This is a genomic window from Moritella sp. F3, from assembly GCF_015082335.1.
GTDB lineage: Bacteria > Pseudomonadota > Gammaproteobacteria > Enterobacterales > Moritellaceae > Moritella.
Genome location: NZ_BLRL01000014.1, coordinates 1 through 115,343 on the forward strand (window position 1 = coordinate 1; position 115,343 = coordinate 115,343).

Below are 115,343 nucleotides of genomic sequence, written 5' to 3' on the forward strand. Positions count from 1 at the left end.
ATGTTAATAGAGATTTTATTGATTATTTAAACAAATCTTTAATGCGCCTTGCCGATAAACTAACCACTAATCATAAAACCTTACAAAACTTATGTTTTTTATAAAATAAAACGTATTTATATATTGTTTGTAAACAATATATAAATATACTGATTCGACAATAATCTGCTTTATTTTAAAGTTTATTGAATAACTATTGTTGTTTTTATTATGCTTTATTGATTTAGACAAAAAATACAACCACCTGTCATTTTGGTTTTATTGTTGATATTTGTGTGATAATTTAATCACTTATATATATTGCTAAGGGAGTTAGTTATGAATAGGGCTGTCAAGTCAAAGAAAACGGGGGCTGTATTATTAGCATTTTTCTTTGGGGTTCTAGGCGCACACAAGTTTTATCTAGGGTATAACAAACAAGGTATTTGCATGTTAGTGCTGTTTATCTTTGGTTATGTTTTTTTAGGTTTACCGTCGATGGTGATTGCCATGATTGCATTGGTTGAATTTGTCATCTACTTACTTAAACCTGCAACTGAATTTGAGCGAGATTACGTACTAGAAAGCCGTCCTTGGTTTTAATTACTTTAGTTTTATTGTAAGTTAATTAGGCATGACTGTTAAAACATGCATTTTTAGAGAGCAACTCTCTCAATCGTGTGACCAGACAGTGTGCCCAACAGGGTATTTTTACGCTTATCAGAGCGTTGTTGACGCACTTGAGACGCGATAAATGCCATCACTTCACTTGCCGCTAACGCCTCCTTTTGCACTATGATGATTGGTAATGGTGCTGTCACTGTTTTTAATCCTATCACTCTTACTATGTTCGCTGCTGGTTGCACCTTTACAGGTCTGCGAATGCGTAAATCCTGCTCTGGTGTTGACGTTACTTTTTGTTGTAACTGGTCTAAAGCAAGCTGATTATCTGGCATTGCTCTTTCTTTTTCTGCGTTAATTTCCCCTAACAACTTCAGCTTGTCAGGCTGGTGTAATGAATCTTTACGCTGCCAACTAAAGCGGACTGATTTCACACTCTCGTTTTCTAAACAATGGATCTTACGATATAAATGCACGGTCATTACACCAGGGCAATTATCGTGGATCGCACTGAATCTAGCCTGACGTGATACATTCTCGCTGACAACCGCATGTTCAATTTCAGCTTTAATCGTATTTATCGCTTTAATCAATAGCACTATTTTCGCCGTATTTTGATGTTCAGGATGTAGGTGGATAACCCCAACATAACGTCGAGCAGACTTTTGCGAAAAGGGATGCTTAATGTGGATGTCTTGGAATGCTTCTGAAGCCAGTTTCATCGCGAGCATATCCGTGCTTAACTCGGGCGTGATTTGGTTTATGGCTGCTTGCTCTTGCCCTTTAATCACACAAGGGATCCTGCTGACCAATGCCTGTACAGCTTTCGTTGTAGAAAATAGCTTTTCTAGTTGCTGTAAGTTTGCCGTGAGTTGATCAAATAAACTTTTAATATCAGTCATGTCTCATCCTATTACTCGTATAATTACTATTGATAACTAGCATAGTAACGAGTAGACCATCATGCAATAGGTTAGTTCATAAGGTGATCGCTATATGATCAAGGTGATCGTTCATTGATCGAAATTTTTCGTTTAACTTACTTAACCAGATATAAATAGGCTAAAGTGGTCGGTTGTTACTTTATCCTTGAGTCCGTATATAATGATTAGATGTCTTAATGGTGATGGGGATTAATAACTGCGTGTACTCATTACCAAGGTCAAGCAATATTTACTAAGGTCAAACAATATTTTGGGTAAATAGCCGAGGATATTTGCATTTAGAAATCACTGGAATACGGGAATTTTTTTAATGAAAAAGTCGATTTATACCGAAAAACGTTATAGACAATCGGGACTTGACGATGCGGAAAAGGCCAGTGACAAAGTCAAATCAAGGTTCACAAAATGGCTTGTTAGCCAGCGATATTTAGTCCATCAAAAAGATGTCGACCATTTATTAAGTCGAGAATCAGATTTTTGTGATTCCGTCATCTTGCATGAAAGTGAGCGCGTTGCAGAACAACAAAGGATCCTGCTGGAATGCGAGCAAGAACGTGTTAAAGAGAAAAGACTTGATGCTGAGACTCGACAGGAACGTTATAAAGTAGTGTCAGAAGTGGTGATAGAGGCTGCTGAAGCAGTGTTATCTAAAAAATTAAATGATGCAGATCCGAGTAAGCTTATTATCGGTACGCCGTATTTTGAAGAGTTTGCTTCTTTTGCGTATGGTGCGAGTCTTGATTTCACTAAACTTGGCAGCTTGTGTACGTTAAGCAACGCGTTATCTAACAGCATTTTAGATTTGGTTAATAACGATAAGTTTTGTGAGAAAAAAGGCCAAAAAGCTAAAAATATTCGAGATCCTAAAACTGCGATTGGCTTCATTGGTATTGAAAGTTGCCGAATGATTTTTCCTGTGATGATGTCAAAACAATTATTAAAATGGTCAGATAAAAATACCAAAATCATGGTGCCTAAAGTATGGCAATGCGCAGTCAGTACTGCCAACGTGACGAGAATGAGACTGGCTGATGTTGATTATAAAGAACCTGACATTGGTATTTTACTCGGCATGATGCGCTCGATAGGCCTGTTCATAATTGCCAACAACTTTACATCAAGTTTTGACGAGGCTTTATCGCTTGTCATGATGGATTATAAAGAGAAAAAGATGAGAGATGAGTATTTCTCTTGTGCAGATGTGACTCCTAAACTTGAGTACCTGCCGGCAATCATTGAGAAGTTTGAAGGTCTCGTCACCAAAAAAATAATAGAAACATTTAATTGGGATATGAATACCGTCCATATTAAAAATGCACTTATTGAAGATATTGATAACGTGGCTATTTTAGACCGCAGTATCTTAGGCGCGGCACTTGCGCAGGGTAAGGCGTTTACCGTGTTTGATATGATGGATAAATCGCATGTATTCGACAGACAGCACTTACCTTATTGGTTAGCACATCATCAAATCGAGATGGGTACTTTTAAAAATTTACGCAGTCGAAATCCCGGTCAATTGGAATTTTAACGAAGAAAGCTCTTTCTGCTCATCAATAACGGTGCTCACAAATATCATAAATAACAGTGTTTTCAGGTGCGATTCTTGACAGCAATAGGGTAAAACATGATGCAGCTATCATTTAATTAAAATACAAAGAGTAGGGTGGAGATAGTCTAACTTCTTGCTTTGTTTGGAGAAGTTATTTAATGACTATTCCACTCAGATTAGAGAGATATTATGAAGCAAGTAAATGTTTTCCACCCATTTTTGTTTTCAACTTTCAAACGCGATCTTAGCTTGATGCTAAGTGATTTAAAATGGAAAGCGTTTGAATCTCATGACTTTTTGGGCGATGGTGAAGATTGGGCATTGTTGATAGAAAATATGCTTTCAGAAAAGAACCCAAGCTTATTAGAAAAACTGACTTTTGGTGATGAAACACTGATGTTCACTATTCATAGTGAAGACAGAGATGCATTGCATACGATTGCTGAAATGGTCGGTGAATTTTATGATGATGATACTTTGTTAGATGCTTGTATCACCCGTTATGCCCAATACGAGTTTGAACCTGAATTAACTGTAAACCCTGTTGATAGCTAAGACGCACCCCGTTTAAGTGTTAATTTCAATTTCCCCTGTTTTCTATCATGCGAGTCTTCTCTCTTGAAGCATAGACACTAAGCCATCATGCTCTGCATTGGCTTAGTGTCGTACTTAGTACTGTCGTAGAACCCCTGATCTTATAACTTGTTCGGCACATTTTGAAGAAAATCAATGAAGCAATCTGCCATTGAATGGTGGCTAACGACCCCATCACCTTCCATCATAGTGAGTGCCTCATAACCTTCCTTACCTTTCATGGTATAAGCCGAAGAGCTGCCGTAATAAGGCCTCTCATCGTCAATATAGACCCAGCCATCTTCTGTTGTTTTAATCATTAGTCCAGCAATACGTTGACCAAGAGGGCGTTCAGCATGATAGTTAAAGTCCAGATTGTATGTATAAGGGTAGCTGCCTGAACCTGTGCCAATCACGCCATTATTGGTTGCGTTGTTGATCGCCCCTTCGAGTGCCTGCGCTATATATTTGCCTTTGATGTGATAAACACCGATAGGAACGGCAAACGGCAGTAGCTTACCTGCGATATCACAAATTGAAATATTACCTTGAAATAGCGACGTCCTTACACCGCCAGCATTATGAATAGCAAAGTCTATTTGATGACCGTCTTTATTCATCATATGCGCAAACGATTCAGCCACTAACGGGACTATCTCACTGCCACCTTGCTGATCGGGAATGCGGATGTGACGCATATCTTTTGTTAAGTTAGCGATCACTGTGCTTTGCAGCTTACGCACTTGCGGGATGTACTTATCCTGTAGCAAACTTTGTAGTTGCGGATCTTTTTTACATATCACCACGTTTTTATGTTGCGTGAGGTAGAGGCTTGCCTTTGCATGGATAGCATCGTCATTGGCTGTTAACAAGCTTGCATCCGTACAGAGTCTGCGACCAATCAATAGTTCATTCTTGCCCTTGAAAGCACTAACTGAACCATCGGCGGCAAAATCAATCTCGCAGTGACCAAGTGCCTGTGAATGGAATCCTGCTTGCACGATATAAGTATCATTAACTTGATGGCCGTATTCAGCTTCTTTTTTTAGTCCTAAGTCGCTGAAATCTCCGAGCAGGTTGTGACTATGACCACCGACAATCAAGCTGATGCCATCCACTTTCTCGGCAAGCTCACAATCACCAGTAAAACCAAGGTGGCTCAATAATATGATCTTATTAATCCCTGACTCTCGAATAGCGCGAACGGTATTTTTGGCCGTTTGAATGGCATTAACAAATGGCGTGTCTGGATCGACATTGGCTATATCGGCCATCTTATCCAGTGACACCCCGAATATAGCCACGGACTCGCCATCGACAACGCGCGTCATCCAGCGTGCCGTCTGCTGCTCTGGCTGATAAGAGAGTAAGTTAGGGCGACCCTTTAAATAATGCGACTTGGTTGTTAATTCATTAGTCAGATCCCAGTTGCCAGCGAGTAGTGGAAACTTAATACGATCTAAAAATTCAGCTACTGGCTCATTGCCCATATCGAGTTCATGGTTACCAATGGTCATCACATCAATACCTAATGCGTTGAGCATATCGGAGTTGGCTTTACCTTTAAACAGCGAGAAATAAAGTGTGCCTTGGAAGCAATCGCCAGCATGGACAAATATAAAGTCACGATTATGCTGTAGCGCGGTCGCTTTAAGCTGTTTAGCGCGCGTGGCGATACGAGAAAAGCCGCCATTGCTGACATAAGGCGATATTGTTTTGCCGTCAATATTTAGCTGCAATTGCAGTGACTGAGGTTCAAAGTAAGAGTGCGTATCATTTATATGCGCCAGTGTTATTTTAACTGGCTTATTCTTTTTCATCATAATGTTTCAGTTTTTATCTATGCCTGAATGGATAGTAACGCATTAATGATGACATTATCATGAATATTTCAGCTTAAGTAGCTCTACTAATTACAGGTAATGTACTGTAATGTTGACTACCCATTTGGGAGTGTTTGTTATTACCTGCAGGAGCAGTACCAATGGTGAGTGTTGAAGAGCATTATGAAAGCTTATTATCTGATGTGTATACATGGTTAATGGGGGGATTTGATGAAGCAAAAAGCAGTAATTTAACCTTCTTTCAAAATAGACACATTACACCCTCATCGTCGGGTATTGCGCTGGATTTAGGTGCGGGTTCAGGCTTTCAATCAATCCCTTTGGCAGAGCTCGGCTTTAATGTCACTGCGATAGATCTTAGTCAAAAACTGTTAGATGAATTAAGGTCTAATGCGACAGGGCAATCTCTTGTGACTATGCCATCTATTGCAACAAATAAGTCTATTACGACCATCAATGATGACATTTTAAATTTCAAGGATCATCTCAGTAGTCCGTGTGAGTTGATTGTCTGTATGACAGATACAATCACGCATCTAAAATCGAAGCAGGATGCTTTGACTATATTCCAGGATTCGTTCAGTTCACTTGAAGCGGGTGGCAAGTTAGTTCTTACTTTTCGTGACTTATCTGCAGAACTTAAAGATACAGCTCGGTTTATTCCGGTGAGAAGTGATGAGAACATCATCTTTACCTGTTTCTTAGAATATGAACCTGAAACCGTTAAGATACATGACATTGTTTACATCAAGAAAGGTGATTCATGGGTACTTAATAAAAGTTGTTATCGTAAGATCAGACTTTCAGCCGAGTGGGTAGAGGAGCAACTTGCAGTGATTGGTTTTAGCATTGAAGAATCAAGTAATAGTGGCGGCTTTCAAACCATCGTAGCGGTGAAGTAACACTGTTGTCTTCTTAAAATAGGTAAAGTAAATTATGAACCTCATACAACTAAATAAGATTCAGCTTGAAATGCTAATTCAGTCTGATGATAGACCTAAAGATCTTACATTCATTGAGCATTCTATTCCGCCGATACATGTTTTGGTTCGAGCAATGAATCTGCATTATAATTTAGTTGACGTAATTTGGGCGTTCCCTTACTTCATTCAAAAAAAGACTCAAATTATTGGTGCCTGTGGTTTTAAAGAAGCCCCAAAAAATAGGCGTATTGAAATTGGCTATAATGTAGCGCCTGATGCCCGAGGTTTGGGAGTAGCAACCGCTGCGATTAAACAACTCAGCCAAATTGCATTTGATTCTACTTTAGTTAATACAGTTTTTGCTCTTATTGCTTCAGATAACAAAGCTTCACTAAATGTCGTTCAAAAAAATGGATTTTCATACAAAGAATTAGTCGTTGACTCAGATGGTGAACAATTGGAATGCTGGGAGTTACATAAAGGTTTCAGTTAATTGAGCTCATCCAATTTAGGCTTAGCACAATAACACTAAGTCAAACTTATCCAAATAGAGTTGCTGGTGGCGTAAGTTGGGCCTGTCACCGCGTGAGTAATAATGTAACGACCCGATACTTAATCCTGTTTTAAATACTAATCCACCCCTTGAACAACCTAAAGTTCATAAAATAAACGCATTAATTCAAAACTCATCATTTATTGATTATTTCAAGATATATTGATTCACTAGCCATAAAGAGGTGTTTATGGCGGAATCAATTACAAATATCGATAAAACATGCTGATTCAGAGGTCGAAAAAAACATTCTTCACTTTCGTAAGTTTTTGTTTTTAAAAGGTGATCGAAACACGCTTTATTAAAAAAAATAGAACGTATTATCCACTCATATTCTTTATATATCCTTTAAACAAAAATCAATTAGCAGAGTGTAATCATGACAGTATTAACAACCGATCTTACCTTGGAAACACATCTAGAAACTCGCCTAGAAACTGATTTACTCGGGGTAAAACAAATTCCTGCACAGGCTTACTACGGTATTCACACATTACGCGCAATGGAAAACTTTAAAATCAGCAAGGAGAAGATTGGCGATTGTCCTGAGTTTGTACGCGGCATGGTAAAAACTAAAAAAGCAGCTGCATTAGCCAACGGCATTCTGGGTACTATTCCAGAAGAAATCAGTGACGCGATTGTTAACGCGTGTAATACATTGCTAGCAAGCGACGAATTTTATAATCAATTTCCCGTTGATGCATTCCAAGGTGGCGCAGGTACATCGGTAAATATGAATACCAATGAAGTTATTGCCAACATCGCGTTAGAGCAGATGGGGCATGCCAAAGGTGCTTATAACCACATCAACCCAAATGACCACGTGAATAAAAGTCAAAGTACCAATGATGCTTATCCTACTGGCTTCCGTGTTGCCTTGTTTGAACGCAGTACTGCGGTATTAGTGGCGCTAACATCATTAAGCGAAACCTTTTTAGATAAAGCCGAAGAGTTTAACGACGTATTGAAAATGGGACGAACGCAGTTACAAGACGCTGTACCAATGACATTGGGTCAAGAATTCCACGCTTTTGGTATTACGCTAAAAGAAGAAATCAGAAGTATTAACCGTTGCCAAGAATTACTGCTTGAAATCAATCTTGGCGCGACAGCAATCGGTACTGGCTTAAACTCGCCAATCGGTTATTCAGCACTGGCGATTGAAAAGTTAGCTGAAATTACCGGACATGCATTTGTACCTGCAGAAGACTTAGTCGAAGCAACGTCTGACTGTGGCGCATATGTCATGTTGTCGAGCGGTTTAAAGCGTTTAGCGGTGAAACTATCTAAAATCTGTAACGACTTACGCCTGCTTTCTTCAGGCCCGCGTACTGGTTTAAACGAAATTAACCTACCTGAAATGCAGGCCGGTTCATCAATTATGCCAGCAAAAGTAAACCCTGTTATTCCTGAGGTGGTTAACCAGGTTGCATTTAAAGTGTGTGGTAACGACATCACCATCACCATGGCGGCTGAAGCTGGTCAATTACAATTAAACGTAATGGAACCTGTGATTGGTCAATGCTTGTTTGAATCATTATCGTTATTAGAAAATGCATGTTTCACACTACAAGACAAATGCGTTAAAGGTATTACAGCTAATCGCAAGGTATGCGAAGACTTCGTGTTAAATTCAATTGGTATTATCACGTATCTAAATCCGTTTATTGGTCATCATGAAGGTGATGTGATTGGTAAAATCTGTGCTCAAACAGGCAAAAATGTACGTGAAGTTGTATTAGAACGTGGATTACTGTCTGAAACTGAATTAGATGAAATCTTCTCTATCGAAAACCTAATGAAGCCTAAATACACAGGACAGCGTTACACGAAAGCTATTTAATAAGCGTTGGACTGGATCAAGTTGAAATATATTGATCGTGAGCAATGTTAACCCTGTTAGGAGTACCGTTCAATCAGAGGCTTGTGATATAAACGAGCGCAAATGCGCAAGCGATTGAACGGGAAACCTTACGTGTCAAAACACGGAGGGAACGGTTAATAGAGCTGGGATCTGTTTTCGAAAAATACAGATTTACCTATCGCATATTTTTTAATTTTAATCGGAGTTTTCTATGATTGTTGTACAACTTTTTGTCGTACTGCTGTTCATCTACTTAGGTGCACGTATTGGTGGTATTGGTATCGGGTTTGCTGGTGGTGCGGGCGTACTTGTCTTAACCATGATCTTAGGTCTCGATGCGGGATCTATCCCTATCGATGTTATTTTAATCATCATGTCAGTGATCACGGCGATTGCAGCAATGCAAGTGGCTGGTGGTATGGATTGGCTGGTTGATTTAGCTGAAAAGTTTCTACGTAAAAATCCAAAACGCATTACTTTCTACGCACCAATCGTGACTTATTTCATGACTGTGCTAGCGGGTACGGGTCACACGGCGTTCTCGACACTGCCTGTGATTGCTGAAGTAGCAAAAGAACAAGGTATTCGTCCATCGCGTCCATTGTCTATTGCTGTTGTGGCGTCTCAAATTGCGATTACTGCGTCGCCAATATCAGCGGCAGTGGTATTCTTCTCAGGCATTCTTGAGCCACTTGGTGTTGATTACTTAACGCTATTAGCGGTTTGTATACCGTCAACATTCTTAGCGTGTATGGTGGGTGCATTTGTTGCAAACTACTTAGGCTGTGAACTAAAAGATGATCCTGTATATCAAGACCGCCTCGCAAAGGGGTTGATTAAAATGAACGGTGAGGGTAAACGTGACATTTTACCGACAGCTAAAACATCTGTTTATATCTTCTGCGCCGCGATTGTCGCTGTTGTCGCTTATGCAACAATGATCAGTGGTAGCGTGGGTCTTATTGAAAATCCAACCATTGGACGCAACGAAGCTATTATGGCGTTAATGCTGACTGCTGCAGCGTGTATTGTTACTTTCACTAAGATTGATGCGTCGCAAATTGCTAATGCAGCGACATTCAAATCAGGCATGAGTGCTTGTGTGTGTGTACTGGGTGTTGCTTGGTTGGGTGATACGTTTGTATCGGCTCATATTGGTGATATCAAGGAGTTTTCAGCAAGTATCCTTGAACAATATCCTTGGATGTTAGCTGTGGTGTTATTCTTTGCTTCAATGCTGCTTTACTCTCAGGGCGCAACCACCACCGCATTGATGCCTGCAGCACTTGCGATTGGTGTTGCACCGATTACGGCTGTTGCTTCTTTTGCTGCAGTAAGTGCGCTGTTTGTATTACCAACTTACCCGACACTGCTTGCCGCAGTAGAGATGGATGATACAGGTTCAACACGTATTGGTAACTTAGTTTTCAATCATCCATTCTTCATCCCTGGTGTCGCGACTATTTCAACGTCTGTTGCACTTGGTTTTGTGTTTGGCGGGCTTCTTCTTTAATTGGAACTAGCTAAAAGAAAGTTAAGCGAAAGCTAAACAAAAATTAGAGTAAACGAAAAAAGACGTCATTTAATGTAAATGGCGTCTTTTTCGTTTTTGGTAAACTGAAGTAATAAAAACCACCACCCGCATGTGTACTCAATCAAATATCATTATACAACAACAAAATAGCAGCGTTTTAAGTCGAAACATGTACAGGCACTTGGATAAACGCAGGTGAAATTTAAAGAATTTTATTGAAAATAAAGTGAATTTTAAAAATACACCAGTGTCAGTAAGTGTCAGTTAATGTCAGCTAGTGTAAGGGCCTTAACTAATGTCAGTTAAATCGTTATGTAGTAAGCGGTTTAGATATTTTAAATACATTTAGTTATTAGCAATGAATGACTGAGTGCCACTTTTTATGCTGAGTGTGAGTAATGATAAAGAATAATATAATAAAAAAAATGAATAGAATGACTGTTCAATTATTGATGATTATGGGTACTTTAATTTTAACTGTAAACCAAGTGAGAGCTGCTGGTGAAGTGTCTGGGATCACGCAGATTAGTGGCGATACGGTTGAATTTCATCTTGATAGTAATGACTGGGCTGATGTCCACTATAAGGTTAACGGTGGAAATCAAAGAAATATCCGTATGACGTTATCTGCGAATGGCAACAGGTTCCAGCTAAATAATTTATCTAGCGGAGATTCAATTAGCTATCGATTTACTTATTGGGGAAGTGAAAGGTTTGCGGTAGGTACTTCCATTCAAAATTATACACTCCAATCTGAACAAGCTAAAGATACGGACAATGATGGTGTCGTTGATAGCATTGATCAATGCCCTGCAACTCGTCAAGGAGCCACTGTTAATGACGTTGGTTGTGAACTTGATAGTGACAACGATGGTGTGGTTGATAGTTTAGACCTGTGTCCAAATACTCAAAGTGGTCAGGCTGTTGATACAAATGGTTGTGAATTGGCAGCTGAAATGACAGGGATCGAACAGGTTGGCTCAGATTCTGTTAATTTTTATGTGGATAACAATGCTTGGGCTGACGTTCATTTTAAGATCAATGGAGGAGGGCAGCGAAACATTCGCATGCTTGAATCTGGAAGTGGTAATCACTTTCAGTTAAATAACCTGTCTATTGGTGATTCGATTGTTTATAGCTTTACCTACTGGACTGGGAAGTCTGCAACTGACACTGAAAATAAGACTTATACGCTTCAATCTAGTTCTGTAAATGATGCTGACGGCGATGGGGTAATTGATAGTATTGATTTGTGCCCTAATACTCGACCAGATGTCATTGTTAATGAGGTTGGCTGTGAAGTCGAGCCTGAGATTGACTCTGATAGTGATGGCATTAGCGATGCAATAGATCAGTGTGCAAATACACCCGTGGGAACGACAGTAAATGAGTTCGGTTGTCCTATCAATGGTGCTGATATCACGCCTTTATTTAATGCTGACACCGTATTGGAACCAAGTGTTATTTCAGAGACTAATAATGCTGTGATAACCCGTTTTGCTGATCGAGGTCGTGATCGTCACGCAAAAGAAGATCATTTCCAAGCATACGATCATTACCTTTCACATTATTGGACGCATAGAACGGCTCGTTTTAAATTTGTTGATACTGTGGCTAAAGGCGGCAGTGATATTGAAATCACTTTTGTTACAGAGTGGAAACTTGGCGTTAAAGAGTTTAGGGCTTGGTATAGAGGAATTGGTACTGTAGCCGAATATCATGGTAATTATGAAAATCATGTTCAAGAAATTGCTAATGGTACTTTCGATGATAATTTGGAGTTGGTAGGTAATGATGGCAACCAATATAAATATCGACTGACTATAGATCAATTCATCGATCTTGATGGTACTAGAAGTGAGTTAGCGTTAGGTCAGTATATGGAGATTGAGGTTAGTCAATTTCTTGATAACGCCCCTGAAGGACGTGATAACTATTACGGCACAACTTACCTTTATCAAGTTGGTGTTGGCGGCATGGTGCCTTGGAAAACAGTGGGCGACTTTGCTGACCAGTCTTCTGAGCGTGAAAACTCTTATCCTATCGACGAATCTGCTTGGCTAGGCGGAAAAACAACACTGCCTTACCAATATACAGCGGAGCCTGATAATCATTTTATGCAGATGGCGACAAATCTATCTAGCGTTAATGGCCAAGCTTTTGTTTTAGGCCGTCGTGTTCACCACACTAATATGGGCAGTGGAGAACATGATGAATCAGTAAAAAATGGCGTTTTTGAGGAGCTTAAAAACTCCATTGGCACGCATTACGTTAATAACTCATGTTCTTCTTGCCATGCCAGAAATGGTCGTGCCCCTGTTGCTGAAGTTGGTGAGACATTAGATAAGTGGGTGTTTAAGGTTGCTGATAGTGAGGGTAATGCAGATCCACTTATTGGTTCTGTACTGCAACCAAATAATGTTGGAATAGCAGAGCAAGATAGTGAAGGTGATGTTGTGCTTACATCTTGGAGTGAATCTAATGGTTTACGCTCACCAAATTATGCGTTTTCTAAAAATAGACCCGCCAAATTTTCTGCACGACTAGCCCCTCAACTTGTAGGCTTAGGCTTACTTGAAGCGGTTAGTGAGGATGTCATTTTAAAACGTGAAGATCCTCAAGACACAAATCAAGATGGTATTTCAGGTCGAGCTCAAAAGGTAACTGATCCCGTTTCTGGCGAAACTCGTCTAGGCCGGTTTGGTTATAAAGCTGGAGCATCTAGTTTGAAGCATCAAATTGCGGGTGCTTTAAATACTGATATGGGGGTGATGACGAGTGTGCTACCGAGACCTGATTGTGGCTCAGAACAGACAAGTTGTAATAATCAAGGCGCTGAGCTCTCTGATGAGCATCTTGACAATTTAGTTAAGTATATTGCTTTATTAGGTGTTAGACCTCAGCGTGATATTGAGCAGCAACAGGTCATCGTTGGTAAGCAGAAATTCAATGCTATTGGCTGTGAAAGTTGTCATCGAGATACGATGAAAACAAGTTCATATGCACCATTTGCAGAACTTAGAGACCAAACTATTCATCCTTATACGGATCTATTACTGCATGATATGGGGGCTGGCTTGGCTGATAACTTAGGTGAAGGTCAAGCGACTGGATCAGAATGGCGGACTGCGCCACTTTGGGGTTTAGGTCTTTCAGTTTGTGTTACAGGCGGCGTGATTGATGTAGACCGCAATAAGCAGGGGGATGAAATCTGTTCTCCAGATGAAAGTTATCTACATGATGGTCGAGCAAGAACCATTGAAGAAGCGATTCTTTGGCATGGGGGGGAGGGGCAACTATCTAATGACAATTATCAAAATCTATCAGCGGCAAATAAAGAAGCTCTGATTGCCTTCTTACGCTCTCTATAGTTAGCGTTAAATAACGGTTAAAAGCCACCTAATAATGTTAGGTGGCTTTTATATTGCTTATAGAGATTTAATTCGTATAGAGTAGTTCTAAATATTGTTTAGTGCTTTCTTGCCAGCTAAAGCGTGCTGACTTTGCGTTGTCTGCGATCTTAGCCCATGTCTTCGGCTTACTTGCGTGTAGTTTGATTGCATCATTAAAGGCTGCGATTAAGTTATCACTTTGTTCTTGCAGTGATGAACCGTTAAAGCTAAAGCCATTTTCTAAATGCTGAACCGTGTCTTTCAAACCACCAACCGCGTGCACAAGGCAAGGTTGACCGTCACGCATCGCTAACATCTGGCTAATACCACAGGGTTCAAAAGAGCTTGGCATCAAGAACAGGTCGCCATGTTGATACATTTGATCTGACAGTGCTTGGCCATAACCATTCAAGAATAAGAAGTTGTCATGGCTTGCCATTAGCTGCATGAATTCAAATTCAATTTGTGTATCACCCGAACCCAGAATAATTAGTCGACCATTGACGCGAGCAAGATCATCAAGCAATACCGACAATACGGTTTTACCTTGATAAGGTTGACGTAACAACAGTGCTTTTTGATCGGTTAAACGACCAATGCTTGTTACCAAGAAGTCAGTAAACGGTGCTTGGCTATTCCAGTTATTAATTTGTTCGTTGGCAAGGTAATGAACCGTCTTAAGCTGTGCAGATTGTGCTAACCAACGCTTAACTTGCTGCTGTGCTGGTGCGATAAAAGTACTTAACGCGGGCTTTTTAGCGCGTTTTTTACTTACCGTGTCCGTGTACTCACAACCATTTAAAATGCCGACTAAGCGACCTTGCTGTTTGGCTGCTGCTAAATCTTGCTCTAGACCTTCACCGCCAAAGAAACCATTCGCAGCATCGCTAGCGTGTAATACTTCTTCAGCGTAAGTAGGCGATACAACATGGACTTTATTCGACAGATTGATACCAGCGCGCATCGGGTTATAACAATGGGTATAACGCGGATCGCAAATAAGGTTTTGATCAAAATTAAGTGTCGGGAACCAATGGCGTAAACTTGATTCATCGTCTGCAAATGGGCGTATGCCTTGCAAAGCAATGTTATGTACAGTGTAAACAGTATGAATGTTTGCAAGCTGTTTATACTGTGGTGCATATTGGTTTAATACTGCTACCGTTGCGCTGTGCCAGTCGTGTAAATGTAATACATCAGGTCGCGTTAATTTCGACTCGATAAGCAGTTGGCATATCGCAAGGTTAAATAGCGCATATTTAGTTGCATCAGTCGCAAAAGGGCGATTGCCTTCATCATGGCTGTAAACGTTACCGCCTTGACCAAATAGCGGATGTTGAACAACAAACTGACGCACTTTGTTCTGTGTTTCAGGGAAGAATAGCTCGAACAAAGTAACCGTTTCTATTTGGCCTGCAAATTCTACATCGACACTTGCAAGTTGGCGAGATTCAAACTTGGTTGCGTAATGGCCATAATCAGGGATCACAACATCAACACTTACATCATGGGCAGGTAAGGCTTGTGGTAAATCGCGAACGACGTCAGCAACGCCACCAACTTTAGCACCTGGTATCGCATCATTTTCGGCTGCTATCATTAAAACGTGCATGAATAAATTGTCCTTAAAGCAGAATAGTGAAGTTGTGTTATTAGACGAACTTGTAAAATTAGACGTACTTGTAAAGCTAAAGTTATAAAACAAAAATAGCAATAAGTCACTTAGTTAAGTGACTTATTGCTTATTAAGTACTGTTTATAAAGTACTGGACATCGTGATTGTTTAAACCAGTGCAGCGTCTTGTTTTTTAGCTTGCTCTGCGGCTTGTTCTAATGCGGCCTTGGCTTGTTTTGCAGCCATGTATTTCAGCATGTCTGAAGTCACAAGCGTGATGCCTTTTGGTGAAACTCGGAAGCCATTGGCAATATCTTGCTCTTTATCATGACCAACGATTAAACCTGCAGGTAATATACATTTACTATCAACGATAGTACGGCGTAATTGACAGCTTTCGCCAATGTCAGCACCCGGTAAAATAACCGACTCTTCAATCGTTGAATATGAATGTACATGCACGTTAGAAAACAGCAGTGACTTACGGATTGTAGAGCCTGAGATGATACAACCACCAGATACTGTTGAATCAACTGCCATGCCGCGACGTTCATCATCATCAAACACGAATTTTGCTGGTGGTAGTTGCTCTTGGTAAGTCCAAATCGGCCAGCTTGAATCATAAAGGTCAAGCTGTGGTTCTGGTGTAACCAGTTCCATGTTCGCTTCCCAGAATGAATCCAGTGTACCTACATCGCGCCAGTACGGTTGTTTGTCGCTATCAGGGTCGCTGAATGGGAATGCAAATACGTCACTACCTTCAATGATTGATGGAATGATGTCATTACCAAAATCACGGTCTGATGTTTCGCGTGTCGCATCTTTTTCTAGCTGTTCGAATAGGAACTCAGTATTAAATACATAGTTGCCCATTGACGCTAAACATTGACCTGGTTTACCTGGGATCTCGTTTGGTTGTGCTGGTTTTTCATTAAATGCTTTAACACGATTTTCACCATCAACCGTCATTACACCAAATTGACCCGCGGCTTCTTCCGTTGGTACTTCGATGCAGCACACTGTCATATCAGCGCCGTTTTCTACGTGCTTAGCAATCAGATCACCGTAATCCATACGGTAAACATGGTCACCTGATAAAATCATCACGTATTTTGGCATTTCTGCGCGGATAATATCCATGTTTTGGAATACAGCATCTGCCGTACCTGAATACCAGTCGTTACCGTAACGCTGTGATGCTGGTAAAATCTCTACGGATTCAGACAGTTCTTTCTTGAAATGTCCCCAACCACGGTTTACGTGACGGATTAATGAATGTGATTTGTACTGTGTTGCAATACCAACACGGCGGATCCCAGAGTTAATGCAATTAGATAATGGGAAATCGATGATACGGAATTTACCACCGAAAAATACCGCTGGTTTTGCGCGCCAATCAGTCAATTCATGTAAACGACTGCCTCGGCCACCTGCAAGGATAAGGGCGTAAGTATCTTTAGTTAAGTTACTAATATAACGATGTGCACCTTGTGACATATTACTTCTCCATAAGCTTTTTGTCGGAATTCGGTTTATATAAAGTGGCTAAATCATCAATGACATAAACCACTTAATAAATTTTGTTCAGGGCGTTACACACTCAGTGGTGTGAGGGCCCAGATGTCGTTGTTGTATTCATTAATGGTTCGGTCACTTGAGAACGAACCACTTGCTGCAGTATTTAAAATACTTAATCGTGTCCAAGCTTCTTTGTCTTGATAAACAAGTGCAGCAGCCTGTTGTGCTTTACAGTAATCAGCGAAATCGTGCGCCACTAACCATTGATCATGTTCATTTAAAATTGAGTCTATTAATGGTTGGAATAAACCATTTTCAAACAAGTTGAAGTGACCGCTATTGAGTAATGCCATGACGTTATTCAAGTTATTATCGTTGGCAATAATCTGTGTTGGGTTGTAGTGCTCGCGGATAGCGGCAACTTGCTCGCTGCGCGCACCAAACAAGAAGAAATTATCTGCACCAACGGCATCACGAATTTCAATGTTGGCACCATCTAACGTACCGATAGTGGCCGCGCCGTTCATCATGAATTTCATGTTGCCGGTACCAGATGCTTCTTTACCAGCAGTCGAGATCTGTTCTGACAAGTCTGTTGCCGCGCAAATCGTTTCCATTGCCGTTACGTTGTAGTTCGGTAAGAAAGCAACACGTAACCAGGACTGTGCTAGCGGATCGGCGTTGATGGTTGCTGCGACATTGTTGATTAACTTGATTGTTAACTTAGCAATGAAGTAACCCGGCGCGGCTTTACCACCAATTAATACACAGCGTGGCGTCATGCCTTCAGTATCACCACGACGAATGCGGTCATAAAGATGGATAACATGCATAATGTTAAGCAGCTGACGTTTGTATTCGTGCATACGCTTAACTTGTACGTCAAACATCATGTTGGTATCGAATTCAACACCACAAGCTTCTTTGACTAAATCAGCTAGTTGTTGCTTGTTCTGCTGTTTAACATCCTGCCATTGAACATGAAACTTCTCGTTGTCGTAGTAACGGCGTAGTTTACTGATCTCGCTTAAGTCTCGCGTCCAATTATTACCGATCTTGTCGCTAATCAACTGGCTTAATTTAGGATTACAATGCGCTAACCAGCGGCGTGGAGTAACACCATTGGTTTTATTGTTAAATTTGTTTGGCGTCAACTGATAGAAGTTGTTAAACAAGCCTTCGCTCAGTAGTTGGGTATGCAATGCCGCCACCCCGTTTACCGAGAAGCTGCCTACGATTGCAAGGTAAGCCATGCGTACTTGTGGGTCGTCGCCTTCTTCGATAATTGACAATGCGCGTTGCTTGTCAACATCACCAGGCCACTGACATGCGACTTCTGTTAAGAATCGAGCATTGATTTCAAAAATGATTTCAAGTACGCGAGGTAATAGGTGTGAGAATAAACGCACAGACCATTTTTCTAATGCTTCAGGCAACAACGTATGGTTGGTATAAGCCATCGTCGATGTCGTGATCTGCCATGCCGCGTCCCAATCTAAATCGTGTTCATCCAGTAATAGACGCATTAACTCAGCAACTGCCACACTTGGATGGGTATCGTTAAGTTGGAATACGTGGTACTTAGCAAAATCAGTAAAGTCGCTACCGTGTACTTTTACCCATTCAGCAATGATGTCTTGTAAACTCGCTGAAGTCAGGAAGTATTGCTGACGTAAACGCAGTTCTTTACCATTTTCACTGGCATCGTTTGGATACAATACCATGGTGATTTGTTCAGCTAAGTTTTTACGCGCAACGGCTTCGGTATAACTACCGGCGTTAAATTCGCCTAGATCAAACTCATCTGTTGCCGCTGATTTCCATAAACGTAATGTATTCACAATATCGTTTTGATAACCCGGTACAGGCACATCATATGGCACAGCTAGTACGTCTTCAGTACCAACCCATTGGTGATGGGTGTGGCCTTCTTTGTCTTGGTAAGTTTCTACATGACCAAAGAACTTAACGCGGCGGTTATGCTCTGGTGCTGCAACCTCCCAAGGATGTCCATCACGTAGCCAGTTATCTGGATGTTCTATTTGATGACCATTTTCAATGCTCTGGTTAAACATACCGTATTCATAACGGATGCCATAACCGGTAACTGGTAATGCTAAGCTGGCGCAGCTATCAAGGAAACAAGCAGCTAGACGACCTAGACCACCGTTACCAAGACCTGCATCGTGCTCAGAATCAGCAATTGTTTCTAATTCGCAGCTGTACTGGTTCAGCCCTTTGCGTACGCTGTCTTCTAAATCAAGGTTCAGTACTGCGTTACCTAATGCACGCCCCATCAAAAATTCTAATGATAGATAAGCTGCGCGGCGGGTAGGTTGTGCTTGCTGTTGTTTTTTGGTGGCGCGTGATTTTTCCATCAGGCGGTCACGGATTGTTAATGCAAGCGCATGGTATAAATATTGCGGAGATTCACCCACTTCATCACGTCCTAGGGTGTAATGAAAATGACGCTTTAAATCTTCAGGCAAGGTGCTGGCATTAACCACTGGCCCATTTTTTGCCTCTAACTTGCAAACTTTGTTTGCTTTAGATTTTTGTTTTTTTAATGACATATAACTTCCTTTATTATGACATTTGGGCTGATTATTGGTTTTTAGTTATCGCTAATGGTTTATTCGTTTTGGGCGCTAGGTATACCGTTGATAACGGTGGCAGTGCGATACAAATACTCTGGTTAAAACCTTGCCATTCAACATTCTCAGCTGTGTAGCTTGTCTGCGTGGCAAAACCACTGCCGCCAAATTGGCTATCATCGGTATTCACCAGTACTGCATATTCGGCAAGGCTTGGCACACCAATGCGATAGTATGATTGGCACGCAGGTGTCATATTTGATACCACGGCAACATGTTCGTCTTTCGCTTTGTTGTAACGTAAGAAACTAAATACTGACTGTTCAGCGTTGCTTGCATCAATCCAATCAAAGCCTTGGTGATCAGTGTCTAACTCAAACAAGGCTGTTTGATGACAGTAATTGTTATTTAATGCTTTTATGAGATCTTGCACACCCTGGTGCGGTGATTGCTCAAGTAAATGCCAGTCTAAAGATTGGTCGTGATTCCATTCTTCACGTTGGGCAAACTCACAACCCATAAACAATAATTTCTTACCTGGGTGCGCCCACATGAAACCGTAATAAGCGCGTAAATTAGCAAATTTCTGCCAATCATCGCCAGGCATCTTGTTAAGCAGTGAGCCTTTACCGTGCACAACTTCGTCGTGGCTTAGCGGTAAGATAAAGTTTTCACTAAATGCATAAGCGAGTGAGAACGTCATTTCATGGTGGTGATGTTGGCGGTAGAGTGGGTCACAGCTCATGTATTCTAAGCTGTCATTCATCCAACCCATGTTCCATTTGTAACCAAAACCAAGGCCGCCTTGGTCGACAAAGTTAGTCACACCAGGCCAAGCTGTTGATTCTTCGGCAACCATCATGATACCTGGGTGATTTTTATAACAACGTTGGTTTACTTGTTTTAATAATTCAATCGCACCAAGGTTTTCACGGCCGCCGTGTTCATTCGGGATCCATTCACCTTCTTTTCGGCTGTAATCGAGATACAGCATAGAAGCAACTGCATCCACACGCAGACCATCAATGGCAAAGTTATCAAACCAAGCAAGGGCATTGGAAATTAAGAAGCTTTGTACTTCTGCACGATCATAATTGAAGATGTGGGTATTCCAATCTGGATGGAAACCTTGACGTTTATCCGCATGTTCAAATAGGTGTGAACCATCAAACTGAGCCAAACCATGATCATCAGCAGGGAAGTGTCCCGGCACCCAATCGATTAATAAACCAAGGTTAGCAGCATGACAGGCATCAACAAAAAATTGGAAGTCAGCTAAGCTACCGAAGCGGCTGGTTGGCGCAAACAAACCCACAGGTTGATAACCCCAAGAACCGTCAAATGGGAACTCACTGATTGGCATTAACTGAATGTGGGTAAATCCGAGTTCTTTAACATAAGGTACAAGCTGTTCTGATAATGCTTTGTAGCTTAAAAATTGATTGTTTTCGTCACGTTTCCACGAACCCGCATGTATTTCATAGATACTGATTGGTGCGTTAATCGCATTGCGTTCTGCGCGTTGTGCCCAGGCTTTAGCTGGAGATTGCTGCCAAGTCGCAGACGTTGATTTAGTGGGTACGCATGATGCTGTTTGCGGGCGTAACTGCATTGACGAAGCAAAAGGGTCAGCTTTTTCTAAGCGTTCACCACTGTCGGTGATAATACTAAATTTGTAATTGTTATCTTCATCCGAGTCGGCGATATCGGCAATAAATATCTCCCAGATCCCAGCACCTAAGTGTTTTCGCATTGGGTGACGGGTGGTATTCCACTGATTGAAATCACTGATCACACTGACGGATTGCGCATTGGGTGCCCAAACAGTAAATCGTACGCCTTCAATGTTATCGGTGGTAGTCCAATGTGCACCTAGATGACGTTGCGCTTGCTCTAACGTACCTTCGTTAAACAGGTAAACTGCATTTTTATCTAGGGTGGATGAGAACTTGTACGGGTCTTGTTCTGCAACGGTTGAAAGTGGGTAGGCGATTGTTAATTGATAATCAGCATTATACTGTTTAGCGGATAGAATCAGTACAAACAGATCGCTAGTGCCGACACGCTGATAGCGTAATTGTTGGTTTTTGTCTTGATAATAAACGTGCTGAGCGCCGGGAATGAATACTTTCAATTCGTATTCATTTTTACTTATTTTATGTGGACCTAAAAAAGCAAAAGGGTCATAAAATCGACCTTGATTAAGCGCATTTATTTCATTGTTAAAGCGTGTATCTGCGTTAGGTTCTATTGTTACAGATCTCGAGGTTGTAGTTGCAGTACTTGAAATCGTTGCCGTAGTCGAAATGTCACTCATGATCCGTCCTGGATTAAACGTGTTGATTAGCTATTTATACGGTGCGTAACGTTGATACAACGCTATTCTCAGTACCGTAAGCATTAGGTAAATATAAATCGGCGTTATGATCGTTTTGCCATTCATTACTGTTAATTAAGTAACGAAAATGAAATTGTTGATTTTCCGGTAGACGAACTTTGGTGCGGAAGACGTTGTCTTTTTTGATGAACTTCATTGGTAATGCTTGCCATTGATTAAAGTCGGCGAATAATTCGACCGTATCACTATTCATCAATGCTGGGTTGGCATCACAGGCGAATTCAAAGGTGACATCAGCTTCTGCTTTGGTCTTAAAAAAACGCTTTTTTAACATGTTATCTTCCTTGTTATATGTCGTATCTCTAATAACTTAAATCAAGTTTCGTTTAGCTGTAAAAATCAAGCGAACCCAACTAAATGAGTATTCATATATGGGTATTATTATCGGTTTTTTAGCTTGTTTAAAGTTTTCAATGGCTTTTTTGTGATGTAAGTCACAATGAATATCTTTCATTCGTAACTGCGTGTCATTTCTTACGGGCGGTTAACGGAATTTATTTATAGTAATGAAAAATCAACTGATTAATGATGCTTTTAACCTGGACGGATGAGTAAGGAATTTATGCTGTATAGCCAATGTTATGGCGATACAGCATAGTTTGTATTTCAAGCTAATATGATATTTATTAATATTTGTGATGCTTTGTTGAGCGTGAAAATATCTTTGATTTATGACTGTATAAATATGGTTATTCAAGTTTATGGATTTGACACTTATTACGAAAGCGTCATATGCGGGCTGGCATTTAAAGGTTATTCTAGGCAGGTGACTACACTTTATATTTACGGGTTGGCAAGGCATGCGTTCGGTTTCATTTCGCTGGTATATTTCAGGTATTTTTCTTTCTATTGCATCCTTACTGAGTGCTGTGCTTATTTATGTGAGTGTCGATAATTCACAATCGGTCTCGATTTCGTTATCTAAAGATATCGTCAAAAATTATTCCAATGAACTGAAAGTCGAATTAGACGAATTGTCTACACCACTCATCACTTTGCTTAATACCTTGGCAAACACAGGTTTTACTGAAAAAGAGTTTAATGAGCAGCCTACCGAGTGGTTAGAGATGATGCATATGCTACTCTCTAAAAATAAACATATCGCGTCGTTTTATATTGGTAATAACGATGGTAATTCTTATCTGATTCGCTCGTTGTACAGTGAGACTGATAGGTTACGTTATGCGGTGCCAGATACAACGGTGCTAATGCTCGATATTAACCTTAACAATGGTCAGAAACGCTCTATCTATTTTGATCAACAGATGCGCCGTATTGGCTCGAAGCGATCACACAGTAATTATTACGACCCACGTACGCGTGATTGGTTTAAGAATGCCAAAGGCGATATGGACATTCACATGGTCGAACCTTACGCCTTTTATTTTTCACGTCGTATTGGTATAACGTTCTCAAGAATGTTGAAAAATAAACAAGGGGTTATCGCGGTAGATTTCACTTTGGATTCACTCACCGATATTATCCAAAATTTAGAATATTCAGATAATTCCAAGGTTTTATTACTCACTGCTTCAAAGCGTATTATTTCAAGTAATCAAGAGCTAGAATTAGTTAATGGTGAGGAGTTATTCACGGCGGAAGAACTTGAAATTGCCGAATTCTTACCTGACTTTAACGACATTAAAATAGAACAAACTTTGTTTAGTACTATATTTTGGCAAGGACAAGACTGGGAACTCGTCGTCACACCACTTGAAATCAGCAGTCTCGATGTGCTGTACCTCGTTAACTTTGTTGCCTATAAAGATTTATTATATAGCTCATCAATACTGCAAAACGAACTGATGATTATTTCTTTAATTACCGTGTTCATTTCTTTTCTTATTATTTTAGCTATGACCGAAAAGATCGCTAAGCCTCTGACTTACCTGACCAAGTCTGTTGAAAACATTCAGCGCTTTAGCTTTAAGCGTAAGGTATATAGAAAATCAAACATTAACGATATTAATGATCTTAATGAAGCCATGAATTCGATGGAAAATGTGTTGGTCGACTTCTTCCAAAATCTCAGGGATGTTGCTCGCTCGACAGAGTCTGAGCAGTTGTCAACGTCGATGGTAACGCAGGCAAAAGCAATTCTAGCTTGCGATGTATGTCAATTATTTGTCAATTCTCCCGCGGATCGTGATGCATTTAGAATGACTGCGAACTCCGATACCGTTGCGCCCTTCGATGTGCAAGGGCTGCACGCGTATAACAAAGCTATTTTTTCCGATTCAATTTATGAACTAGACCGTAATGACAGTAACTTAGTATTTTTAGGCTCGGACTGTACCAAGGGGTTTATTATTCCATTGTTAAATCGCTCGGATGTGCATGTAGGAGTGTTAGTGATTGGCTTTAACAGCGATATAAAGACCTATTCCCGCGATCGTATTCACTTTGTGCGTGAGTTTTTAGCTTTTAATGAGATTGTGCTGGAACAACTTGAGCAAGAACATGAGCAGCGCGCGTTATTTCACTCATTTGTAGAAATGATGGCGACGTCCGTGGATATTAAGTCTCCTTACACGGGTACGCATTGTCAACGAGTACCGAAAATCACCAAAATGATCGCCAAAGCTGCAGAGCAAGATAAGCAAGCATTTCATGATTTTTCATTAACAGAAGCAGGCTGGGAAGAGTTGCTGGTTTCTGCGTGGTTGCATGATTGCGGTAAAGTAACAACCCCCGACTATGTGATGGACAAGGCCACTAAACTTGAAACGATTTATGACCGTATTCATGAAGTGAGAATGCGTTATGAAGTGCTTAAACGTGACGCTGATATAGCCTATTGGAAAGCCGTTGCCCAAGGACAAGATAAACTGAGCGCAAAAGCTACTTGCGATGAACAAAAAGCCACGTTAGAAAATGAATTTGAATTTATTGCCGAGTGTAATATTGGCCATGAAGACTTGCAGCCTGAATCGATAGCGCGCTTAGAGAAAATTGCCCGTCGTACTTGGCAACGTACGCTGCCTGATAATATCGGCTTATCACAAGAGGCATTAGATAAAGCGGATTCTGCGACACAGGAGTTACCGATCACTGAATCACTATTGGCAGACAAGCAAGCTCATTTATACCCTTGGCAAGAAAATAAACGGTTAGAATCACAGAGTAAACGTGAATTCAAATTAACCAAGCCTGAGCACCAGTACAATCGGGGTGAGTTACACAATTTACGTGTAACGACTGGCACATTAACGGCTGAGGAACGCTATAATGTTAACGACCATGCGATTCAAACATACCTGATGCTCGATCAATTACCCTATCCTGAACACTTAAAAAATGTGCCGCTTATTGCTGGTTCCCATCATGAGAAACTGAATGGCAATGGCTACCCACTGCAGCTGAAAGGTGAGGAGATCCCCCTTGGTGGGCGGATGATTGCCATCGCTGATATATTTGAAGCCTTGACGACCGCAGAGCGGCCATATAAAAAAGCCAAAACGTTAAATGAGTCATTAATCATTATGGCCTCGATGGTCAAAAATGGTGAATTAGACGCAGACTTATTCGAGCTATTTATTACTCAAGGTATCTATCAACAATATGCAGATGAGTACTTAGCCGAATCACAGCTTGATAAGGTCGATATATGTGCAATTAAAGCGGCGTTGAAATAAAATTAAGCGTACACCCGTTAGCTAATCGGCTGTTTTAAGCTGTACTAGCGACATTATTAAGTGAAATATTATCGTTTTATAAAGGGCCGTATAGAAAGTATATTTATTCGATTTTAAGCCGTTATTTCATATCTTTCACGGTAATGAAGGACTATTATAGCGCCACTTTAATAGATGGAAGTGTAGTGGTTTGATAATGAAGTCGATGTCATTTAGGCGATATATAGCAAGTATATTTATTTCGATCATATCTTTGCTGAGTGGCGCGTTAATCTATGTGAGTGTCCAGCATTCACAAGATATATCAAGAACCTTATCGAAAGATATCGTGACCAACTACGCGGAAGAACTGTCTGTTAAAATTGAAAAAGTTACCTCTCCACTCAGTACACTCTTAAACACCTTGGCGATGGGGCGGTTTACTGCTCGCGATGTCGGGACGCCTGATCCCCTTTGGCTTGGTGCTATGACTGAGATACTGGAAAAAAATCAGTATCTCGATTCGATGTATTTTGGTAAAGAAGATGGCAGTGCTTTTCTGTTCCAACCGCTGCATGACCTAAAAACTAAACAAACGTTATCAGCGCCTGTCGATGCGCGTTTAATGGTGCGTTATTATATTCTCGGCGCACAGCGTATTCAGTTTTATGATTTAAATATGAAATTAATCAAAGAGCTGAACATTCGCAGTGATTATGATCCGCGTGAACGAGTTTGGTATAACGAAGTAAAGAATAATGACCAAATCTATATGACAGGGCCATATAACTTCTCTAACCCGGCGCAAGATGGCATTACTTTTTCACGTAAAACTCGCACTGGCGATGCCGTTATTGGTGTCGATCTTACCTTAGATAAATTGACTAAATTAGTGCAGTATTTTGAATTCTCGATTAACTCTAATATCTTTCTACTCAATACTGAATCGCAAATCATTGGCAGTAATCAGCTATTCTCGCTAATGATGGGGAAGGATTTATTTACAGCGAAGGATCTTGAGTTTGATAAACTGGTTCAGGAATTTGAGGTGGAAAATGTAGCAACGCAGTCGGCAAAAACCGTTGTTTGGCGAGGTAAAACGTGGGAATTAATGATATCTCCGTTAACGCTTGCAGATAATAGCATGTTGCGTGTCGTTAACTTTGTATCTCATGATGATTTATTTGAAGCTTCATCAAGCCTGCGTAACGACCTGATTATCATTTCGATTATTTCGGTTATTATCTCATTTATTATTGTGCTGTTTATCGCTCGTCGTATTGCTAGTCCGCTGACTTATTTAACTGACTCTATTGAAAACATTCAACGTTTCCGATTTCAACGTAAACGCTACCAAGCTTCCCATATTCAAGAAATTGATAAGTTAAATGAAGCAATGGGTTTGATGGAAAATGTATTATTAGATTTCTTTAATAATTTGCGTAACGTTGCGCGTACGTCACGCCCTGAAGAGCTGTCTGAATCTATTGTAACGCAAGTAAAAGAGATCTTGTCGGCGGATGACTGCCAGTTATTTACCAATACGCCTGATAGCCGTGATGTATTTACACTGTCTGCGAAGTCGGGAGTAACAACCGATTTTAACTTACAGTGTTTATACAACCACAATCCCGAGGCTTTTACACAGTCCATCTATGAGCTAACTGCAGATGAAGCCAATCATATCTTTACGGATATGTCGTGTCATTCAGGTTTTATTATTCCGTTATTCAATCGTAATAATGATAATACTGGTGCGCTATTAATTGGCTTTAACCTAGATATCACTGATGATACCCGTAATCGATTACGTTTTGTGCGTGAATTCATTGGCTTTAATGAGATTGTATTAGAGCATTTAGAAAAAGTAGACGAGCAACGAAAACTATTCCATTCATTCGTTGAAATGACGGCAACAGCTGTCGATATTAAATCACCTTATACCGGCGGTCACTGTCAACGCGTGCCAAAAATCACCAAGATGTTAGCCAAAGCGGCCGCATCTGATACCGATAAGTTCGCAGACTTTTCATTAACGTCAAAAGGCTGGGAAGAGCTATTAGTCGCCGCATGGTTACATGACTGCGGTAAAGTAACAACGCCCGATTACGTGATGGATAAAGCGACAAAATTAGAAACGATTTATGACCGTATTCATGAAATTCGTATGCGATATGAGGTCTTGAAGCGTGATGCTGAGGTTGTTTATTGGCAGTCGATTGCAGAGGGGATGGATGCAACCCAAGCGCAACAAGTCTGTGATAATTTGAAACAAGAACTTGATGATGAATTCGCCTTTATTGCTAGCTGTAATCCGGGCAGTGAATTTTTAGATCCAGAGAAACAGCAACGTTTAGCAGACATTGGTGAGCGAACCTGGCTACGTACATTGCCTGATGATATTGGCGTCTCGCAACAAGAATTCGCTAAAAAACGTCATGCTAGCAAGACGCTGCCGATTACTGAGAAGCTCCTTGCCGACAAACCAGAGCATTTATTTGTCTGGGAAGAGAAGAAACAGTTACAAGCAAACAGTAAACGTGATTTTAAAATGCTGCAGCCAGAGCACCGCTATAACCGTGGTGAACTGCATAATTTAATGATCAAAAGTGGGACTTTGACTCCCGAAGAACGTTACAACATTAATGATCATATCGTACAAACCTATCTCATGCTTGATCAACTGCCATACCCTGAGCACCTTAAGAATGTACCGCTTATCGCGGGTAGCCACCATGAAAAAATGAATGGCCAAGGTTATCCACTGCAGTTAAAAGGCGAAGAGATCCCTATCGGTGGTCGCATGATTGCAGTTGCGGATGTATTTGAGGCGCTAACGGCATGTGATCGTCCCTATAAAGCAGCGAAAACCTTAAGCCATTCATTGAAGATCATGGCGTTCATGGTTAAAGATGAGCACCTTGACGGCGATGTGTTTGAGCTGTTTTTAACACAAGGTATTTATCAACAATACGCTGATGAATTCTTAAATGTGGAACAGCTTGACCATGTGGATATTGAGTCGTTACGTCGTATCTATCTCTAAATTCATATCCTTGGTAAAAGTGGGTGTTTTTTTGATGTTCACTTAGCTTAAAAATAGAGCTGAAACTCTAATTTGTTCTTAATATATTCCCGCAATTTTTCGCTACTTATTGTTTTAGCTATACACTCGACCTATAAAAATCTTTATGGAAATATAAGTTGAGCGATGAAAGTAATATCTTTTAGGACGTATATCTCAGGTGTCTTTATTTTACTGTTTAGTATATTCAGTTTAACAATGATTGCGGCAGGGGTTAGTCACCTCGAATCAGAAAAAGAGATATTTTCTGCAGAAAATATAAAACGATACACCAGTACTCTGCAAGATCAGATCAAGCTTATTTCTAGTCCCGTGGTTACGCTACTTGATACGCTTGTCGTGACTGATCTCGTTGAAAGTAGTGAGTCTGATTTTAGTTGGTTAGCACCTATCGCGACTACTCTATATAAAAATCCGTATATAACCTCTTTATATGCTGCTAACCAATCGGGTAAATCAATATTTATCTATCGAGTAACACAAGATATGCAACGCTCACAGCGTGACATTCCTGAGGCTGCTAAGTTTAGCATTAACTTTAATCATACCAGCGGTCAACAACGTCGTGTGTTTTTGGACCAATATTTACAAGTAATCTCAAGAGTTTACTACGATAGCAATGGTTACGATCCAAGAACACGTCCTTGGTTTAAACAAACAATGCTTGATAGTCGAATCTTAATTTCAGAACCTTATCGATTTTATCCTTCTCAACAGCTCGGGATTACATTTTCACGCCGTTCACATGACGGGACTAGCGTTGTGGCTGCTGATTTTGATTACAAGTCATTATCACAAGTGACGAAAGATATGACTTATTCTAAGCATGCTGAAACATTTTTACTCACATCAACACAGGATTTAATTGCGAGTAATGGCAGCATCGATAATACCGATGCATTTATAGAAAATCGACCTGATTTAGCAGATGAGCTGATCGATTTAGATCGTTTAGACTCTTTGAAAACCGTGATTAAATTAATCACGGTTAATGGTGAATTATCTCGATTATTAATTACGCCGATTAACATCGGTAATAAACAAGATATTTATCTTATTAATCTGTTGAAAGAAAATGATTTCTTAGAAAAATCTATGCATGTTAGCTCATATTTAAGTGTTAGGAATATGCTGTTTCTTACTCTCTTCTTTTTTATTATCAGCATTTTATCGACAAGAAGGATCGCGAGACCGCTTATTTATCTAAATAAATCACTGCATAATATCCAGCGTTTTGAATATCAGCGTAAAAAATATAAAGTCTCTCATATCGCTGAAATCGACCAACTTAATGAAACGATGATACTCATGGAAAGTGTATTAATTGATTTCTTCAACAACCTTTATAGTGTTGCCCGTTCATCTCGTCCTGAAGAGTTATCGACTTCAATCGTTGAGCAAACGGAAGTCATCTTAACGGCCAGTAGCTGCCAATTATTTGTGAATAATCGGGACAATCGACAAGCATTTCATCTGACTGCAAATTCTGGAAATATGCCGGAATTTGCATTACAAACATTTATTAATCATAAACAATCGGTGCTTGATGAGCCTGTATATGAATTGTCATCAGCTGATGCAGACGTTATCTTTTTAACAGGGCGGTGCAAAACGGGGTTTATTATTCCTTTAATGAATCGTAAGGAACAAAGCATCGGGGCGTTAGTGATAGGCTTTGAAGGTGAAATAACGAAGAGTGCTTATGATCGCATACGGTTGGTGAGAAACTTTATTGGCTTTAATGAAATAGTGCTGGAACATTTAGAGAAAGAGCATGAGCAACAGGCTTTATTTCATTCTTTTGTAGAGATGACTGCAGCAGCGCTTGATACAAAATCACCTTATACGGGGGGGCATTGTCAACGAGTTCCTGAGATTACGGAAATGATTGCGAATGCGGCTGAATCGGATACAGGGGCTTTTGCTGATTTTTCATTAACATCGAAAAGCAGAGAAGAATTATTGGTTGCAGCTTGGTTACATGACTGTGGCAAGGTGACAACGCCTGATTACGTGATGGATAAAGCGACGAAACTTGAAACGGTATACGATCGTATTCATGAAATTCGCATGCGCTATGAAGTGTTAAAGCGTGATGCTGATATAACCTGTTTACAGTCGGTTGCGAATGGCATGAATAAAATCGAGGCTGAAGCTGCGTGCACAACCCTGAAAGAGACACTGGAAAGTGAGTTTGCTTTTATTGCGAGTTGTAACCTGGGGAGTGAATTTTTAGCGGCGGATAAACAAGTGCGTTTGGCCGAAATAGCAACACGTACTTGGGTAAGAACATTGCCTGATAATATCGGTATCTCTCAACAAACGTTAGCGAAAAAACGAACGAATGAGCAAGCGTTACCTGTTGTCGAAACGGTATTAGCAAATAAATATGAGCACCTTTTTGCGTGGGACGAAAAACAAAAGCAGGCTAATAATGGTAAGCGAGACTTTAAGATGGCTCAACCTGCTTATCGTTATAATCGTGGAGAATTACATAACTTAATGGTGCAGGCGGGCACGCTTACAGAGGAAGAACGCTACAATATTAACGATCATATTGTACAAACCTATGTCATGCTTGACCAGATAATGTATCCCGAGCATTTGAAAAATGTCCCATTAATCGCCGGTAGCCATCACGAGAAAATGAATGGGGAAGGGTATCCACTGAAATTAAAAGGTGAAGAGATCCCACTGGGTGGTAGAATGATTGCGGTGGCTGATATATTTGAGGCGTTGACAGCAAGTGATCGTCCTTATAAAACAGCCAAGAGGTTAAGCCAAGCATTAAAAATAATGGCATTTATGGTAAAAGACGAACACCTTGATCACGACGTCTTTGATTTATTCTTAACACACCAAGTTTATCAAGCTTATGCTGATCAATATTTAAAAACCGAACAGATTGATAATGTCGATATTGATAGGCTGAGAAGCATTTACTTCAAACTGTAACAAAATAACGAAAACACCCCTTGTACCAATTAAGGGGTAGTTGAATTACCGCGTTATGTCGTATTAAAATTACAAAATCACCATTTACTTCTGTTGACAAGTCCATTCACTATCAGTATTCGTTATTAAATTACGTTTAACTTCACACTTCTGCTCTCCTTCACATTAACTACATCTCAGAATTGATCCATGTCATATTTATCTATTAAGTAATACCTCAAAATACCTACATAATAAATATATAGGAATACTTATGAGCAAAGTCAGACTGGTTATTATCGGTAATGGTATGGTTGGCCACCGTTACATCGAAGATCTAGTAGAAAAAGCAGAAATTGAAAATTTTGATGTGACCGTGTTTTGTGAAGAACCACGTGTTGCCTATGATCGTGTCCACCTCTCTTCTTATTTCTCTCACCACACTGCAGATGAATTATCTTTAGTAAAAGAAGGGTTTTACGACAAGCATAATATCAATGTATTGATTGGTGAACGTGCGATTAATATTAACCGCTCGCAGAAAATAATTTATTCAAACTCAGGTCGTGAAATTAAGTACGACAAGTTAGTGATGGCGACAGGTTCAAAACCTTGGGTGCCGCCAATTAAAGGTAATGAAAGCAAAGACTGTTTTGTTTACCGTACAATCGAAGATTTAAAAACAATCGAAGCGACAGCAAAACGCAGTAAAAGCGGCGTTGTTATCGGCGGTGGTTTATTAGGACTTGAAGCTGCTGGTGCATTGAAAGCACTAGGTGTGGAAACACATGTAATTGAGTTCTCGCCAGTATTAATGGCAGAACAGCTTGACCGTGAGGGCGGTGAGCAACTACGTAAAAAAATTGAAAAACTGGGCGTGCAAGTACATACCAGCAAAAACACCTTAGAAATTGTTGCTGAAGGCGAAACGGCACGTAACACCATGATGTTTGCCGATGGTACCTCACTTGAAGTTGATTTCATCGTATTCTCAACGGGTATTCGCCCACAAGATAAACTGGCACACCAATCGGGCTTAGCAACAGGTCGTCGTGGTGGTATCACTATTGGTGACCATTGTGTGACGAGTGATAGCGATGTTTACGCCATTGGTGAGTGTGCATCTTGGAATGAACAATTCTTTGGTTTGGTTGCTCCGGGTTACAAAATGGCGCAAGTTGCTGTTGATCATCTATTAGGGAACGACAACGCATTTGAAGGCGCTGACATGAGCGCTAAGCTGAAACTGCTTGGTGTGAAAGTGGGTAGTATCGGCGATGCGAATGGCCGTACACCGGGTTGTAAGAGCTTTGTTTATCTTGATGAAACTGAAGAAGTATACAAACGTATTATTGTTTCTGAAGACGGCAAGAAGTTATTAGGTGCGGTATTAATCGGTGATACATCGGATTACGGTAGTCTATTACAACTTAAGCTTAACGATATTGACTTACCAGAACATCCAGATAGCTTGATCTTACCTGCGCACGCTGGTGGTGATAAACCTGCGATGGGTGCTGATTCATTACCTGATTCTGCTGTGCTTTGCTCTTGTTTTGATGTGACGAAAGGCAAAATTGCTGCGGCAGTTGCTGATGGTCATACAACAATGGGCGAAATCAAAGCGGTAACGAAAGCGGGTACAGGTTGTGGTGGTTGTGTACCACTTATTACCCAGGTGCTGAATGCTGAGTTAGCTAAATCAGGTATTGAAGTGAAAAACCATTTATGTGGACACTTTGAATATTCTCGCCAAGAGTTATTCCACTTGATTCGTATCGAAGGTATTAAAACGTTTGATGAGCTATTGACTAAATATGGTAAAGGTTACGGCTGTGAAGTATGTAAACCAACTGTCGGTTCAATCTTAGCGTCTTGCTGGGGTGACCATGTATTAAGTCGTGACAATGTTGGCCTGCAAGATACCAATGATAATTTCTTAGGTAATATGCAAAAAGACGGTACTTATTCAGTTATTCCACGTATGGCAGGTGGTGAAGTTACGCCGCAAGCATTGCTCGTACTGGCTGAAATCGCTGCTGAATATAACCTTTACACTAAAATTACTGGCGCGCAGCGTATTGGTTTATTTGGTGCGCACAAAGGTGACTTACCTGCAATTTGGAAAAAACTGATTGCAGCGGGTTATGAAACTGGCCAGGCGTATGCAAAAGCACTGCGTATGGCTAAAACATGTGTGGGTAGCACCTGGTGTCGTTTTGGTGTGCAAGACAGTGTTGGTTTGGGTGTGTTGCTTGAAAATCGCTACAAAGGTATCCGTACGCCACACAAAATGAAGTTTGGTGTATCAGGTTGTACCCGTGAGTGTGCTGAAGCACAGGGCAAAGATTTAGGTCTTATTGCGACTGACTCTGGTTGGAATATGTATGTGTGTGGTAACGGTGGTATGAACCCGCGTCACGCTGATTTATTAGCATCAGATTTAGATGAAGCAACACTGCTTAAATACATCGACCGTTTCTTAATGTTCTATGTACGTACAGCAGATAAGTTACAACGTACATCTGTATGGATGGATAATCTTGAAGGTGGTGTTGATTACTTACGTGAAGTCGTTGTTAACGACAAACTAGGCATTAATGAACAGCTCGAAACAGACATCAACAAACTGATCACTGAATTCAAATGTGAATGGTCTGAAGTTGTTGAGAGCGAAGAGCAACAAAAACGTTTCGCTCACTTCATTAACAGCGATGAGCAAGATAAGAACGTACGCTTTGTTACCGCACGTGACCAGCATCGTCCAGCAACTATCGCAGAAAAAGATACATACGCAATCACAGTGGGAGAGCACGCATGAGTAAATGGATTAAAGTTTGCCAACTAAACGACATCACAGCGAATACCGGTGTATGTGCATTGGTTAACGGTAAGCAAGTTGCTATCTTCCGTCCACGCGATAACGAAGAGCTATTTGCCATTGACAATATGGACCCGTTTGCTAAATCAAACGTGCTTTCACGCGGTCTTATTTGTGAGCATGACGCTGCGCTTTGGGTGGCTAGCCCACTGAAGAAGCAGCGCTTTAACTTAGCGACTGGTCAGTGTTTAGAAAATGATCTGGTGACACTTACGACGTATAAAGTACGTGTGAACAAAGATGCTGTCGAGGTTAATGCTTAAGATGCGTTGAGTGAATAGCGACAAAATTTTATAGTTCAAGGGTTCTAGTCACCCAAAGGCTAGAACCTTTTCCTATACGATTTTACTTTTAATTTGAAATACCTTTTTGGAGTTTTTATATGTCTGCTTTAAAACCTGCTGAATTTGTTCAGACCATGATTGATGTTGGCGAAGCTAAAATTCGCACTAGTAGTAGGGACCTTGTTTTACGTGGCACCATGGCTGGTATTATTCTTTCTTTAGCCGTTGTTGTGGCGATCACTGCTATGGTGCAAACCGGTGTCGGCCTGGTTGGTGCGTTAGTTTTCCCCGTTGGTTTTTGTATTCTAAGTTTAATGGGTTATGACCTGTTAACGGGTGTTTTTGGTCTTGCGCCATTGGCTAAATTTGATAAGCGTAGCGGTATTACTTGGGGCCGCATTCTGCGTTGTTGGGGCTTTATTGGTTTAGGTAACTTGATTGGTTCACTCATCGTTGCTTTCCTTATCGCGCTTATATTTACGACTAACTTCAGCGTTGAAGCCGGTGCTGTAGGGCAGAAGTTCATTGGCGCTACAATGGCGCGAACCGTTGGCTATGCTGAACATGGTTTTGACGGTTGGATTACTGTCTTTGTTAAAGGTATTTTGTGTAACCTGATGGTTTGTTTAGGTGTTATTGGTAATATGACGGCTCGTTCTGTGGCTGGTAAAATTGCGGCAATGTGGCTGCCAATCTTTATCTTCTTCTCGTTAGTATTTGAGCATGCTGTTGTAAACATGTTCCTATTCCCACTGGGTATGTTATTAGGCGCTGATGTTGGTGTTGCTACCTGGTTAAATTGGAACCTTATTCCAACGCTGTTAGGCAACCTTGTTGGTGGTCTACTATTCACATGTCTTCCGTTATATCTAACGCACGCAAAAACAGCACCTGCATTAACTGATGAGGCTGAAACTGCACCAGTGGGTCAAACAGCTAAAGCATAATCATGCTTTGATTTGCATAGTTTAGAATAATTGATAAACGCCTCCTTGTATTCGTCATGAATGAAGGAGGCGTTTTTGTTTATAAATAGAAACCAATCGCTAGTCGAATGGTTTTTTTATATCCAATGCTTAGTTGAGCGATCCTTAAAATCATTGCTTTATCGAGTTTATCTGCAATCTTGTAAGACTTCTGCTAAACTGCGCGACATATCGTTTTTGTTGTGTTTAGTAAGGTCATTATGGGTTTTTCTGCTTTAAATCTTAATCAAAATTTAATTAATACTGTTACCAAGTTAGGCTATGAAACGCCTACACCAATTCAAGCTCAGGCTATTCCGGCAATTCTGGAAGGGCGTGATATTATGGGTGGTGCACAGACTGGTACAGGTAAAACAGCTGCGTTTGCATTGCCCATTATTCACCTGTTAACAGCTAACGCATCAGAAGCAACAGCGAAAAAACAAATACGAGCATTGGTATTGACACCAACGCGTGAATTGTCACAACAAGTACATAAAAGCTTTGAAACATACAGCGAAGATAGCGGACTAACTGCTGCACTTGCGTATGGTGGTGTGAGCATTAACCCACAAGTTAAAGCATTGGCTCAAGGTGCGGACATTTTAGTCGCAACACCTGGTCGTTTATTGGATCTATTAGATCGTGAAACGCTGACGCTTGAGTTTGTTGAAAAGATTGTATTCGATGAAGCTGACCGTATGCTAGATATGGGCTTTATGGAAGAAATTCGCCGCATCTTAAAACATCTACCGAAAAAACGTCAGACGATGTTGTTCTCGGCAACATTTGATGATGCGATCTTTAAGTTAAGCAAAAGCTTATTACGTGATCCTTTACTGGTTGAAGTCGATACGCGTAACGCGGCGGCTGAGCAAGTAGAACAAATATTTTATGCTGTCGATACGGATCGTAAGCGTGAATTAACGTCTTACTTGATTGGTTCTCGCAATTGGCGTCAAGTACTTATCTTTACGCGTACTAAGCAGGGCGCAGATAGCCTAGCAAAAGAAATGTGTAAAGATGGTATTAAGACAATCGCGGTACACGGTGATAAATCACAGGGCGCACGTGAACGTGGTCTTGAAGATTTTAAAACGGGTAAAGTACGCGCATTGGTAGCAACTGATGTTGCTGCTCGAGGTCTTGATATCGAACAGCTTAAACATGTAATCAACTTTGAATTACCGTTTAAAGCGGAAGACTACATTCACCGTATCGGTCGTACAGGTCGTGCTGGTTTATCTGGTACTGCAACGTCTTTAGTAAGCATCGGTGAAAACTGGTTGTTAGAAGAGATTGAAACTCTGCTTGATACCCGTTTAGTGGCGCAATGGTTACCAGGTTATGAACCTGACCTGAGCAAGCCAGTTGACGACGGTCGTAATGGCGGCGGTAAAAGTAAAGGCAATGGCCGTACTGACGATAAACGTCGTGCTAAAAACCGCTCTTACGGTAAGAAAACGAATAACCGAGCGAAGAAAGACGTCAAACCTAGTCGTTAGGAAAGTTGCTAGATAAAGTTAATAATTGTATTTAGCACCTACCACTAGATTCGTTATATGAATGGCTAAGGTTGAGAGACCTTAGCCATTTTTGTTTATCACAACCCTTCAAAACTTGCTCCGCAGATAAAATGCGATTAGTTTAACTACTATATTAAAGATAGTGCTCAACAGCGTATCTAATATAGTACTTATATAGAACTCAAGATTTTTACGTTAGGAACAGCGATGGACTCAGTAACTCAAATCGTATTAGGTGGCGCTATTGGTGCTGCCATCGGACACAAACAACTTGGTCGTAGTGCTATTGTTATCGGTGGTGTGTTAGGTACGTTACCTGATCTAGATGTATTTATGCCTGCCGCAGATGCTGTAGCTAGCTTTACTGAACATCGTAGTTTCTCACATTCCTTGTTTGTGCTATTTCCTTTTGCGTTTATCTGTTTTGCGGTGCTTAAGTTTAGCCTCAGGTTTAAATTCAAAACAGATGTAATTTCTAATCAACGATTATTTTGGCTGTGTTGTCTAACGTTAATCACGCACCCTCTGCTCGACGCATTTACCAGCTATGGTACGCAATTGTTTTGGCCATTAGACGGACATCCGATTTCTATCGCGTCGATATTTGTTATTGATCCTTTGTATACCATCCCGTTGTTAGTTGGTTGTGTCTATTTGTGGCGCAGTAAAGGTAGTGATGAGAGTAAGCAAAAGGCGATGCGGGTTAATCATATTGGTTTGTTGCTCAGCAGTGGTTATTTGTTACTGAGTGTATTAATACAAAACCAAATGCAAAATAAAGTCGATACAGCCTTACAAGCGCAAGGTATCCCTGCGTCTAAAGTATTTCTCTCCCCGCTTTATCCAAGTCTTAACTGGTGGATAGCTGTCGTTGTCGATGACGGTATTTATTATGATGTAACACTGAATGTACTTACTAATACGTTAGCGATATCGGAACAACAAAATCTCGGTTTTGGTGTAATCGATGTTACTACACCAGCATTAACCTCGCTTGATTGGTTTACCAATGGGTTTATTCGCTTAGAAGAGGTTGAAGGGCTATTGGTTGCCACAGACCTGAGAATCAAAACCGGCCATGTTGGTTATGCTTTCAAGTTCGCGTTAGCAGAAAAGGAAATTGATGGTTGGAAAGAAATTCCGCCACTAAGACTCTAAGGCGTATTCATCTTCTATTCAGGTTATTTGGCTATACTCTCGTCATAAGTTAAAACCTAAATATAATAAAAACACATGGATAGAAGATGAAAAAACAACATTTATTACTTACTGCTAGTCTATTATTTGCTACATCGGCGATGGCTGACAATAACATACCTAATGCACCTGGGTGGTCAACACCTGCTCGAGGGAGTGCAATGTCAGAGATTGTTGATGCCACTGTGAAGCGCCAACTTGAAGGCAGTGCTGTCAGCTACACTCAAACAGAAATTGACAACAAATTTAGCGCACCTGATTGGTTCCCTCAGCAGCACGAACCTATGCCTGATATTGTCCAGTTTGGCAAAAAACCAAAAGTGTGGGCTTGTGCATCTTGTCATTTAGCTTCAGGAACAGGTCATCCAGAATCATCAACATTAGCTGGGTTGTCTGCAAATTACATGACTGAGCAGTTAAAGGCATTTGCATCGGGTGAGCGTGTTGATTATAGCGGTCACATGAACCGCATGGCCGCCTTGATGACAGAGGCGGAGATGATTGACGCATCAAGATGGTTTGCAAGTCTTCCTACGCAGCAATTTATTACGGTAAAGGAAGTCGAAACTGTTGCGAGTACGTACGTTGATAAAACCAGAATGCGCCAAGTCGACACTACTACGCCATCGCAAGAACCAATTAATAATCGTATTATCGAAGTCCCTGTAGATAAAGAACTGGTACATAAGCGCGCACCAGTAAGCGAGTTTATTAGCTATGTACCAGTGGGCAGTATTAACCGTGGTAAAAACCTAGTTCAAACGGGAGGAGGTAAAACCATCCCTTGCATGAGCTGTCATGGCGCTGACTTATCCGGTTCAGACATTGGTCCTGCAATAGCGGGGAATTTTGGTATTTATACTGTGCGCCAATTACACGGGTTCAAATCAAATACGCGTAACGGAGCGCAGTCTGCGATGATGCAGCCTGTTGTCGCCAATCTTTCTGATGCTGATATGGTGGATATTGCAGCCTATCTCAGTTCAGTTTCAATTAAGCTATAAGACGACTAATTTTCTCATCGTTTCCCCTTAACGACTCTTATAATAGATGAATTAAATATAACGAAATGTGTGCTTGATTCATCTGCCATTCAGCTTGTTTGGGTATACTTCTTATCTATAGTAAACTAATTGTTAATAGCAACAGTGACCCTGTTTGTAATGGTACAGTTCTCCTTCCTTTAATCATGAAGTAGGTATATGAGAGACTCAGACAAAAAGTTTTCAAAGTTAATCAGCAAAGCATCTCGTAAAGCAACATCACTGAAAGAAGATGGGCTTGCGAGCATTGCTAAGCTGCAGAACCGTTATTTTTGTATCGGTATAACAGGCTTGAGTAAAAGTGGTAAATCGACCTTTATCACCAGTTTAATAAATCAATTAATGCACCATGAAAAAGCCAGCTTAGCGGGTTTTTCACCGGTATTGAGTGAGCGTTTGCTCGGCGTGAAAATGCACCCGTTAGCAGATAGCAGTATGCCGGTATTTCCGTATGAGCAGAACTACCAAAGCTTGACGCAAGCACAAGCCAAGTGGCCAGCGTCAACAACAGATAGTAGTGGTTGTTTACTTGAATTGAGATTGTCGCGTGCAGGGCGCCGCTTAAACCCGCTAAAAGCAGAGCAGTTTTCTCTGTTCTTAGAAATTCGTGATTATCCTGGTGAATGGCTACTCGATTTACCGTTACGTGAAATGAGCTTTTCACGTTGGAGTGAACAGTGCCAAGGACAATATCAAGCATCGCCACGACGTGAGTTAATGGGGCCTTTATTTGACGAATTAAGTCAGTTAGACCCGTTATCGATTGTAGACGAAAGTGTATTGAAATCGCTAAATGCGAAGTTTGTACAGTTTTTACATGACTGTAAATATAAGCACAGCAGCTTAAGCTTGATCCAACCTGGGCGATTCTTATTACCTGGGTCGGTAGAAAACAGCGAACTGTTAAACTTCGTGCCGTTACTTGGCTGCCATAAATACAGTGAAGATACGTTGAGTGATGCCGCTGAAAACAGTTATTACAAGTATTGTCTGCGCAACTACAAAGGTTATGTAAAAGAATTAGTAGACCCCTTTTATAAGCACTTTTTTAGTCGTATTGATCGCCAGTTAGTGCTGGTGGATGTGGTGAATACTTTAAACGCAGGGCCTGATTATCTTGATGATATGCGCCAAGCTTTGACCAGTATTACTGAAAGCTTTTCGTACGGTAGCCAAAATAGATTCGCACAATTATTTAAACCTAAGATCGACAAGGTTGTTTTTGCAGCGACTAAGATCGATCAGGTATTGAGTGAAGATCACGATGCAGTGCGCCAATTATTGGGCGTGATTGTTAAACAAGCTTATAAAAGTGCGCAGCATGAAGGTGTGCAGCCAATTTGTGAAGCTACAGCTGCAGTACGTTCTTCTAAAGAGATAAAGCATCAAGGCGATCGTGGTATTGCAGGGTGTGGTGTAAATGGCAAACAGATTGGTTATATTCACCCGACCATACCCACGCGGATACCTGAAGGGCAGCAGTGGCAGCCATTTTTAGATTGGCAAATACCCTTGTTAAATCCGCCACAAGGATTGTCGTTTAGTAATCAAGATGTATTACCACACATTCGTATTGACAGTATTTTAAATGAATTAGTAGGGGACAAATGCCTATGAACAGACAAACAGTAGATAATGTGACACGTAGCCAAGGTAAAACTATCGATATGCAAGCAGATGACGGTGTTGCTACAGTGAGCCGTGAAGCGAAAATATTTATGCCCGATCTTGATAATAATTTGAGCCAAGTGCCGGCATCGATTACTGCAGAAGATACCGTTGACGATAGTTATCGAGGGCTCACTCTTGAAGCATTACCAATTAAAGGGCTTAAATCATTTGTGATTGGCGTTGCGAGTATTTTTGGTGTGATGTCGCTATGGCAAATTTATAGTATTTTTCAAAGCGTGTTAGCGTTTCATTGGATCGCGGCCGCAGGCTTTGCTGGCTTGGTTATTATTGTTGCTATGTTGGCATTACGTAGCGTATTTAGCTTCATGTCTGATAAAGAAAACATGGCAGCGTTAGCTGGTATCCAAGATAAAGCGGAGCAACTTAAAACGACGAATGATGTTGGTCAAGCTAAAGCTTTAATAACCAAGTTATCGCAGTTTTACCAAGATAAACCACAGGCACCCTTGCTGGCTAAAAGCATTAAAACTATGCCGGACTACAGTAGTGATAAAGAAGCTATCGCGCATCTTGAAAATGTGTTTTTAGCACCACTAGATAAAGAAGCTTTACGCCGAGTATCAAAATACAGTGTGCAAACGGGTGTCGTGGTTGCTGCGAGTCCGTGGGCAGCCGTTGATATGCTGCTAGCCTTGTGGCGCAGCATGAAAATGATTGATGAAGTTGGGCAGGTATATGGCATGCGTCCGTCTTTAGCTAATCGCTATAAATTGTTGAAAAGCGTCATGCGTTATTTAGCATTAATTGGGGTGAGTGAGCTTGCCCTTGATGAAATGCTACAAGAATTTGGTACCACTAGCTTAGCGGGGATCTCTGGGGCACGTTTGAGCCAAGGTGTTGGCGCTGGTGTCTATACCGCGCGTATTGGCTTAGCGGCGGTAACGGCATGTAGACCCATTAGTTTTTCAGCAGACAAGAAACCAAAACTGAAGGACTTTATAAAACGTATTGTGCAACGTATGAATGGTTAATTTCTGCGGATATTAAATTGTTTACTTCTCGTTAATCCTCTCTGATATGGTCTATCATTGAAGCTTATAGCGTTAATTATATTATTGTTTTGTCTGTGTTTATGACGGTTTAATAATCGCTTCAATGACAGGTTTAATAATAGATTTAGCGATAGGTTTAATGGTAGGCTTATCACTTCTTACAAGAAGTAAGAACGTTTCTGAGCGATTAAAGGAGTTAATTATGTTGGAATACGTTGCACTGGTCATACTGGTGTTTGTTGCTATTGTACTTTTTTACGGTGTCATTGTCATACATGATATTCCTTATGAAATTGCTGTACACCGAAACCATCCTCATCAAGATGCAATCCATGTTGCAGGCTGGGTTAGTCTCTTCACCTTACATGTACTCTGGCCATTTTTGTGGATTTGGGCAACCTTATACCGCACCGACCGTGGTTGGGGATTCTCTGATGGCCATTCAAGTAAAGACCATATCGAAAAGTTAGAGTTAGAACTAACTGAAGTGAAACAACGTCTTAATGCGTTAGAAGGAGGGAGTGAATAATGGATTTATTACTCATATTAACGTATACCGCTTTTTGTATCGCTATCTTTAAAATCTTTAAGATCCCACTGAATAAATGGAGTGTACCAACAGCAGTGCTTGGTGGCATTATCTTGATTGGTGGTCTGGTATTTACCATGAACTACAATCATCCGTTTTCAGAAATTAGCCGAGAATACTATGTCACAACCCCGATTGTGCCAGCAGTTAATGGCAATGTGATTGAAGTGCCGGTTGAACCTAATCAATTATTGATGAAAGGTGACGTACTTTTCAAATTAGATCCAAAACCATTCCAAGACAAACTTGATTCAATTGAAGCTAATCTCGTTGTGGCGACGTCAGACTTTAAACGTGCTAAAGAGCTGTATCGCAAAGGTATTGGTAAACAACGTGATGTAGATCTTACCCGTGGTCAAGTTGATGATTTAACAGCTAAGCGTGAATTGGCGTTATTTGATCTTGATAGTACGGTTGTCCGTGCACCTACCGATGGTTATGTGGTGCAACAAGCATTACGTCCAGGTATGCGTGCTGTGAGCCTGCCTTTACGTCCTGTGATGGTGTTCAAGCATAAAGATGATAAGAACCTTGTTGGTTGGTATCGTCAAAACAGCATGCTGCGTCTTGAAAAAGGCTCTAAAGCTGAGGTGATCTTTGACGGTTTACCGGGTAAAGTGTTTAGCGCGAAAGTCATTGGTGCAATTCCTGCTATTCCAGAAGGTCAGATCCAAGCCTCAGGCACGTTAATATCTGTGCAAACAGCCCGTTTCCCTGGTCGTATTCCCGTGTTATTTGAAATTGATGATCCGCGTTTCGAGCAATACAGCGATGTGATGATGGGTGGCGCATATGGTCAAACGGCTATTTACTCTACGCATTTTGAACATGTGGCTATTATGCGAAAAATCTTGCTACGTATGGCATCGTGGATGAACTACTTCTTCCCATTCCATTAATGCTGTTTAGTTAGGTATGTATTTGTTAGAAATGTACGACTAGCTAATATGATGATTTAAAGGGGCTGTAGCTTATTACAGCCCCTTTTTTGTATTTTTATTAAGCTTGCACCTGTATTAAGGCTATATCTTTATGGGTATGGTAAAGTGAGCGTCACGATCAGTGTATCTGCCACTAGAAGAACTATCACTAGGAATCTCACTATGACCACTCCAACTATTTCAAATCTAAATGAAAATAACTGTAATCAATGTCATGACTCACTTGTGTGGAAAGCTGGGCTGTATCATTGTGTTAATTGTAATCTGGATTACCAGAAGATTAGCTTCTGCCCTGATTGTAATGCCGAACTTGAAAAGCTACAGGCGTGTGGTGCGGCAAGTTATTTTTGTAATGCCTGCAACTCACTCAAATCGAAAAGCCGTGTGAATCATCAGTTTTTAACTACTTAAGTTATCACTTAACAAGCTAAGAGTAATTCGGCATAACGTTCCATCGGAATATTAATCTTCTCTTGTAACCATTTACTTTTAAGCTGTAGATCTTCTCTTTTTATCGAGGGGATATCGTTCTTGAATGCAAGTACGATCGCGTTGCTACTGTCTACGTCGAAACTCAGTAGTTGGTTGTCAAATTCCTGCGCGAGTAATGCATCTAACTCTTTTTGTAATTCAAATGTTGTATGGCAGATATTGAGTACGAGGACACCTTGTTCATTGAGCGCATTTTTACAGTCACGTAAGTAAGATGCTTGTACTTGTTTCGGTTCCATGCCTTCTGAGTTGTATAGATCTGAAAAGATAATATCGCTTTTCACGTCGGTGTTTTTCATGTAATTGACAGCATCGTCGATATGAATGACGAGACGATCTGTTTCGGGTAAGTAGAAGTATTCTTTTGCTGTCTTAGCGACTGCTTCACGGTATTCAACCGCGTGCACGTTCAACTCGGGGAAGCTATTGAGTAAGTTCTTTGCCATTGAGCCAGCGCCGAGCCCCATGATGGTCGCTGTTGTTACTGTGGGAGTAAAAAATAATCCCGCCATCATAGCCTTGGTGTAACCTAGGGGTAATCCATTAATGTTATTTAGTTTCATGCAACTTTGATAGATTTTCCCATCAAAGCTAAGAATGCGGCTGTTCTTTGTTTCGTAAACATAAATGGGGCCGTGCTCATCGACGATTGATGAGATACAGGTTCCTTTGATATCCATGGTATTTTAATACCTCTTAAATACGGGCATATAGCTGGTGGGGCATTATAACGGAAAAGCGGGGGAGGTCTTTCTTTTTTCCAATTACCTGAAACCATCGAGCAATCTTACCCATTTCGTCTTGCTAACTTGCAACATAGACCTGAGTTATTTATCATCACGTTAACTGAGCTAATAGTACTGAATTAACAGTGCTGAATGAAGAGTAAATTCCATGACACAGAAAGCATCAACAGAAGTGCAAGCTGAATCGACACGCATTGCTAACGGTATTAAAAAACCGGGTCAAAACCGCGAACAGACTAAATTGATCGCAGCAGGTATCGAGAAGGGTATCGCTGAATACAAAAAACAGCATAAGGCTAAATCTCGCCAGCTTGATAAACAGAAGAAACAAAAAATCAGATCGAATGCAGCGGCAGCAGAGCAAGAAAGTAATGTTGAGATTGAAAGTGAGCAAAAGCAAGTAGGGTCAAGCAGACTGCCTTGGGCATTGTTAGCGTTAAGCTGGGCTGGTTTCGCTGGTTACCTTGTACAAAATGGCGTGCTTGTCATAGGTTAAATATTACCTTTCCAGTTAATTTCCGACCAGCGGCTTAGGGTGCCACCTAAGCCGTTCCTGCCTCTGAACTACTTAGATCTTCTACTCATGCACGTTCTATGAATTGAGATTTACCATACATTTTAATCGATATATTTATGTGTCTATCTTTATGCTAAAACTGGCGTGATATACAGGTATAATTAAATTGACTTATAGAGACCCCTATAAATAAAAATCTCAATTTTGCGGAATAAAGCACTCAACTTCTGATTAGATAAAATTATGTAATGCATTGATTTATAGGTTGGTTTAAGATGTTATTTAAATATTTTACAATCGTCTGAAAAAATACTTATGAAGACGTCTGTATAATATACTGTTAGATTTTTATTGAATTCTGTATCTTATAAGTAGGAAATTATGATCAATCGTGAATGGTTAATTGAATTGTTTTCGCATCTGGAAAATGGAAATCCTCAAGGATTTTTTGCACATGTCCATGATGATGTTGTATGGGAAGTAACTGGAACTCATCCGCTTGCAGGTATCTTTACATCTAAGCAAGATTTCATTTCGGGGACAATTTCAAAATTAAACGAAGTATTAGAGTCACCTTTATCATTGAAATTAGTTTCTTGTATTACTGATGGGAGTTCAGCTTCAATTGAACTGGTTGCCAATTCAATAACAAAAAAAGGGGCTGAGTTTCATAATCGTTATTGTTGGGTTTGCGAATTTGAGAATAACCAAATAGTAAGGGTTCGTGCATATTTAGATTCAGCATTAGTTGCTAAAACACTGGCTTAACGTTGTAGGGTTGAGTTTAGTGCACAAAATATAACAAGGGTTTTCAAGTCGAACTCGTAACTGCTTGCTCAGTTCCACTTCGTTTCACATTTTAGCAAGCTATTACCGGCCGCTTAAAACGGCGTTATATGTACATTCAAGGATGGAGTTAAATTGATAATTACTAACACTTTTTATAAAAATGGCTTGATTATATTCGCTATCTTACTTCTAGGCGTATTTTTTATTAATTGGTTTAAGAATGATGAATTTCAAATATACCTATTATTTTTCTCTATTTTTTGTCTTTTATCTTCTTACCGATTTACAAAAAGTTATATCGCTAAAAATTCGCTGTTCAACTTGATAAAAAGAAAAGCTGATATTCTTGAGATTTCAAGACTAAAAATAGCACCTTTCTCTAAAAAATCTGTACAAGTTTCACTAGAAGTTAATCGTATTTCAAAATTAATAATTGGTAATAACTGGTTATCAATAATTATTGATGGTAATGGCAACGGTTATGATTTTCAGTTAATCGGTTCCAAAGAAGTTATAGCTGAATATTTAAATACATTGTTCAGTGAGAATGAATTGTCTAATATTGATCTAAAGTGCATATAACAAGCAAATAAATCAGGACAAAAAACAGTTGGTTTTGCTCCTTCGTCGCTAATTTTAACCAACTATTTTTTGCCTGTTAACAGGGCGTTATGCCGAAGAGAGTTTTACTATATGACTGATGTAGATCCATTTAAAATCATGACTTTTGATACTCCGAAAGATCTTAACGAATGGCTTAAGGTGAACCATGCTAGTGAAAGAGAGCTGTGGGTGAAGATATTCAAGAAGCATACTGGCATTCAAAGTATTGACTGGAATGATCTAGTAATAGAAGTTTTATGTTGGGGGTGGATTGACGGCGTGAAAAAATCGATTGATGACGAAGCCTATCTGCAACGTATAACTCCAAGAAAAGTAAAAAGTAACTGGTCTAAAAGAAACACTGAACATGTTGAACGCTTAATGAACGATAATCGTATGCAGGAACCAGGGCTTGTTCATGTTCGTTCCGCGAAGGCTGATGGCCGTTGGGGAAATGCTTATGTGGTAAGTGAAATGCAAGTCCCCGGAGATTTCTTAGCTAAATTGGATAAACAGCCGAGAGTAAAAGAATTCTTCGAAACACTCAATAAATCTAGTCGTTATGTTATTGCATACGGCTTAACAAGCGCGAAAAAATCTGAAACTAGGCAAAGACGATTTACAAAATATATGGCAATGCTTGTAAATGAAGAAAAGCCTAAATAATTGGTAATCGGTATAACAAGTCGTTAAATGCGGACACGTAAACGGCGGTCATCGTTTTTGCAAAAGAAAAAACGCAAAAACGCAAAAACAATACCAACCTACACGCTAGTTAACGAGGCGTTATACGTTTCTTAGATTGAGGTGATATGGAAATCAAAGTAGATGTATATTCAAACAAAATGCTGCTAACTTCCGATGGTCGTAGCATGACATTTCACTCTAAAGAACCTTTTACAACAACAAGGTTACTGATTGGTAAGTTTTTTGTGGCAGAAAATTGTCTCAAAAATGCAGTTAAAGAATTCGGTGATACTGGTTTTTTTAAACGAGGACCTAAAATTATCATCCAACCTCACGAATTCTTTGAAGGTGGTTTATCGGAAGTTGAAGACCGAGTACTTCGTGAAATAGCGTTGAGTGCAGGTGCAAGAGAAGCTCAAGTAGTTGAAAGTTCAACAATGTCAGGACATGCTAGCCATGCAAGTCACATATTCGCACGTAAAATAATATAACAAGCTCAGGTTGCCTGTTATATCGTTTTAAGTTCATCGTTTAAAGGATTAAATATGATTCAACTCAGGCCTATGACTTCTAGTGAATATCCCGCATATTGTGACTATTTCGTTGATGATTACAGTCGTGAAATTGCTGGTAATTATGGCCACTCAATGGAAAGGGCTGTCGAATTAGCCAATCAAGATCTGCTTCGTAGCTTTCCTAATGGATTAGAAACTAACGAACATGCATTGTTGTGTATCGAGTTGGATTCAGAATTGGTTGGCTACTTATGGCATTCGATAAATACAAATGACAAATCGACGTTTATTTATGACTTTTTCATTTTCTCCAACAATCGTAATAATGGTTATGGGAAATTGGCAATCATTGCACTTGAGTCACAATTAAAATCGGCTGGTATTGAGCAAATTAAATTACGAGTTGCTTACCAAAATCAAAGAGCGCTAAAACTGTATCAAGAAGTTGGCTTTGCTATTTCTGGCTATAATATGTCAAAGAAAATAATAAGTTAGCGTCATCGTAATAACAAATATATCAACACTGTTTACGATGTAGAGTATTCTACGTTTGTGTTTATTTTCAGTGTTTAAGCGTTAATATTTATTTTTGTCTGCATGGTAGTTCATGTGTTATGCAGTCGTCATACTTTAAGGAGATTACATTGTCATTCGGAGATCTTTTAGCCCTATTTGGTGCTATGTTTATCGTTGCGATTGTACCTGGTCCTGCCGTATTCTCAGTCATAGCCCGCACTTTTTCTTCTGGATTCAGTCGGGGATTAATGATGATAGTTGGCATTACTTTAGGTGATTTTCTATTTATTCTTCTTGCGTTATTTGGCTTATCAGTCATATCTGAAATTATGGGTACTGCATTCTTATTTATCAAATATATAAGTGCAGCTTACCTCATCTGGCTAGGGGTCAATTTGCTTAAAACAAAAGTGACTGCTGAAGACATTCAAGAATCTAAAGAGTCTTCTTTATTTACTAATTTATTAACGGGGTTAATGATAAATTTAGGTAACCCCAAAGCTATTCTTTTTTATGTTGGTCTATTTCCTGCGTTTATAAATGTAAATCAAGTAACTGCCTATGATGTATTCTCTATCATGATGATTGCGTCAGTGGCTTTTGGTAGTGTCAATATTTGCTACGCACTATTAGCGCTAAGAGCTAAAAGAATGTTAAAAAGCCCAAATGCATCATCAATAATCAACAAAACTGCCGGTACGATAATGGTATCTACAGGCGCCTTAGTTGCAATTAAGGCATAGTAAGAATTTAAATCGGGGCCGCTAACCGTTGACTCTGTTGCGTTCCACTAAACATTTAGCAAACTATTATAAGCTATCTTAACTAGGCGTTATGCTGACTTAGCTCGGAGTATCAATGAATCTATTGAGTCATTTTATTTTAATGGCAGATTACAATCATCGCATGAACACACAGTTTTCTGATGTGATTGATAAATTAAGTGATGAAAGAACCAACGAAGATTTAGGCGCGTACTTCACTTCTATAATGGGAACGCTTAATCATATATTAGTGGGCGACATTATTTGGCTATCAAGGTTTTCTACGCATTCAAGTCATTACCTCGAACTGAAAGGTGTACTTGAACTGCCTAAACCTAAAGGATTAAACGATATACTTTTTCCTGAGTTTAGTTCATTCAAAATAGCGCGTGAAAAGGTCGATTTATTATTATCTAAGTGGCTTCAGAATGAAGCTAGTGCAAATGACTTCACTAAAAACTTAGCATATTCAAATACAAAAGGTATTATCAGTACTCGTAATTTTGGCGAGTTACTTTGTCATTTATTTAATCACCAAACACATCATCGAGGTCAATTATCTACTTTGTTAAATCAACAAGGTCTTGATGTGGGAGTTACTGATTTCTTACTCGAGATCCCAGAAGTGTCCACTTAGACAACAGTGTTACAAGTCTAGATTACTGGCTTGTGCTTCTGAGCCAAACATCTCTTGTTATTGCAGACAAAATAGATGATAAATGGCGTGGGCAAGTATTTGAAATATAGTGTGTCCTTCAAAAGGAAATACAGTTCGTTTTATCCTTAGCCGTGATATAAATTTATATGAGGAAGCGTTTATGAAAGTGATTATGTTTAGTTCCCGCAGTTATGATATTCAATATTTTGAACCATTGATTTCAGAGCCTATTAGTATTAACTTTTTTGATGCGCAATTAAATCAACAAACAGCGATATTAGCGAGAGGGTATGATGCCGTTTGTGCATTCGTTAATGATGATTTAAGTGCTCCTGTTTTACATCAACTGAAAGACATGGGGATAAAGTGTATCGCAATGCGCTGCGCTGGTTTTAACAATATTGATTTAGATTGTGCTAAAGCGCTTGGTATCACTATCGTTCGTGTTCCTGCCTATTCACCCGAGGCTGTTGCTGAGCATGCTATAGCGTTATTAATGACACTTAATCGTCGTATTCATAAAGCTTATCAACGCACTCGTGATGCTAACTTCTCGCTACAAGGTCTAGTTGGGTTTAATTTACACGGTAAAACGGTTGGTATTATTGGTACTGGTAAAATAGGTGTCGCTACCATGGCTATTTTTAAAGGCTTTGGTTGTAAAATTTTAGCCTCGGACCCTTATCCTTCTGAACACGCTATTGCCTTAGGTGCTGAATATGTTGACTTAGATAGGCTGTTTACTAACAGTGATGTGATAAGTTTACACTGCCCATTAACGGCCGAAAATAAGCATCTGTTAAATGAAAAAACGTTCGCATTAATGAAGGATGGCGTCACGATTATTAATACCAGTCGTGGTGGTTTGTTAGATGCGAACGATGCCATTGAAGCGTTAAAATCAGGTAGAATAGGTGGACTAGGCTTAGATGTTTATGAAGAGGAGGAACACTTGTTCTTTAATGATCATTCAAGCGAAATTATTACTGATGACACTTTCCGCCGATTATCTGCTTGCCATAATGTAATTTTTACTGGCCATCAAGCTTTTTTGACCAAAGAAGCATTAATTAGTATTGCCCAAACGACTCTAAGCAATTTAACTGAAATTAGTGCAGGGAATACCTGTGCTAATCAGGTATTAACTAACTAAACAGCTTGATAGAAATCCGCCAAAAGCTTACCTATGTTGCAAGTATATAAAATATAGTGAACAGGAATGATGAAACAAGGTGTTATTTGATCTGTGTCAATGGGTGCAACAAGTTAATTCGATTATAGTCAATGTGAACAGAATGTAAGAGTGATTAACACACATATTAAAAGGTGGTATATACATGGAATTATTACGCAACCCAAGATGTTACACGGACGTGTGTATAGATGGTACTTGGTATCATTATGATCACTGTGGTTCGAAGGTTTATTCTTTAAGTGGTGGTGCGGGGCCTGAACTTGATTTAGCGCGTGAACCTGCGACTGAAAATGAGCTTATTGATTTGATTCAAACCGCTATTAATTAACTTAATACAACACTCTTTCGAAATAAAAATACTTTGTAATAAATGATGTTCTAAACAATAGATACGATATCCTCACTCTGCGTACTGGTTTTATAGTGCTAGTGTGATTTGGCCTTTAAGCGCACTGGGCGTTTAAAGGTTACTTTTTGTTCTTTACTCCTCTTTACAATTTTCCCTCTTTGCGTTTTCTTTAATTTGTCATATTATGTCACTCTATTTTTATTGGAGAACACAAATATATGAAACGCATTATGCTATTCCTAGCAACCAACCTGGCCGTAATGGTTGTTTTTAGTATTGTATTAAACATTATCTATGCAACTACAGGCATTCAATCAGGTAGTCTTTCTGGGTTGTTGGTGATGGCGGTATTGTTCGGTTTCGGTGGTTCATTAATTTCATTAATGATGTCGAAGAAAATGGCACTACGTTCAATTAATGGCGAGATCATTACCGAACCACGTAATGCCAACGAACATTGGTTATTAGAAACTGTTACTCGACAAGCAAAACAAGCGGGTATTGGTATGCCTGATGTTGCGATTTATGATGCTGCCGAGATGAATGCTTTTGCCACTGGTGCTAAACGTGACGCTGCCTTAATTGCTGTATCAACAGGTCTTCTAGCACAAATGACACGTGATGAAGCTGAAGCGGTTGTTGCTCACGAAATCAATCACGTTGCTAATGGTGACATGATCACCATGGCCTTGATGCAAGGTGTTGTGAATACCTTTGTTATTTTCTTATCTCGTATTATTGCTAACGCAGTAAGTGGTTTCACATCAAATGATGAAGAAGGCGAGGGAGAAGGTGAAGGCGGTAGCTTTATGACTTACTTCATCGTATCAATGGCGTTAGAAATGCTATTTGGCTTCTTAGCGAGCTTCCTAACAATGTGGTTCAGCCGTCAACGTGAGTTTAAAGCAGACTCAGGCGCAGCGAAACTGGTTGGTAAAGAGAAGATGATTGCAGCACTTGAGCGTCTTAAAACAAGCCAAGAAACACAGCTTGAAGGTTCAATGATGGCGTTTGGTATTACGGGTAAGAAGACAATGATGGAGCTATTAATGAGCCATCCACCACTTCAAAATCGTATCAACGCATTACGTAATCTTTAATTTACGCCTATTTTAGACATGTCATTGTCTAGTGAATAAAGCCCCATGAGTGAATAACTTGTGGGGCTTTTTGCTTTTATGGTTATTTTTATTCTTTTCTTTTTCTTATAATAGCAGTTCACTTAACCATTATTCGACTATTACTTTGTGGTTAATTAAATGTTGTTTTCATTTGAAAACGTGATAGCTAAGCAGATAAAGAAATGTAAAAAAGGGTATTTTATATTCTATGAATTAGTGGCTTACGAGGTGAAAGCTAATGACGGATATAACCGTAGACAATCAACTGAAAGATAAAGAAAATAAGAACTCAGAACATGACAATAGCCAATCATTAGCGACGAGGTTAGTGAAGCTTTTAATTGCCTTTGGCATTCCGTTATTTTTGCTATCAATGTCTACCTCTGAATTACCCTTTGATGACCTGAGTATTATCCAGCACAGACTGCTCGCCATTTTTGTACTTGCAGCATTGCTGTGGATCCTTGAACCTGTACCTGTCTTTGCGACCTCCATCTTGATAATCACCCTTGAATTGGTGATGCTATCCGACCAGGGGCTTTATAGTTTTCGGTTTTTGAATGATGGAACTGACCCTGTAACAAGCATTGAAGGCTTGATACATTATAACGATATTTTCGCGGCTTTTTCGTCACCGATTATTGTCTTGTTCTTAGGGGGATTCTCACTCGCGATTGGCGCGAATAAATATGCGCTTGATACAAATCTGGCTAATGTGTTATTAAAACCATTTGGAACGAAACCCGCCTCTATCATGCTTGGTCTGATGATGATCACGGCATTGTTTTCTATGTTTATGTCGAACACGGCGACCACGGTAATGATGCTGTCATTATTAGGCCCCATTTTAATGTCGGTACCAAAGGGAGAAAAGGGCATTAAAGCCTTGGTGCTGAGTGTCCCTATTGCTGCCAATCTGGGCGGTATTGCGACACCAATTGGTACGCCACCGAATGCGATTGCGCTACAGTACCTTGATAGCCTTTACAATATCAGTTTTCTAGACTGGATGATGCTCGGGTTGCCCTTTGTTATTGTGTTGTTAGCCTTTGCATGGTGGTTGCTACAAAAGCTGTTTCCGTTTAGTGGAGATAGCTTGTATTTACAACTTGGTGGGGAGTTTCAACGGAGTTGGCAAGCGATAGTGGTTTATATTACCTTTGCGATGACCATTATTTTATGGATGAGTACGGGTTTGCATGGCATGAATACCTATGTGGTTGCGATTGTCCCACTGGCGGTATTTACACTAACAGGCATCATAGGCAAGGAAGAGTTAAAGCTGATTAACTGGGATGTGTTATGGCTGGTTGCTGGTGGTATTGCAATTGGTATTGCGTTGGATAAAACAGGATTGGCAGCGGTCATGGCTAATGCAATTGATTATTCGGTATTACCAGCGTTGTTGGTGATGTTAGTGATGTCGCTCGTGTGCTGGTTGATGGCTAACTTTATTTCTAATACCGCGACGGCAAATTTGTTAATGCCTATAGCGGCCGCTGTCGCTACTTCAATGGATGACTTGTCGTTATTGATGATGCTAGTCGTTGTGGCGTGCTCTGCGTCATTAGGGATGATATTACCGGTTTCAACACCACCTAATTCGTTAGCGTATGCAACGGGGTTAGTGGCCAGCAAGGACATGGCAAAAGTAGGGCTTATCATGGGCCTTGCTGGTTTAGTGCTTGTTTATATCGTTATTGCTGTTGTTAATCTCGTCTAAACTGTCGTACTTGTTTAGATAGTAGCGCTGACGGAATCTTGGTGCACGGTATTGATAATGTTACGCTGGTTATCTAATTCGTATACCCAATCGCACTGGTTGGGTAGGGTGGCTAAACACTGTTCGGTAATACGCTGGAAATAAGCGGTAAAGTTTCGCACTTCTGCACTGGTCATAAACGTTTCTTGCTGTTTTTGATCTGTGTTTTTGTCCTGGTTTTTACGTTTGTGTTCTTGTTCTAATCGCCACGCTTGTACACTGTCGAAACTCGGTGCTTTGAGCATCAACCAATGGTCAATACGTTGGTATAAACCTTGGTAATTCTGTTTTAATTGTTGATTTACATAACTACGCCAAATACCGTATTTATCTTTTGTCGCTTCTAATTTATTGATCGGATAGATAAGGTCTTTCATCAACTGTGGTTGTACACCTAGGCACCAACCCTCTAGCACGATCACATCAATGGGACGATCGATAATTGGCCATTGTGATTCAGGGTAGGGGTTATCTGCAAATTTGTTAAATCGACGAAGTTGTACTGGCTCGCTTGCTGATGCACCAGCACACAGTTTCTCTAAGGTTTCATTGGCAAGGTTCATATCATGTGTGCCAGGAACACCGCGGGTACGCAGTAAAGGATGAATTTGGTTAGCAAGCTCGTGACGTTGCTTTTTACTGTAATAAAAGTCATCGAGGGATAGCACTGCTACATTTAAATCAAACTCTGAACTTAGGCGGGTGCCAAGATAATCAGCCAAGGTCGATTTACCAGAACCTTGGCAACCATTAATGCCGACGATAAAGGTTTTTTTTGCTTGTTTTTGGTGCGCTACGATACTTAGTAGTGCACTAGAAAAGTACTCTGATGCATGCGTTAAATAATCTGCATCCAACTGGTGACGCTGAATGAATTGGTCTAGCATGGGCATTGTCTTCATAGATCACCACTTTTCTTTGAATTCATTTTGAATTAATGTCTTGAGTTTAAATCATCATAATCACTACAACATTTAAACAGTTTTTAATAAACATTTAAATAACTAATTATTAGCATTCAACGATTAGCTTACAACTAGTGTGCCAGTTCGATAAATTACTTAACATTTCTTGTTAATCGCGCTGGATCTAATAGTTTTTCCAGTTCTTGTCGTGTCAACCCGGTATTTTCTTCCGCGACGTCAATAATAGGTCGTTGTTCACGATAAGCCTGTTTTGCAATTTCTGCTGCTTTAAGATAACCAATGAGCGGGTTGAGTGCCGTGACTAGAATCGGGTTTTTATGTAGTGCTTGTGTTAATTGTTGTTCTTGTACTTCAAAACTGGCAATGGCTTTGTCTGCGAGCAGGCGTGAACTTGATGTGAGTAAGTTGATACTGCTGATAAGGTTCGTTGCGATCATTGGTAGCATCACATTGAGTTCAAAGTTACCTGATTGACCACCTATGGTGATCGCGGCATCATTTCCAATCACTTGCGCTGCGACCATTGCGCTTGATTCTGGGATGATCGGGTTTACTTTACCTGGCATGATAGAAGAACCGGGTTGCAGCACCGGTAAACTTATTTCACCTAATCCCGCCAGTGGGCCTGAATTCATCCAGCGCAGATCATTGGCTATTTTCATTAATGATACCGCGGTGGTTTTTAGCTGCCCCGATAATGCGACTGCGGTGTCTTGTGTTGCCATTAAAAATGAAAAATTATCTGCTTGGCTAAAAGTGATGCCGGTTAACCCTGATAGTTTTTGATTAAAGTGGTTGGCAAAATCGGGATGGGCATTGATCCCTGTGCCAACTGCTGTCCCACCTTGTGCGAGCTGCTGTAATCTGGGTTGCAACATTTTAATGTTATCAATGTTGGCGCTGATTTGTGCTGCCCAACTGAATAGGGATTGGCTCATTCTCACAGGCATGGCATCCATCAGATGTGTACGCCCCGTTTTTACCAAATGATTAAGGCTCAATGCTTTGTCTACAATGGTTTGTTGTAAATGATGCAGTGCTGGTAATAGCTGTTTGGCGACTAATATTGCGGCGCTGACATGTATTGCACTCGGGATCACGTCGTTACTGCTTTGACCATAGTTGACGTGATCATTGGCATCAATCTTAGCCTGACTATAGATACTGGCGAGATGGGCTATCACTTCATTGGCATTCATGTTGGAACTGGTTCCAGAGCCAGTTTGGTAGATATCAACAGGGAAGTGCTGCATGATGTTTTTATCTGCCTGTAATTGGTTCACCGCTGTGCAAATAGCGGTAGCGATGTTTTCGGGGATCAATCCTAATTCAAGATTGGCTTCTGCGGCCGCAGACTTAATGAGTAGCAGTGACTTGATGAAATCAATCGGTAGGGGTTGGCCACTAACAGGGAAGTTATCTATTGCACGTTGAGTTTGTGCGCCATAAAGCGCATTGGTTGGTACGTTGACCTCACCCATGCTATCGCGTTCGATTCGAGTATTAATCATGTTCATCACCGCTATAAGCTATGTATTAAAATAATGTTATAAAATTAAGATATGTCATTAAATAGTATAGCGAACTCTAGCCAAGATGAAGTAGGTCGATTAAGTCTGCGGAATAAGGTAAGCTGAAGTTTATTAAATATTTACCGTTGATTATGTTAAGTTAAACATGTGATTAATTTGCATAACCTCATATTGAGTAGGATAAAATAATGTCATCTTTAGACGCTGATCGTTTGTTACAAGATAAAACACTAAACGACGATAGTTATGTGGCTGCAGTTAAGCAGTTAAATGATTTAGGTATTGCGGGATTGATGACACTTGAAGCTATAGAATTCCAGACACTTGAAATTGAGGCTGTTTTAGCGAGTTGCCAGCAATTACAAACATGCTATGCAGAGATCGCGAAGGGTTTACCTACACAATTACATACTTGCTTTAACAACTCAGCAATGAGTGTCGAACAGCTTGCTGCATTGGTAAAGTTGATTGAGAGTGCGCCTGCAGACTTGTGGACATTAAGAGAAGATAGCTTTAATTGTTATGAAATGGATTTTCGTTTAGCTGAACTACAACAGCAATTAGCTATTTTAAAACCGCTGAACAAGAAACTTGCACCGTTTGTGAATATCAATACCCTAGGGTCGACAAATACCCTGCAATCGATTCAATGCTGTTTAGATAATGCGGGTATGTTCCGTTGGTTTTCTGCTAAATGGCGTGATGCTAAGCAACAAGCATTAAACCTTGCTGCACATGATCAGTTAAAGTTGGAAGATATTAAATTGTTATTTCCAGCCATGATCAAATACGTGAATACTCAGGAACGTTTCGATGCTCTGTTTTTACAAGAACCTATCTTAGCTGCTTGTCATCAGGGATTAAATACCGATGTTACGCCACTGCTCGCGATACGTGAATGGTATAAAGATATTGATTTTGTAATGGCTGAGCACTTTGTTGGTGAAACAGGACTGCTAGCTGGTTTATCCGTTATTGATAAACAAAGTGCGGATAAATTGGTTGTTGAGTACCACGCAAACTTGCTCTCGTTAATTAATAACCTAGATAATAAGATGAACAAGTTAGGATTAAGCTTTGCTGATCATCAGATGTTGCAGCAGAGTGATGCTGATTATGCCCTCGTTGTGACTGAATTAAAGTCGACTTTGTTAGATGCATTAAGTGTATTGAAGGAAAGTGGGGTAGATACTAACACTTGTCTATCTGAGCTTTGTAAAGCGCCGAACTTAAACGCTAAACAGTAATGAAATATTGTTAGGCCGATAGTTATATTGATAGGTATCGCGATTGGCTTAGTGTTTAGTTGAGTGACAGTTCGTTTTAAGAGGATTGTTTTGCTCATTAAATTTCAGGTATAAAAAAACCCTGCTCAATGAGCAAGGTTTCATTATTTGGTGCGTCCTACAAGACTTGAACTTGTGACATCTAGCATGTCGAGCTAGCGCTCTACCAACTGAGCTAAGGACGCGGAATTTGTACCATTAAAAATGGTGCTCGCTACAAGACTTGAACTTGTGACATCTAGCATGTCGAGCTAGCGCTCTACCAACTGAGCTAAGCGAGCATAATTTGGTATGTCGTTAAGACGAATCAAATACTATCCCGCATCCTTATTATCATCAAGTCTTTTTTAAACAATATCAGTATATTGCTTTAAAACTAAGCAGCAGGGTCTATATTTAAATCTTCTGCAGGGCCAAAGAATTCAAAATGCACATTTTCAGCTGGAATTTTTAGTTTAGGAGCGAAACCGTTCATTGCTTGCATGAAAGGTTTTGGACCTAAGAAATAAAACTCTACGTCACGGTCATGACCAATTTTTTCTTCCAGCATTGCTAGATTGATGAAACCAGTTGCGTCAGGCTGACATTCTGCCGTTGCATGGCTGTAAACGAAGTAAGGTTTGATGTTGTCGTTTTCAGCAGCAAGACATTTTACATGATCACGGAAGGCGTGAACTTTAGTGTTCATTGCGGCGTGAATAAAGTGAATCGGGCGGTCTGTATCTTTCAAGCTATTAAGCATGCTGATTGCTGGTGTGATACCAACACCACCAGTAACAAGTACAACAGGTTTTTTATTGTCTTTTAAGACGAAGTCACCTGCAGGTGCAAGTACACGTAATGTGTCACCAGCTTGCACTTTATTATGTAAGTGGTTAGATGCCGCGCCACCTTCTTCACGTTTAATACTAATACGTAAGTATTCTGAATTTGGTGAGTCTGAAAGACTGTATTGACGACGCGTCTCTTCACCATCAATGTTTAATACTAGACCGATAAACTGACCCGGTGTGAATGAAGACACTGGTCGGCCATCAGTTGGTGTTAGATAGAATGACGTGATATTTTCGCTCTCAGCTACTTTTGAAGTCACTTTGAAGTCACGTTCGCCACGCCAGCCGCCTTCTTTCTCTGCATTGGCGGTGTATGCCGCTTCTTCAGCTGCGATAAGCAGATCCGCTAGCTGCCAATATGCTTGTCCCCATGCTTCAATCACTGCATCTGTTGCTGCATCACCTAACACTGCTTTGATTGATTTTAATAAGCACTCGCCAACAATTGCGTATTGTTCTGGTAAAATATTCAATGACACGTGCTTGTTAACAATACGGTTCACTGCAGCTTCTAATACAGATAGGTTTTCGATGTTACCTGCATAAGCAACAAGGGCGTTTGCCAGAGCTTTAGGTTGGGCGTTACCTGCTTGGTTACTTTGGTTGAAGAAACGTTTTACTTCTGGGTATTCTCTAAACATCAAAGGATAAAAATGCGCTGTAATATCATTAGCATGAACAGAAACAGCTGGGACAGTCGCTTTGATAATATCTATAGTTTGTTGCGTTAACATAATAGCTACCTTGTATAGGTTGTGAATCGATTGTTGAGAATAATTGATCTACATCAATATTTATATTTCCTGTATTGCAGTAGCTGTGCCAACTTTACAAGCTGCTGATTATTAATACTTTTAATTTTAAATAGGCATTACCTGTTAGTTTGGTTGTATTTATGACAACGATTATGAGTTGTCATAAATACAACCAGAAGTCATTTTGACAACGATTGTGGGAATAATAAGCAAGAATTGCATGTATAAAACCGATTCAGTTCGTTTGCTTAAATGGCCAATTCACCGGTAATAAAATAGTTTATATTCTGCGTGTGGCTAGCGAATCACCTGCTAAGTCAATTAAGTAAAAAGCCGGTTTTATTATCAAGGATGATATGGAATTGGGGTCATGATAAATACTACCCCGTAGGGGACAACTTAGACATTCAAGGAAAACCATGAAATTAATCATTAGAGATGTTCAAAAAGCAGATGCGCAAGGCATCATGGATATATTGAATCCAATCATTGAGGGTGGTCTTTATACCATTCTTGATTCCACATTCTCTTTGGAAGAGGAAGAGCAATTTATTCAAGACTTCCCTGAAAGAGGTGTTTTTAATGTTGCTTCTAATGCAGAGGAATCAACCATCGTTGGATTCCAAAATGTAGAACCGTTTGCTACTTATACCCACGCTTTCGATCATGTCGGGATCATCGGTACATACGTTGATGGCAGCTACAGAAGGCAAGGTGTTGCATCGAGTTTATTTAACTCAACGTTTGAGCGGGCAAGAGCTCAAGGTTATGAAAAGCTATTTGCTTATGTGCGTGAGGATAACAAAAACGCACTCGCAACGTATTTAAAGCATGGATTTGAAGTCATTGGTACCGCCAAACGTCATGCTAAGATCAATGGCAAATACATCGATGAAGTGCTAATTGAAAAAATGCTATAAATGTTTTCCTCCCTGTTTTCTAATTGACTGATTACGTTTAATATATAAATGGATTAGTAATAATTAGTTAGGCATCAAGGAGGAGTTATATGCACCTAGCACAATTAAACATAGCGAAAGCGAAATACGCATTAGAAGCGCCAGAGATTAAAGAATTCGTTGATAATCTAGAACCGGTGAATAATACCGCAGAAACAAGTGACGGCTTTATTTGGCGTTTAAAGGACGAAAACGGTGACGCGACCAGTATTCAAGCCTTTTCCGATCCGAATATTATTGTAAATATGTCGGTTTGGCAGTCTCCTGATGCGCTTAAAAATTTCATGTTTAGAACGCACCATCGAGACTTTCTACGTCGTAAAAAGGAATGGTTCGATATTATCCCTGAGGACAGCTATGTTCTGTGGTGGGTACCTATTGGCCATATTCCAACGGTAGAGGAAGCGGTTAGTAAGTTAGAATATCTACGAAATAACGGTGATAGTCCTACTGCATTTACGTTTAAAAGTAACTTCAGCAGTGAAGAGTTTCTAGCGGACAGCGCTTAAGCCATTTGTAAATATAAGTATAGATATAGTTACCTTCTGTTATCACTAAGAGTGTCCCTGTAGACTGTCCTCTTAAATGGAATTACAACGTCATAGTACAAGGTTATTGTAGTATGGCTGCGTTTAGGAGGCCTCAGTGTCATTATTTTTTATATCCCAAGTATTAGTCGCCATCGCTATTTGTTTTGATTTGATGTCTTTTCAGTTTAAAGAGAGGCAGAAGATTGTGGCCTGTTTATTCTGTGCGGGAGTGCTTATTTCGAGTCACTTTATTCTGCTTGAACAATGGACTGCGGCGAGTTTGATGGTTATCGCAACGGTTCGTTATTTAGTAAGTATCTTTTCGACATCACCAAAATTAAAGTATTTGTTTGGTTCAGCATCGTTAATTGCGACAGTATTGACTTATTCTGGGTTGATTAGTGTTTTGAGTTTCTTGGCTTCTAGCTTTCAGACTGTAGCTGCGTTCAATAAAGATGATAAGCGGTTAAGAGAGTTAATGGTTGTGGGGACAAGTTTATGGCTAGTACACAATTACTTAATCGGCTCACCGACGGCGGTCATAATGGAAGCTCTATTTATCACGAGTAACCTAGTTGGGTATTATCGTTATTATTACAAGAAAGAGGCTGTGATATAGACGAAGATATTGTGGCTAAAGACCCTGTAATTAATTCACTGATTACAGGGGGGACTCTAAATTGACTACACCTTACAAATAGCAGCTACTGCTTTTAACCGACGCGTAGGCTCTGCCACAAATGGATTACTTTTATCCCAGGCATAACCAGCTAAAATAGAACAGATCATTTGTTTGATCTTCGGGTTAGGATTGTTGTGCAAGACAACGTCTTGGAACTCACCTGTATACCAACCTTCAACATAACAACGGAATGCGTTAACGCCTGTCATCAATGTATCGGCATATTCAGTTTGCCAATCAACAGCTTCATTGTTGAACTGTTTCACTAACAAATCAGCTGCAAGTTCAGCAGACTTCATTGCAATCGTGACGCCTGACGAGAATACTGGATCTAAAAACTCACCGGCATTCCCCAACAAAGCAAAGTTTCGCTCAAAGAGTTTAGTCACGTTGGCTGAATAACCCATGATCGTGCCACAAGGGTTAGGGTAACTAGCTTGTGAAAGTAATACTTTAAGATTGCTTTCTTCAGTTGCTAGTTGCTTTAACGCTGCAAGATGATCGTCAGGGTAATTAGCAAAGAACTCAGGTTCTCCAACCACACCAAACGAGCAGGTGCCGTTACTAAATGGAATTAACCAATACCATACTTTGCTGTCATCAGGATGTACAGAAATCAAGATCTTGTTACGATCATAGCCCTCAGTGGTAATATTATCTTCAATATGAGTAAAGATAGCGCGCCTTGGCGGTAGTGTCGAAGGCTCTTCTAGCCCGAGTAAACGCGGTAACACACGGCCAAACCCACTGGCATCAAGAATAAAATCAGCTTCTATCTCATAACTTGTTTGGTTTTCATCGAGCACTGTTAATAGCGGTTTTTCTCTGTCGATATCAATATTTTTAACTTCGTGTTGATAATGGATTGTGACGCCTTGTTGCTCTGCTGTGTCAGCAAGCAGTTTATCGAATTGACCACGTTGAACTTGGAAAGTAGTGCCTTCACCTGAAGTGTATTTATCAGTGAAATCAAACTCTGTATGTTGGCCATTAGCGTGAAAGGCAGCGCCATTTTTAAATTGAAAACCTGCCGCATTAACAGCATTAAACATATCCGCTTTTTTAAGCGATTCCATGCACGCTGGTAATAAGCTTTCGCCTATTGAAAAACGGGGGAATGTTGATTTTTCAATGATCGTTGCGTTGATGCCTTGCTTGTTTAGCAGTGCTGCTGCAAGTGAACCTGAAGGGCCAGCGCCGATAATAACGACGTGTGCGGGATGTGTTAATGACACAAAGAATTCCTTTATTATGTCGAGTTTAGACCCGGCAGATTAATATAATAATGTATTTAATAGGCTGATTTTATCACATGTTTAATGATGGTTTAAAAATTATCGGTAAATGGAAAAAATTAGTTGATATCCGTCAATACTATAGACGATCTTATTACTGAAAGGTGATGATTTAACCTATCGGTTGCTAAAAACAGGTTGGTAAATAGATAGTTGGTGCGTATATAGATTTTAAAGTATAGAAATTTGTATGAATATAGGGTGTTGAGGCATTGAGCGTTGTCACAATGACTACTCAGTGTTATAACTATTAGCCATTGAATGACCGTTTTAAGGATCTGCCACCATGGAACACCTCCGCTTTATTGAGAGCATCGATACCATTATGTATGACCTCTCTCGAGAGTTGCCTAAATACCAACGCTACAACCGTTTGTTACAGGCATGGCGTGATACGTTTGCATGTGACGCCTGTGTGTTGTTAAAGCTAGAAGGCGATAACTTGGTGCCTAAGTCTGCAAACGGCTTACAAATAGAGGCAATGGGGCGACATTTTCCTATTACTGAACACCCTCGATTTGAGCAGATTTTAGCGCACTATGATGATGGTAGTCATAATGAAATACAAAAGAAAGTACATAGATTTGATGCCGCATGTGAGCTTCCTGATCCTTATGATGGTTTGATTCAAACACCTGATGGTCAGTTGAACGTGCACGATTGTATGGGGGCGGTGCTAGTTATTGATAACAAGCCGTGGGGTATTGTTACTATGGATGCGCTTAATCCAAAACGTTTTGATTCACTCGATCCTGCCATGTTAAATTCAATGATCGGCTTAACCGAGGTGGTGATAAAAACTGCTAGCTTAATTTTTGCATTAGACCAAAAAGTACAACATCAAGAGCAGGTGACTGCCAGCCTTATTAATGAGAAATTCAGTGAAGAAATGATAGGTTCGAGTTCAGCAATGAACATGTTGAATTTAGAAATAGATTTAGTGGCAGACTCTGACTTAGCTGCCTTGATATACGGTGAGTCAGGTTCAGGTAAAGAGCTGGTGGCGCGTAAAATCCATATGGCATCTAAGCGCGCTAAAGAAGCTTTGATCACCGTAAACTGTGCTGCATTACCAGAAACCATGGTTGAAAGTGAGTTGTTTGGGCATGTCGCTGGTGCATTTACTGGTGCGACCAAAAACCGTTTGGGTAAATTCGAACTTGCTGATGGCGGAACCTTATTTCTGGATGAAATCGGCGAGCTACCTCTATCTATTCAGGCTAAGCTATTACGGGTTATTCAGTTTGGTGAGTTGCAGCGCCTAGGCAGCGATAAGCCCCATAAGGTAGATGTACGGCTAATTACTGCAACTAATCGGGACTTAGCTAAAGAGGTGTTAGAAGGGCGCTTTAGAGATGATTTGTATCACAGATTAACTGTCTATCCATTAAAAGTGCCGAGCCTACGTGAACGTGGTAATGACATTTTGCTATTAGCGGGTAACTTCCTTGCCAAGATCCAACGTAAGGTGGGACTAAATAACTTAACGCTAGCAAAAGATGCTGAGCGTGCATTATTGGCGTATGAATGGCCGGGTAATGTGCGAGAGCTTGAGCATTTATTAAGTCGCGCGTCATTAAGAGCGGCTGCTCGCAATCGTAAAGATGATCGTGTCGTGGTATTAGAAAGTTGTGATTTAGATATTAATACCTTAGATAAGAGCTCAGATCTCCAAACTTTAGGTGATGATAGTACGCCATCGTCCCTATTAGCAACAGACACTGCTGGCACAACCGTTGTAACCCCTAGCGTTGGTGAAAATGACATCGTTATTAATACGCTGGATAACGATAATAGCTTAAAGCAAATAACCGATGATTTTCAAACTCAGTTTATTAAAAAAATGCTAGCTGAGAATAATGGTAACTCTGCTGCCACAGCACGTGCGATAGGGGTTGATAGAAGTAATTTACATCGATTAATGAAGCGACTTAATGTCCAGTAATCAATTTTTAGTAATAAAGGTTCAGTAATAAATGTTCAGTAAGCTATATTAATTAATTCACTTTAACTAAGTGAATGCTCTTGTTAATCAAAAGCGGGTGAAGATCGTATAAAAAGGCGGTAGTGATGTGAATCACTACCGCCTTTTTACAAGTTACATTAACAAATAACGGATTGCTTATTAAGCAGTCGCTGTTAATTCAACAGTATGGCCTAAGGTTGTTTTTTTAAAAACACTAGACAGTTTAATTGATAACAATATTGCTGCCATTGTTAGACCAGAGATAAAGCCAATCCAGAAACCAGCAGGACCCATCGCAGGTACAACCAGGTCTGTTAATGCGAGTGTATAACCAATCGTCATGCCGACAGCCCAATAAGAGAGTAGGGTGATGGCAAAAATAATCTTGGTTTCTTTATAACCACGTAATGCACCTGCGGCGATAACCTGCACGGCATCCGAGATTTGATACACTGCAGCAATCAGCATTAAGCCTGTCGCTATGTTAATTGTGGTCATGTCTTCGGTATAAATCTCTGCAATTTCGTTACGCAGTACGATAGTAAAGATTGCCGTAATAACAGAAAAACCAACGCCCATCCACATAGCTGTGATACTTGCAGATTTCGCTTGTAGTGGTTTTTTCTCACCGACATATTGGCCAACAACAATCGTTGCAGCAATACCTAAACTTAGCGGTAGCATAAACACCATTGATGAGAAGTTTAACGCCACCTGATGCGCAGCAACTGTGATAGCGCCAAGCGGTGCTAACAAGATTGATACAACTGCAAATAGGGTCACTTCACAGAACATCGATGCGGCAATTGGAAAGCCAACACCAATGATATGTGACATCTCTTTTTTATCGATAGCATAAACTTTATCGAACAATTTGATGTCTTTAAAGTCTTTATGGAAATAGCTATAGGCAATCATCGAAATACACATCGCGATAAAGACCAGTACAGATGCTACCGCACAACCAACACCACCGAGTGCTGGCATACCAAAATGACCATTGATAAAGATATAGTTTGCTGGCACGTTAACCATGATACCAATAAGGCCGATGACCATGGTTGGCTTGGTAATACCTAAACCTTCATGATAACTACGGATCACTTGATAACCACAGGCAAACGGTAGCGCTAATGAAATCATGCGTAAATAGTCTGTCGTTAGTTCGGCCAATCTATCTTCAACATGCATGAAATCAAGGATCATTGGGCTGTAATACAATAGTGCCATCATTGGCAGGAAGATGATTAATACAAACCAGATCCCTTGCTGAACCACTTGCGCAATTTCACTTTGTCTTTTTGCGCCGTAAAGTTGCGCGACGATCGGTGTGATCGCCATTAAAATGCCAACTAAAAACATTAGCACTGGGAACCAAATACTGTTGGCAATTGCGACAGCAGCCATGTCTGTTGCACTTACTGCGCCAGCCATTACTGTGTCAACAAAGCCCATCACAGTGAACGCCAGTTGGGCGATCAAAATTGGAACCATTAATTTAAATAAGTTAGAAACCTCAGATCGATATTTCTGCACTGGTACTCCGGATATGTAAGGTTGTTATATTGTGTATTCTAAGAATTGATGTTGCTGAAAACGAAAGATTTGATTATGAATGTTGTGATATTCGCGTTCGTGAGGGCATACCTGATCCAGCTAGGAGCATAATAATCCTTTATAGCTAGTATTTACAGATGTATTTGAAATTATTTTATTCCATATTAATATCGGCTTATTAACTAGATGAATTATCTAAAATAACGCGATATAGTGACGTATATTCTTTTAAGTCATGATGAAGGTTATTTATGTTTACTGGCATTGTACAAAGAAAAGCAAAGATTATTAGTATCGAAAAAAAAGAGCAATTACATACCTTAGAAGTAACGCTTGATAAAGCACACCAAGACGGTTTAGTTATTGGCGCAAGTATCGCGAATAACGGCACATGCTTGACGGTAGTAAAGATGAACGACAACAGTGTTTGCTTTGATGTGATTGAAGAAACGCTTAAAGTGACGAATCTGGTAGACCTTGAAGTTGGTGATGAAGTTAACTTAGAACGCGCTGCCAAGTTTGGTGATGAGATTGGTGGGCATTTATTGTCGGGTCACGTTCATACTCAAGCTGAAATTGTCACTATTAACCGTACTGAAACCAATTGTGATATCTGCTTTAAAATAGCGCCGGAATGGCAAAAATATGTGTTACCAAAAGGCTTTATTTCTATTGATGGGATTAGCTTAACTTTAGGCGATGTTGCCGATGGACAGTTCTGGGTACATTTAATTCCAGAAACATTAGCGGTGACTAATTTAGGTGGACGTAAAGTGGGCCAGTTTGTGAATATTGAGATAGATAGTCAAACACAAGCGATTGTAGATACAGTTGAACGTATGATGTTAAACAAGTAACTGCCGGTACTGTTGATAAAAATACAATATAGCTCTTAACTATATAACTAAGAGCTATAAAGCTAAGAGCGATAGTCGGCCTCTATGTTTAACATGCCGTATCGCTCCTTAATTCACTCGTCTTTAAAAGATCTGCTCATCATCCGCATCAATAAACAATTCATACTTTTCATTTACCTGATCATGCAATAGCTTAAAATGAATACTATTACAGCAGGAACTACATTCATCATAATAGTCTTGCGAGCCATTACTAGCATCAACATCCGCAGTGACAAATTGACCACAATGAGGACACACAATTGTCCTATGAGAAAACTGTTTCATGATAACCTCCACAGGCTATAAGTCTCTCCAATATAACTAGACTACTTCGTTCCTTCTTAGCTTATTCTAGCTGAAAATCAGGTGTTTTGCTGTGGAGGGTTTAGTCGCGAGCTATTGGCGCTCACACCTTCTGTAATCAGTACTAATAAAATCGCAGCATTACAGCATCCAAGTGAGTAAGTATGGATATAGTACGGGGGCGATGATGGAGGTTAGTACAGCGCTGATTAATAAGGCTGTTGTACTGAATGCCCCGTGTATACGGCTCAGTTCCATCGCTTTAGATGTACCAATCACATGCGAGCCTGAACCGATGGCAAGACCTTGTGCTTCAGGCGTTCTGATACGTAAATGCTTTAACAAAAACGGTGCGCAGACGTTACCGAATATACCGACCATAATCACCATAATAGCAGATATGGCAGGGATACCGCCGATAGTCTGACTGATTGCCATTGCAATAGGTGTTGTTACCGCTTTCGGCGCAAGTGAAGCGATGATCTCTGGCGAGGCTGAAAAACTAATCGCGACAAATGTTGTCACCACGAGGCCGACAATTACGCCTACGCTACAAGCGACTAATACCGGTACAATTTTAGATTTTACATGCACAAACTGTTGATATAGTGGGAAGGCAAGGGCGATCACGGCTGGCTCAAGTAACCGAGTCAGAATGTGAGTGCCTTGCTCGTATTGTTCAAGCTCAAATCCAAATATCAACATGATCGTGATTAATGCACTAATTGATAATAAAATCGGGTTGAATATTGCGAGTGCGGTTTTCTTATAAAACCATTGTGCAAGTAAGTAGACTGTCAGGGTCAATGGAATCGCTAAATAGAAGATCATTTATCGTCACCTTGCTGTTTGCTTAACGTTGCTTTTTGTTTCTCTGCATTGGCTCGGTTCAAATAACAATAGGTATGGCCAACCGTGAAAAAGATCGCGACAGTGCCAATCAGTCCCGCCATGATGAGTGCGAGGATATTCTGTTGGACTAATTCAAAGTAACCCATGAGCGCAACACCTGCTGGTACAAATAAGATACCGATGTGGCGGTTAAGTTGTTCACAAACTTTTTCGACATATTTTTGTTTTAATAGCCCGCTACTGAGCGCGACGAAAAGTAATAGCAGCCCGATGATACTAGAGGGAAATTCAACGGGTAATAGCATGCTAACGGCACGTCCTAAAACCACGAAACACAAAATGGTGAAAATATTGTACAGCCATATCTTCATTGGTTACCTACCTACTAATTATGCGATTGCTAAGCAATTACTGTGCGATCGAAAGCGTCCTATATAAATGTTAAAAATATATAGGGCAGATGATACAATAAACGTTACTTGAAGTTTATTAGGTTATAAAAATGCAGTATCCGGTTAATGAAATTTTTGAAACAGTACAAGGTGAAGGCCATTTTACTGGTTATCCCGTCATCTTTATTCGTCTACAAGGCTGCGATGTTGGTTGCTCTTGGTGTGATACCAAACAAACTTGGACGGTCGACCCTGAAATGCAAGTGTCACAACAGACGGTGAACAAAGCTTGCGATGATAAACCCCATTGGGCGAACTTTACTGCACAAGAATTCATTACTATGATACAAAAAAATGGTTTTGTTGCAAAGCATATTGTGATCTCGGGCGGTGAGCCTTGTCAATATGATCTGGTTGAAATGACAACTGAATTAGAACAAGCAGGCTATTTCTGCCAAATTGAGACATCTGGTACATCAGAAGTACGTGCAACAGACTCAACATGGGTGACTGTATCACCAAAGATCCAAATGAAAGGTCAGTTGCCTGTTTTACAAAGTGCATTGCGCCGCGCGAACGAAATTAAGCATGTGATTGCAATGGAAAAGCACATTGATGAACTTGATGCATTAATAGCTGATATTGATCTTACAGATAAAATCATGTGTTTACAGCCTATCTCTCAACAGCAGCGCGCGACAGAACTTGCGATCAAGTTGTGTATCGAGCGTAATTGGAAATTATCAGTACAGATGCATAAATATATCTTTATTGATTAAGTTGATTCGAATCTAGTGATGAATGAGGGGTCGTATGAATAGTTGTATGGATAGTGTAGCAAGGTCAACAAAGCAATTGATTGAACAGTTTAAGCAACGTGAAGAAACCTTATTACATAGTGACTTCTCGCAATTTCCAGAGCGGTTAGATAACTTCTTACACCCTGAGCTTTTTGAGATATCACCAGTCGGGTGTTATACCTCTCGTACTGATATTGTAAATTGGCTATTAGCTAAGTCGCCAATGCAGCGCTGGCGCTTGTCTGATTTTAAAATAGTGGAATTAGCAATTGATACTATGCTGGTTTGTTATCAAGCTAATTCTATTAATGATGGTGTGGTTAAAGCAACGGGTAGTTTGCGCAGTTCAATTTGGCGTTTTCATGATCAACAATGGCGCCTACAATTTCATCAGGCAACAAAAAATTAACATTCAATTTAATCCCCTCGATCTCTTTCTCCTACCTATCTAGTACTAAATCACCTATATACCTCCTCTTTAGGGGAGGATCTTCCCCGATATTAAGTTTCATCATTACTTCTAAATATTTGACCTGTATCGCATAAAATATCGTGCTGGCTCCGATTGACAATGATTTGGCACGCTTGGCCTATATCTGACACTGTGTGCTAAAAGTATTATGTGAATATAATACCTACGACCTAATTGTTAATGGAATGAAAACAAATTAAAGGTATAGGATGGATACTATGATGAATAAAACAACTCAGAAAAAATATTTTAAAACCACACCCATTGCGCTTGCACTTATCGTTTCAGGCTATACCGCAGCACCACAAGCGATTGAATTTAACTGGGGTGAGGTAGAAGGTTCATTTAACTCGCAAATTACTGCAGGCTCAAGTTGGCGTGTTGAAGAGGCAGCAGCTAAAAATGTTGGTGTTGGTAACGGTGGCTTACCTGGAAATACGCCTACTGGCGATGACGGTAACTTAAACTATGATAAAGGTGATGCATTCACGCAAACTATTAAAGGTATTCATGACCTTGGTTTAACTTATGAAACAGAAGAAGGCACGACCTTTGGCGCCTTTGTACGTGGTAAATATTGGTACGATTACGCATTAGATCAAAATGATGTAAATCATGGTAATGCAACGAATGGTTATGTTGCCAATGAACCAATTAATGATGATGATTTTAATGATTTAACTAAATCAAAAGGCGTAGCGTTACTTGATGCTTACATCTTTACTGGATTTTATCTTGGCGATACAGCGGTTGATTTACGTATTGGTAAACAAGTCGTTAACTGGGGTGAGAGCTCATTCATCCAAGGTGGTATTAATGCGGTTAACCCAGTTGATGCTGCCGCTTTCCGCCGCCCTGGTGCTGAAGTCAAAGAAGGTTTATTACCGGTAAACATGATTTTCGCTAATATAGGTTTAACGGATAATTTCAGTGTAGAAGCATTTTATCAATTGGAATTTGAACCTACAGTGATTGATAGCTGTGGTACTTATTTTTCTACTGCCGATTATTTAGCTGAAGGCTGTGATAAATTAGTCGTCCAACCAGGGCCTTTGCCACCTGTAGTAGATAGAGAACTGTATGTCGGTGGTTATTACGCTGAACGTGGTACAGATGAAAATGCGTCAGATGATGGACAGTTTGGTGTGGCGTTTAAGTACTACGCTGAAAGTCTGAATGCAACTGAATTTGGTTTGTACTATATGAATTATCATTCCCGTTTACCTTATGCTAGTGCTGAGGCGGGTCTTTATAATGATGTCGGCGGTGCGCCGTTCATTCCTGCCATAATCACTGGGGCTGCTGCTTATAATCCTAAGTATCACACGGTTTATCCAGAAGATATTCAGTTATTTGGTTTAAGCTTCAATACAACGGTCTCGGAATGGGCTGTTTCAGGTGAGGTAAGTCATCGTCTGGATATGCCACTACAAATTAATGGCGCAGATTTACTGGCAGCAGCATTAAGCGCCGATCCCGATTCACCATTAACACCTGGGTATTCACAAGCAGCTGCAGGTGACACGGTTGATGGTTTTGAGCGTTTTGATTATACCCAATCGCAACTTACATTGATTAAATTCTTCGATAAAGCGCTTGGTACAGATCGTATTACTACTGTTGCTGAACTTGGTTATGGTCACGTATGGGATTTACCGGAAGGTGATGATGACATTAAATATGGTCGTGCAACTGTGTATGGTACAAGCTTTACTACTGAAGATGATGGTTTCACTACCACAGACAGCGCTGGTTACCGCTTAGCGGTTAAAGCTGATTACCGTAACGTTTTCGCTGGTGTTGATTTAGCGCCATCAGTCGCTTGGTCACATGATGTATATGGTTACAGCCCTGAACCACAAGGTACGTTCCAAGAAGGTCGTACGGGTGTGAATCTAGCATTGAAGGCTGATTATTTAAATATGTACTCTATGTCGGTAAGTTATACTCAGTTCGGTGGTGACTTTAACCCATTGTCTGATCGTGATTACGTATCTGCTGCCGTTGGTATTTCATTCTAATCATGAGAATCAGCACTAAGTTGTCAGATGATTAATACGGATATAACGAATAGAAGTTTTAGAAAAGGATTTTAATTATGAAAGTGTTCAATAAAGCATACAGTGTAGCAGCCATTTCTGTGGCAATGGCATTCTCGGCGTCAACATTGGCGAAAGTCAGTGAAGCAGATGCGGCTAAGTTAGGTAAAGAATTAACCCCCGTCGGTGCTGTTACTGCAGGTAATGCTGATGGAAGTATTCCTGCATGGACAGGCGGTATTACTAATGCCATTCTTGGCACTGATTTTGGTAAAAACGATCGAGTAACTAACCCATTTTCTGAAGACAAACCACAGTTTGTCATTACATCTGCCAATGTTGATAAGTATAAAGATAATTTAACACCTGGTCAGTTAGCGATGTTTAAGAAATATCCTGATACTTACACTATGCCTGTTTATGAAACACGACGTAGTTTCGCGCAATCAGATGATATTTATGACACGATTAAAGGCAATGCGCTTAATGCCACGTTAGCAGATGGCGGTAATGGTCTAAATGATTTTAATATTACGATCCCATTCCCGATTCCTGAAAACGGCTTAGAAGTTATCTGGAACCATATAACTCGTTACCGTGGTGGTCATGCTGAGCGTGTTATCACGACTATTCCAGTACAGCGTAATGGTGCGTATACGGCAGTTAAAGTAGAAGATAAATTTTATATCCCTGAAGCCCTAAAGGGTGGTCGTGATGCCAAGAAAGATGACAATATCTTGTTCTATTACATGCAGCGTATTATTGCTCCTGCACGTTTAACAGGGACGATTGCTTTAGTCCACGAAACGGTTGATCAGGTAAAAGAGCCACGTAAAGCTTGGATCTATAATTCAGGTCAACGTCGTGTTCGTCGTGCGCCTAACGTATCTTATGATGGTGAAGGTATTGGCGTAGAGGGGTCACGTACGTCTGATAACTACGATATGTACAATGGTGCACCTGACCGTTATGAGTGGACTCTTGTAGGTAAAAAAGAGCTCTATATTCCATATAACTCGTATAACCTTTCTTCTACAGATCTTGAATATAAAGACATTGTGAAGCCGGGTCATATTAATCAAGAATACACCCGTTATGAAAAACACCGCGTATGGGAAGTTCAAGCAAAAGTTAAAGATGGTCAACGCCATGTTTATGCACAGCGCAACTTCTTTATTGATGAAGATAGCTGGCAAGCAGGCGTTATCGATCACTATGACGCACGTGGCAACCTATGGCGCGTAGCTGAGGCTCATTCCGTTCAATATTATAATGCAGATGTGAACTGGTTTGCGGCTGAAACCTTGTATGACGTGATTGCGGGTCGTTACTTAGTGACGGGTCTGAATAACGAAGAACGTAAAGGTATTCAGTTTGATGTGAAAGCGAAGCGTAAAGATTTCTCGACGTCAGCATTGAAACGTATGGGTCGTTAATTTTTAAAACGTAGCAAATGTGAGCGAGATATTGATACTTAAATTAGGTATTAATATCTCGTTTTTTGCTTTAAACGGTTTACTATCGTGTTTGCCGACACATATCAAATGCAGTATTAAACTTTGTCGTCATATTTTGAAATGAGATAATAGTTGTTAGTTCTACGATTTCGTCATCATTGTAATAGCACCGTAGTTGGTCCACATGCCTGTCAGTCACATGCTGACCTGTGTCTGTTACTGCATCAGTATAGGCGAGAACGGCACATTCTTTAGGCTTGAAGTCACTGCAATTCTTCCAATCCATTAGCTTATCTTTATCAAGTCTGTTTTTTAGGCTCCGTAATATTTTAGAGTCATGCTCTATGGTGAATTCACACTGATTTAATTGCGCAACACGTACGCTCATTAAGGCATGTATGTAAGGTTCAATAGGTGAGGTTTTCCTATTGATCGTTTTGTATAATAACAACGTCGCGGTGAATAACTTTGGTCGACGGCCTAATATTTGTGCTGGTTTTAAGATTTTATTTTGCTGTTTCGCGAGTAGCCATAGAAATGGACGTATAAACCATGAATATTGGTTTGATTGTAACTTAGGGATGCGCATAACTAACCTCTACAGCCTTGCTGTATTCAATTCGTTTGACGAGAACTGCAACACTAATTATGGTTTAAATTAAGCAATAGACTAAATTTGTGGTAAATTATTCGTTGTTAAGCAAAGCGCTGTTTTAAATAAGGGTTAAATTAAATGACGACGTATTATACCGCGGCAGATCTTGCTGAAGAATTTTCGATCACGCGGCGCGCTATCCGTTTTTATGAGACGAAAGGTTTGTTACAGTCTGAACGTCGTGGCCGGTTTATGTATTATGATTACCGTCAACGCGCCCGTTTAATTATTATTTTACGCAGTAAGCGTTTAGGCATTAGTTTGGAGTCTGCGAAGCATTATTTAGCCTTGTATGATGATAAACCTGATAGCCCACCTCGCATGCTCTACATGTTACATCAGAGCCGTACAAGACTAGATGAACTGCGTGAGCAGCAATTGGCACTGCAAGAAAGTATCGCAGAACTTGAAACGCTGGAAAAAATTGCTATGAAGGATTTAACTGCCTGTGATATTGATATCGAATCGAGTTATCAAGATTACCTTGATGGATTAACTGAAACGACAGAGCTGAACCCATAAGGTTACAGCTTTATTTATCGCTTGATTATGGCTTTTGAAGTTATGTCTTGTGGCAGTAACGCATGATGAAAGTAGTGATGACATTGATGTCGTTCAAATCTAAATAAGTTAAGCCTTTATCCAATAATTCTTTTTTCTCAATCGCTGCATCGGTAGCGATTGCGATAATGTGTTGGTCGTCAACAGCCAGTAATGGTTTGCCTAAGCTCGGGCGATGTAGTTCTATTTTAGCAAATGCCTCATGTCGAAATCCCTCAACTAACACCAAATCCAATTCATCAGTGTTTAACCACTTAAGCTGTGTGATTAATTGCGGTTCGGCTGGTTCATCTTGTTCTGAAAATAAAATAGTGCGATGGGGGGACGCTAAGACCATTTGGCAAGCACCTGCTTTACGTAGTTTATAACTGTCTTTGTTCGGGTTATCCATTTCGATATCATGATGACTGTGTTTCACCATACCGATACGTAAACCACGCTCAGTTAATTTTGGCAGTAGTTGGGTAATTAAGGTTGTTTTACCTGTGCCACTGAATGCGGCGAAGCCAAGTAAGGGAATAGGGAAGTGTGCTAAAGAAGTCATGATGAGTACTCAATTACAGGATGAAGGGGGCTAAAACTAACTAGGCGTTTAATATACCTTTTAACTTAAGTTATGGGTAAAAAAAAGGTCGCATAAGCGACCTCTTTACATCAATTCTAACCAGATATTGATTTAGAACTAACTATGGCATGTATTACTGCCGTTTATATGCAGGAATTAACTTGCTGGTTTTTCAGCAGCTGCAAATTTTGCACATTCAATCGCATGTTGTTTATCACTTTCTTCTAGCTCTTCGTCTTCAACGAAAATCGGTAATGGTTTATGTTCAGTCGCAAGGAATGAATAAATTACCGGTAAGATGAATAGTGTAAACAGTGTACCAATAGCAAGACCAGATACGATTACTAGACCAATACTAAAGCGCTGTTCAGCACCTGCACCAGTGGCATACATTAACGGGATAAGACCCGCAATCATTGCCGCTGTTGTCATTAGAATTGGACGTAAACGTACTTTAGCTGCTTCAATTACCGCTTCTGTACGGCTCTTACCGTGATGTAACTGTTCTTCTTTTGCTACTTCACAAATCAAGATACCGTGCTTAGTAATCAAACCGACGAGGGTAATCAAACCAACCTGAGAATAAATATTCATGGTTGATAAACCCCAAGCCAGTGATATTAACGCACCAGATACAGCAAGTGGTACAGATACCATAATAACTAAAGGATCACGTGCAGATTCAAACTGAATAGCCAGTACAAGGTAAATGATTGCCAATGCCAGCGCAAAGGTCATATACAAAGCACTACCTTCAGTTACAAACTGACGAGATTCACCCATAAAGTCATAACGATAACCTTTTGGAAGCATTGATGATGCTGTATTTTCGAACCATGAAATTGCATCACCCATCGCTACACCTGGACTAGGTACTGCACCAATCGTTGCAGAGTTAAGTTGGTTGAAGTGAGGAAGTGAACGCGGTTCAGCAACTACATCAATAGTAATCAAGCTGCCTAACGGTACTGCGTTGCCATCAGCTGCACGTACGTAGTAGCTATTCATTGATTCAGGATTCAAACGGTATTTACGTTCAACTTGAGGAATTACCTCGTAAGAACGGCCATTTAAATCAATACGGTTAACGTAACCATCAGACATCATCGTACTAAGTGTAATACCAATGTCTTGCATGGTAATACCGTAAGCACCGGCTTTGTCTTTATCAATGTTAATCTTCATCGTTGCAGAGTCGTAGTTAAGATCTAAATCCGAATACACAAATAATGAGTTAGATTGTACTTCTGTTAATATGTCACTCGCTACCTGGAATAGACTTTCAAAACTATTCGGTGTCGTAATCACAAATTGTACAGGTAAGCCAGAACCAGCACCTGGTAATTCAGGCATTTGGAAAGCAATAACTGACATGCCTGGTACATCTTTAACAAGCCCAGTAATACGATCAACAACTTCGCCTTGACTTGCTTCACGTTCACTCCAAGGAACCATAGACGCAATACCAAATGCTTGGTTTGAGCTAGGTACACCAGAGAAGATCTGAGCGTAGGCAATTTCAGGCTGTTCGTTTAGCTTAGCGTTAACTTCACCCATTGAGTTTTCAATGTAATCCAAGTTAGCATTTGATGGTGCAGTACCCATCATCATCAATACACCTTTATCTTCTGACGGTGCAAGTTCGCTTGGAATAAATTTGAACAGGAATGGCATAGCTGCAAATACGATAACAGCAAATGCAATCATAACCGGACGTTTGTGCATTACTGCACTGATCATTCTTTCATAACCGTTAGTCATACGATCAAGGAAAGCATGAACAATTTGTTCAAATTTGCTTGGCTTCGCATTGGCTAATAAGATTTTAGAACACATCATCGGAGACAATGTTAGTGCTAAAATACCAGAAATGAATACCGCACCAGCAAGGGTAAGCGCGAATTCTTTAAATAACGCACCCGTGATACCACCCATTAACGCAATCGGTGCATATACCGCACCCAGTGTTAATGTCATCGCAATAACAGGTACCGCAATTTCACGCGTACCAATCACGGCGGCTCGGAAAGGGGACTCTCCGAGTTTGATGTGCCGGTCAATATTTTCTAATACAACAATCGCGTCATCTACTACCAGACCAATCGCCAGTACCATCGCCAGCAATGTCATTAAGTTCCATGAGAAACCAAACATCTGCATGACCATTGCAACACCGATCAAAGACAGTGGGATTGTCACGATTGGAATGATAACGGCGCGCAGTGAACCAAGGAATAAGGTAATTACTACGATAACGATAAGCGCTGCTTCGATAATCGTTTTAATTACTTCTTTGATTGATTCATTGATCGCAACTGTTGAGTCATACATCACGTTCATGTGGATGTTTGTCGGTAAGTTACGTTCTAGTTCCGGTAATAATGCTAATACGTCAGCAGCAATGTTAATTGGATTTGCTGTTGGTGCGGCATTAACGGCAGCAACAACGGCTTCTTTACCATTTGCTGATGCGCGATAAACGTCATGGCTCTTCTCTAAAGAAACTTTTGCAATGTCACTTAAGCGAATAACCTGACCTTTATCTGTTGATACAACAAGACGTTCTAGATCTTCAACACTACCTACTTGGGTATCGGCATTACCATTGTAAAGCACGAATTCACCAATCGCTTGACCTGTTGCAGACTGATAGTTGTTACTATTCAGTACACCCATGATTTCGGTTGCGGTAAGGTCATAAGCTGCCATTTTTAATGGGTCTAACCAAACACGTAGTGCGTATTTAATACCACCGTACATGTCTACTTTAGAAACACCATTAATGGTGAACAGCTGTGGGTTGATTACACGATCAAGATAATCAGTTACCTGACTAGAAGAGAGTTCATCACTGCTAAAGGCAATATACATTACCGCCGTTGTTGAACCCGTAGACATCGTCACCGTTGGGTCCTCTGCTTCTTTTGGCAGTTGCGAACGAACAGAGTTCGTTTTGGCCAAAATATCAGAGAGGGCAGCATTCGGGTCGGTATTTAGTTTCATCGTAATGGTAATTGTTGAACTACCTAATACACTTGATGATGTCATAAAGTCGATATTATCGGCTTGGGCTACCGCTTGCTCTAAGGGCTGGGTAATAAAGCCCTGGATCAAATCGGCGCTGGCACCATAGTAGCCAGTTGTTACGGTAACAACCGTATTGGTCATGTCTGGGTATTCTCGAACCTGCATTTTGAAAATTGCTTGAACACCAAGCAACGCAATCAAAAAGCTGATAGATACCGCTAGAACAGGACGCTTGATAAAAATATCAGTAAAGCGCATGTATCCTCCGATTAAAGCATTGGTGTTTCAGCTGGTACTTTCAATGTATCGTTTTCAATAACACGCACTTTCGCGTTATTACTTAAACGTACTTGACCTGATGTGACAATTTTATCACCAGCTTTAACGCCTTCCAATACATGAGCGATAGCATCAATACGTTCGCCAACTTTGACAACCGATTGTGTTACACGTAAATCACCATTGTCGTCTTCGTTAACGATGTAAACATTGTCACCGTAAAGCGTAAACGTAATTGCAGTTTGTGGCACTGTAATTTGTTTTTCAACGGTAGGCAAAATTACATTCGCACGTGCAAACATACCTGAACGAAGTTGTGAATCGTTATTTGGAATATCTGCTTGGATTTGGATTAAACCACTTTGGAAGTTTACCGCAGGTTCAATAGCACTAATTGTACCGCTGAAGGCTGTTTCAGGATAAGCATCAACAAAAATTTCAACAACTTGACCTAAGTAAACTTTTGAAATTTGAGTTTGTGGCACTGTGAATCGAAGACGCATAACACTGGTATCTTCTAAACGAACAATTGATGTACCAACAGATAAAAACTCACCTAAAAATACATTACGTAAACCAACTTCACCGTCGAATGGTGCTGTAATTTGGCGACGTTCAATCACTGCTTTTTGACTTTCAATATCAGCAAGCAATGAAGAATATGCAGCTTCAGATTCGTCTAATGCTTCTTTTGATACTGCATTTTTCTTATAAAGTGCTTCGTAGCGTAAGAATTTAGATTTAGCCGCGTTCAGTTTTGCTTGTGAGCTTTTTAGGTTTGCTCTTTCTACGCGAGAGTCAAGATTAACGAGTAATTGACCTTTGGTTACTTTCGTACCAGAGTCAAATGAGATGCGATCGATTTTACCTGCAATTTCGTTAGAAATTTCTACACCTTGGTTAGGTTCGATAAAACCAATAGCTTGAATAGTTGGGATCCAATCTGATGTCTTAATATCGACAACAGTTACTGGAAACTCAGGTTCAGGTCTATTGGCCATAAATTCTGCAATCTTTTGCTGTTTAAAAAGATTAAAACCAATCACACTGCCAAACAAGGCGAGTGCGATTAGTAACATGGCTAAGGTCCACTTTTTCATGACTAGATTAACTCCGGGGTGTTATACATATGTTATAAGTTCTGATATGAAACTGAGCTTTTCCATGCTGTATCGTTAAAGATGACTTTCGCTGAAAGCTCGTTCAGAGATGTGTTTGTTATACCTATTTTAGATGTTAACTAAACTCAATCAAGCATTTTGTCCATTAAAATAGTTTATTTACGTATATTTACCAAATAGGTAGTTTTACTAGTATTTTTGTTGACAACGGCGTTGAGATCGTGACAGCCAACTGGTCTAATTTTAGTCTTTTAAGGCTGTTTTTAGCACTTTATTTTTAGAGTTAATATTCTAAATGTGATTAGCTTTTCTATAGTTTCCTTTGTAATCAAATATACGATGCTCAATTTTCCAGAAATACTTTTCCTTTTTTGCGATCACGAAATCTGGTGGCACAAACCCTTGTATTTGCGCTGTGATTTGTTCCGCTGTTGTTGCTGTAATTGGCGCGCCAGTGATGGTTCTTGAAAATATGCTTAAAAAGCGTTGGCGTTGTTTGCTGTTACTGAAATAGAAGGTCTCTTTAATAACATCGCCATCTTCATCATGATAATTAAGTTTGATTTTATCGCCATCAGCTTGTGCTGAAATTCCCGAGCAGCGTAGCACTTTACGATCTTTTAATTGCAGTGCTTTTTTCAGTTGGTTGTCTGGATCGATTAAATCAACGTGACATTGTTGGCACTCACGGGCTGCAATGTCATTCTCGGCATTACATTGAGGGCATTGCTTGTATTTAAAGCGATAATCACACTGCTCTTCATTGCCATTACTGGCCTCGACTAACCCTTGGCAACGGCGTCCATAGTGCTCAATGATATCCCCATCTGCATCTGTTATCCCCCAAAAAAGATTGGCGAAGTCACAACTTGGGCAGGGCACTTGTACAAGATCGCTATTGCTGTTGGGCTTGGTTGAGCCAATTTCAGGTTGGTATAAATCAAACCCGTTACCGGCGTAATCAATAATTAAACAATCGTTTTTACCTTCGGCAAGACGTAGTCCTCGACCTGCAATTTGTTGATACAAACTGACGGAATCTGTTCGGCGTAAAATGGCAATAACGTCAACGTGTGGTGCATCGAAACCTGTGGTTAATACTGACACATTAACAAGGTATTTAACTTCCTTAGCTTTAAACTGACGAATAAGTTCATCACGTTCTTTAATGGATGTTTTACCCGTGATAATTGCGGCTTGCTCGTCTGGTAATTGCTTAAAGATTTCTTTTGCGTGTTTGATACTAGCTGCAAAGATCATGATGCCTTCACGATTGGCTGCAAGCTCGATAAGTTGCTTACAGATTGCATGGGTGACACGTGGACTTTTGGCTAAGAACTGATCCAGTTGCACTTCATTATATTCCAGTGGCAAATCATCGAACTGATAGCGGGCAACTGGTGCATCGATTACGGTTGGTGTGGTTAAGAAGCCTTTTTGTACTAGATAGCGCAATGGTAATTCAAAAATGCAGCTTTCAAATGGGGTCTCGTCTTCTGTTCTGACATAACCTTGATAATGTTTTTTGTATATCCAGCCTTTGTCTAAACGATAAGGTGTTGCCGTAAGGCCAAGCACTTTCAGCTTCGGATTGGTATTTTTTAGATGATTAATGACTTTTTGGTATTGGCTGTCTTCACTCAAACTGACGCGGTGGCATTCATCAATAATCAGTAATGAAAAGAAGCCATCAAATTTTTCGAGATTACGACTTAATGATTGCACACTGGCAAACGTCGTTTTAAAACCATCCTGTTTTTTGCCTAGCCCTGCCGCGAAAATACCAGCTTGAAAACCATCATGTTCGAATTTGCTATGGTTTTGCTCCACGAGCTCTTTTACATGGGCAAGAATCAGTACGGGGTGCCTTGCTAGTCTGGCTAATTCAGCTAATACGTGACTTTTACCTGCACCTGTTGGCAGTGTTATCACCGCTGGTTGATCTGATTTTCTAAAGTGAGCTAAAGCGGCATCGACAGCTGCTTGTTGGTAATCGCGAAGAGGCATAGTTTATTTATATTTAAGAATCGATTAGTAAGGTGATTATCAATAAATTAGCACTAAAAGTCCAGTTTGATATTCATTTACACAGACTACTAGATTGATAGGCGTTCTCTTTTAGTCCTTGTTTTAGTTATATTTTTAGATAGTTTATTCCTTTTGATGTGTAAGGTTATAACGTATTAACAAATCATACCAATCTCATTAGACTGCGCACTTTAATAATATACTTTATAGTGTGGGTGAGATAGAAAATGAATTTTAACAAAAAACCGTTAGTGATAGCCTTAGCTCTTAGCGTAACGAGCATCTTAACGACAGGTATTGCTTTTAACGTGGCAGCAGAAACTCTCACTCGAGATAATGGCGCACCAGTTGGCGATAACCAAAATTCAATTACCGCAGGTCCAAGTGGCAGCGTGCTATTAGAAGATGTGCAGTTAATTCAAAAACTACAGCGTTTTGCGCGTGAACGTATTCCTGAACGTGTTGTGCATCCACGTGGGGCGGGCGCTCATGGTGTATTCGTAGCAAGTACCGATTTTAGCGGTATTACTGCAGCGGCACCTTTTGCAGATAAAGGTAAAGAAACACCGGTATTTGTACGTTTTTCTTCGGTGATCCACAGTAAAGGCAGTCCTGAAACAGTTCGTGATCCACGTGGTTTTGCTACAAAATTCTATACGGACGAAGGTAATTGGGATCTGGTTGGTAATAACCTGCCTGTATTTTTTATCAGAGATGCAATTAAATTCCCTGATATGGTGCATTCATTAAAGCCATCACCTGTGACTAATATTCAAGATGCCAACCGTGTATTTGATTTCTTTTCTAATGAACCGGGCGCTATCCATATGTTGACGTGGGTGTACAGCGACAATGGTACACCTGCAAGTTACCGTAAAATGGATGGGTTTGGTGTACATGCCTATAAAATGATTAATGATGCGGGTGAAGTGAGCTATGTGAAATTCCACTGGAAGAGCTTACAAGGCATTGATAATTTAGACGCGGATGAAGTAGCTAAGGTGCAATCGACAGACTTCCAACATTTAACGCGTGACTTGTATGCCAGTATTGCCGATGAGCAATATCCACAGTGGGATCTGTATATCAAGATAATGAGCCCGTCTGAACTTAACAACTTTGACTACAATCCTCTCGATGCCACGAAAGTGTGGACGGATATTGCTGAAACAAAAATCGGTACTATGACGTTAAACAGAATGCCGACTAACTTCTTCCAAGAGACTGAACAAGTGGCGATGGCGCCTGCAAACCTTATCCCAGGTATTGAACCGTCGGAAGATCGATTGCTGCAGGGACGTATTTTTTCTTATTCTGATACTCAAATGTATCGACTCGGGGCTAATCACCAACAACTGCCGATAAACCGACCTGTGGTTAATGTTGTAAATTATAATCAAGATGGTGCGCTAAATGTTGGTACAACCCAGTCTAATGTGAATTATCAACCAAGCCGTGAAGGGGTTGTTGAGAATGTTAAAGCTCGTCATTCAACGCCATCGCTTGCAGGGCTAGTTCAACAAGCGACAATTGCAAAGCAGTCAAACTTTGCTCAAACCGGTGAGCTATACCGCAGTTTCTCTGAGCAAGAGCAGCTTAATTTGATCCGAAACTTAGCGGGTGATCTTGGCTCTGTTAAGGACATTAATACCAAGCACAAAATGTTGAGTTATTTTTATAAAGCGGATACTGATTACGGCATGAAATTAACGAAAGCTGTAAATGGCGATATTGCTAAAGTAAAAACATTAGCAATGAGCTTATAAACGCACTGAAATAATAGCAATGCGAAAGAGGCCTTCTTTCGCATTGCTCAATATGAATCGAGTACTTTCACTATGTTCAATCCAAGAAAAATATTGCCGCTGATATTATTTGTAATTCCTGTCTTATCTTTGCTGGTCATTGTTAATTTACATGCGGCCGAATTATCTACACACGAAGGTTATGAGGATTTAACGCCGTATTATTATGCTGCTGCGAGAACGGGAGATGATGACGTCATTGAGACCTTTTTAAATGCGGGGTTACCGATTGATATCAGGAATCGAAAAGGTTATACCGCATTAATGATCGCGACTTATAATGGCCGTATATCTATCGTGAATTCATTGGTAGAACGTGGCGCTAATGTTTGTGCTGAAGATAATAAAGGCAATACTGCATTGATGGCAGCGATTGTGCGAGCCGAGTTTAGTATTGCAAATCTATTGATGAAAAGTGATTGTGACGCTAATCAGAAAAATAGAGCAGGGCAAACAGCGGTTATGTATGCGACTTTATTTGGTCGTGAAGAATTAAAAGCGATGCTAATCAGCCGTGGCGCAGATGTCCACTTAAAAGATCATAATGGTATTTCTGCAACAAGCCTACAAGCTGCACAATGATGACATATGTCTGTTAGTTACAGATTTGATAAAGTGAAGATTAGCGCGTTGTTGTGCTATTGTTAAGTTAATGTTTTTAATTCTATCGATAGCATATTCAGTTATCTACGAACTATTACTTACCCAAGTATTTACTCAATTATTTAATTATCTGCTCAACTATCTAGGAGTCGTCGATGGTCCCTCAAGCTTTCATTTATGACGCTATCCGTACACCTCGGGGCTTAGGTAAATCCTGTGGTGCCTTATATGAAGTCAAACCCGTTACTCTTTTAGCTGATTTACTTAATCACTTACAGGCTCGAAATGGTTTTGATACGGATGCGGTCGATGACATCGTATTAGGTTGCGTTACGCCGGTTGGTGATCAAGGTGCTGACATCGCTAAAACTGCGGCGCTTGTGGCGGGTTGGAAAGATAATGTAGCCGGGGTGAGCTTAAATCGATTTTGTGCATCAGGGCTTGAATCTGTCAATGTTGCGGCGATGAAAATACGCTCTGGTTGGGAGCATTTAGTGATCGCTGGAGGCATTGAATCAATGTCTCGGGTCAAAATGGGTGCTGATGGTGGTGCGTGGTCAATGGATCCTGAAACCAGTTTAGCGACTGATTATATGCCACAAGGGTTTGGCGCAGATTTAATTGCGACGCTTGATGGTTACAGTCGTGAAGATGTTGATGCATTTGCAGCGCGTTCTCACCAACGTGCCGCCACCGCTTGGCAGTGTGGTGCATTCGCCAATTCGGTGATCCCCGTGCACGACCGTAACGGTATGTTATTGCTTGATAAAGACCAACTTGTTAGACCTGATTGTTCAGTTACTTCTCTTGCTAAACTGAAACCCGCGTTTGCGTATCTAGGTCAGACGGTGTTTGATAGTGTTGCTAAGCGTCGTTACCCACAAATCGGACAAATGAACCATGTACATACAGCTGGTAATGCCTCTGGTATTGTCGATGGCGCAGCGCTGGTGCTAGTTGGGAGTGCCGAAGCTGGCGCTAAATGGGGGTTGAAACCCAGAGCAAGAGTGATTGCTACGGCTGTCGTTGGCGCCGATCCAACCATTATGTTAACTGGTCCTGTACCTGCAACCCAGAAAGCATTAACTGTGGCAGGATTAACCATTGATGATATTGACTTATTTGAAGTGAATGAAGCGTTTGCAGCTGTTGTTATGCGTTTTATGAATGAACTTAATATCTCGGCTGATATTGTTAATGTCAACGGTGGTTCTATTGCGATGGGACATCCGCTAGGCGCAACAGGTGCGATTATTCTAGGGTCGTTATTAGATGAGTTAGAGGCTCGTAATTTAAAGCGTGGTCTTGCAACCTTATGTGTAGGTGGGGGCATGGGGATTGCAACAATTATTGAACGTGTAGAGGGGTAACTATGCCATTAATTAGTAGAACGTCATCAATTCGCATAAAACAAGATGATGCTGGAATAGTGCATTTAATTTTCGACAAAGCTGACTCAAAGATTAACTTACTTGATCGCAGTTTTATTGATGACTATGTAAAAACAGTGAATAAACTCAAAAAAATGACATTTACCGGTGTGGTTCTGCGCTCTGCAAAAACAAGTTTTTTTGCTGGTGGTGATATAGCGGAACTTAGCGATAGCGCGGTTCAAGATATCGAAGCCAGTTTTCAGTTATTATCCTCGCTGAAAGAGTCTATGCGCTGGTTAGAGACATGCGGAAAACCGCTCGTTGCTTGTATCAATGGTGCTGCGCTCGGAAGTGGTTGGGAGCTTGCATTAGCTTGTCATTATCGTATTGCCCTCGTGAGAAGTACGTCATTAAATATACCCACAGTAACATTAGGTTTACCTGAGGTGACTTTGGGTTTAATACCGGGGGTGGGTGGCGTAGTCAGAATGATACGCTTGTTAGGGTTTGAAACGTCAATCCCGTATCTGCTTAAAGGTAAGCAATTTGACAGTGAAGAAGGGGTCAAACTGGGCTTAATTGATCAAATTGCGAGATCAAATGTACAAATGCTCGCGCAAGCAACCAATTGGATCTTGTCACAATTACAGCCAGTAAGTCAGCCCTTTGATATTAAAAACTATCAACTCCCTGGCGGTAATGTAAATGCCCCCAATATCGCGAGTATGCTTGTGCAAGCGCCCGCCATGTTAAAGAAAAAAACACAAGGTAACCTCCCAGCACCAGAGGCTATCTTAGCAGTCATGATTGAATCGGCTGAAGTCGATGTCGACACAGCGTTAAGATTGGAAACCCGCTATTTTCTTAATGTGATTAGCGGTCAAGTGGCTAAAAATATGATTAATACCTTTTGGCATCAATATAATGAAGTCAAAGCAGGGGCGTCGCGACCGCTCGATTACCCGATAACGAAATTTAGTAAAGTTGGCGTACTAGGGGCGGGTATGATGGGCGCGGGTATTGCTTATGCGTTAGCAAGCCATGGCATCACAGTGATCCTAAAAGATATAAGTATAGAAAAAGCCGTTTTTGCTAAATCATATACAGCCTCTATTTTAGCTAATTGTAAACTTGCTGATGAAGAGAAAGGCGCCATTTTAAGACGCATTATACCATCGAAGTCCCACTCCGATTTGGTCGACTGCGATATGGTTGTTGAGGCTGTTTTTGAAGACCGTAAAGTTAAGTCACAAGCGATCTCTGAAACTCTCGCCGCGATTAATGCTGATGAGGTAAGTGAGAGCCATAATAGTAGTAATAACTGTAGCGGTAGCAATGTTCATGGTTTAATCATGGCATCGAATACATCGACATTACCGATATCGAGTTTAGCGACTGCTTCCACAAAACCTGAGAACTTTATTGGTTTACACTTCTTTTCTCCAGTAGATAAAATGCCATTAGTCGAAATAATAAAAGGTGATAAAACCTCATCGGCGACCTTGGCTGCTGCGTATGATTTAGTATTACAAATAGGCAAAGTACCCATTGTGGTGAATGATTGTCGAGGCTTTTTCACTTCACGATTATTTTTCACTTATGTGTCTGAAGGTATGCGTATGTTAAGTGAAGGTGTACCGGCTGAAGTTATTGAAAATGCCGCGATTCAAGCTGGATTACCAGTCGGGCCTCTCGCAATTATTGATGAAGTGAGTTTGTCGTTGGTTGATAATGTGCGTAATCAAACCCGATTAGATTTAAAAGCCGAAGGCAAAGAGCGGCTTGATAATCCCGCTGACGCTGTTTTAGACAAGCTTTTAGCCTTAAAGCGACTAGGTAAATTAGCGGGCGCAGGTTTCTATGATTACCCTAGACAAGGGCAGAAACAGCTATGGTCTGGTTTAGCGACGGTATTTCCAACGCAAGATAATTGGGACATAGAGACGGTGAAAGATCGCTTATTGTTTGTGCAATCTCTAGAAGCGCTCAGAGCTTATGAAGAAGGGGTAGTAACAAGTACGCGTGATGCCAATATAGGTTCTATTTTCGGTTTAGGTTTTCCAGCCTGGACTGGTGGTGTTTTACAATTGGTTGACCATTATGGCGTTGCAGAATTTAAGCGCCGTTCAGAGCAATTAACTGAACAGTTTGGCCCGCAGTTCACACCTGCAGCGATACTTTCGCAGTGGTAGAATTAATTACGAGGCGTTGTAAAATCGAAGTATGGGTATTTTGTTCATGTGCGATTCATATTGCTCGTTATAGTATGAAGGTTAAGAATAACGAGAAAAGATAATTTAGAAAATAGAGGACTGCACATGATAAACACAGCATACAAAATAGTAGTGCTTTTAATTGGATTCATAGGCTTTGTATTCGTGACTAGCTTAGGCTTAATACTCACGACTGTATTGTTGATTACAGGCATAGTAGCGAAGCCATTTTTACTGAAACGAATGAAAGAGAAGCTTAATCAGTCACAGGCATACAAAGCAAATAATGTCATACCTGGTCAAGTCTATGAAGGTAAATATGAGCGAGTCGATCAGTAAAAATGCTGATGTCTGTGATGACAGTGTATAAATTACACGATGATGTTTTAAAACAAATTAACTTAATGTTATTATCTAAGGTTCATGTAACGGTTAACTAGGAGATAATAACTAGTGAAAGTGCCACAAAGAATACAACCTCTTGTTGATGATGGACTTGTTGACGAAGTAGTACGTCAGCTTATGAGTGGTAAAGAAGCAACAGTATACGTTGTACGGTGTGGGCAAGAGATCCGTTGCGCTAAAGTTTATAAAGAAGTTGAGAAGAGAAGCTTTAAACAGGCTGTTCAATATCGTGAAGGTCGTAAGGTTCGTAATAGCCGACGCGCACGAGCAATGGAAAAAGGCTCAAGCTTTGGACGTAATGAACAAGAGAAAGTATGGCAAAATGCTGAAGTCGAAGCACTGTATCGTTTAGACAATGCTGGTGTTCGAGTACCGGAACCATATGGTTGTTTCGATGGTGTTTTACTTATGGAATTGGTAACGGATGCGGATGGTTTTGCTGCACCACGTTTAGCTGATGTAGTATTAACACCAGAACAAGCGATAATAGATCATGATAAAGTGATTCACTTTGTTAAATTAATGCTTTGTGCAGGCCTTATTCATGGTGATTTATCTGAATTCAACGTCTTAGTTGACGAACATGGCCCTGTTATTATTGATTTGCCACAAGCGGTTGATGCATCAGCAAATAATAACGCTAAGTGGATGCTTGAGCGTGATGTTGAAAACATGAGACTTTATTATGGCCAATTTGCCCCACAATTACTTGAGCTGAAATATGCGAAAGAAATGTGGGCGTTATATGAACTCGGCGAACTGAATGCTGATGTTGAATTAACTGGCGAGTTCGTTGAAGATACAACATCTGCTGATGTCGGTGGTATTTTAGATGAGATTAATGCTGCGAGAGAAGAAGAACTTGATCGTTTAGCGCGTATTCAATCGGCTGATGAAGTTGAACAGTAAGTGTTAACTGTAAGATGAAAGGCGTTTAATCGCGGCGATAATTGATGAAACCCCTTAGCGATGTCTATTTCTAAGGGGTTTTTTATAACGTTGAAATGAGGGTGACCTAACGTGATGTAACGATGTCTTGCTCCATGCTGGTTGAGTGTTCTTCCGAAACCAATCTGTTTGGGCGTAAACCAATACAGTTTTTTGGTAAGTCTTGTTCGCGCTCTAAATATAATGCGCAATTATATAAATTTTTGCGTAATTTGATATCACTAGCTAACTTTTCTTCTCCCCAATAATGTAATTCAAAAATCAGAAACCAAAAAATTTGTTCTTTTTCGTTTGAGACTTTTTCGTCGACTACATCCAGAGATTGCCAATCTTGTAAAACATCCCATACCAAGTTACTTAATTCTTTATAACTGGTTTTATGCATGAGAAATTGGTTTACGTTGTTTGTTAATAGTTCTGATTTCTCATTAATAAATGCGATTGCTTGCATTGGTTTATCTCCACTTGTTTAAACTAATTTTAAGTCTAGCCTCAAACATTCATTTGGAGAGGTTTAAACTGGATTAATAATGCCTAAAAAGTAATAGTTCGATCTTGGTCACATAATTTTCGCTAAGTGCTTGAAATGTTCCTTTAGGAAACTTAATAACACCCGATGTTTTTTCGAACCCGCGCTTCCTGGTGGAAAAACGCCGTATAGCTCAATGTTTGCTAACTCATAATCAGACAACAGTTGTTCGAGCTTGTGTGAGGCTATTTTAGGTGCTGCGTCGTAAAACGGGATCCGCGCAATACCATGACCGCCTTCAACAAAGGCTGTACGTGCAGCCGCATTGTTGGTCGTAATACTCCCTTTTGGTTTAACGCTGTAGGTACGAGTACCTTTCGTGAGTACTAATGTACTCGAGCTTAATTTATATAATACCCAGTTATGTTCAACCAGTTCTGTCGGGGTTACTGGCCGACCATACTTATTCAAGTAATCAGGTGATGCACATAAACAAGTTTTCATTGAGATTAGTTTTCTTGCCTGCAAGCCGGAGTCAACCAATGGTGCGCCCCTGATCGCCAAGTCTATCCCTTCTTGCATGATATTGACGATATCATCGGTTAATATGATGTCCAATTCAATTTTCGGAAATTGGATCTTAAACATGTTTAATGCCGGAACAATGATCTGTAATCCAACATTGACCGGACAAGTTACCTTTAATAAACCTTCAGGTTCATGTTTTAAATTTTCTATTTGTTGATTTGCCGTTTCAGCCTGCAGCGCAATTTCTTGGCAATGTTGGTAGTACTGCTGACCAGCCTCTGTGAGGGTAAAGCTGCGGGTGGTGCGGTTAAGTAATTTTAGCCCTAGCTGGGTTTCTAGCTTTTTAAGATGATAGCTGACAACTGCGCGCGAGAGGTTTAAATGCTTTGCGGCAGCAGAGAGCGTCCCTTGTTCGACAATCTGAGCGTAAACAACCATACTTTTTAATTGTTCAAAAGAAACATTCATAGATTGAAACCGTATAGATGCAGTGGTGCATTACATTGTATCAAAAAGTTGAACAGTGTAGTCAATTTACTCTGCATTGTTAGAATTAACGTCGAGGTATAGACTGTTTGTATTCGCTGTTATCAACTAATGGCACTTACTATTAGACTTTACTCATTACACAGTTTATTCATCACTCGGCTATCTAGTCATTAGATCTATGCCCAGTTAAAGCAAAGGAATTATCATGATTAAGAATATTTTAGTGGTACTAACATCACATGCAGATTTAGGTAATACAGGCAAGAAAACAGGTTTTTGGGTTGAAGAATTAGCCGCTCCTTATTATGTTTTTCTTGATGCTGGCATGACGATCACGTTAGCGTCACCTGCAGGTGGCCAGCCACCGATTGATCCAGCAAGTGCTGATGAAAGTATGCAAACTGATGCAACCCGTCGTTTTGGTGTCGATAAATCGGCACAGCAAGCACTTACGACGACAGTGAAATTAGATGAAGTAAAAGAACAAGATTTTGATGCTGTATTTTACCCTGGTGGCCATGGCCCGCTATGGGATTTAACTGATAACACAACATCAATTGATTTACTGTCGGCGTTTCTTGCTAGCAACAAGCCGGTATCTGCAGTTTGTCATGCAACAGCTGCATTGCTAAACGTGAAGACGGTTGAAGGTGAATATGTAATTAAAGGTAAAGCCGTAACAGGATTCTCAAATACTGAAGAGGGTGCAGTACAATTAACTGAAATCGTCCCATTTTTACTCGAAGATGAGATTGTAAAGCGCGGCGGCGACTATCAAAAAGTAGCTGATTGGACTCCGTTTGCAGTACAAGATGGTTTAATCATCACGGGTCAAAATCCTGCATCTTCCGCTTTAGTGGCTGAAAAACTGATCGCACACGCTTAATTCGACTCGCATTCATTTTGGTGATGACCAGATTTTAGACACCGCATTATAATTACAACGCTAAAACACTTAACTTTAATGACGAGTTAGTCCTAAGTATCGAATAAATAAAAATGGCTAGAATGATGATTCATTCTAGCCATTTTTTTTGCTATTAAAATATTATTAATGAATTATCAGTGTTCGATTAATACTTTTTTAATTCATTAATGCTATAACTCAATGATATTGTTTTATTGTTTTATTGTATTTTATAGTTATCTTCATGCTTAAGGAAAAGTAATGGGTGATTTAGAATGGATGTTGAGCGTAATCATGATCTCGGGTTTTTTGTTTGCGGCAATTGCTAGGTTTAATTTACATCGGTATTTACAACACAAAAAAACGCTAACGTTCACCGATAAGCAGCAAGCTTATAAGCAATTTGAAAATACATCACCAGAAGCTATTTTAGATGATGGACTGCATCAATTATTCAAATATTTTATTGCTGGTATGGTTATTTTTATTTGTGGAAGTGCGACTTTGGTCGATAACGGCGCATTAGAAGCACTGATGATTGTTTTCGTTGAGTAACTAACGATCATAACCGTATTCAGTTTCGACTTCTTCGTACTCCTGTAGCTGTTCTTTGTCGTGTTTTTTATGTAGTGCAGCGATTAGTTCAAGATCCAATTTGGCAAAAAAGAGATCTTCTTCTACTTGGCCTTTTAGTTGCATTGCTTCATTAAATACTGACATGACGGCATTTACCTCTAATAACCTGCTTATCAATAATTCTAGTTTATTTTAAACAGAAGCGTTATTAGAGGTGAGATATTATTGCGATCACCGCTATCAAGCAGTTTGTTTATTTTCCTTTAGACTCGCTAAAACTTTAGATAAAGAATCTGTTACGGTATGGCCTAATGTTAATATTTCTGCACTTGGTTGGACTAAGTCAGGTATTTGAAATGTTTGCATATTAGCGCTCACCGCCGCAAGCACGCCATTATTAGAATCCTCAAATGCCAAGCAATCCTCAGGCCTAATGCTTAAACGACCTGCTGCCAGTAAATAAATTTCAGGATCAGGCTTACCATTCTTCACTTCACAGCCGGTTGTGAGATTATCGAAATAGTGATCTAACCCAGCGAATTTTAACTTAATCTTAGCGACATCATTTTGTGTTGACGTTGCTACGGCTGTCGGCACGTTGTTGTCTTTTAGCCAGGTTAATAATTCAATAACCCCTTCTTTCACTGGAATAGCTTGATGTTTTACTACTGCGTTATAGCGGGTTTTCCATGCATGATGCAAAACAGGGTAGTCAAGGTCGCTGCCGTAACCTGCACGAAGCACTTGCTCGATACCTTGGGCATTACGGCCGATAATGTCTAAGTAAACATCTTCTAAAAAAGGAATCGATAATGAGGCGCAGGCTTCTTCGAATACACCTTTACATACACGCTCTGTGTCGAGAAGTAGACCATCCATATCAAAAATAGCTGCTTGATAATTCACTTTCGTTTATCCTATATTTTATGAGTTGTTTCGATGGCTCAGTATAACAAATCTTAGGCTCATAATTAATGTTTGATCACATTAAACATTAGTCGATATAAAACAATACCTAAGTGAATAATTCTAATTAAGTCTTATTAAGATTAATGTAACTCTAATAGAGGGTATAAATACCACGATGGATATTTGGTCCATTGTTAACTGGATGATAATAGGGAATTTATGAAAAAGTGTATTAGTGGTTTATGTTTAACATTATTAGTTGCTGGTAGTGTATTTGCAAGTGAAAAGGTACCCGTAACTGTTGACGTATTAGCCAAAGCAACATCAAGCTGGGAAGGTTCAGCGCTTCCTGAGTATCCAAAGGGAAAACCTGAGGTGACAATATTAAAAATCAAGATTGAACCAGGTGTTAAATTACCTCTGCATGAACATCCTGTTATTAATGCTGGCTATTTAGTTAGTGGTGAACTGACGGTGGTAACACAAGACAATAAAACGCTAGAGATGAAAGCGGGTGATACCCTTGTTGAAGTGGTTAATAAATGGCATTACGGTGTGAATAATGGTGATATGCCTGCTGAAATCGTTGTTTTTTATGCTGGTATTAAAGACAAGCCATTAACGGTTAAGCATAAATAATAATGTAAAAGGCTAGGAACATTGTCCTAGCCTTACTGTGGATTTCTAGCAACAATTGAATATGCTTATTGCATTCAGATATTGGGACTAAGCATACATAGGTACAAGAACCATTGTACCGCCGATAACAGTAATCAAACCTGCTAACACTGGTACTGAAGTACGTTTAACGACTTCAAATGGACTGATTTTACCCATACCACTGGTTGCTACAATCACACCTGCAACAGGTGACACTGTACGACCAAGATTTGATGCTTGTAACATCGGGATGATTAAGAACGCAGGGTTTAGACCCATTTTTCCAGCAAGAGCAGGGGCTAATTCAACAAATGCGTAGAATGGTGCATTGCCCGAACCAGTTGCGATTGCTGCGGCTACGGTTAGACCGGTTAGAATAAGCATTAATGCAAACCCACCAGCGCCGGCTGCTTCGGCAAGGCCGATTAAATTATCAATCGCGCCAAGCGACATTAAGCCTTGTGCAAATACACCAGCAGCAACTAACAGCATGACAACACCTTTAAATGCATCGCCCATACCTTCGTAGCAAGACTCTAAATCTTCTAAGGTTGCGCGTCCATTTAAGCGTTTCGTTATAAAATCGACAATCGCACTAATAAAGATGGAGAAGACCACGATAGTGTAGATATCGAGTGATAGCCCTTCAATTGTTGAACCGTTAAATAAAAATACACCGATAATTGGGAGGAAGGGTAAGAATGCATAATATCCAGGTGCTGTTACCACGATTTCTGAGATATTCGTTTTTACCATCGGCGTGTTTTCTTTTTTGTCTAAATGACGGTTCCAGAAAAACGCTGCGATTGCCATCACCAAGATTGCACAGATTGATACAGGTAATACTGTCTCTACAGCAAATACATGCAAAGGTAATCCTGATTTTTCGGCAGCCACGACAACATCACCTGATGTTGGAGACAAGATGATAGCTGCTGGAGACGCACAAACGGCGACAGCAGCAGGGCGAGAGATACCCATTGCCGTCATCATAGGGAATAAGGTAGCCATTAATAACACACCAAGACCTGTGGCAGAGCTTACTGCAAGCGACATTAAGCAAGCAACGATGTAAGCGGCGACAAGCAGGGTGTAAGGGGATTTGATAAATGACAGGGGTTTGGAGAACTGTTTAACGACGACGTTGTTTGCATCAATTTTAGTCATGTAAGCAGCAAAGCCACATAACAACATAATTTGCATACCAAGACCGCCACCACGATACTTCAGCATGTATTTAACAAACTCCAATGAGTCTGTAAGGATATTCCCTGTACTTGCTATGCTTGATGGTAGAATTTGTTTACCAAGCAACCCTGTGATGATTAGTAGTGTAATACCAGCGGTAAGTAATACACCTGCTGCTTTATATTCTTTGACGATGAAGTAGCCGACTGCAACCGTTACAATCAAACCAATGAATAACTCTAACATTGAAACCTCTTTACTGTATTCTAATATACAATTAACATTATTTTAACGTTTAAACTAATGTTTCCGTTACTGGTTGAATGTACCCACAAAGAGGTTGTTTTACGATGGTTAACACTACTATTGATGATCTAAATCAGCATTTAATAAACTCAGGATAAATAGTTTGAGGTAGATCAACCTCTTGATTTTACACTCCCGATTGCTTCCGTTAAAATTAGGCCATTAAATAAATAAGCTATATGGAATAAACAATGACTAAAGCTAAAATCGGTATTGTGACAGTAAGTGATAGAGCCAGTGCTGGCATTTATGAAGATCTTTCTGGTAAGGCTATTATCGCTGTATTAAACGAGTACCTGACTTCTGAGTGGGAACCTGTTTATGAAGTTATTCCTGATGAGCAAGATGTGATTGAAGCAACATTAATCAAAATGGCAGATGAACAGAACTGTAGTTTAATTGTAACGACAGGTGGGACTGGTCCAGCTAAGCGTGATGTAACACCGGAAGCAACTGAAGCGGTATGTGATCGCATGATGCCTGGTTTTGGTGAACTAATGCGTGCTGAATCGCTTAAATTTGTACCAACAGCGATCCTTTCTCGTCAAACTGCGGGCTTACGTGCTGATTCATTAATCGTGAACTTACCGGGTAAACCTAAATCAATTCGCGAATGTTTAGATGCGGTATTCCCTGCAATCCCTTATTGTATTGATTTAATGGATGGTCCTTTTCTTGAATGCGATGAATCTGTTATTAAGCCGTTCAGACCAAAAGCGAAATAATAAATCATTATTTTATAGGTTAGTATAAATATTGTAGCCATGTATTTTCATGTTTATGCTGAAATACATGGCTTGTTCATCGCTAGTTTATACACTGCTTAATATTGAATAGTTATAGATTACGCATTACCTTGTGAATGACATCATCTACGTTTATATCAACATGCTGTGCTGCATCTTGCGCATAGATATTGATATTTTTGTATAGCTCGCCAATCATGGTTATCCCACTGCATTGAATCGTGAGAACTATATTGGCGGTGATTATGTTTATCACAGCTTGTTCATCAGAGTCTGATTCAAGCGCATTGATCTCTTGTTGCCAATCTGATTGACCTTTTATTTTAGCTAATGTACTTTCTGAACTTGTTAATAATTGACTGCTAATCCTCATGTTCTTAAGTTCCTCTAATAGTGAATAGACATACTTAGTCTGTCGTTAATGCCTTAACTTACCTTGCCTAACGTGTTCATGGTGATAACCACTTCCGGCCTTATGAAAGCCACAGCTGATGATTGTTGGCTGTACTAAGCCGATCAAATCGTCTGCTTTCATTCTTATTGTTTCACAATGATCTCCAGCGTTAAAACTGATCTCTTTTTGCTGCACTAAAGCATCGGACATAAAAACTGGCATATTAAAGAGATGACCAAAGGGCGGCATTGCGCCTGTTTCACAGTCTGGGAAGGTATGACGGAACTGATGTTCATAGGCTAAATTGACATAACGCGCCCCAATTGAAAACGCAATATTATCAAAATCAATGGTATAGGGTGCGGGCATGACTATCATAACCAATCGCGTGTCTGCCGTGATAATGACGGTTTTCGCAAAACACATGCCGCTGGTTTTACTTAATTCTGCAGCGTGCTGCGCAGTGTAACCGGGTGGATGGTGATCGCTTTGGTAGTTTATATAAGCTTGATCTAAATAGTGGGTGATTTTTCGCATGAGCATAATCCATCTCCCGTATCGGTTACAGTAACCAATATATTAAATAGCGGTGTAACTAGGAGCTTTAATTATAGCTGGTAATATCTATACATGGATGGATTTAAGTAAAGGTCTACATAAAGATGACATGTAGATGAATAGAAATGTTTTCTAGCATATTAAAAAGGGTAAAATGCATACACATTTTACCCTTTTATATTTTTACGTCGGTATTCGATTAATACTTAACGTTTGTTACTACGCCTAGCTTGTTGGCCTTGACCGCCTTTGTTTGCAGACTGGTTTGCGTTACCTGAGCGATTACCTGATGGTTTCTTAAAGCCACCATTTTTAACACTGCCGTTAGTGTTACTGCTATTCGCACCGCTGTTACTACCAACTGCTGGCTTTTTACGGTTAGGTTTATTGCCTGTTTTCTTACCGTTCTCGTTAATACCAACACCTTCTTGTGGTGCAAGACCGGTATGTTTTGTTAACGCCTTAGTAAATTGCTTAGTACCTGGTTCTGCACGTTGCTGTTTCGCACCTTTATTACTGCTGTTTGGTCTACTTTTACTGTTCGCGCCACCTTTACCCAGATGTGGTTTCGCTTTCGCTTGTATTGCTTGTTTTTCCGCTAAGCTTTCTGGCGGTACCAAGTGTTTTGGACCGCGGCCAATAAGGTGGCGGTTACCTGTTTTAGCTAGGTACTCACGGATTAGAGCCCAGTTAGCTGGATCATGGTAGCGTAACAATGCTTTATGCAGACGACGTTGACGAATACCTTTTGGCACCACTACTTTCTCATCTGTTTCACGTACTTTATGTAATGAATTCAGTTCTGTGTGATATACAGCTGTCGCATTAGCAAGCGGTGAAGGGTAGAAGTTTTGAACTTGGTCAAGTTTGAATTTGTACTGCTTCAACCATAATGCGAGCGTCAGCATATCCTTATCATTCGTCCCCGGGTGTGCCGAGATGAAGTATGGAATGAGATATTGTTTTTTACCGGCTTCAGCAGAATAACGATCGAACATTTCTTTAAAGCGATCGTAAGTACCCATACCCGGTTTCATCATGATATCAAGTGGTGACTTTTCTGTATGCTCAGGGGCAATCTTTAAGTAACCACCAACATGATGCTCAACTAATTCTTTAACGTAGCGCGGATCTTCAATTGCTAAGTCATAACGTACACCTGATGCAATCAAAATCTTCTTAATGCCCGGTACTTTACGTGCGCGACGGTATAGATCGATGGTTGGCGTATGATCTGTATCCATATGCGAGCAAATCGTTGGGAAAATGCAAGACAGACGGCGACATGTCGCTTCAGCTTTTGCACTCATACAACCGAGCTTGTACATGTTAGCCGTTGGACCACCAAGATCGGAGATTACACCGGTAAACCCTGGTACTTTATCGCGGATTGCTTCCATTTCTTTAACAATAGAATCTTCCGAACGACTTTGAATTACACGACCTTCATGCTCTGTAATTGAACAGAAAGAACAACCGCCAAAACAGCCACGCATAATGTTAATCGATGTTTTGATCATGTCGTATGCAGGGATCTTCTGATCACCATAACTCGGGTGCGGAATTCGTGCATATGCTAAATCGAATACGCCATCCATTTCACCCTCTGCAAGCGGAGTTGCTGGTGGGTTTAACCATACTTCACGTGCGCCGTGTTTTTGGATTAATGCACGTGACGATACTGGGTTTGTTTCTTGATGGAATACGCGAGATGTATGTGCGTATAACATTTTATCTTTTTTCACCGTTTCCATGTCAGGTAGGCGAATATAAGTTTCGTGCCAAGGCATCTGCTTAGGTGCTTGCATAACGATAGGTTTAGCTACGTCAGCATCTGAATTATCAATCACGTCTTGATCTTGTTTAGAACACGTTTCATCGATTTCAGTATAAGGACTGATAATTGGCTCAATTTTACCTGGAGTATCAAGAGTACGAGAATCAATACCTTTCCAAGTTGGTAGTGGTTCTTTGAGCATCACGCCTGTACCACGAACATCTTGAATGTCTTTAATTGACTCGCCATTGGCAAGACGGTGTGCAACTTGGATAAGTGGTCGTTCTGCATTACCGTAAATGAGCATGTCTGCTTTTGAATCGGGTAATACTGAACCACGTACTTTATCTGACCAATAATCGTAGTGAGCAATACGGCGTAGGCTGGCTTCAATACCACCAATAACAACTGGTACATCTTTGAACGCTTGCTTACAACGCTGGGTATACACTAATACTGCACGATCGGGACGTTTGCCACCAATATCGCCAGGCGTATAAGCATCGTCATGACGTAATTTTAATTCAGAGGTATAACGGTTGATCATCGAGTCCATGTTGCCCGAAGTTACACCGAAGAATAAATTTGGTCGACCTAGCTCTTTAAATGGTTCTGCACTTTCCCAGTCTGGCTGAGAGATGATACCAACGCGAAAACCTTGTGCTTCTAAGGTTCTGCCAATAATAGCCATACCAAAACTTGGATGATCGACATACGCATCACCTGTAACGACAATCACGTCACAGCTATCCCAGCCGAGTGTGTCCATCTCTGCACGTGTCATCGGCAAAAATGGTGCGGGCTTTGTCACCCGATTCTGAAATTTTGGATATGAAAAAAGATCTTTGGCAGTTTGCATAAAGTACTCTTGGGTATTAATTTTAGTGCGCAAAGTTAATTGCGAAGGCTATTTTCACGACTGGGATAAATACAAAAATGAGAACGCCAGTCGTTACTGAGGGCGGATTATAGCCACTTACAGCGTTATTTGCGATTAAAAGCGGCAATAAATATTTAGCTTAGCTGTAACAAATTGAAAAACTGGGCTAAATTATTTGCCTCGTAATCTGCGGTATAGTTAAGATCTGTCACGACTTGCTCTGAACTCGAAAGCCATACTGTAGTCATACCAAGGGCTTTTGCTGGTTTTAGGTTACGTAGTTGATCATCAAAGAAGACAGTCTTATGGTTATTAATGGCGTGCGTATCACAAAGCTGTTGGTAGCTCGCATTGTGTGGTTTTAACTCATAATTGGCATCTTCTAATGAAAAAATAGCATCAAAACTATCGATTAACGCTAATTTAGTTAAAACTTTGGTCGCGTAATGTTTTGGTGAATTGGTATAAATTATTTTACGACCGGATAATTGGTTTATCTGACTGATGATATTTGGCTGGATGGTTAGCGCAGTCATATCAACATCATGGCAATAATGGATAAAATCATCGCGGCTAATATCGTGGTGCTTTACTAAACCTTTAACGGTGCCGCCATACTGCTTGTAGTATTGGTTAGATAATACCGTAGCCTCTGGTAATGGAAGAGAAAGGGCGTTAGCAATAAAATGGTGCATCCGTGATTCAACTTGCTTCAATATGCCTAAAGAAGGGCAGTAAAGGGTATCATCTAAATCGAATAGGTAGGTTTCAGCTTGATTAATTTTTTGCATAGGACTCTTCTCTATATATCAGCCAGCATAGTAGTGTAAAAGCACAATTATGCATAGCCCTCTTAGTTAGTAGATACAGCCCCTTGTTTTGTTTGTTCAAATACCAACTTATTTTGTGATTAGAACTCCAACCAGATGAAATATGGCAAAAAATAGGTGCTTAATTTCCCATAAACTTTTATCCTGTCCACTGTGTCTCAACATTGCGAAGATAATATGATTATTAAACCAAAAACTCGTGGCTTCATCTGTACCACTACTCATCCTACTGGTTGTGATTTAAATGTTAAAGAACAGATACAGTACAATAAAGAACAAGGCGCAATAGAAAATGCACCGAAACGTGTTCTAGTAGTTGGCTCATCAAGTGGTTACGGGCTTTCGTCTCGTATTACTGCTGCATTCGGTGGTGGCGCTGCAACGATTGGTGTATTTTTCGAAAAACCGGCAACAGAGAGAAAACCGGGTACTGCAGGCTGGTACAACAGTGCTGCATTTGAAAAATATGCTGCAGAAGAAGGTCTATATGCAAAGAGCATTAACGGCGATGCTTTTTCTGATTTAGCAAAACAAACTGCAATTAACCTAATTAAAGAAGATTTAGGCCAAATTGATATGGTTGTTTACTCATTGGCATCGCCAGTACGTAAATTACCAAGCACAGGCGAAGTTGTTCGTTCTTGCCTAAAACCAATTGGTGAAACATATACAGCGAAAGCCGTTGATACCAATAAAAATACGTTATTTGAAGCAAGCGTTGAGCCTGCTACAGAAGAAGAAATCCAAGATACTATTACCGTTATGGGTGGTGAAGATTGGGAACTTTGGATGTCAGCATTATCAGAAGCTGGTGTATTAGCGGATGGTTGTAAAACGGTTGCTTATAGCTATATTGGTACTGAAATTACATGGCCTATTTATTGGGATGGCGCATTAGGTAAAGCGAAGCAAGACCTTGATCGTGCTGCTCATGCTATTGATGCTGATCTTAAAGCGACTGGTGGTAGTGCGAATGTTGCTGTGCTGAAAAGTGTAGTAACGCAAGCAAGTGCTGCTATCCCTGTTATGCCGCTTTATATTGCGATGGCATTCCGCGTGATGAAAGAACATGGTTTGCACGAAGGTTGCCTAGAGCAAATTTCACGTCTATTCCGTGGCTCTTTATATCCACAAGGTATCAGCGAAGCGAAAGTCGATGAGCAAAATCGTCTACGTATGGATGATTGGGAATTACGTGATGACATCCAAGCAACTTGTGTGAAATTGTGGGATGAAGTGACTGATGACAATCTATTTGAAACAACAGACTACCAATATTACAAAGATGAATTCTTAGCATTATTTGGTTTTGGTATTGAAGGCGTTGATTACGATGCTGACGTTAACCCTATTGTTGATTTTGAACCAATTACGCTGAGCTAACCTTATTTTTAAAACTTGGTTTAAATAGCCCGCGTTCAAACCACTCAATGACTTTGATTTTTATATCTAAGTTGTTGCAGTGGTTTTTTTTCGCTTAAAATTTACCAATGGCCGTTGTTGATTGCTTAAGCTTTAAACTTAACGTATACATGTAATCTTAATTTATACACCAATAACATGAGGAGCGGGCATGGCCTCTCTTAACAATAAAAAACTTGAAAATATCTTAACTGAATTTATGCAACCTCACCGCGTACGTGACTTTACTGTCAATGGGTTGCAAGTACAGGGCAAAGACACTGTGACAAAAGTGATCACGGGTGTGACGGCTTCTCAAGCATTAATCGATGCCGCTGTAGCACAACAGGCTGATGCAATTCTAGTTCACCACGGTTATTTCTGGAAAAATGAATCACCTGCAATTACAGGTATTAAATACAACCGTATTAAGACATTGATCAAGAATGATATAAACTTATATGCTTACCATTTACCGTTAGATATTCACCCTGAGCTGGGAAATAACGTTGAATTGGCTAAATTACTTGGTATTACCGTACGTCGCGGTTTAGAACCTTGGGATAAAGCCAGTGTTGCATTAGTTGGTAAGTTTGAAGATGAAATTTCAACTGCAGAGCTGACGCAGCGTATTGAAACGCAACTCAACCGTGCACCTCTTGTTGTTGATGCTGGTAAGCCGATTAAATCTGTGGCTTGGTGTACTGGGGGCGGTCAAAGCTATATTGAACTCGCGATAGAGCAGGGTATTGACGCATTTATTAGTGGCGAAGCGTCTGAGCAAACAATTCATTTAGCTCGTGAAGCGGGAATGAGTTTCTTTGCGGCTGGTCATCACGCGACAGAGCGCTATGGCGTGAAGGCATTAGGCGAATGGTTAGCCGAAGAGAAAGGCTTGGACGTCACCTTTATTGATATCGATAATCCAGTGTAATGAGAGTTTGAAATAACGCCTATTTATAAACATTATTTGTAAATGCTTACTTATAAAGTGATCACAGACGACTGCTAGTATGGTGCTTTATAAGTAGGTTTTAGTGATGTAGTTGAGCTATATTTTAACTGTGACTCACGGTATTATTGTCTTTAGTCATATGAAAACTGAGTTTTAAATCGGTCAATATATTACGAAATCGTCGCGGTGTTGGTTGTTCGCATAGCGCCTTAAAGTCACAAGCTAAGGCTTGAGTGGGGCAGGATTGTTGGCGATAATATTTAGCATAGGATGCTAATAAGTGTGCATGAGCAGAATGCACCGCGTAAGGGTCAATTACTTTTATTTTGTTTTCATAGCGCTTGATAACTTGTTCCATTGCTTTTAATAGCTTCATTTGATTACTCATCCCTTTTTTTTTGCAGACGCTAGCTGTTAAGGGCTTCTTGATACAACCTACCGCTGTGTGTAATGCAAATTTTAGCCATAAGTCCCAATCAGAGACTAAATTTATATTATGGTCAAAACCATCTAAAGCCAAATATAAATCCCGTCTAACAAGTACTGTTGATGTACCTATTATATTCTCTGAGAAAATAGCTGCAGCCCCTTTGGGGAGAACAAAGGCATCTTGATCATGTTGAAGCGCTTGATGTTGGAAGTAATCACTGTTGGTGAAGCGGTCATGAGTGACTTCTCTTTTGTCATTCATTAGCTCACAATTAGTAAAACTGATACCTACTTGCGGGTTGTTTTCCATAAAGGTGATTTGTTGTTGTAACTTGTGTTCATACCAAAACGTATCGGCATCTAGAAATGCAATATATGTTCCGCTAGCAAGTCGAGCGGCATGATTTCGTGCCGTAGATGCACCTTCAGATTCTAACTTTAGCGCAATTATATTACTGTGTTTTTGACAAAGTTGGCATATCCATTTCCAACTGTTATCGGTTGAACCATCATCAATAATCACTATTTCAATTTTACTTTTATTTTTACTTATATCTTGCTGCCAGACACTCTCAATTGCGCGAGGTAGGGTAGAAAGGCAGTTTTTACTTGGAATAATGACGCTCACGATTGGTTTCATCTTTGCCTCCCCTTTTTTAAATGACAGATCCTTTGCATTAATAATGAGCTTAGTAGATTTAAATAATATCGGCTGTGATGTGGCCTAATTTTATCTTTCTTATTTTTCAACCTTATTTAACCCATTGTTTTTATATGGTCTATTCTTGCTAAATGATTCAGTAATGGCAAAGGACGTAATTATATGGATATGCTCAATTCATTAAAGCTGTGGCTGAAGCATGGTGACAGTAAACTAGCGAAAACTTGCCATCGCTACATCAGAGGGTTAATGCACTTTTCCATCCCCTGTATCCCTATCATTCACCCCTGTTTACTCCGAGTACATCTCTTTGTTACCCATCTATTTACAAACACATTAAGAGTACTGTATTGGACTCCGCTGTTTAAAAGTCGGCTCATAACGAAACCAATAAACTTGTATTTATATTCAGGTATGCCATTGGTGTTAGGGCATCTAACCATTGAAATGGGTGATAACTGTCGAGTGTCAGGGATATCAACATTAAGTGGTCGTAGTATGAACGGAGAAGCATCTCGATTAATCATTGGTAATAATGTTGATATCAATTGGCAGAATAACATTGCTGTCGGTGGCAATATTATTATTGAAGATAATGTCAGATTAGCAGGACGCGTGTTTCTTGCTGGTTATCCTGGGCATCCTATTGACGCACAAGAGCGTGCTGCAGGCGCTGCAGATCATGAGTCACAAGTCGGTGACATTATACTCAAGCGTGACGTGTGGCTAGCGACGGGCGTGAGTGTCATGGCGGGAGTGACTATTGGCGAGGGCACTATTGTCGCCGCTGGTAGCATTGTCACGCATGATTTGCCTGCGGGCGTACTTGCTGGTGGCATTCCAGCTAAGGTCATTAAAACATTATGAAAAAAGACAATATAAAAAAGCATACTATTAAAACGAGTACTATGAAAAATTGGCAATGGATTGTATTCGGCGAGGACTGGGGACGTCACCCAAGTAGTACACAACATTTAATGAAATGCATGGCTGTGCATCATCAGTTGTATTGGGTCAATTCTATTGGCTTGAGACGGCCTAAATTAAACGATAGTAAGCGTATTATTGAGAAGTTTAAGCAGTTGAAAAATGCCAAAAAGAATGACTTTAACCAGGGGGAACCGACGTTAATGAATGATGTTCAGCCTCTCGGTATTCTCGCACCTGTTGCTATCCCTTGGCCTGGTAGTCACATTGCTTATGTGATTAACCGTTTGTTACTGACTTATCAAACACGGGCTTTACTTGCTAAAAATGAAATTGAGGATAAGGTTCCAAGAATATTGTGGCTTTCCTTACCGACGGCTCGCTGTGTTGCTGGTTCATTAGAAGAAGATCTGCTGGTCTATTATGCTGGCGATGACTTTAGTGCGCTAAACGGTGTCGATAATAAGCAAGTGAGGGCTGAAGAGGCGGCACTTGTTGCACAGGCTGATGTTATCTTTGCGGCGAGTGATAACATTGCACGACAATTCCCACAAGATAAGACCTATGTACTGCCTCATGGTGTTGACTTAGCACACTTTTCTAGTAGCCATGAATGCCCTGATAATTATCCTAAATCTGATTTAGTAGTTGGCTATTATGGCAGTATCACTACTTGGTTGGATTTTGAATTAATTACATATCTTGCCGAGTCTAGACCCGATGTCACCTTTTTATTTATTGGTAAAATTGAAATGCTGGACTGTGATCTTTTTAAAGTTAACAATCTTATTCATTTGCTCGATATGCCTCACGAACAACTTATTCAATATGCTGCTAACTGGCAAGTATCACTTATTCCTTTTGTTGATAACGAACAAATACGTGCGTGTAACCCATTAAAATTAAGAGAGTACCTCGCTATAGGTCACCCTATTATAAGTACTCGATATCCAGCTGTATTGCCGTTTATGGATTGCATTTATGTTGCTGATGATAAAGTCGAGATGTTAGCGCAGCTAAATCAGGCGCTCGCACTGTCGAGTAAGGCTCTGGCTAAACTAAAAAATAGTTCTCGAAAAAAGGTTGAGTCTGCGAGTTGGCAAGCTCGTTGTGACCTTGTTAGTAGGTTGTTAGCCGAAAAAATGGACGCTTAATATTTGCTATCAGCGCCGCAGATATATCAATAGTATCAAGATTGCAGTCGTATAAGAGCTAGGGAGAGTAACATGAACGGATTTATTCATTATCAACGTACGCTGGCTAAACTGATGTTCGTTCCACTGGCATTTTTGTACGGGTGTGCGAGTGCGCCAGAGGATATGTCTATTCAAATGGCAGGGCAACTCTCCGCATTATCTAATAATTCTTCTACTAACGCGTCGAATAATCCGGATAACGAATCGGTCGTGAAGGCAAGAAAATTAAATTTTGTATTTGAATACAAACAAGTGGTGTTAACAGATCGTCAGAATAAGCGATTGCTTTATCTTTACGATTGGAAAAATGGTGCAATTATAAGTTATGGAAAAGCAAAAGCAGAGAACGATTACGCTGCTTTAGCTATTGGGCACCAACGTGTACAAGCTGTCATTAAAGCGCTGGTTAAGCATAATGAGGTGGTTCGCATTAGTTATGATCCCGCTTTAGCGTCTGACTCGGTATTAATTGAGGAAAACGTCATTCAAACAACAGGAGTGTCAACGCAGGAATCTGGTGGCTTACTCAAAAGTGCTCGGTTGTAAATATGGGCACTATTATTTGGGGGAATATTTATCGGTTCATTGAAATAATTTGGCGTCGACGTTATTACTTAGGTGTTTCTATTATATTGGCCGTTTTAATCTCGTCCTCAGTCAGTATTTTGACCCCTAAACGGTATTCATCTCACACCTCTATCTTGGTTCAAGAAAGTGCATTGCTTAATCCATTTTTAGAAGATTTATCTGTGTCTTTTAATCTTGAAGATCGAATGGTCGCGTTACGCGTATTAGTACATAGTCGACATATTTTGTTTACGGTTGCAGAGCAAAATGGTCTTGTCGACAAAAATAGTGATTATCGTTCACGGGATTTGATTGTTAGTCAACTGTCAGATGCGATCACACTAACCTTGTCTGGGACTGATTTAGTTATCATCACACTGCAGTGGGATGTACCGAGTCAAATGGAGTCGATTTTAAATTCTGTTAGCCAATTATTTATTGAAAGTTTAATGGCGCCAAGTCGCGCATCGATTGTTTCATCAGAAAAGTTTTTACTTGCGCAGCTCGATCTAAGGCGTGAAAAATTGGTTGTTGCAGAAGGGAAAATGGCGGCCTTTCGTCGTGAGCATTTGGGGGTATTACCTGAATTGTTTATTCAAAATAATAAAACCTTATTCTCTATTTATAGGGATATTCGAGACAAAGATATTGAACTATCGGGTGCTTACGGACAGTTAAAAAGCTTGAAACTTAAATTAGCTCAAACTAATCCGGTAATTGGTATCGTTGAAGAACAAATCGTATCAGCAGAAGCAAAGCTGTCATTGTTGAAAGCAAGCTACACGCGCAATCATTCAAAAGTACAATCTGTTGAATTACAGTTAAATAATTTAAAAAATGAACAACAGAAATTACTCAGTAAAAATGTTGAATTTACCGATGAGCAGTTAAACCAGTTATGGAACCTAGCTTCTGTGGTTGACAGCAGTGATGGAGAGAGTAAAACACCGTCACTATTGCTGTCACAACTAGAAAACCTACAAACGGCACAATCACGCGTTATTCAGTTAGAGAACGAAATCGCAATGTTACACAAACAATCGAAGCGTTTGACTAATAATGTAGCAATGGAGGCCGATGTGGCAAAGGAGCTTAGTGCGCTAGAGCGGGATCTGTCTGTGAATACTAAACTCTATCATGACCTGCTTAATCGCCATGAAATGGCCAAGGTAACAGGCGAGTTAGGGCGACATGAAGAATCTGAAAAAATCAAAGTGATCGATAGATCGTTCACTCCTGGTTATCCGACAAACTTAGCCTTGGTTGTATATCTCATTTTTGGTCTGGTGGGCGGTATCGGCTGTGGTATTGGTTTGACCGTTGCGGCCGAGTTATTAGACGATACATTGTGGCATATCAGGAAAGTCAGTGTTTTTGATAATATAAATATCCTGGCGCGATTACCTTCGATTGATTATGAAAAGGACTGCGATAATGAAAATCATGGTTGAAATAATTCAACACTTAAAACCGGGCGGGATTGAGAAATTGGTTCTTGATATTATGCGATTACAAGAGCCTGAAGTTGAAGTGTATATTGTTGCATTGGAAGGTGAAGAGTTAGCTTGTTTGCAGCACTGGCCTGCACTTAAAAGCTATCAAGACCGCCTGATATTTTTGGATAAAGAGCCTGGGTTTAAACTTTCGACAATAAAACGATTAAAAAAAGTATTAACGAACTTGCGTGCTGACATTATCCATACCCATCATATTGGTCCGCTACTTTATGGTGTGATGGCCACACTACGGCTGCAGAGTATACAACATATTCATACTGAGCATGATGCGTGGCATTTACGTGATAATAAGCAATTACAGATGACCAAACTAATGCTGCGCTTGAAACATATCACTTTAGTCGCTGATGCAGATACTGTTGGGATGCAACTATCGCAAGTACTTGGTCGAGGTGTTAACCCTGTGACTATCTTGAATGGTATTGATACTGAAAAATTCTCACCGAGTTTAAGTCACTCGCGTTATAAGCATAATACCAGGGTATTTAAGATTGGCTGTGCAGCTAGATTAGTGAAAGAGAAATCACTAGATGTCTTGATAAAATCGATAGCGAATATTCCTGATGTTGAGCTGTATATTGCTGGTGATGGTCCTGAAAAGCAAAATTTAAATAAATTAGTGCTAGAACTAGACCTATCAACTAAAGTTAAATTTATTGGCTATACGGATGATATGGTTGGATTTTATCATCAGTTAGACTTGTTTGTTTTAACCTCCTCTAATGAGGGACTGCCTTTATCAATTTTAGAATCACAATCTTGCAACGTCCCAGTTCTCTGTAGCGATGTAGGTGCTGTGCATGAAGGGGTATGCCAGAACACTGGGCATTTAATCAGATTAAATACTGTGAATGAATTTCATATCGCGATCCAAGCGCAAATGAAACGTACGAGTGAGTATTACCCACGTGATTTTATAACTAAGCACTTTGATATCAGAATGATGATTAAGGCTTATAATCAATTAATTAAGGAGTAGCAATGGATTGGCTTCTGTTTGGTTCTATTGTATCGATTAACTTGTTTATTTATCACCATTGGGTCTACCCTAAGCTGCTGCAATATTATGTAAAACATAAGCAACAAGATGACAAAGTAGATACTTTCGAATCTCGACACTACGCATCTAAAGATGTCGACTCTGCGCTCCCGAATATAACCATTGTTATGCCTGTTTATAACGAATCTAAGCATTTAGGCGCTAAATTAAGTAACTTACTTATGCTGGATTATCCAGCTGATAAGCTTAAAATCGTGCTCGGCTTTGATGGTTGTACGGATGATTCAGTTGCTATTGCTACGGCCTATTTATCACAATACGAAACACACGATATAACAATTGAATTAGATGTTGCTGAAAAAAATTGCGGTAAAGTACATGTGACAAATAAATTGTTGACCCGGCATCAGTCGACATCAGATATTTTAGTTTTAAGTGATGTGAGTGCGCTCATCTCGATTGATGCGATGCAAATTTTCGCGCATAGAATGGCCGAGGAGGGGGTTGGCGTTGTGACTGGTGATTATCAACTTTATGAGCATGGTTCTAAAGGTGAGGCACACTACTGGGACTACCAACGTAACATTCGTAAAGCTGAAAGTATGACTGGCTCAATTATCGGACCACCAGGTGCGTTGTATGCGATTAAAGCATCTCTGTTCGAACAGATACCAGTTGATACTATTAATGATGATTTTGTTTTTCCAATGTTATTAGTCAGTCGTGGTTACCGGGCTGTGATGGATGAACGAATTTCTATTATCGAAATGGAAGCAACCAATACGACGAATGATTTTACGCGTAGAACACGCATTGGTGCGGGTAATGTTCAGCAGGCCTTTAGGTTGCGGGGTCTGTTTTCATCGAAAAGTGGTTTAACTAGTTTTACTTTTTTTAGTGGGAAATTTTTACGTACATTAATGCCATTTAATCTATTAGTGCTATTTGTGCTGACTTTCTTTTTAACCAATAGTCAGTCTATTTTTGTTGCAAACACCGCTTGGTTTTTGTGGTTGGGACAATGTGGCTTGTACGGTGGTTCGGCCCTCGCTCTATTATTTGATGCGACACCTGTAAAACAACCTTGGGCCTCATTGTATTATATTGCGACGGGTTATATGGCGAGTTTTTATGGCGGTCTGCGTTACCTTTTTGGTTTAGATCGTGGCACCTGGATTAAGATCAGCTCAGAGCAGCAAGCAACATCAGATTACCAGAGAAAAAGTGTTGTGATCCCAAAACGTTTCAGCGATATCCTTATTTCTATTACAGCACTGATTGTTTTTTTACCACTTGTGCCTTTGGTTGCTTTGGCTATTAAATTAAATTCTAAGGGGCCGGTGTTTTATCGCCAATTACGTGTGGGTGAAATTAAAAATGAATATGTTGAAGTATTCATGCTAATTAAGTTCAGAACGATGGGCGTTGAGTCAGAGTCTAAGTCTGGCCCTGTGTGGGCGCAAAAACAAGATTCGAGAGTCACGTCTGTAGGACGGTTCTTACGTAAGACGAGAATAGACGAACTACCACAATTGATTAATGTATTGCTCGGCGATATGGCTATTGTTGGCCCTCGGCCTGAACGCCCTGTGTTCTGTGGAAAACTAGAAGAAAAGATACCTTATTATTTGGAGCGTACACATGGTGTGAGACCTGGTATTACAGGCTTAGCACAGGTATCTCAAGGGGCTGATACGTGCTTAGAGGATGTGCAAAATAAACTCTATTGGGATCACTCATATGCTCTAAACCTAACGAGTTTTTCTCGCTGGCTTAAAGCAGATGTAGTGATTATATTAAAAACGTTTTTAACGATGGTGACGTTCAAAGGTAATTAATGGTATTTATTGAGCTGTATCGATAGTATCTTTTGGCATTGGCGGCTCATATTTTCTTATTTGAATGAGCATGCCAAACATCGGGTGATCAAGGTAATGAATTTCACCACTTCGGATCACGCGTAGTTGCTGCATTGGATAGCTATGTAAGAAAGGCACTACTTTACCTTGTGGTGCTTTATCTACAGCTGCATCCATCGTGGTTATTTCGTTATTCAATTCACCTTCCGTGTTTTCGGCAACTTCATCAACAACAAAATCGTTATCGTACTCTAGAGTTGCATCTGCAGATATGATGGCCTTGTTATGGTCACTTTGCTTTGGCTCTAGATGTATACCTAGTCGTTCTAACAGATCAATGTTTTCAGCATTAACCGCAACGTCAGACTCTAATGCTTGTTGTTCCCCAACTTGTCTTGCTGGAATAACTTTACTCCCTTCTTTACGTACAAACAGGTTCGTTTTTGCATAAAGATAATGCTCTAGGTAGATAGTTAATTCACCATCAATTTTCCAAACCTGTGTTGCTGCTTCATCTATTGCAGCAACAGGTAAGGTGGTTTTTGAAAGATCTAAAACTGCTTTAGCATCGACACTCGTCCCTGCATCTTGTAGTGCGATAGCGTCACTGATTGATGTGGCGTTATCCAAGTCGATAATCTGTGAGTTATCAGCAATACTATCATCCGAGGCTATTGTTGCAGGTACTATTCCTGCGACAAGCGGCGCGGCTTGATTTAAAATCGCATCACCGTTTTGTTTGTATTGTTGCTGGTAATTTTGGCCTGCAAACAACCGGATAGGTATGGCTTGAGTACGATCTTTAGGTTGCATACGCCACGCAGTATGTAAAACGACATTATAATTCGCGTGATCGTTTAGTGCTTTAAATTGCTCAGTAAGTTGTAATTCATTCGCTGGCACAATTTGTAGTGCTGGGTCTTGGGCTTTGCTGTTTAAGTTCGCGCCATCAATCACTACACGTGTAGAGCTTATTATATCGTTATCTATATCTGGCGTTGCAAAACGAGTGCTGTCACTGTCATCACCAAACACAGGTAAAGTTTCACTATCGTCTATAAGCGTTGGTTGTAAGCCTGTTGTTATTGCCTTATTTAAAGTGTCAGCGTTATTAGCATCATGGCTATTTTTATTGATCAAATTAATGTCATTGATGAATAGTGCCATCGGGTCTTTATTTTCTTTAGAGTACGTTGGATATAAAGACGGATCCCAATGTTCAATCACTTTAGCTGGATCAATATTGCGGTCGAATAAAATGACTTCTACTTCAAACCAGCGCTCTTCTTCTGCTGCGCTTACTGCAAATGAACTACCGACAGAGAGACCTACTAATAAACTAATTAACGATTTTTTCAACGTTTAACTCCTGCAATCTTATTTTTTGCAAATTCAACTAGCATTGATTCGACTAGTTGTACTCGATCTTTTGCATCCGGTGATTTGATTGCAAACTTCAATTTTGATGGTCCATCCATGCTATAAACACGAGGCTGCTGTTGGATAAGGCGGATAAGATAACTCACATCAACCTGATTATCTTCGCCAAAGCTAATATAGCCACCAGCGGGACCTATTTCAAGTCGTTTAATGCCTAAAGGTGCCGCCTGGAGCTTTAACTCAGTTTGACGGATTAAATTTTTAGCATTGTCGGGTAATAAACCAAAGCGATCAATAAGCTCGACTTGAACCTCACGTAATTGGTTTTCACTTTGACAGCTAGCGATACGTTTATAGATAGACAAGCGCATATTAACATCATGAATGTAATCATCGGGCAATAGTGCTGGCACCCGCAGTTCAATTTCAGTCTGACTCTTTAATGCTTCTTCAAGCGAAATAGACTTGCCTTCTTTAATACTTTTCACTGCTTGGTCGAGCATATCCATATACAGCGAGAAACCAATAGAGCTAATTTGACCACTTTGCTCATCACCCAGTAGTTCACCTGCACCACGGATCTCAAGATCGTGTGTAGCTAATGTGAAGCCGGCGCCTAAGTCTTCTAATGAGGCAATGGCTTCAAGACGCTTTTTCGCGTCGCTGGTAATACGTTTTGGATGCGGCGTTAATAAGTAAGCATATGCTTGGTGATGGGAACGACCAACACGGCCACGTAATTGGTGTAACTGCGCTAAACCTAAATTATCAGCGCGATCCATAATGATGGTATTTGCTGTTGGAATATCAATACCTGTTTCAATAATCGTCGTACACACTAATACATTAAAGCGCTGATGGTAGAAGTCAGACATTACTGATTCTAATTCACGCTCTGCCATCTGTCCATGCGCCGCTATAACACGTGCCTCTGGTATCAGTTGCGCGATAGCCTCGGCAGTTTTATCGATAGAATCTACATTGTTATGTAAGAAGTAAACTTGTCCACCACGCATGATCTCACGCATGATGGCTTCTTTGACTACATTGTCGTCATATTGGCGCACGAATGTTTTCACGGCTAAACGTTTTGCTGGTGGCGTTGCGATAATCGAAAGATCGCGCATGCCATTCATCGCCATATTTAAGGTTATTGGGATCGGCGTCGCTGTTAACGTCAAAATATCGATATCGGCACGCAAGGCTTTTACTTTTTCTTTTTGACGGACACCAAAGCGATGTTCTTCATCAATGATAAGTAAACCAAGATCAGAAAATTCAATTTTATTACTGAGTAATTTATGGGTGCCAATTAATAAATCAACTTTGCCATTTTTCACATCTTCTAAAATAAGTTTCTGTTCTTTGGCGGTTTTAAAACGTGAGATAACTTCGACACGAACTGGCCAGTTCGCGAAACGATCTTTGAAGTTTTCGAAATGCTGTTGTGCAAGTAGCGTTGTCGGCACAAGCACGGCAACTTGTTTATCATTCATGATTGACATGAAGGCTGCACGCATCGCCACTTCTGTTTTACCAAAGCCCACATCACCGCAAACGAGTCTGTCCATGGTTTTGTCTTGACGCATATCATCCATGACGGCTTGAATGGCTGTTTTCTGATCGTCAGTTTCTTCGTATGGAAAACCATCTGCAAACGCAAGGTATGATTCTTTATCGCATTTATACTGGAATCCACTTTTAGCTGCACGTTGTGCATAGATATCCAATAATTCTGCAGCGACGTCACGTACTCGTTCCATTGCTTTAGTTTTGGATTTTTCCCAACTATCACTACCGAGTTTATGTAGTGGGGCTGATGCTTCACCGGCACCGCTATAGCGGCTGATAAGGTGCAACGCTGAAACAGGTACATAAAGTTTCGCGGCATTGGCGTACTCAAGGGTTAAAAACTCAGTCGCCATACCTGCATTTTCGATGATCTGTAAACCGAGATAACGACCAACACCGTGTTCGATATGCACAACTGGTTGACCTATGCTTAACTCGGTCAGGTTTCTGACTAGAGCATCATTATTTGCCTGTACTTTTTTATCGGTGCGGCGGCGTTGTATTATTTTGTGACCAAGTAATTCGTTTTCACAAATAATCGCGATGTTTAAATCGTCAATAATAAAACTGTTTTCACACTGGCTAACCCAAATACCAACCGCAGGTTTAGCTTTCAGGAATTTAGCGATAGTCGTAATGGCTTTAGGTTTTAACTTGGTCTTTTCAAGTAGCTCTAATAGCGTTTCACGACGACCTTCCGATTCGACACTGAAGATTACTTTTCCGTCAAAGTCTTCGATAAAGGCAAGTAATGGCGCTAGCGGTAATTTTTTCTGATGATTAACTGATATTTCAGGTAAGCGGCTAAAACTTAAGTTGGTATTACCGGCTTTCTCACTCAGTGTTTCAAGACCTAGACTTACTTTACTGTACTGACCAAGCGACTGGAATAGTTCAGAAACGGGTAAGTAGAGTGCACTTGGCTTCAGTAATGGACGTTGAATGTCATGACGGCGGTCTTCGTAGCGTTTTTCAACGTCTTTGAAGAAAGCGTCTGATGCATTGTGTAGGTCCCCGACTTGCGCAATAGTAAGTTGCTTGGGTAAATAATCAAATAGCGTTGCGGTTTCGGTTAAAAATAATGGGTGGTAATACTCAATACCGGTTGGTAAGAAACCCTTGCTAACTTGCTGGTAAATCGATTCAGCTTCGCGGGAAGGCGTGAATAATGCTCTAAATTGCT

At 40.2% G+C, this 115,343-nt stretch carries 96 protein-coding genes and 2 tRNA genes (1 of these 98 running past the window's edge); 63 read left to right on the forward strand and 35 right to left on the reverse strand.

Annotated elements, in window-relative coordinates; translation table 11 throughout:
* The first annotated feature begins 318 nt into the window (after window positions 1-318).
* Window positions 319-582, forward strand: a complete 264-nt coding sequence (locus tag JFU56_RS18290; RefSeq protein WP_198438705.1) for a TM2 domain-containing protein — start codon at window positions 319-321, stop codon at window positions 580-582.
* A 53-nt stretch (window positions 583-635) separates the two neighbouring features.
* Here the strand turns inward: JFU56_RS18290 and JFU56_RS18295 are convergent, their stop codons facing one another.
* Window positions 636-1,502 (reverse strand): DNA replication terminus site-binding protein, encoded by an 867-nt coding sequence (locus JFU56_RS18295; protein ID WP_198438706.1) that lies wholly within the window; start codon window positions 1,500-1,502, stop codon window positions 636-638.
* A 352-nt stretch (window positions 1,503-1,854) separates the two neighbouring features.
* Here JFU56_RS18295 and JFU56_RS18300 point away from each other — a divergent pair, with 352 nt between their 5' ends.
* Window positions 1,855-3,075: an HDOD domain-containing protein gene (locus JFU56_RS18300; protein ID WP_198438707.1), complete on the forward strand. Its 1,221-nt coding sequence runs from the start codon at window positions 1,855-1,857 to the stop codon at window positions 3,073-3,075.
* Between the two features lie 210 nt (window positions 3,076-3,285).
* Entirely contained in the window at window positions 3,286-3,651 is a 366-nt protein-coding gene (locus JFU56_RS18305; RefSeq protein ID WP_198438708.1) for an Imm51 family immunity protein, read from the forward strand.
* Between the two features lie 140 nt (window positions 3,652-3,791).
* On the opposite strand, the gene JFU56_RS18310 is transcribed toward JFU56_RS18305, so the two are convergent.
* Window positions 3,792-5,492, reverse strand: coding sequence for a bifunctional UDP-sugar hydrolase/5'-nucleotidase (locus JFU56_RS18310; RefSeq protein WP_198438709.1), 1,701 nt, complete (start codon window positions 5,490-5,492; stop codon window positions 3,792-3,794).
* A 161-nt stretch (window positions 5,493-5,653) separates the two neighbouring features.
* Here JFU56_RS18310 and JFU56_RS18315 point away from each other — a divergent pair, with 161 nt between their 5' ends.
* The 5 genes from JFU56_RS18315 to JFU56_RS18335 all read left to right on the forward strand — a co-directional run bounded on the left by JFU56_RS18315 (window position 5,654) and on the right by JFU56_RS18335 (window position 13,758).
* A complete protein-coding gene (locus JFU56_RS18315; RefSeq protein ID WP_198438710.1) occupies window positions 5,654-6,415 on the forward strand; it encodes a bifunctional 2-polyprenyl-6-hydroxyphenol methylase/3-demethylubiquinol 3-O-methyltransferase UbiG in 762 nt (253 codons plus the stop codon).
* A 34-nt stretch (window positions 6,416-6,449) separates the two neighbouring features.
* Window positions 6,450-6,929 carry a GNAT family N-acetyltransferase gene (locus JFU56_RS18320; RefSeq protein ID WP_198438711.1) on the forward strand — a complete coding sequence of 160 codons (480 nt, stop codon included), beginning with the start codon at window positions 6,450-6,452 and terminating at the stop codon, window positions 6,927-6,929.
* A 439-nt stretch (window positions 6,930-7,368) separates the two neighbouring features.
* A complete protein-coding gene (aspA, locus tag JFU56_RS18325) occupies window positions 7,369-8,832 on the forward strand; it encodes an aspartate ammonia-lyase (protein ID WP_019439806.1) in 1,464 nt (487 codons plus the stop codon).
* A gap of 232 nt (window positions 8,833-9,064) precedes the next feature.
* Window positions 9,065-10,366, forward strand: a complete 1,302-nt coding sequence (locus JFU56_RS18330) for an anaerobic C4-dicarboxylate transporter (RefSeq protein WP_198438712.1) — start codon at window positions 9,065-9,067, stop codon at window positions 10,364-10,366.
* 455 nt (window positions 10,367-10,821) lie between these two features.
* On the forward strand, window positions 10,822-13,758 hold the full coding sequence (locus JFU56_RS18335; RefSeq protein ID WP_242066014.1) for a di-heme oxidoredictase family protein: 2,937 nt from the start codon (window positions 10,822-10,824) through the stop codon (window positions 13,756-13,758).
* Window positions 13,759-13,825: 67 nt separating this feature from the next.
* Here JFU56_RS18335 and JFU56_RS18340 read toward each other — a convergent pair whose 3' ends face one another.
* From JFU56_RS18340 to JFU56_RS18360, 5 genes are all read right to left on the reverse strand, one after another.
* Window positions 13,826-15,391 (reverse strand): glycogen synthase, encoded by a 1,566-nt coding sequence (locus tag JFU56_RS18340; protein ID WP_198438714.1) that lies wholly within the window; start codon window positions 15,389-15,391, stop codon window positions 13,826-13,828.
* Window positions 15,392-15,562: 171 nt separating this feature from the next.
* Window positions 15,563-16,891: a glucose-1-phosphate adenylyltransferase gene (gene glgC, locus JFU56_RS18345; RefSeq protein WP_198438715.1), complete on the reverse strand. Its 1,329-nt coding sequence runs from the start codon at window positions 16,889-16,891 to the stop codon at window positions 15,563-15,565.
* Between the two features lie 95 nt (window positions 16,892-16,986).
* Entirely contained in the window at window positions 16,987-19,485 is a 2,499-nt protein-coding gene (locus JFU56_RS18350; RefSeq protein ID WP_198438716.1) for a glycogen/starch/alpha-glucan phosphorylase, read from the reverse strand.
* Between the two features lie 31 nt (window positions 19,486-19,516).
* Window positions 19,517-21,823, reverse strand: coding sequence for a 1,4-alpha-glucan branching protein GlgB (gene glgB / locus JFU56_RS18355; protein ID WP_198438717.1), 2,307 nt, complete (start codon window positions 21,821-21,823; stop codon window positions 19,517-19,519).
* A 34-nt stretch (window positions 21,824-21,857) separates the two neighbouring features.
* Window positions 21,858-22,178 (reverse strand): isoamylase early set domain-containing protein, encoded by a 321-nt coding sequence (locus tag JFU56_RS18360; protein ID WP_198438718.1) that lies wholly within the window; start codon window positions 22,176-22,178, stop codon window positions 21,858-21,860.
* Between the two features lie 526 nt (window positions 22,179-22,704).
* On the opposite strand from JFU56_RS18360, the gene JFU56_RS18365 reads away from it, so the two are divergent.
* The 14 genes from JFU56_RS18365 (at window position 22,705) to JFU56_RS18430 (ending at window position 44,058) form a co-directional block, all read left to right on the forward strand.
* The gene (locus tag JFU56_RS18365; RefSeq protein WP_242066015.1) at window positions 22,705-25,539 is read left to right on the forward strand and encodes an HD domain-containing phosphohydrolase; all 2,835 of its coding nucleotides are present in this window, start codon (window positions 22,705-22,707) and stop codon (window positions 25,537-25,539) included.
* A 277-nt stretch (window positions 25,540-25,816) separates the two neighbouring features.
* Window positions 25,817-28,564: an HD domain-containing phosphohydrolase gene (locus tag JFU56_RS18370; protein ID WP_305798257.1), complete on the forward strand. Its 2,748-nt coding sequence runs from the start codon at window positions 25,817-25,819 to the stop codon at window positions 28,562-28,564.
* A gap of 165 nt (window positions 28,565-28,729) precedes the next feature.
* Window positions 28,730-31,558 (forward strand): HD domain-containing phosphohydrolase, encoded by a 2,829-nt coding sequence (locus JFU56_RS18375; RefSeq protein WP_242066016.1) that lies wholly within the window; start codon window positions 28,730-28,732, stop codon window positions 31,556-31,558.
* A 253-nt stretch (window positions 31,559-31,811) separates the two neighbouring features.
* The gene (gene nirB, locus JFU56_RS18380) at window positions 31,812-34,358 is read left to right on the forward strand and encodes a nitrite reductase large subunit NirB (protein WP_198438719.1); all 2,547 of its coding nucleotides are present in this window, start codon (window positions 31,812-31,814) and stop codon (window positions 34,356-34,358) included.
* Window positions 34,355-34,681, forward strand: a complete 327-nt coding sequence (gene nirD / locus JFU56_RS18385) for a nitrite reductase small subunit NirD (protein ID WP_198438720.1) — start codon at window positions 34,355-34,357, stop codon at window positions 34,679-34,681. The genes nirB and nirD overlap by 4 nt, the downstream gene beginning before the upstream one ends.
* Before the next feature lie 119 nt (window positions 34,682-34,800).
* Window positions 34,801-35,649 carry a formate/nitrite transporter family protein gene (locus tag JFU56_RS18390; protein ID WP_198438721.1) on the forward strand — a complete coding sequence of 283 codons (849 nt, stop codon included), beginning with the start codon at window positions 34,801-34,803 and terminating at the stop codon, window positions 35,647-35,649.
* Window positions 35,650-35,888: 239 nt separating this feature from the next.
* Window positions 35,889-37,172: a DEAD/DEAH box helicase gene (locus JFU56_RS18395; protein ID WP_198438722.1), complete on the forward strand. Its 1,284-nt coding sequence runs from the start codon at window positions 35,889-35,891 to the stop codon at window positions 37,170-37,172.
* Window positions 37,173-37,400: 228 nt separating this feature from the next.
* The gene (locus JFU56_RS18400; RefSeq protein WP_198438723.1) at window positions 37,401-38,351 is read left to right on the forward strand and encodes a metal-dependent hydrolase; all 951 of its coding nucleotides are present in this window, start codon (window positions 37,401-37,403) and stop codon (window positions 38,349-38,351) included.
* Between the two features lie 86 nt (window positions 38,352-38,437).
* A complete protein-coding gene (locus tag JFU56_RS18405; RefSeq protein ID WP_198438724.1) occupies window positions 38,438-39,394 on the forward strand; it encodes a c-type cytochrome in 957 nt (318 codons plus the stop codon).
* A gap of 198 nt (window positions 39,395-39,592) precedes the next feature.
* Window positions 39,593-41,050 carry a YcjX family protein gene (locus JFU56_RS18410; RefSeq protein WP_242066017.1) on the forward strand — a complete coding sequence of 486 codons (1,458 nt, stop codon included), beginning with the start codon at window positions 39,593-39,595 and terminating at the stop codon, window positions 41,048-41,050.
* A complete protein-coding gene (locus JFU56_RS18415) occupies window positions 41,047-42,096 on the forward strand; it encodes a TIGR01620 family protein (protein WP_242066018.1) in 1,050 nt (349 codons plus the stop codon). Before JFU56_RS18410 ends, JFU56_RS18415 begins: the two co-directional genes overlap by 4 nt.
* Before the next feature lie 223 nt (window positions 42,097-42,319).
* Entirely contained in the window at window positions 42,320-42,646 is a 327-nt protein-coding gene (locus JFU56_RS18420; RefSeq protein WP_198438726.1) for a DUF3302 domain-containing protein, read from the forward strand.
* Window positions 42,646-43,605, forward strand: a complete 960-nt coding sequence (locus JFU56_RS18425) for an HlyD family secretion protein (protein ID WP_198438727.1) — start codon at window positions 42,646-42,648, stop codon at window positions 43,603-43,605. Before JFU56_RS18420 ends, JFU56_RS18425 begins: the two co-directional genes overlap by 1 nt.
* A gap of 204 nt (window positions 43,606-43,809) precedes the next feature.
* Window positions 43,810-44,058 carry a zinc ribbon domain-containing protein gene (locus JFU56_RS18430; RefSeq protein WP_198438728.1) on the forward strand — a complete coding sequence of 83 codons (249 nt, stop codon included), beginning with the start codon at window positions 43,810-43,812 and terminating at the stop codon, window positions 44,056-44,058.
* Window positions 44,059-44,066: 8 nt separating this feature from the next.
* Here the strand turns inward: JFU56_RS18430 and JFU56_RS18435 are convergent, their stop codons facing one another.
* Window positions 44,067-44,819: a spermidine synthase gene (locus tag JFU56_RS18435; RefSeq protein WP_198438729.1), complete on the reverse strand. Its 753-nt coding sequence runs from the start codon at window positions 44,817-44,819 to the stop codon at window positions 44,067-44,069.
* Between the two features lie 214 nt (window positions 44,820-45,033).
* On the opposite strand from JFU56_RS18435, the gene JFU56_RS18440 reads away from it, so the two are divergent.
* The 12 genes from JFU56_RS18440 (at window position 45,034) to JFU56_RS18495 (ending at window position 54,322) form a co-directional block, all read left to right on the forward strand.
* Window positions 45,034-45,381: a DUF2956 domain-containing protein gene (locus JFU56_RS18440; RefSeq protein ID WP_198438730.1), complete on the forward strand. Its 348-nt coding sequence runs from the start codon at window positions 45,034-45,036 to the stop codon at window positions 45,379-45,381.
* Between the two features lie 402 nt (window positions 45,382-45,783).
* Window positions 45,784-46,170: a nuclear transport factor 2 family protein gene (locus tag JFU56_RS18445; protein ID WP_198438731.1), complete on the forward strand. Its 387-nt coding sequence runs from the start codon at window positions 45,784-45,786 to the stop codon at window positions 46,168-46,170.
* Between the two features lie 153 nt (window positions 46,171-46,323).
* Entirely contained in the window at window positions 46,324-46,773 is a 450-nt protein-coding gene (locus JFU56_RS18450; RefSeq protein WP_198438732.1) for a hypothetical protein, read from the forward strand.
* 111 nt (window positions 46,774-46,884) lie between these two features.
* A complete protein-coding gene (locus tag JFU56_RS18455) occupies window positions 46,885-47,460 on the forward strand; it encodes a YdeI family protein (protein ID WP_198438733.1) in 576 nt (191 codons plus the stop codon).
* Between the two features lie 146 nt (window positions 47,461-47,606).
* Window positions 47,607-47,972, forward strand: coding sequence for a hypothetical protein (locus JFU56_RS18460; RefSeq protein WP_198438734.1), 366 nt, complete (start codon window positions 47,607-47,609; stop codon window positions 47,970-47,972).
* Between the two features lie 54 nt (window positions 47,973-48,026).
* A complete protein-coding gene (locus JFU56_RS18465) occupies window positions 48,027-48,491 on the forward strand; it encodes a GNAT family N-acetyltransferase (protein ID WP_198438735.1) in 465 nt (154 codons plus the stop codon).
* 149 nt (window positions 48,492-48,640) lie between these two features.
* Entirely contained in the window at window positions 48,641-49,255 is a 615-nt protein-coding gene (locus tag JFU56_RS18470) for a LysE family translocator (RefSeq protein ID WP_198438736.1), read from the forward strand.
* A gap of 115 nt (window positions 49,256-49,370) precedes the next feature.
* Window positions 49,371-49,913 carry a DinB family protein gene (locus JFU56_RS18475; protein WP_198438737.1) on the forward strand — a complete coding sequence of 181 codons (543 nt, stop codon included), beginning with the start codon at window positions 49,371-49,373 and terminating at the stop codon, window positions 49,911-49,913.
* Between the two features lie 181 nt (window positions 49,914-50,094).
* Entirely contained in the window at window positions 50,095-51,087 is a 993-nt protein-coding gene (locus tag JFU56_RS18480) for a 2-hydroxyacid dehydrogenase (protein ID WP_198438738.1), read from the forward strand.
* Between the two features lie 184 nt (window positions 51,088-51,271).
* Window positions 51,272-51,457 (forward strand): hypothetical protein, encoded by a 186-nt coding sequence (locus tag JFU56_RS18485; RefSeq protein WP_198438739.1) that lies wholly within the window; start codon window positions 51,272-51,274, stop codon window positions 51,455-51,457.
* Window positions 51,458-51,696: 239 nt separating this feature from the next.
* Window positions 51,697-52,578: a protease HtpX gene (gene htpX / locus JFU56_RS18490; RefSeq protein ID WP_198438740.1), complete on the forward strand. Its 882-nt coding sequence runs from the start codon at window positions 51,697-51,699 to the stop codon at window positions 52,576-52,578.
* Between the two features lie 259 nt (window positions 52,579-52,837).
* A complete protein-coding gene (locus JFU56_RS18495; protein WP_242066019.1) occupies window positions 52,838-54,322 on the forward strand; it encodes a DASS family sodium-coupled anion symporter in 1,485 nt (494 codons plus the stop codon).
* Between the two features lie 14 nt (window positions 54,323-54,336).
* Here JFU56_RS18495 and JFU56_RS18500 read toward each other — a convergent pair whose 3' ends face one another.
* Entirely contained in the window at window positions 54,337-55,263 is a 927-nt protein-coding gene (locus tag JFU56_RS18500; RefSeq protein WP_198438741.1) for a hypothetical protein, read from the reverse strand.
* Between the two features lie 155 nt (window positions 55,264-55,418).
* On the reverse strand, window positions 55,419-56,798 hold the full coding sequence (locus JFU56_RS18505; protein WP_198438742.1) for a lyase family protein: 1,380 nt from the start codon (window positions 56,796-56,798) through the stop codon (window positions 55,419-55,421).
* Window positions 56,799-57,007: 209 nt separating this feature from the next.
* Here JFU56_RS18505 and JFU56_RS18510 point away from each other — a divergent pair, with 209 nt between their 5' ends.
* Window positions 57,008-58,066, forward strand: a complete 1,059-nt coding sequence (locus JFU56_RS18510; protein ID WP_198438743.1) for a hypothetical protein — start codon at window positions 57,008-57,010, stop codon at window positions 58,064-58,066.
* A 148-nt stretch (window positions 58,067-58,214) separates the two neighbouring features.
* On the opposite strand, the gene JFU56_RS18515 is transcribed toward JFU56_RS18510, so the two are convergent.
* From JFU56_RS18515 to hmpA, 3 genes are all read right to left on the reverse strand, one after another.
* Window positions 58,215-58,290 (reverse strand) — tRNA-Val (locus JFU56_RS18515).
* Between the two features lie 20 nt (window positions 58,291-58,310).
* Window positions 58,311-58,386, reverse strand: a tRNA-Val gene (locus JFU56_RS18520).
* A 95-nt stretch (window positions 58,387-58,481) separates the two neighbouring features.
* Window positions 58,482-59,672: an NO-inducible flavohemoprotein gene (hmpA, locus tag JFU56_RS18525; RefSeq protein WP_198438744.1), complete on the reverse strand. Its 1,191-nt coding sequence runs from the start codon at window positions 59,670-59,672 to the stop codon at window positions 58,482-58,484.
* A 440-nt stretch (window positions 59,673-60,112) separates the two neighbouring features.
* On the opposite strand from hmpA, the gene JFU56_RS18530 reads away from it, so the two are divergent.
* The 3 genes from JFU56_RS18530 to JFU56_RS18540 all read left to right on the forward strand — a co-directional run bounded on the left by JFU56_RS18530 (window position 60,113) and on the right by JFU56_RS18540 (window position 61,801).
* The gene (locus tag JFU56_RS18530) at window positions 60,113-60,613 is read left to right on the forward strand and encodes a GNAT family N-acetyltransferase (protein ID WP_198438745.1); all 501 of its coding nucleotides are present in this window, start codon (window positions 60,113-60,115) and stop codon (window positions 60,611-60,613) included.
* Window positions 60,614-60,702: 89 nt separating this feature from the next.
* Complete coding sequence (locus tag JFU56_RS18535) at window positions 60,703-61,161, forward strand: DUF3291 domain-containing protein (RefSeq protein ID WP_198438746.1); 459 nt, start codon at window positions 60,703-60,705, stop codon at window positions 61,159-61,161.
* 136 nt (window positions 61,162-61,297) lie between these two features.
* On the forward strand, window positions 61,298-61,801 hold the full coding sequence (locus JFU56_RS18540) for a YgjV family protein (RefSeq protein ID WP_198438747.1): 504 nt from the start codon (window positions 61,298-61,300) through the stop codon (window positions 61,799-61,801).
* A gap of 65 nt (window positions 61,802-61,866) precedes the next feature.
* Here the strand turns inward: JFU56_RS18540 and JFU56_RS18545 are convergent, their stop codons facing one another.
* Window positions 61,867-63,099, reverse strand: a complete 1,233-nt coding sequence (locus JFU56_RS18545) for an NAD(P)/FAD-dependent oxidoreductase (RefSeq protein ID WP_198438748.1) — start codon at window positions 63,097-63,099, stop codon at window positions 61,867-61,869.
* Between the two features lie 346 nt (window positions 63,100-63,445).
* Here JFU56_RS18545 and norR point away from each other — a divergent pair, with 346 nt between their 5' ends.
* Window positions 63,446-65,104, forward strand: a complete 1,659-nt coding sequence (gene norR, locus JFU56_RS18550; RefSeq protein ID WP_198438749.1) for a nitric oxide reductase transcriptional regulator NorR — start codon at window positions 63,446-63,448, stop codon at window positions 65,102-65,104.
* A 180-nt stretch (window positions 65,105-65,284) separates the two neighbouring features.
* Here the strand turns inward: norR and JFU56_RS18555 are convergent, their stop codons facing one another.
* Window positions 65,285-66,661, reverse strand: coding sequence for an MATE family efflux transporter (locus JFU56_RS18555; protein ID WP_198438750.1), 1,377 nt, complete (start codon window positions 66,659-66,661; stop codon window positions 65,285-65,287).
* Window positions 66,662-66,933: 272 nt separating this feature from the next.
* On the opposite strand from JFU56_RS18555, the gene JFU56_RS18560 reads away from it, so the two are divergent.
* Complete coding sequence (locus tag JFU56_RS18560; RefSeq protein ID WP_198438751.1) at window positions 66,934-67,539, forward strand: riboflavin synthase subunit alpha; 606 nt, start codon at window positions 66,934-66,936, stop codon at window positions 67,537-67,539.
* Between the two features lie 123 nt (window positions 67,540-67,662).
* Here JFU56_RS18560 and JFU56_RS18565 read toward each other — a convergent pair whose 3' ends face one another.
* The 3 genes from JFU56_RS18565 to JFU56_RS18575 all read right to left on the reverse strand — a co-directional run bounded on the left by JFU56_RS18565 (window position 67,663) and on the right by JFU56_RS18575 (window position 69,107).
* The gene (locus tag JFU56_RS18565; protein ID WP_198438752.1) at window positions 67,663-67,866 is read right to left on the reverse strand and encodes a CPXCG motif-containing cysteine-rich protein; all 204 of its coding nucleotides are present in this window, start codon (window positions 67,864-67,866) and stop codon (window positions 67,663-67,665) included.
* A gap of 159 nt (window positions 67,867-68,025) precedes the next feature.
* Window positions 68,026-68,715 carry an LrgB family protein gene (locus JFU56_RS18570; RefSeq protein ID WP_198438753.1) on the reverse strand — a complete coding sequence of 230 codons (690 nt, stop codon included), beginning with the start codon at window positions 68,713-68,715 and terminating at the stop codon, window positions 68,026-68,028.
* Entirely contained in the window at window positions 68,712-69,107 is a 396-nt protein-coding gene (locus JFU56_RS18575) for a CidA/LrgA family protein (protein ID WP_198438754.1), read from the reverse strand. Before JFU56_RS18575 ends, JFU56_RS18570 begins: the two co-directional genes overlap by 4 nt.
* A gap of 131 nt (window positions 69,108-69,238) precedes the next feature.
* Here JFU56_RS18575 and queE point away from each other — a divergent pair, with 131 nt between their 5' ends.
* The 4 genes from queE to JFU56_RS18595 all read left to right on the forward strand — a co-directional run bounded on the left by queE (window position 69,239) and on the right by JFU56_RS18595 (window position 73,875).
* On the forward strand, window positions 69,239-69,907 hold the full coding sequence (gene queE / locus JFU56_RS18580; RefSeq protein WP_198438755.1) for a 7-carboxy-7-deazaguanine synthase QueE: 669 nt from the start codon (window positions 69,239-69,241) through the stop codon (window positions 69,905-69,907).
* A gap of 34 nt (window positions 69,908-69,941) precedes the next feature.
* Window positions 69,942-70,337, forward strand: a complete 396-nt coding sequence (locus tag JFU56_RS18585; RefSeq protein ID WP_242066020.1) for a DUF4440 domain-containing protein — start codon at window positions 69,942-69,944, stop codon at window positions 70,335-70,337.
* Window positions 70,338-70,618: 281 nt separating this feature from the next.
* The gene (locus tag JFU56_RS18590; RefSeq protein WP_242066021.1) at window positions 70,619-72,421 is read left to right on the forward strand and encodes a DUF1302 domain-containing protein; all 1,803 of its coding nucleotides are present in this window, start codon (window positions 70,619-70,621) and stop codon (window positions 72,419-72,421) included.
* A gap of 77 nt (window positions 72,422-72,498) precedes the next feature.
* Window positions 72,499-73,875: a DUF1329 domain-containing protein gene (locus JFU56_RS18595; RefSeq protein ID WP_198438756.1), complete on the forward strand. Its 1,377-nt coding sequence runs from the start codon at window positions 72,499-72,501 to the stop codon at window positions 73,873-73,875.
* Between the two features lie 82 nt (window positions 73,876-73,957).
* Here the strand turns inward: JFU56_RS18595 and JFU56_RS18600 are convergent, their stop codons facing one another.
* Window positions 73,958-74,485 carry a carboxymuconolactone decarboxylase family protein gene (locus tag JFU56_RS18600; RefSeq protein ID WP_198438757.1) on the reverse strand — a complete coding sequence of 176 codons (528 nt, stop codon included), beginning with the start codon at window positions 74,483-74,485 and terminating at the stop codon, window positions 73,958-73,960.
* Window positions 74,486-74,629: 144 nt separating this feature from the next.
* On the opposite strand from JFU56_RS18600, the gene JFU56_RS18605 reads away from it, so the two are divergent.
* A complete protein-coding gene (locus JFU56_RS18605) occupies window positions 74,630-75,073 on the forward strand; it encodes a MerR family DNA-binding protein (RefSeq protein ID WP_198438758.1) in 444 nt (147 codons plus the stop codon).
* Between the two features lie 40 nt (window positions 75,074-75,113).
* On the opposite strand, the gene mobB is transcribed toward JFU56_RS18605, so the two are convergent.
* From mobB to JFU56_RS18625, 4 genes are all read right to left on the reverse strand, one after another.
* A complete protein-coding gene (gene mobB / locus JFU56_RS18610) occupies window positions 75,114-75,656 on the reverse strand; it encodes a molybdopterin-guanine dinucleotide biosynthesis protein B (protein ID WP_198438759.1) in 543 nt (180 codons plus the stop codon).
* A gap of 177 nt (window positions 75,657-75,833) precedes the next feature.
* Window positions 75,834-78,962, reverse strand: coding sequence for a multidrug efflux RND transporter permease subunit (locus tag JFU56_RS18615; protein WP_198438760.1), 3,129 nt, complete (start codon window positions 78,960-78,962; stop codon window positions 75,834-75,836).
* Between the two features lie 11 nt (window positions 78,963-78,973).
* A complete protein-coding gene (locus JFU56_RS18620; protein WP_198438761.1) occupies window positions 78,974-80,083 on the reverse strand; it encodes an efflux RND transporter periplasmic adaptor subunit in 1,110 nt (369 codons plus the stop codon).
* A gap of 312 nt (window positions 80,084-80,395) precedes the next feature.
* Window positions 80,396-82,111, reverse strand: a complete 1,716-nt coding sequence (locus tag JFU56_RS18625) for a DEAD/DEAH box helicase (RefSeq protein ID WP_198438762.1) — start codon at window positions 82,109-82,111, stop codon at window positions 80,396-80,398.
* Between the two features lie 248 nt (window positions 82,112-82,359).
* Between JFU56_RS18625 and JFU56_RS18630 the strand changes: the two genes are divergently transcribed.
* The 6 genes from JFU56_RS18630 to JFU56_RS18655 all read left to right on the forward strand — a co-directional run bounded on the left by JFU56_RS18630 (window position 82,360) and on the right by JFU56_RS18655 (window position 89,440).
* Window positions 82,360-83,898, forward strand: coding sequence for a catalase (locus JFU56_RS18630; RefSeq protein ID WP_198438763.1), 1,539 nt, complete (start codon window positions 82,360-82,362; stop codon window positions 83,896-83,898).
* A 93-nt stretch (window positions 83,899-83,991) separates the two neighbouring features.
* Window positions 83,992-84,519: an ankyrin repeat domain-containing protein gene (locus tag JFU56_RS18635; RefSeq protein WP_242066022.1), complete on the forward strand. Its 528-nt coding sequence runs from the start codon at window positions 83,992-83,994 to the stop codon at window positions 84,517-84,519.
* A 176-nt stretch (window positions 84,520-84,695) separates the two neighbouring features.
* Window positions 84,696-85,910, forward strand: coding sequence for an acetyl-CoA C-acetyltransferase (locus JFU56_RS18640; protein ID WP_198438765.1), 1,215 nt, complete (start codon window positions 84,696-84,698; stop codon window positions 85,908-85,910).
* Between the two features lie 2 nt (window positions 85,911-85,912).
* Entirely contained in the window at window positions 85,913-88,105 is a 2,193-nt protein-coding gene (locus tag JFU56_RS18645; RefSeq protein WP_198438766.1) for a 3-hydroxyacyl-CoA dehydrogenase NAD-binding domain-containing protein, read from the forward strand.
* 126 nt (window positions 88,106-88,231) lie between these two features.
* On the forward strand, window positions 88,232-88,465 hold the full coding sequence (locus JFU56_RS18650) for a hypothetical protein (protein WP_198438767.1): 234 nt from the start codon (window positions 88,232-88,234) through the stop codon (window positions 88,463-88,465).
* A 114-nt stretch (window positions 88,466-88,579) separates the two neighbouring features.
* A complete protein-coding gene (locus JFU56_RS18655; protein ID WP_198438768.1) occupies window positions 88,580-89,440 on the forward strand; it encodes a PA4780 family RIO1-like protein kinase in 861 nt (286 codons plus the stop codon).
* 106 nt (window positions 89,441-89,546) lie between these two features.
* On the opposite strand, the gene JFU56_RS18660 is transcribed toward JFU56_RS18655, so the two are convergent.
* Both JFU56_RS18660 and JFU56_RS18665 read right to left on the reverse strand, forming a co-directional pair.
* Entirely contained in the window at window positions 89,547-89,930 is a 384-nt protein-coding gene (locus JFU56_RS18660; protein ID WP_198438769.1) for a hypothetical protein, read from the reverse strand.
* Between the two features lie 108 nt (window positions 89,931-90,038).
* Window positions 90,039-90,944 carry a LysR family transcriptional regulator gene (locus tag JFU56_RS18665; protein ID WP_198438770.1) on the reverse strand — a complete coding sequence of 302 codons (906 nt, stop codon included), beginning with the start codon at window positions 90,942-90,944 and terminating at the stop codon, window positions 90,039-90,041.
* A 226-nt stretch (window positions 90,945-91,170) separates the two neighbouring features.
* Between JFU56_RS18665 and JFU56_RS18670 the strand changes: the two genes are divergently transcribed.
* Window positions 91,171-91,851 carry a type 1 glutamine amidotransferase domain-containing protein gene (locus JFU56_RS18670; protein WP_198438771.1) on the forward strand — a complete coding sequence of 227 codons (681 nt, stop codon included), beginning with the start codon at window positions 91,171-91,173 and terminating at the stop codon, window positions 91,849-91,851.
* A gap of 282 nt (window positions 91,852-92,133) precedes the next feature.
* Entirely contained in the window at window positions 92,134-92,427 is a 294-nt protein-coding gene (locus JFU56_RS18675) for a hypothetical protein (RefSeq protein ID WP_198438772.1), read from the forward strand.
* Here the strand turns inward: JFU56_RS18675 and JFU56_RS18680 are convergent, their stop codons facing one another.
* Together JFU56_RS18680 and JFU56_RS18685 are read right to left on the reverse strand one after the other, a co-directional pair.
* Complete coding sequence (locus JFU56_RS18680; RefSeq protein ID WP_198438773.1) at window positions 92,428-92,592, reverse strand: hypothetical protein; 165 nt, start codon at window positions 92,590-92,592, stop codon at window positions 92,428-92,430.
* Window positions 92,593-92,688: 96 nt separating this feature from the next.
* Entirely contained in the window at window positions 92,689-93,354 is a 666-nt protein-coding gene (locus JFU56_RS18685) for an HAD family phosphatase (RefSeq protein ID WP_198438774.1), read from the reverse strand.
* A 222-nt stretch (window positions 93,355-93,576) separates the two neighbouring features.
* Between JFU56_RS18685 and JFU56_RS18690 the strand changes: the two genes are divergently transcribed.
* Entirely contained in the window at window positions 93,577-93,996 is a 420-nt protein-coding gene (locus tag JFU56_RS18690) for a cupin domain-containing protein (protein WP_198438775.1), read from the forward strand.
* 87 nt (window positions 93,997-94,083) lie between these two features.
* Here JFU56_RS18690 and dcuC read toward each other — a convergent pair whose 3' ends face one another.
* On the reverse strand, window positions 94,084-95,451 hold the full coding sequence (dcuC, locus tag JFU56_RS18695) for an anaerobic C4-dicarboxylate transporter DcuC (RefSeq protein ID WP_198438776.1): 1,368 nt from the start codon (window positions 95,449-95,451) through the stop codon (window positions 94,084-94,086).
* Between the two features lie 251 nt (window positions 95,452-95,702).
* On the opposite strand from dcuC, the gene mog reads away from it, so the two are divergent.
* Window positions 95,703-96,236, forward strand: coding sequence for a molybdopterin adenylyltransferase (gene mog / locus JFU56_RS18700; RefSeq protein WP_198438777.1), 534 nt, complete (start codon window positions 95,703-95,705; stop codon window positions 96,234-96,236).
* 112 nt (window positions 96,237-96,348) lie between these two features.
* On the opposite strand, the gene JFU56_RS18705 is transcribed toward mog, so the two are convergent.
* The 4 genes from JFU56_RS18705 to JFU56_RS18720 form a co-directional block, all read right to left on the reverse strand.
* Window positions 96,349-96,630: a hypothetical protein gene (locus tag JFU56_RS18705; RefSeq protein WP_198438778.1), complete on the reverse strand. Its 282-nt coding sequence runs from the start codon at window positions 96,628-96,630 to the stop codon at window positions 96,349-96,351.
* 45 nt (window positions 96,631-96,675) lie between these two features.
* On the reverse strand, window positions 96,676-97,188 hold the full coding sequence (locus JFU56_RS18710) for an aminoacyl-tRNA deacylase (RefSeq protein WP_198438779.1): 513 nt from the start codon (window positions 97,186-97,188) through the stop codon (window positions 96,676-96,678).
* Between the two features lie 227 nt (window positions 97,189-97,415).
* Complete coding sequence (locus JFU56_RS18715; RefSeq protein ID WP_198438780.1) at window positions 97,416-99,845, reverse strand: YgiQ family radical SAM protein; 2,430 nt, start codon at window positions 99,843-99,845, stop codon at window positions 97,416-97,418.
* Window positions 99,846-100,000: 155 nt separating this feature from the next.
* Window positions 100,001-100,657, reverse strand: coding sequence for a pyrimidine 5'-nucleotidase (locus tag JFU56_RS18720; RefSeq protein ID WP_198438781.1), 657 nt, complete (start codon window positions 100,655-100,657; stop codon window positions 100,001-100,003).
* 216 nt (window positions 100,658-100,873) lie between these two features.
* Between JFU56_RS18720 and fabV the strand changes: the two genes are divergently transcribed.
* On the forward strand, window positions 100,874-102,079 hold the full coding sequence (gene fabV, locus JFU56_RS18725; protein WP_198438782.1) for an enoyl-ACP reductase FabV: 1,206 nt from the start codon (window positions 100,874-100,876) through the stop codon (window positions 102,077-102,079).
* Between the two features lie 190 nt (window positions 102,080-102,269).
* Entirely contained in the window at window positions 102,270-103,031 is a 762-nt protein-coding gene (locus JFU56_RS18730; RefSeq protein ID WP_198438783.1) for a Nif3-like dinuclear metal center hexameric protein, read from the forward strand.
* A 124-nt stretch (window positions 103,032-103,155) separates the two neighbouring features.
* Here JFU56_RS18730 and JFU56_RS18735 read toward each other — a convergent pair whose 3' ends face one another.
* Window positions 103,156-104,121 carry a glycosyltransferase family 2 protein gene (locus JFU56_RS18735; protein ID WP_198438784.1) on the reverse strand — a complete coding sequence of 322 codons (966 nt, stop codon included), beginning with the start codon at window positions 104,119-104,121 and terminating at the stop codon, window positions 103,156-103,158.
* Window positions 104,122-104,538: 417 nt separating this feature from the next.
* On the opposite strand from JFU56_RS18735, the gene JFU56_RS23120 reads away from it, so the two are divergent.
* The 6 genes from JFU56_RS23120 to JFU56_RS18765 all read left to right on the forward strand — a co-directional run bounded on the left by JFU56_RS23120 (window position 104,539) and on the right by JFU56_RS18765 (window position 111,187).
* Complete coding sequence (locus JFU56_RS23120) at window positions 104,539-105,009, forward strand: acyltransferase (RefSeq protein WP_305798258.1); 471 nt, start codon at window positions 104,539-104,541, stop codon at window positions 105,007-105,009.
* A gap of 41 nt (window positions 105,010-105,050) precedes the next feature.
* A complete protein-coding gene (locus tag JFU56_RS18745) occupies window positions 105,051-106,223 on the forward strand; it encodes a glycosyltransferase (RefSeq protein WP_242066024.1) in 1,173 nt (390 codons plus the stop codon).
* Window positions 106,224-106,295: 72 nt separating this feature from the next.
* Window positions 106,296-106,811, forward strand: a complete 516-nt coding sequence (locus tag JFU56_RS18750; protein ID WP_198438786.1) for a hypothetical protein — start codon at window positions 106,296-106,298, stop codon at window positions 106,809-106,811.
* 2 nt (window positions 106,812-106,813) lie between these two features.
* Window positions 106,814-108,283 carry a capsule biosynthesis protein gene (locus JFU56_RS18755; protein ID WP_198438787.1) on the forward strand — a complete coding sequence of 490 codons (1,470 nt, stop codon included), beginning with the start codon at window positions 106,814-106,816 and terminating at the stop codon, window positions 108,281-108,283.
* The gene (locus JFU56_RS18760; protein ID WP_198438788.1) at window positions 108,267-109,328 is read left to right on the forward strand and encodes a glycosyltransferase; all 1,062 of its coding nucleotides are present in this window, start codon (window positions 108,267-108,269) and stop codon (window positions 109,326-109,328) included. The genes JFU56_RS18755 and JFU56_RS18760 overlap by 17 nt, the downstream gene beginning before the upstream one ends.
* Before the next feature lie 2 nt (window positions 109,329-109,330).
* A complete protein-coding gene (locus tag JFU56_RS18765; protein ID WP_198438789.1) occupies window positions 109,331-111,187 on the forward strand; it encodes a sugar transferase in 1,857 nt (618 codons plus the stop codon).
* A gap of 6 nt (window positions 111,188-111,193) precedes the next feature.
* Here JFU56_RS18765 and JFU56_RS18770 read toward each other — a convergent pair whose 3' ends face one another.
* Together JFU56_RS18770 and mfd are read right to left on the reverse strand one after the other, a co-directional pair.
* Window positions 111,194-112,567 carry a CsiV family protein gene (locus JFU56_RS18770; RefSeq protein ID WP_198438790.1) on the reverse strand — a complete coding sequence of 458 codons (1,374 nt, stop codon included), beginning with the start codon at window positions 112,565-112,567 and terminating at the stop codon, window positions 111,194-111,196.
* Window positions 112,564-115,343, reverse strand: the 3' portion of a protein-coding gene (mfd, locus tag JFU56_RS18775) for a transcription-repair coupling factor (RefSeq protein ID WP_198438791.1). Its footprint extends 697 nt past the window's final position; 2,780 of the gene's 3,477 nt are visible here — the last part of the coding sequence; its start codon lies off the right edge, out of view; the stop codon is at window positions 112,564-112,566. Before mfd ends, JFU56_RS18770 begins: the two co-directional genes overlap by 4 nt.

Excerpts from the sequence above, each read along its gene's own strand:
- JFU56_RS18565 (WP_198438752.1), bottom strand. The coding sequence starts at position 67,866 with ATGAAACAGTTTTCTCATAGGACAATTGTGTGTCCTCATTGTGGTCAA.
- JFU56_RS18585 (WP_242066020.1), top strand. The coding sequence starts at position 69,942 with ATGAATAGTTGTATGGATAGTGTAGCAAGGTCAACAAAGCAATTGATT.
- JFU56_RS18410 (WP_242066017.1), top strand. The coding sequence starts at position 39,593 with ATGAGAGACTCAGACAAAAAGTTTTCAAAGTTAATCAGCAAAGCATCT.
- JFU56_RS18640 (WP_198438765.1), top strand. The coding sequence starts at position 84,696 with ATGGTCCCTCAAGCTTTCATTTATGACGCTATCCGTACACCTCGGGGC.
- glgB (WP_198438717.1), bottom strand. The coding sequence starts at position 21,823 with ATGAGTGACATTTCGACTACGGCAACGATTTCAAGTACTGCAACTACA.
- JFU56_RS18475 (WP_198438737.1), top strand. The coding sequence starts at position 49,371 with ATGAATCTATTGAGTCATTTTATTTTAATGGCAGATTACAATCATCGC.
- JFU56_RS18425 (WP_198438727.1), top strand. The coding sequence starts at position 42,646 with ATGGATTTATTACTCATATTAACGTATACCGCTTTTTGTATCGCTATC.
- JFU56_RS18295 (WP_198438706.1), bottom strand. The coding sequence starts at position 1,502 with ATGACTGATATTAAAAGTTTATTTGATCAACTCACGGCAAACTTACAG.
- JFU56_RS18735 (WP_198438784.1), bottom strand. The coding sequence starts at position 104,121 with ATGAAACCAATCGTGAGCGTCATTATTCCAAGTAAAAACTGCCTTTCT.
- JFU56_RS18405 (WP_198438724.1), top strand. The coding sequence starts at position 38,438 with ATGAAAAAACAACATTTATTACTTACTGCTAGTCTATTATTTGCTACA.
- JFU56_RS18600 (WP_198438757.1), bottom strand. The coding sequence starts at position 74,485 with ATGCGCATCCCTAAGTTACAATCAAACCAATATTCATGGTTTATACGT.
- JFU56_RS18360 (WP_198438718.1), bottom strand. The coding sequence starts at position 22,178 with ATGTTAAAAAAGCGTTTTTTTAAGACCAAAGCAGAAGCTGATGTCACC.
- nirB (WP_198438719.1), top strand. The coding sequence starts at position 31,812 with ATGAGCAAAGTCAGACTGGTTATTATCGGTAATGGTATGGTTGGCCAC.
- JFU56_RS18455 (WP_198438733.1), top strand. The coding sequence starts at position 46,885 with ATGACTGATGTAGATCCATTTAAAATCATGACTTTTGATACTCCGAAA.
- JFU56_RS18460 (WP_198438734.1), top strand. The coding sequence starts at position 47,607 with ATGGAAATCAAAGTAGATGTATATTCAAACAAAATGCTGCTAACTTCC.
- JFU56_RS18590 (WP_242066021.1), top strand. The coding sequence starts at position 70,619 with ATGATGAATAAAACAACTCAGAAAAAATATTTTAAAACCACACCCATT.
- mobB (WP_198438759.1), bottom strand. The coding sequence starts at position 75,656 with ATGACTTCTTTAGCACACTTCCCTATTCCCTTACTTGGCTTCGCCGCA.
- JFU56_RS18420 (WP_198438726.1), top strand. The coding sequence starts at position 42,320 with ATGTTGGAATACGTTGCACTGGTCATACTGGTGTTTGTTGCTATTGTA.
- norR (WP_198438749.1), top strand. The coding sequence starts at position 63,446 with ATGGAACACCTCCGCTTTATTGAGAGCATCGATACCATTATGTATGAC.
- JFU56_RS18530 (WP_198438745.1), top strand. The coding sequence starts at position 60,113 with ATGAAATTAATCATTAGAGATGTTCAAAAAGCAGATGCGCAAGGCATC.
- JFU56_RS18305 (WP_198438708.1), top strand. The coding sequence starts at position 3,286 with ATGAAGCAAGTAAATGTTTTCCACCCATTTTTGTTTTCAACTTTCAAA.
- glgC (WP_198438715.1), bottom strand. The coding sequence starts at position 16,891 with ATGTCACAAGGTGCACATCGTTATATTAGTAACTTAACTAAAGATACT.
- JFU56_RS18365 (WP_242066015.1), top strand. The coding sequence starts at position 22,705 with ATGCGTTCGGTTTCATTTCGCTGGTATATTTCAGGTATTTTTCTTTCT.
- JFU56_RS18330 (WP_198438712.1), top strand. The coding sequence starts at position 9,065 with ATGATTGTTGTACAACTTTTTGTCGTACTGCTGTTCATCTACTTAGGT.
- JFU56_RS18575 (WP_198438754.1), bottom strand. The coding sequence starts at position 69,107 with ATGAAGATATGGCTGTACAATATTTTCACCATTTTGTGTTTCGTGGTT.
- JFU56_RS18680 (WP_198438773.1), bottom strand. The coding sequence starts at position 92,592 with ATGTCAGTATTTAATGAAGCAATGCAACTAAAAGGCCAAGTAGAAGAA.
- JFU56_RS18320 (WP_198438711.1), top strand. The coding sequence starts at position 6,450 with ATGAACCTCATACAACTAAATAAGATTCAGCTTGAAATGCTAATTCAG.
- JFU56_RS18625 (WP_198438762.1), bottom strand. The coding sequence starts at position 82,111 with ATGCCTCTTCGCGATTACCAACAAGCAGCTGTCGATGCCGCTTTAGCT.
- JFU56_RS18720 (WP_198438781.1), bottom strand. The coding sequence starts at position 100,657 with ATGCAAAAAATTAATCAAGCTGAAACCTACCTATTCGATTTAGATGAT.
- JFU56_RS18350 (WP_198438716.1), bottom strand. The coding sequence starts at position 19,485 with ATGTCATTAAAAAAACAAAAATCTAAAGCAAACAAAGTTTGCAAGTTA.
- JFU56_RS18765 (WP_198438789.1), top strand. The coding sequence starts at position 109,331 with ATGGATTGGCTTCTGTTTGGTTCTATTGTATCGATTAACTTGTTTATT.
- JFU56_RS18615 (WP_198438760.1), bottom strand. The coding sequence starts at position 78,962 with ATGCGCTTTACTGATATTTTTATCAAGCGTCCTGTTCTAGCGGTATCT.
- JFU56_RS18465 (WP_198438735.1), top strand. The coding sequence starts at position 48,027 with ATGATTCAACTCAGGCCTATGACTTCTAGTGAATATCCCGCATATTGT.
- JFU56_RS18375 (WP_242066016.1), top strand. The coding sequence starts at position 28,730 with ATGAAAGTAATATCTTTTAGGACGTATATCTCAGGTGTCTTTATTTTA.
- JFU56_RS18300 (WP_198438707.1), top strand. The coding sequence starts at position 1,855 with ATGAAAAAGTCGATTTATACCGAAAAACGTTATAGACAATCGGGACTT.
- JFU56_RS18480 (WP_198438738.1), top strand. The coding sequence starts at position 50,095 with ATGAAAGTGATTATGTTTAGTTCCCGCAGTTATGATATTCAATATTTT.
- JFU56_RS18670 (WP_198438771.1), top strand. The coding sequence starts at position 91,171 with ATGATTAAGAATATTTTAGTGGTACTAACATCACATGCAGATTTAGGT.
- JFU56_RS18705 (WP_198438778.1), bottom strand. The coding sequence starts at position 96,630 with ATGAGGATTAGCAGTCAATTATTAACAAGTTCAGAAAGTACATTAGCT.
- JFU56_RS18340 (WP_198438714.1), bottom strand. The coding sequence starts at position 15,391 with ATGCACGTTTTAATGATAGCAGCCGAAAATGATGCGATACCAGGTGCT.
- JFU56_RS18595 (WP_198438756.1), top strand. The coding sequence starts at position 72,499 with ATGAAAGTGTTCAATAAAGCATACAGTGTAGCAGCCATTTCTGTGGCA.
- JFU56_RS18495 (WP_242066019.1), top strand. The coding sequence starts at position 52,838 with ATGACGGATATAACCGTAGACAATCAACTGAAAGATAAAGAAAATAAG.
- JFU56_RS18605 (WP_198438758.1), top strand. The coding sequence starts at position 74,630 with ATGACGACGTATTATACCGCGGCAGATCTTGCTGAAGAATTTTCGATC.
- JFU56_RS18660 (WP_198438769.1), bottom strand. The coding sequence starts at position 89,930 with ATGCAAGCAATCGCATTTATTAATGAGAAATCAGAACTATTAACAAAC.
- JFU56_RS18290 (WP_198438705.1), top strand. The coding sequence starts at position 319 with ATGAATAGGGCTGTCAAGTCAAAGAAAACGGGGGCTGTATTATTAGCA.
- JFU56_RS18535 (WP_198438746.1), top strand. The coding sequence starts at position 60,703 with ATGCACCTAGCACAATTAAACATAGCGAAAGCGAAATACGCATTAGAA.
- JFU56_RS18650 (WP_198438767.1), top strand. The coding sequence starts at position 88,232 with ATGATAAACACAGCATACAAAATAGTAGTGCTTTTAATTGGATTCATA.
- JFU56_RS18510 (WP_198438743.1), top strand. The coding sequence starts at position 57,008 with ATGTCATCTTTAGACGCTGATCGTTTGTTACAAGATAAAACACTAAAC.
- JFU56_RS18665 (WP_198438770.1), bottom strand. The coding sequence starts at position 90,944 with ATGAATGTTTCTTTTGAACAATTAAAAAGTATGGTTGTTTACGCTCAG.
- JFU56_RS18315 (WP_198438710.1), top strand. The coding sequence starts at position 5,654 with ATGGTGAGTGTTGAAGAGCATTATGAAAGCTTATTATCTGATGTGTAT.
- nirD (WP_198438720.1), top strand. The coding sequence starts at position 34,355 with ATGAGTAAATGGATTAAAGTTTGCCAACTAAACGACATCACAGCGAAT.
- JFU56_RS18415 (WP_242066018.1), top strand. The coding sequence starts at position 41,047 with ATGAACAGACAAACAGTAGATAATGTGACACGTAGCCAAGGTAAAACT.
- hmpA (WP_198438744.1), bottom strand. The coding sequence starts at position 59,672 with ATGTTAACGCAACAAACTATAGATATTATCAAAGCGACTGTCCCAGCT.
- queE (WP_198438755.1), top strand. The coding sequence starts at position 69,239 with ATGCAGTATCCGGTTAATGAAATTTTTGAAACAGTACAAGGTGAAGGC.
- JFU56_RS18760 (WP_198438788.1), top strand. The coding sequence starts at position 108,267 with ATGAAAATCATGGTTGAAATAATTCAACACTTAAAACCGGGCGGGATT.
- JFU56_RS18560 (WP_198438751.1), top strand. The coding sequence starts at position 66,934 with ATGTTTACTGGCATTGTACAAAGAAAAGCAAAGATTATTAGTATCGAA.
- JFU56_RS18505 (WP_198438742.1), bottom strand. The coding sequence starts at position 56,798 with ATGATTAATACTCGAATCGAACGCGATAGCATGGGTGAGGTCAACGTA.
- aspA (WP_019439806.1), top strand. The coding sequence starts at position 7,369 with ATGACAGTATTAACAACCGATCTTACCTTGGAAACACATCTAGAAACT.
- JFU56_RS18750 (WP_198438786.1), top strand. The coding sequence starts at position 106,296 with ATGAACGGATTTATTCATTATCAACGTACGCTGGCTAAACTGATGTTC.
- JFU56_RS18710 (WP_198438779.1), bottom strand. The coding sequence starts at position 97,188 with ATGCGAAAAATCACCCACTATTTAGATCAAGCTTATATAAACTACCAA.
- JFU56_RS18500 (WP_198438741.1), bottom strand. The coding sequence starts at position 55,263 with ATGAAGACAATGCCCATGCTAGACCAATTCATTCAGCGTCACCAGTTG.
- JFU56_RS18715 (WP_198438780.1), bottom strand. The coding sequence starts at position 99,845 with ATGCAAACTGCCAAAGATCTTTTTTCATATCCAAAATTTCAGAATCGG.
- JFU56_RS18485 (WP_198438739.1), top strand. The coding sequence starts at position 51,272 with ATGGAATTATTACGCAACCCAAGATGTTACACGGACGTGTGTATAGAT.
- JFU56_RS18435 (WP_198438729.1), bottom strand. The coding sequence starts at position 44,819 with ATGGATATCAAAGGAACCTGTATCTCATCAATCGTCGATGAGCACGGC.
- mog (WP_198438777.1), top strand. The coding sequence starts at position 95,703 with ATGACTAAAGCTAAAATCGGTATTGTGACAGTAAGTGATAGAGCCAGT.
- JFU56_RS18335 (WP_242066014.1), top strand. The coding sequence starts at position 10,822 with ATGACTGTTCAATTATTGATGATTATGGGTACTTTAATTTTAACTGTA.
- htpX (WP_198438740.1), top strand. The coding sequence starts at position 51,697 with ATGAAACGCATTATGCTATTCCTAGCAACCAACCTGGCCGTAATGGTT.
- JFU56_RS18430 (WP_198438728.1), top strand. The coding sequence starts at position 43,810 with ATGACCACTCCAACTATTTCAAATCTAAATGAAAATAACTGTAATCAA.
- JFU56_RS18310 (WP_198438709.1), bottom strand. The coding sequence starts at position 5,492 with ATGATGAAAAAGAATAAGCCAGTTAAAATAACACTGGCGCATATAAAT.
- JFU56_RS18620 (WP_198438761.1), bottom strand. The coding sequence starts at position 80,083 with ATGAAAAAGTGGACCTTAGCCATGTTACTAATCGCACTCGCCTTGTTT.
- fabV (WP_198438782.1), top strand. The coding sequence starts at position 100,874 with ATGATTATTAAACCAAAAACTCGTGGCTTCATCTGTACCACTACTCAT.
- JFU56_RS18395 (WP_198438722.1), top strand. The coding sequence starts at position 35,889 with ATGGGTTTTTCTGCTTTAAATCTTAATCAAAATTTAATTAATACTGTT.
- JFU56_RS18440 (WP_198438730.1), top strand. The coding sequence starts at position 45,034 with ATGACACAGAAAGCATCAACAGAAGTGCAAGCTGAATCGACACGCATT.
- JFU56_RS18630 (WP_198438763.1), top strand. The coding sequence starts at position 82,360 with ATGAATTTTAACAAAAAACCGTTAGTGATAGCCTTAGCTCTTAGCGTA.
- dcuC (WP_198438776.1), bottom strand. The coding sequence starts at position 95,451 with ATGTTAGAGTTATTCATTGGTTTGATTGTAACGGTTGCAGTCGGCTAC.
- JFU56_RS18570 (WP_198438753.1), bottom strand. The coding sequence starts at position 68,715 with ATGATCTTCTATTTAGCGATTCCATTGACCCTGACAGTCTACTTACTT.
- JFU56_RS18690 (WP_198438775.1), top strand. The coding sequence starts at position 93,577 with ATGAAAAAGTGTATTAGTGGTTTATGTTTAACATTATTAGTTGCTGGT.
- JFU56_RS18445 (WP_198438731.1), top strand. The coding sequence starts at position 45,784 with ATGATCAATCGTGAATGGTTAATTGAATTGTTTTCGCATCTGGAAAAT.
- JFU56_RS18755 (WP_198438787.1), top strand. The coding sequence starts at position 106,814 with ATGGGCACTATTATTTGGGGGAATATTTATCGGTTCATTGAAATAATT.
- JFU56_RS18745 (WP_242066024.1), top strand. The coding sequence starts at position 105,051 with ATGAAAAATTGGCAATGGATTGTATTCGGCGAGGACTGGGGACGTCAC.
- JFU56_RS18400 (WP_198438723.1), top strand. The coding sequence starts at position 37,401 with ATGGACTCAGTAACTCAAATCGTATTAGGTGGCGCTATTGGTGCTGCC.
- JFU56_RS18730 (WP_198438783.1), top strand. The coding sequence starts at position 102,270 with ATGGCCTCTCTTAACAATAAAAAACTTGAAAATATCTTAACTGAATTT.
- JFU56_RS18390 (WP_198438721.1), top strand. The coding sequence starts at position 34,801 with ATGTCTGCTTTAAAACCTGCTGAATTTGTTCAGACCATGATTGATGTT.
- JFU56_RS18675 (WP_198438772.1), top strand. The coding sequence starts at position 92,134 with ATGGGTGATTTAGAATGGATGTTGAGCGTAATCATGATCTCGGGTTTT.
- JFU56_RS18645 (WP_198438766.1), top strand. The coding sequence starts at position 85,913 with ATGCCATTAATTAGTAGAACGTCATCAATTCGCATAAAACAAGATGAT.